The sequence below is a fragment of the Phytopseudomonas daroniae genome (assembly GCF_004327285.1).
Classification (GTDB): domain Bacteria; phylum Pseudomonadota; class Gammaproteobacteria; order Pseudomonadales; family Pseudomonadaceae; genus Aquipseudomonas; species Aquipseudomonas daroniae.
Genome location: NZ_QJUI01000008.1, coordinates 1 through 115,343 on the forward strand (window position 1 = coordinate 1; position 115,343 = coordinate 115,343).

92 protein-coding genes and 3 pseudogenes are annotated in these 115,343 nt (G+C 63.4%); 54 read left to right on the plus strand and 41 right to left on the minus strand.

Annotated elements, in window-relative coordinates; translation table 11 throughout:
* The 14 genes and pseudogenes from DNK06_RS10170 to tssA form a co-directional block, all read right to left on the minus strand.
* Window positions 1–776, minus strand: a 776-nt coding sequence (locus DNK06_RS10170; protein WP_131179919.1) for a DUF2169 family type VI secretion system accessory protein, incomplete at its 3' end; no start/stop codon positions are given.
* Window positions 777–800: 24 nt separating this feature from the next.
* Entirely contained in the window at window positions 801–1,271 is a 471-nt protein-coding gene (locus DNK06_RS10175; protein WP_131177310.1) for a hypothetical protein, read from the minus strand.
* 961 nt (window positions 1,272–2,232) lie between these two features.
* Window positions 2,233–4,089, minus strand: a pseudogene (locus DNK06_RS25285) (type VI secretion system Vgr family protein); the annotation flags it as partial.
* Between the two features lie 35 nt (window positions 4,090–4,124).
* Entirely contained in the window at window positions 4,125–6,833 is a 2,709-nt protein-coding gene (gene tssH / locus DNK06_RS10185) for a type VI secretion system ATPase TssH (protein WP_131179921.1), read from the minus strand.
* A 74-nt stretch (window positions 6,834–6,907) separates the two neighbouring features.
* Entirely contained in the window at window positions 6,908–7,765 is an 858-nt protein-coding gene (locus DNK06_RS10190; protein WP_131179922.1) for a hypothetical protein, read from the minus strand.
* A gap of 581 nt (window positions 7,766–8,346) precedes the next feature.
* A pseudogene (locus DNK06_RS10195) lies at window positions 8,347–8,778 on the minus strand (DUF4150 domain-containing protein); the annotation flags it as partial.
* A complete protein-coding gene (gene tssG / locus DNK06_RS10200; protein WP_131179923.1) occupies window positions 8,778–9,800 on the minus strand; it encodes a type VI secretion system baseplate subunit TssG in 1,023 nt (340 codons plus the stop codon). The gene tssG and the pseudogene DNK06_RS10195, both read right to left, overlap by 1 nt.
* Window positions 9,764–11,623: a type VI secretion system baseplate subunit TssF gene (tssF, locus tag DNK06_RS10205; RefSeq protein WP_131179924.1), complete on the minus strand. Its 1,860-nt coding sequence runs from the start codon at window positions 11,621–11,623 to the stop codon at window positions 9,764–9,766. The genes tssG and tssF overlap by 37 nt, the downstream gene beginning before the upstream one ends.
* Window positions 11,620–12,135, minus strand: a complete 516-nt coding sequence (gene tssE / locus DNK06_RS10210) for a type VI secretion system baseplate subunit TssE (RefSeq protein WP_131179925.1) — start codon at window positions 12,133–12,135, stop codon at window positions 11,620–11,622. Before tssE ends, tssF begins: the two co-directional genes overlap by 4 nt.
* A complete protein-coding gene (locus tag DNK06_RS10215; RefSeq protein WP_131179926.1) occupies window positions 12,123–12,923 on the minus strand; it encodes a type VI secretion system accessory protein TagJ in 801 nt (266 codons plus the stop codon). The genes tssE and DNK06_RS10215 overlap by 13 nt, the downstream gene beginning before the upstream one ends.
* Before the next feature lie 170 nt (window positions 12,924–13,093).
* Window positions 13,094–13,582, minus strand: a complete 489-nt coding sequence (locus DNK06_RS10220; protein WP_131179927.1) for an Hcp family type VI secretion system effector — start codon at window positions 13,580–13,582, stop codon at window positions 13,094–13,096.
* A 73-nt stretch (window positions 13,583–13,655) separates the two neighbouring features.
* Window positions 13,656–15,149: a type VI secretion system contractile sheath large subunit gene (gene tssC / locus DNK06_RS10225; protein ID WP_131179928.1), complete on the minus strand. Its 1,494-nt coding sequence runs from the start codon at window positions 15,147–15,149 to the stop codon at window positions 13,656–13,658.
* Between the two features lie 12 nt (window positions 15,150–15,161).
* Window positions 15,162–15,680, minus strand: coding sequence for a type VI secretion system contractile sheath small subunit (tssB, locus tag DNK06_RS10230; RefSeq protein ID WP_131179929.1), 519 nt, complete (start codon window positions 15,678–15,680; stop codon window positions 15,162–15,164).
* 87 nt (window positions 15,681–15,767) lie between these two features.
* The gene (tssA, locus tag DNK06_RS10235; RefSeq protein WP_131179930.1) at window positions 15,768–16,805 is read right to left on the minus strand and encodes a type VI secretion system protein TssA; all 1,038 of its coding nucleotides are present in this window, start codon (window positions 16,803–16,805) and stop codon (window positions 15,768–15,770) included.
* Between the two features lie 356 nt (window positions 16,806–17,161).
* Between tssA and tagH the strand changes: the two genes are divergently transcribed.
* The 16 genes from tagH to DNK06_RS10315 all read left to right on the plus strand — a co-directional run bounded on the left by tagH (window position 17,162) and on the right by DNK06_RS10315 (window position 39,244).
* Window positions 17,162–18,649, plus strand: coding sequence for a type VI secretion system-associated FHA domain protein TagH (gene tagH, locus DNK06_RS10240; RefSeq protein ID WP_131179931.1), 1,488 nt, complete (start codon window positions 17,162–17,164; stop codon window positions 18,647–18,649).
* A gap of 52 nt (window positions 18,650–18,701) precedes the next feature.
* Window positions 18,702–19,169: a type VI secretion system lipoprotein TssJ gene (gene tssJ, locus DNK06_RS10245; protein ID WP_131179932.1), complete on the plus strand. Its 468-nt coding sequence runs from the start codon at window positions 18,702–18,704 to the stop codon at window positions 19,167–19,169.
* A gap of 14 nt (window positions 19,170–19,183) precedes the next feature.
* Window positions 19,184–20,518, plus strand: coding sequence for a type VI secretion system baseplate subunit TssK (gene tssK / locus DNK06_RS10250; protein WP_131179933.1), 1,335 nt, complete (start codon window positions 19,184–19,186; stop codon window positions 20,516–20,518).
* A 6-nt stretch (window positions 20,519–20,524) separates the two neighbouring features.
* On the plus strand, window positions 20,525–21,874 hold the full coding sequence (locus DNK06_RS10255; protein WP_423228052.1) for a DotU family type VI secretion system protein: 1,350 nt from the start codon (window positions 20,525–20,527) through the stop codon (window positions 21,872–21,874).
* A complete protein-coding gene (tssM, locus tag DNK06_RS10260; protein ID WP_131179934.1) occupies window positions 21,871–25,386 on the plus strand; it encodes a type VI secretion system membrane subunit TssM in 3,516 nt (1,171 codons plus the stop codon). Before DNK06_RS10255 ends, tssM begins: the two co-directional genes overlap by 4 nt.
* Window positions 25,383–26,042 carry a type VI secretion system-associated protein TagF gene (gene tagF, locus DNK06_RS10265; protein ID WP_131179935.1) on the plus strand — a complete coding sequence of 220 codons (660 nt, stop codon included), beginning with the start codon at window positions 25,383–25,385 and terminating at the stop codon, window positions 26,040–26,042. Before tssM ends, tagF begins: the two co-directional genes overlap by 4 nt.
* Window positions 26,039–26,767, plus strand: coding sequence for a PP2C family protein-serine/threonine phosphatase (locus DNK06_RS10270; protein WP_131179936.1), 729 nt, complete (start codon window positions 26,039–26,041; stop codon window positions 26,765–26,767). Before tagF ends, DNK06_RS10270 begins: the two co-directional genes overlap by 4 nt.
* A 110-nt stretch (window positions 26,768–26,877) precedes the next feature.
* Window positions 26,878–29,916, plus strand: a complete 3,039-nt coding sequence (locus tag DNK06_RS10275) for a serine/threonine-protein kinase (RefSeq protein ID WP_131179937.1) — start codon at window positions 26,878–26,880, stop codon at window positions 29,914–29,916.
* Complete coding sequence (locus DNK06_RS10280) at window positions 29,916–30,632, plus strand: ABC transporter ATP-binding protein (RefSeq protein WP_131179938.1); 717 nt, start codon at window positions 29,916–29,918, stop codon at window positions 30,630–30,632. The genes DNK06_RS10275 and DNK06_RS10280 overlap by 1 nt, the downstream gene beginning before the upstream one ends.
* A complete protein-coding gene (locus DNK06_RS10285; protein ID WP_131179939.1) occupies window positions 30,632–31,828 on the plus strand; it encodes an FtsX-like permease family protein in 1,197 nt (398 codons plus the stop codon). Before DNK06_RS10280 ends, DNK06_RS10285 begins: the two co-directional genes overlap by 1 nt.
* On the plus strand, window positions 31,821–33,518 hold the full coding sequence (locus DNK06_RS10290; RefSeq protein ID WP_131179940.1) for a formylglycine-generating enzyme family protein: 1,698 nt from the start codon (window positions 31,821–31,823) through the stop codon (window positions 33,516–33,518). The genes DNK06_RS10285 and DNK06_RS10290 overlap by 8 nt, the downstream gene beginning before the upstream one ends.
* A gap of 159 nt (window positions 33,519–33,677) precedes the next feature.
* A complete protein-coding gene (tagQ, locus tag DNK06_RS10295) occupies window positions 33,678–34,562 on the plus strand; it encodes a type VI secretion system-associated lipoprotein TagQ (protein ID WP_131179941.1) in 885 nt (294 codons plus the stop codon).
* 459 nt (window positions 34,563–35,021) lie between these two features.
* On the plus strand, window positions 35,022–35,627 hold the full coding sequence (locus tag DNK06_RS10300; RefSeq protein WP_131179942.1) for a c-type cytochrome: 606 nt from the start codon (window positions 35,022–35,024) through the stop codon (window positions 35,625–35,627).
* A gap of 153 nt (window positions 35,628–35,780) precedes the next feature.
* Entirely contained in the window at window positions 35,781–36,410 is a 630-nt protein-coding gene (locus tag DNK06_RS10305; protein ID WP_131179943.1) for a thiol:disulfide interchange protein DsbA/DsbL, read from the plus strand.
* Window positions 36,411–36,431: 21 nt separating this feature from the next.
* On the plus strand, window positions 36,432–37,295 hold the full coding sequence (locus DNK06_RS10310) for an endonuclease/exonuclease/phosphatase family protein (protein WP_131179944.1): 864 nt from the start codon (window positions 36,432–36,434) through the stop codon (window positions 37,293–37,295).
* Between the two features lie 2 nt (window positions 37,296–37,297).
* Window positions 37,298–39,244, plus strand: coding sequence for a GGDEF domain-containing protein (locus tag DNK06_RS10315; protein WP_131179945.1), 1,947 nt, complete (start codon window positions 37,298–37,300; stop codon window positions 39,242–39,244).
* 27 nt (window positions 39,245–39,271) lie between these two features.
* On the opposite strand, the gene DNK06_RS10320 is transcribed toward DNK06_RS10315, so the two are convergent.
* Window positions 39,272–40,768, minus strand: a complete 1,497-nt coding sequence (locus DNK06_RS10320; RefSeq protein ID WP_131179946.1) for an acetyl-CoA hydrolase/transferase family protein — start codon at window positions 40,766–40,768, stop codon at window positions 39,272–39,274.
* Window positions 40,769–40,998: 230 nt separating this feature from the next.
* Here DNK06_RS10320 and DNK06_RS10325 point away from each other — a divergent pair, with 230 nt between their 5' ends.
* Complete coding sequence (locus tag DNK06_RS10325) at window positions 40,999–41,895, plus strand: peptidoglycan DD-metalloendopeptidase family protein (RefSeq protein ID WP_131179947.1); 897 nt, start codon at window positions 40,999–41,001, stop codon at window positions 41,893–41,895.
* A 59-nt stretch (window positions 41,896–41,954) separates the two neighbouring features.
* Here DNK06_RS10325 and DNK06_RS10330 read toward each other — a convergent pair whose 3' ends face one another.
* Both DNK06_RS10330 and DNK06_RS10335 read right to left on the minus strand, forming a co-directional pair.
* On the minus strand, window positions 41,955–42,698 hold the full coding sequence (locus DNK06_RS10330) for an endonuclease/exonuclease/phosphatase family protein (RefSeq protein WP_131179948.1): 744 nt from the start codon (window positions 42,696–42,698) through the stop codon (window positions 41,955–41,957).
* 329 nt (window positions 42,699–43,027) lie between these two features.
* On the minus strand, window positions 43,028–43,786 hold the full coding sequence (locus tag DNK06_RS10335) for a hypothetical protein (protein ID WP_131179949.1): 759 nt from the start codon (window positions 43,784–43,786) through the stop codon (window positions 43,028–43,030).
* 423 nt (window positions 43,787–44,209) lie between these two features.
* Between DNK06_RS10335 and DNK06_RS10340 the strand changes: the two genes are divergently transcribed.
* The 6 genes from DNK06_RS10340 (at window position 44,210) to DNK06_RS10365 (ending at window position 50,730) form a co-directional block, all read left to right on the plus strand.
* A complete protein-coding gene (locus DNK06_RS10340) occupies window positions 44,210–45,184 on the plus strand; it encodes a Bug family tripartite tricarboxylate transporter substrate binding protein (RefSeq protein WP_131179950.1) in 975 nt (324 codons plus the stop codon).
* Between the two features lie 159 nt (window positions 45,185–45,343).
* Window positions 45,344–46,606 carry an OprD family porin gene (locus tag DNK06_RS10345; RefSeq protein WP_131179951.1) on the plus strand — a complete coding sequence of 421 codons (1,263 nt, stop codon included), beginning with the start codon at window positions 45,344–45,346 and terminating at the stop codon, window positions 46,604–46,606.
* A gap of 72 nt (window positions 46,607–46,678) precedes the next feature.
* The gene (locus DNK06_RS10350) at window positions 46,679–47,149 is read left to right on the plus strand and encodes a tripartite tricarboxylate transporter TctB family protein (protein WP_131179952.1); all 471 of its coding nucleotides are present in this window, start codon (window positions 46,679–46,681) and stop codon (window positions 47,147–47,149) included.
* Window positions 47,150–47,152: 3 nt separating this feature from the next.
* Window positions 47,153–48,670: a tripartite tricarboxylate transporter permease gene (locus tag DNK06_RS10355; protein ID WP_131179953.1), complete on the plus strand. Its 1,518-nt coding sequence runs from the start codon at window positions 47,153–47,155 to the stop codon at window positions 48,668–48,670.
* A gap of 4 nt (window positions 48,671–48,674) precedes the next feature.
* Window positions 48,675–49,706, plus strand: coding sequence for an AbrB family transcriptional regulator (locus DNK06_RS10360; RefSeq protein ID WP_131179954.1), 1,032 nt, complete (start codon window positions 48,675–48,677; stop codon window positions 49,704–49,706).
* A 52-nt stretch (window positions 49,707–49,758) separates the two neighbouring features.
* On the plus strand, window positions 49,759–50,730 hold the full coding sequence (locus DNK06_RS10365) for a Bug family tripartite tricarboxylate transporter substrate binding protein (RefSeq protein ID WP_131179955.1): 972 nt from the start codon (window positions 49,759–49,761) through the stop codon (window positions 50,728–50,730).
* A gap of 12 nt (window positions 50,731–50,742) precedes the next feature.
* Here the strand turns inward: DNK06_RS10365 and DNK06_RS10370 are convergent, their stop codons facing one another.
* On the minus strand, window positions 50,743–51,645 hold the full coding sequence (locus tag DNK06_RS10370) for a LysR family transcriptional regulator (protein ID WP_131179956.1): 903 nt from the start codon (window positions 51,643–51,645) through the stop codon (window positions 50,743–50,745).
* A gap of 99 nt (window positions 51,646–51,744) precedes the next feature.
* Between DNK06_RS10370 and DNK06_RS10375 the strand changes: the two genes are divergently transcribed.
* From DNK06_RS10375 to DNK06_RS10390, 4 genes are read left to right on the plus strand one after another with little or no spacing between them, the layout of a single operon-like run.
* Window positions 51,745–52,734 (plus strand): hydroxyacid dehydrogenase, encoded by a 990-nt coding sequence (locus DNK06_RS10375; RefSeq protein ID WP_131179957.1) that lies wholly within the window; start codon window positions 51,745–51,747, stop codon window positions 52,732–52,734.
* Complete coding sequence (locus DNK06_RS10380) at window positions 52,731–53,426, plus strand: RraA family protein (RefSeq protein WP_131179958.1); 696 nt, start codon at window positions 52,731–52,733, stop codon at window positions 53,424–53,426. The genes DNK06_RS10375 and DNK06_RS10380 overlap by 4 nt, the downstream gene beginning before the upstream one ends.
* Before the next feature lie 56 nt (window positions 53,427–53,482).
* The gene (locus DNK06_RS10385; protein ID WP_131179959.1) at window positions 53,483–54,457 is read left to right on the plus strand and encodes a Bug family tripartite tricarboxylate transporter substrate binding protein; all 975 of its coding nucleotides are present in this window, start codon (window positions 53,483–53,485) and stop codon (window positions 54,455–54,457) included.
* A 58-nt stretch (window positions 54,458–54,515) separates the two neighbouring features.
* Window positions 54,516–55,556, plus strand: a complete 1,041-nt coding sequence (locus DNK06_RS10390; protein ID WP_207389943.1) for an Ldh family oxidoreductase — start codon at window positions 54,516–54,518, stop codon at window positions 55,554–55,556.
* 6 nt (window positions 55,557–55,562) lie between these two features.
* On the opposite strand, the gene DNK06_RS10395 is transcribed toward DNK06_RS10390, so the two are convergent.
* The gene (locus DNK06_RS10395) at window positions 55,563–56,240 is read right to left on the minus strand and encodes an IclR family transcriptional regulator (protein ID WP_131179961.1); all 678 of its coding nucleotides are present in this window, start codon (window positions 56,238–56,240) and stop codon (window positions 55,563–55,565) included.
* Window positions 56,241–56,390: 150 nt separating this feature from the next.
* Here DNK06_RS10395 and DNK06_RS10400 point away from each other — a divergent pair, with 150 nt between their 5' ends.
* The gene (locus tag DNK06_RS10400) at window positions 56,391–57,590 is read left to right on the plus strand and encodes a CaiB/BaiF CoA transferase family protein (RefSeq protein WP_131179962.1); all 1,200 of its coding nucleotides are present in this window, start codon (window positions 56,391–56,393) and stop codon (window positions 57,588–57,590) included.
* A complete protein-coding gene (locus tag DNK06_RS10405; RefSeq protein ID WP_131179963.1) occupies window positions 57,587–58,423 on the plus strand; it encodes a citryl-CoA lyase in 837 nt (278 codons plus the stop codon). The genes DNK06_RS10400 and DNK06_RS10405 overlap by 4 nt, the downstream gene beginning before the upstream one ends.
* A gap of 20 nt (window positions 58,424–58,443) precedes the next feature.
* Here DNK06_RS10405 and DNK06_RS10410 read toward each other — a convergent pair whose 3' ends face one another.
* The 7 genes from DNK06_RS10410 to glcC all read right to left on the minus strand — a co-directional run bounded on the left by DNK06_RS10410 (window position 58,444) and on the right by glcC (window position 65,937).
* Window positions 58,444–59,787: a hemolysin family protein gene (locus DNK06_RS10410; protein ID WP_131179964.1), complete on the minus strand. Its 1,344-nt coding sequence runs from the start codon at window positions 59,785–59,787 to the stop codon at window positions 58,444–58,446.
* Between the two features lie 63 nt (window positions 59,788–59,850).
* Window positions 59,851–61,155, minus strand: coding sequence for a phosphate regulon sensor histidine kinase PhoR (gene phoR, locus DNK06_RS10415; protein ID WP_131179965.1), 1,305 nt, complete (start codon window positions 61,153–61,155; stop codon window positions 59,851–59,853).
* 52 nt (window positions 61,156–61,207) lie between these two features.
* The gene (gene phoB / locus DNK06_RS10420; RefSeq protein WP_131175579.1) at window positions 61,208–61,897 is read right to left on the minus strand and encodes a phosphate regulon transcriptional regulator PhoB; all 690 of its coding nucleotides are present in this window, start codon (window positions 61,895–61,897) and stop codon (window positions 61,208–61,210) included.
* Between the two features lie 152 nt (window positions 61,898–62,049).
* On the minus strand, window positions 62,050–63,534 hold the full coding sequence (locus DNK06_RS10425; RefSeq protein ID WP_131179966.1) for an RNA-binding domain-containing protein: 1,485 nt from the start codon (window positions 63,532–63,534) through the stop codon (window positions 62,050–62,052).
* Window positions 63,535–63,629: 95 nt separating this feature from the next.
* Window positions 63,630–64,523: a 4-hydroxybenzoate octaprenyltransferase gene (gene ubiA, locus DNK06_RS10430; protein WP_131179967.1), complete on the minus strand. Its 894-nt coding sequence runs from the start codon at window positions 64,521–64,523 to the stop codon at window positions 63,630–63,632.
* A gap of 42 nt (window positions 64,524–64,565) precedes the next feature.
* Window positions 64,566–65,117: a chorismate--pyruvate lyase family protein gene (locus tag DNK06_RS10435; protein WP_131179968.1), complete on the minus strand. Its 552-nt coding sequence runs from the start codon at window positions 65,115–65,117 to the stop codon at window positions 64,566–64,568.
* Window positions 65,118–65,166: 49 nt separating this feature from the next.
* On the minus strand, window positions 65,167–65,937 hold the full coding sequence (gene glcC / locus DNK06_RS10440) for a transcriptional regulator GlcC (RefSeq protein WP_131179969.1): 771 nt from the start codon (window positions 65,935–65,937) through the stop codon (window positions 65,167–65,169).
* 256 nt (window positions 65,938–66,193) lie between these two features.
* Here glcC and glcD point away from each other — a divergent pair, with 256 nt between their 5' ends.
* The 10 genes from glcD (at window position 66,194) to DNK06_RS10490 (ending at window position 77,051) form a co-directional block, all read left to right on the plus strand.
* Window positions 66,194–67,693 (plus strand): glycolate oxidase subunit GlcD, encoded by a 1,500-nt coding sequence (gene glcD, locus DNK06_RS10445; protein WP_131179970.1) that lies wholly within the window; start codon window positions 66,194–66,196, stop codon window positions 67,691–67,693.
* Complete coding sequence (gene glcE / locus DNK06_RS10450; RefSeq protein ID WP_131179971.1) at window positions 67,693–68,757, plus strand: glycolate oxidase subunit GlcE; 1,065 nt, start codon at window positions 67,693–67,695, stop codon at window positions 68,755–68,757. The genes glcD and glcE overlap by 1 nt, the downstream gene beginning before the upstream one ends.
* Window positions 68,758–68,760: 3 nt before the next feature.
* Window positions 68,761–69,978: a glycolate oxidase subunit GlcF gene (gene glcF, locus DNK06_RS10455; protein WP_131179972.1), complete on the plus strand. Its 1,218-nt coding sequence runs from the start codon at window positions 68,761–68,763 to the stop codon at window positions 69,976–69,978.
* Window positions 69,979–70,027: 49 nt separating this feature from the next.
* Entirely contained in the window at window positions 70,028–70,426 is a 399-nt protein-coding gene (locus DNK06_RS10460) for a heme-binding protein (protein ID WP_131179973.1), read from the plus strand.
* 31 nt (window positions 70,427–70,457) lie between these two features.
* On the plus strand, window positions 70,458–72,635 hold the full coding sequence (locus DNK06_RS10465) for a malate synthase G (protein ID WP_131179974.1): 2,178 nt from the start codon (window positions 70,458–70,460) through the stop codon (window positions 72,633–72,635).
* Window positions 72,636–72,857: 222 nt separating this feature from the next.
* Window positions 72,858–74,555, plus strand: coding sequence for an L-lactate permease (locus DNK06_RS10470; RefSeq protein WP_131179975.1), 1,698 nt, complete (start codon window positions 72,858–72,860; stop codon window positions 74,553–74,555).
* A 133-nt stretch (window positions 74,556–74,688) separates the two neighbouring features.
* Window positions 74,689–74,856, plus strand: a complete 168-nt coding sequence (locus tag DNK06_RS10475; protein ID WP_131179976.1) for a rubredoxin — start codon at window positions 74,689–74,691, stop codon at window positions 74,854–74,856.
* Between the two features lie 35 nt (window positions 74,857–74,891).
* Window positions 74,892–76,040: an FAD-dependent oxidoreductase gene (locus DNK06_RS10480; RefSeq protein WP_131179977.1), complete on the plus strand. Its 1,149-nt coding sequence runs from the start codon at window positions 74,892–74,894 to the stop codon at window positions 76,038–76,040.
* Window positions 76,041–76,209: 169 nt separating this feature from the next.
* Window positions 76,210–76,482, plus strand: coding sequence for an HU family DNA-binding protein (locus DNK06_RS10485; protein ID WP_073263100.1), 273 nt, complete (start codon window positions 76,210–76,212; stop codon window positions 76,480–76,482).
* A gap of 179 nt (window positions 76,483–76,661) precedes the next feature.
* Window positions 76,662–77,051 carry a helicase gene (locus DNK06_RS10490; RefSeq protein ID WP_131179978.1) on the plus strand — a complete coding sequence of 130 codons (390 nt, stop codon included), beginning with the start codon at window positions 76,662–76,664 and terminating at the stop codon, window positions 77,049–77,051.
* Between the two features lie 54 nt (window positions 77,052–77,105).
* On the opposite strand, the gene DNK06_RS10495 is transcribed toward DNK06_RS10490, so the two are convergent.
* From DNK06_RS10495 to exbB, 6 genes are all read right to left on the minus strand, one after another.
* On the minus strand, window positions 77,106–78,512 hold the full coding sequence (locus DNK06_RS10495; RefSeq protein ID WP_131179979.1) for an aminoacyl-tRNA deacylase and HDOD domain-containing protein: 1,407 nt from the start codon (window positions 78,510–78,512) through the stop codon (window positions 77,106–77,108).
* A 94-nt stretch (window positions 78,513–78,606) separates the two neighbouring features.
* Window positions 78,607–80,682 carry an ATP-dependent DNA helicase RecG gene (recG, locus tag DNK06_RS10500; RefSeq protein ID WP_131179980.1) on the minus strand — a complete coding sequence of 692 codons (2,076 nt, stop codon included), beginning with the start codon at window positions 80,680–80,682 and terminating at the stop codon, window positions 78,607–78,609.
* Window positions 80,683–80,690: 8 nt separating this feature from the next.
* Window positions 80,691–81,614, minus strand: a complete 924-nt coding sequence (locus DNK06_RS10505; RefSeq protein WP_070880375.1) for a hydrogen peroxide-inducible genes activator — start codon at window positions 81,612–81,614, stop codon at window positions 80,691–80,693.
* A gap of 161 nt (window positions 81,615–81,775) precedes the next feature.
* Window positions 81,776–82,522: an energy transducer TonB gene (locus DNK06_RS10510; RefSeq protein WP_131179981.1), complete on the minus strand. Its 747-nt coding sequence runs from the start codon at window positions 82,520–82,522 to the stop codon at window positions 81,776–81,778.
* Window positions 82,519–82,944: a TonB system transport protein ExbD gene (gene exbD / locus DNK06_RS10515; RefSeq protein WP_131179982.1), complete on the minus strand. Its 426-nt coding sequence runs from the start codon at window positions 82,942–82,944 to the stop codon at window positions 82,519–82,521. Before exbD ends, DNK06_RS10510 begins: the two co-directional genes overlap by 4 nt.
* A gap of 4 nt (window positions 82,945–82,948) precedes the next feature.
* Window positions 82,949–84,097, minus strand: coding sequence for a tonB-system energizer ExbB (gene exbB, locus DNK06_RS10520; RefSeq protein WP_131179983.1), 1,149 nt, complete (start codon window positions 84,095–84,097; stop codon window positions 82,949–82,951).
* 168 nt (window positions 84,098–84,265) lie between these two features.
* Here exbB and DNK06_RS10525 point away from each other — a divergent pair, with 168 nt between their 5' ends.
* The gene (locus DNK06_RS10525) at window positions 84,266–85,123 is read left to right on the plus strand and encodes an SDR family oxidoreductase (protein ID WP_131179984.1); all 858 of its coding nucleotides are present in this window, start codon (window positions 84,266–84,268) and stop codon (window positions 85,121–85,123) included.
* 41 nt (window positions 85,124–85,164) lie between these two features.
* Here DNK06_RS10525 and DNK06_RS10530 read toward each other — a convergent pair whose 3' ends face one another.
* From DNK06_RS10530 to DNK06_RS10550, 5 genes are all read right to left on the minus strand, one after another.
* Window positions 85,165–85,545 carry a RidA family protein gene (locus tag DNK06_RS10530; RefSeq protein ID WP_131179985.1) on the minus strand — a complete coding sequence of 127 codons (381 nt, stop codon included), beginning with the start codon at window positions 85,543–85,545 and terminating at the stop codon, window positions 85,165–85,167.
* Window positions 85,546–85,605: 60 nt separating this feature from the next.
* Window positions 85,606–87,714: a bifunctional GTP diphosphokinase/guanosine-3',5'-bis pyrophosphate 3'-pyrophosphohydrolase gene (gene spoT, locus DNK06_RS10535; RefSeq protein ID WP_131179986.1), complete on the minus strand. Its 2,109-nt coding sequence runs from the start codon at window positions 87,712–87,714 to the stop codon at window positions 85,606–85,608.
* A gap of 60 nt (window positions 87,715–87,774) precedes the next feature.
* Window positions 87,775–88,038: a DNA-directed RNA polymerase subunit omega gene (rpoZ, locus tag DNK06_RS10540; RefSeq protein WP_131179987.1), complete on the minus strand. Its 264-nt coding sequence runs from the start codon at window positions 88,036–88,038 to the stop codon at window positions 87,775–87,777.
* Between the two features lie 192 nt (window positions 88,039–88,230).
* On the minus strand, window positions 88,231–88,851 hold the full coding sequence (gmk, locus tag DNK06_RS10545; protein WP_131179988.1) for a guanylate kinase: 621 nt from the start codon (window positions 88,849–88,851) through the stop codon (window positions 88,231–88,233).
* A 56-nt stretch (window positions 88,852–88,907) separates the two neighbouring features.
* Window positions 88,908–89,771, minus strand: a complete 864-nt coding sequence (locus tag DNK06_RS10550) for a YicC/YloC family endoribonuclease (RefSeq protein ID WP_131179989.1) — start codon at window positions 89,769–89,771, stop codon at window positions 88,908–88,910.
* 187 nt (window positions 89,772–89,958) lie between these two features.
* Here DNK06_RS10550 and rph point away from each other — a divergent pair, with 187 nt between their 5' ends.
* The 14 genes and pseudogenes from rph (at window position 89,959) to DNK06_RS10615 (ending at window position 112,224) form a co-directional block, all read left to right on the plus strand.
* Entirely contained in the window at window positions 89,959–90,681 is a 723-nt protein-coding gene (gene rph / locus DNK06_RS10555) for a ribonuclease PH (protein ID WP_131179990.1), read from the plus strand.
* 26 nt (window positions 90,682–90,707) lie between these two features.
* The gene (locus tag DNK06_RS10560; protein ID WP_131179991.1) at window positions 90,708–91,082 is read left to right on the plus strand and encodes a DUF4870 domain-containing protein; all 375 of its coding nucleotides are present in this window, start codon (window positions 90,708–90,710) and stop codon (window positions 91,080–91,082) included.
* Window positions 91,083–91,238: 156 nt separating this feature from the next.
* Window positions 91,239–92,930 carry a ShlB/FhaC/HecB family hemolysin secretion/activation protein gene (locus tag DNK06_RS10565; RefSeq protein ID WP_131179992.1) on the plus strand — a complete coding sequence of 564 codons (1,692 nt, stop codon included), beginning with the start codon at window positions 91,239–91,241 and terminating at the stop codon, window positions 92,928–92,930.
* 26 nt (window positions 92,931–92,956) lie between these two features.
* A complete protein-coding gene (locus tag DNK06_RS10570; RefSeq protein WP_165493581.1) occupies window positions 92,957–103,702 on the plus strand; it encodes a hemagglutinin repeat-containing protein in 10,746 nt (3,581 codons plus the stop codon).
* A complete protein-coding gene (locus tag DNK06_RS10575; RefSeq protein WP_131179994.1) occupies window positions 103,668–103,961 on the plus strand; it encodes a MafI family immunity protein in 294 nt (97 codons plus the stop codon). The genes DNK06_RS10570 and DNK06_RS10575 overlap by 35 nt, the downstream gene beginning before the upstream one ends.
* An 88-nt stretch (window positions 103,962–104,049) precedes the next feature.
* A complete protein-coding gene (locus DNK06_RS25520; RefSeq protein WP_165493580.1) occupies window positions 104,050–104,388 on the plus strand; it encodes an RNase A-like domain-containing protein in 339 nt (112 codons plus the stop codon).
* Entirely contained in the window at window positions 104,385–104,684 is a 300-nt protein-coding gene (locus tag DNK06_RS10580) for a contact-dependent growth inhibition system immunity protein (RefSeq protein ID WP_131179995.1), read from the plus strand. The genes DNK06_RS25520 and DNK06_RS10580 overlap by 4 nt, the downstream gene beginning before the upstream one ends.
* Window positions 104,685–104,822: 138 nt before the next feature.
* Window positions 104,823–105,116: pseudogene (locus DNK06_RS10585) on the plus strand (ribonuclease domain-containing protein); the annotation flags it as partial.
* A gap of 6 nt (window positions 105,117–105,122) precedes the next feature.
* Window positions 105,123–105,410, plus strand: coding sequence for a barstar family protein (locus tag DNK06_RS10590; RefSeq protein ID WP_131179996.1), 288 nt, complete (start codon window positions 105,123–105,125; stop codon window positions 105,408–105,410).
* Window positions 105,411–105,715: 305 nt separating this feature from the next.
* The gene (locus DNK06_RS10595; RefSeq protein WP_131179997.1) at window positions 105,716–106,909 is read left to right on the plus strand and encodes an IS4 family transposase; all 1,194 of its coding nucleotides are present in this window, start codon (window positions 105,716–105,718) and stop codon (window positions 106,907–106,909) included.
* 259 nt (window positions 106,910–107,168) lie between these two features.
* Window positions 107,169–107,822, plus strand: coding sequence for a hypothetical protein (locus tag DNK06_RS10600; protein WP_131179998.1), 654 nt, complete (start codon window positions 107,169–107,171; stop codon window positions 107,820–107,822).
* Window positions 107,819–108,889 carry an energy transducer TonB family protein gene (locus tag DNK06_RS10605; RefSeq protein WP_131179999.1) on the plus strand — a complete coding sequence of 357 codons (1,071 nt, stop codon included), beginning with the start codon at window positions 107,819–107,821 and terminating at the stop codon, window positions 108,887–108,889. The genes DNK06_RS10600 and DNK06_RS10605 overlap by 4 nt, the downstream gene beginning before the upstream one ends.
* A 499-nt stretch (window positions 108,890–109,388) precedes the next feature.
* On the plus strand, window positions 109,389–111,530 hold the full coding sequence (locus DNK06_RS10610; RefSeq protein ID WP_131180000.1) for an adenosylcobalamin-dependent ribonucleoside-diphosphate reductase: 2,142 nt from the start codon (window positions 109,389–109,391) through the stop codon (window positions 111,528–111,530).
* A gap of 10 nt (window positions 111,531–111,540) precedes the next feature.
* A complete protein-coding gene (locus tag DNK06_RS10615) occupies window positions 111,541–112,224 on the plus strand; it encodes a TSCPD domain-containing protein (protein WP_131180001.1) in 684 nt (227 codons plus the stop codon).
* Between the two features lie 252 nt (window positions 112,225–112,476).
* On the opposite strand, the gene DNK06_RS10620 is transcribed toward DNK06_RS10615, so the two are convergent.
* The 4 genes from DNK06_RS10620 to DNK06_RS10635 form a co-directional block, all read right to left on the minus strand.
* Window positions 112,477–112,800 (minus strand): DUF3392 domain-containing protein, encoded by a 324-nt coding sequence (locus tag DNK06_RS10620; protein WP_131180002.1) that lies wholly within the window; start codon window positions 112,798–112,800, stop codon window positions 112,477–112,479.
* 54 nt (window positions 112,801–112,854) lie between these two features.
* Entirely contained in the window at window positions 112,855–113,994 is a 1,140-nt protein-coding gene (gene hemW, locus DNK06_RS10625; protein ID WP_131180003.1) for a radical SAM family heme chaperone HemW, read from the minus strand.
* Window positions 113,995–114,093: 99 nt separating this feature from the next.
* Entirely contained in the window at window positions 114,094–114,687 is a 594-nt protein-coding gene (gene rdgB / locus DNK06_RS10630; protein WP_131180004.1) for an RdgB/HAM1 family non-canonical purine NTP pyrophosphatase, read from the minus strand.
* Window positions 114,684–115,094, minus strand: a complete 411-nt coding sequence (locus tag DNK06_RS10635; protein ID WP_131180005.1) for a DUF4426 domain-containing protein — start codon at window positions 115,092–115,094, stop codon at window positions 114,684–114,686. The genes rdgB and DNK06_RS10635 overlap by 4 nt, the downstream gene beginning before the upstream one ends.
* Window positions 115,095–115,343: the final 249 nt, after the last annotated feature.

A 115,343-nucleotide genomic window follows, 5' to 3' on the forward strand; every position in this document is an offset into this window, starting at 1 on the left:
GGCAGCAACGGATAGCGCTCGCTCTGCCAGTGTTCGTCGTAGGTGCCGGCATGCTGGAGGCGTGGCTGACTCCAGCGCGCCAGGGGCGCGAAGCCTTGTGCCGGCAGATCGTCATGGGGGCTGGTGAGCGGCGCCTGGGGGTCTTCGATCTGCGGGGCCGGCAGCTCGCGTACACCCTCCAGCCATTGGCGGATCTGCTGCCGAGCCTCGGGCGACACGGCTTGCAGATCAGCCTCCCCGGGCAGCCAGCCGCACCCGGCAGGATTGTCGGGGTTGTATACCCGTTCCACCTGGCCCTGTGGGTTCGCCATCACGCTGTAGCAGCCGCCGAAGGCGTAACGGTAATCGAGTGGCACCTGGCTGGTGGGCTCGGCGTTGCTCAGTTGCCAGTCCTGTCCATGGCGTTCGAAGCGGCGCGGGCCATGCAGTTGCAACAGCTTGCGCTGCGTGCCGACCCGGATGCCGGCGAGCCAGCCGGGCCTGGCCACGCCGCCCTCGCTGTGCGCGGTACCCGTGACGTAGACGTCGCTGGCCGGTTTGAACAGGCTCAGGTCGCCTTCGCGGCGTAGCACGCTTTGCAGGGGATTGGCTTCGGGATGGCCATCGTACTCATCGGCGTAAACGATGGGCGCCTGGACGTCGGCCCGCGGCAGTGGACGATAGTCGCCGGTCAGCGCGAAGGTGCCGCGCAGCACCAGCACGTCGTAAACGATGCCGCCTGGACCGGTCTTCTCGAACCAGGCATGGGGGAAGCCGCTGCGGTTATCGATCTGCACCGTATGTCCGTCGTTCGCTTGGATTCACTGCTGAGGCGGCGTGCCGGGCGTGGGCCGCTGCACCGGGGATATCGACACGCTGTGCAGGCATTCGGGGTTGTTCTGCTTGAAGGCGAAGCGCAACTGGCCCCAGGGTTGGGCACTTTCCCAGACGCTGGATTCGTTCAGCGAGCGTCCTCGGGGCGCCGTGACCAGGCGCAGGGAACCATACCGGGCTTCGATCTCGTCGCGGCCGATGCAGGCTCCGCTCAGGAACAGGCCGACGCTACTTCTGGGGTTGGCCTGCTCCTGGCTGAGCAGGGTGAAGCCGGTCTGGGCGATGCGTACGTTGTCCTGCAGCGCCACTTCGCCGCCAACCCAGCGGGTGCGGTGGGCGTCCTGCTTGTCGAGCAGCAGGGGGCTGCCCAGGGTTTGCTCAACCTTGTCCGGGCTCAAGGGCGCTTGCTGCGCCAGTCGCTCGATGGCTTGCCAGAGGCTGAAAGGGGCTTGCTTCATCTGTTCGCTCTCGTTGACTGTGGAACAGGCTGCGGTGCTCGCCAGGAGTACGCAGGCACACAACCTGAAAAAGGGCCGCTCACTCGGAGCCGACGTTATCGTCATACCAGCCGCCGTAGTAGTCGTTGTAATTGACGAACTGGCCATCGACCTTGACCGAGGACGTTTCACTGCCCCATACCCGGCCGATGCTCTGGCGTGCCGCGTCCGCGTTGTCGTTGGCGATGAACTGGTCGTAGGCAGCGTTGTAAGCCGCGTGGTTGGCAGCACTGCCGTTGATGCCGATATCCGGGCCACCATTGGCGAGTATCTCCCGCTGTACCTTGATGTTGTTCAGTACCGCCGCGCCTTCGTCTTCCAGCGCGCCACCGACATAGGCCGCCCTGGAGGACAGATCCGCCTCGTAGGGGTAGGTGGCATGGCCGACCTCATGGGCCAGCACCTGGGCGACGGTGGCCGGGTCGCTCTGTAGGTCGCCATCGATGACGATCTTGCTCACGTCCCCTTCCTGTAGCGCATAGGTGCCTTCTCCGGCGGGGCCATACTCGATATCCCAGCCTTCTGCCTTGAGCTGGCGCAGATCGTCCTGCAGGGAAGGCGATTGCGCCGCGATGCGATCCACGGCGCTGCCCAGGCCGGTGGCCACGGCAGCCGGCGTATCGCTCGCCGCGGGCGTCGTGCTCCTCAGCGTGGCGCTGTCCTGGGCCTCGGCGCCCGGGCGCTTGTCGTTACCCTGGGCCACCGGCGGCGCTTGCGAGCCCTGGCCCCGCAGTACGCCGGCGACCACCCCGAGAGCGCCGACCTGGGTGGCCGGATCGATCTTGCCGCTATGTTCGGGCGCCGGTTGTGCCGTACCCGAGTTGAGCAGGATGTCGGATGGAGCATCGGCGTGCAGGTATTCCTGTGCCTTGAAGTGGATGTCCTTGGCGCTGAGGTAGATGGCATCCGGCGTCAGGGTCAGCTGGGAGCTGCCGACCTTGAGTTCGATCTTGTCCCCGGCCGAGATGGCCCAGGTCTTGCCGACGAAATCGGTGCGGTTCAGGCCCACCGCCGAGAACATGGCCATGCCGACGTTACGGTTGTAGCCCAGGCCGACGTTGGTCATCTTGGCCATGCCGATGCTCTCGACCTTGAAGCGGCCGATGTTGACCGTCTTGTTGTGGCCAATGCTGTAGCGTTCGTTGCGGGCGATCTTCTTGGTGCGGTTGGCGCCGACATCGACTGTCTCGTTGCGGCCGATGGACTTGCTGCGGTCGCGGCCGATGGCATGGGTCTCGTCCAGCTCGACGACGATGTCCTGGTTGCGCTCGGCATGGATGTACAACTGCTCTTCGCCCTTCTTGTCCTCCATGCGGATTTCATTGAACTGCGCTGGTGTGCCGCCCTTGCTCGAGCGGCTCTTGACGCCGCTCTGGGTGGCATTGGCCGGTAGGTCGTAGGGCACGGTCTGCTCGGCGTTGTAGACACGGCCGGTGATGATCGGCCGGTCGGGATCGCCCTCGAGGAAGCTGACGATGACTTCCTGGCCGATGCGCGGGATCTGGATCGAACCCCAGTTCTTGCCGGCCCAGTTCTGCGACACGCGGATCCAGCAGGAGCTGTTCTCGTTGGACTGGTCGTGGCGATCCCAGTAGAAGTGCACCTTGACCCGGCCGAACTGATCCGTCCAGATTTCCTCACCCTTGGGGCCGACCACCATGGCGGTCTGCGGTCCCTGCACGATCGGTTGCACGGTCAGTGGCAGCGGGCGGAATACCTGGCTGGCGTCGATGCAGTCGAGGCGACTGTCGAACTGCAGCGGCTCGTCGCTGGTATTGTTCTCGAAGGATTCCTGGACGATCTGGTAGTCGGCGCTGACCGTCAGGTACTCGCGATTCTGATCGGCTCGTGGGTAGCCGGTCATGTTGAACAGGTGGCCGGAACCGATTCCCCGCGCGTTGCTGCGCAAATGGATGCGTTCGTACTGGGTATGGATGGCCTCGATGCGATTGCGCGCATACTGCTCGCCGTCCTTGCTCTGCACGTACTCGCCCGGGTAATCGAACAGCGGGTGTCCGGCGTTGCTATGGGGGCGCGAGACGATCGAGCGCACTTCCAGGCGCGCGCTGGGGCGCTGAAAGTCGTAATCGTTGAGTTCCAGCGAGCCTGACTGCACTTCATGATTCAGGTGCCAGTCGTAGATGTGGTCGCGCTCGCGCATCTGATCTTCCAAGGGGAAGTAGGGCACGCTGGCGTAGCCGGGAGCGGCCCGATGGGCGCCATAGGCGTCGCACAGCACCAGCACGTGACGGGCCTGCTCGTGGCGGAAGTAGTAGTAGATACCCTCCTGTTCGAGCAGCCGGCTGATGAAGTCCAGGCTGGTTTCGCGGTACTGCACGCAGTACTCCCACTCGCGGTAGGAGCGGCTGAGGGCGTCCTCGAAGTCGGAGAAACCGAGGTCGCGGAACACCTGCTTGACGATATCGGGCACGGTCTTGTTCTGGAAGATGCGACAGTCGGAGGTGCGCGACAGCAGCCACAGCCAGGGCTTGAGGCTGACCCGGTAACTGGCGAACTGGCCGTTGCCTGCCGCCTGGCTGCAGCGGGCAGCGATGCCGTGGAAATAGCGGTCGCTGCCGTCGGCCAGTTGCAAGGTAAGCCCCATCGGCTTGCCCAGCAGGGCATCGAGTGGCAGCGCATGATCCTCGGAGATCAGCGCCAACTCATAGGCAAAGGGACGGCTGAGCTCGTCCCGGCCTTCCATCCTGCGCAGCACCAGGGCGTCACCACCCAACGGGCTGGTGACGACGGCCATGCGTGCGTCTTGGGTAATTGCCATGTCGCGTCCTCAGGCGCAGCGGGCGTCGCTGACGCTCACTGCGTTCGGTCGAAATCGTAATGCAGCTCGTTGTTCCGCTGCGTCACACGAACCCCGGCCAGCGGTTTGCCTTCGAGCAGGCGGGTAAGGAATTCGCGGCTCATGTCCGGCAGCATGCTGTTGGTCAGGATGGCGTCGATCTGCCGGCCGCCACTCTCGTTCTCGGTGCAGCGCGAGACCACCAGATCAATCACGCTGTCGTCGTAATCGAACGGCACCTTGTGCGTCGCCTCGATGCGCTTCTTGATGCGCTCGAGCTGCAGGCGGGTGATGGCCTTGAGCATGTCATCGGAGAGCGGGTAGTAGGGGATGGTCACCAGGCGGCCGAGCAGGGCCGGCGGGAATATCTGCAGCAGCGGCTCACGCAGGGCCTTGGCGATGCCTGCGGGTTCGGGCATCAGTTCCGGGTCGCTGCACAGCCCGGCGATCATCTCGGTGCCGGCGTTGGTGGTGAGCAGGATCAGGGTGTTCTTGAAGTCGATCTGGCGGCCTTCGCCGTCTTCCATCACGCCCTTGTCGAATACCTGGAAGAAGATCTCGTGCACGTCCGGGTGGGCTTTTTCCACCTCGTCGAGCAGTACCACGCTGTAGGGCTTGCGGCGTACCGCTTCGGTCAGCACGCCGCCTTCGCCGTAGCCGATGTAGCCGGGGGGCGCGCCCTTGAGGGTGGAGACGGTGTGCGCTTCCTGGAACTCGCTCATGTTGATGGTGATGACGTTCTGCTCGCCGCCGTAGAGGGCTTCGGCCAGGGCCAGGGCGGTTTCGGTCTTGCCCACGCCGGAGGTGCCGGCGAGCATGAACACGCCGATCGGCTTGTTCGGGTTGTCCAGGCCGGCGCGGGAGGTCTGGATGCGCTTGGCGATCATCTCCAGAGCGTGATCCTGGCCGATGATGCGTTTCTTCAGGTGCTCATCGAGCTGGAGGATGGTTTCCAGCTCGTTGCGCGCCATGCGCCCGACCGGGATGCCCGTCCAGTCGGCTACCACCGAAGCGACGGCCTGGTAGTCCACCGTTGGCAGGATCAGCGGGGTTTCGCCCTGCAGAGCACTGAGACGCTGCTGCAGATCGCCGAGGGTATCGCGCAGGGCCGTGCGTTCTTCGTCGCTCAATACCGGTTGCTCGGCGCCGCCTTCACGGCTGGTGTCGTCCACCGGTTCGGCGGCGGCGCGCAAGCGGGCTCGGGTAGCCAGCAGCTCGTCGACCAGCGCCTTCTCGTCGGCCCAGCGGGTTTCCAGGGTGACCAGACGCAGGCGCTCTTCAGCCAGCGCCGCGTCGACGTCCAACAGGCGGCTGCCGATGGCCACACCGATGGCCTGTTCGCGGCCGATGATCGCCCGCTCGGTATCCAGGGACTCTATACGCCGACGGCTGTCGTCCACCTCGGCCGGCACCGCGTGCAGGCTGATGGCCACGCGGGCGCAGGCGGTGTCGAGCAGGCTCACCGATTTGTCCGGCAGCTGACGTGCCGGGATATAGCGGTGCGACAGCTTGACGGCGGCCTCCAGGGCTTCATCGAGAATCTGCACCTGGTGGTGTTTTTCCATGGTCGAGGCGACGCCGCGCATCATCAGGATCGCACGGTGCTCGGAGGGCTCGTCCACCTGCACCACCTGGAAGCGTCGGGTCAGGGCAGGGTCTTTCTCGATGTGTTTCTTGTATTCCGCCCAGGTGGTAGCGGCCACGGTGCGCAGGGTGCCGCGGGCCAGCGCCGGCTTGAGCAGGTTGGCGGCATCACCGGTACCGGCCGCGCCACCGGCGCCGACCAGGGTGTGGGCTTCGTCGATGAACAGGATGATCGGCTTGGGCGAGCTCTGCACGTCCTCGATGACCTGACGCAGGCGCTGTTCGAACTCGCCCTTCATGCTCGCGCCGGCCTGCAGCAGACCGACATCCAGGCTGCGCAGCTCGACGTCCTTGAGGCTCGGCGGCACGTCACCGGCGACGATGCGCAGGGCGAACCCCTCGACCACCGCGGTCTTGCCCACCCCGGCTTCGCCGGTGAGGATCGGGTTGTTCTGCCGCCGGCGCATGAGGATGTCGACCAATTGGCGGATCTCGTCGTCGCGGCCGACGATGGGGTCGAGCTTGCCGCTGCGCGCCTGTTCGGTGAGGTCGACGGTGAAGCGCTTGAGCGCTTCCTGCTTGCCCATGGCGCTTGGCGCGATGGCACCACTGGCTTCACCCGGCACGGCGCCGGCATCGAAACCGTCAGTGGCGCTCAGGGCGTTCTCCGGCGAGGCACCGACGATCTCGTCGAAGCGCTCGGTGAGGGTGTCGACCTTGACCTTGTCGAACTCGCGGGAGATGGCCAGCAGGGCATTGCGCAGGCTCGGCGTCTTGAGGATGCCGACCATCAGGTAGCCGGTGCGCACCTGGCTCTCGCCGAACATCAGGCTGCCGTAGACCCAGCCGCGCTCCACCGCTTCCTCGACGTGGGACGACAGGTCGGTGATCGAAGTGGAACCGCGCGGCAGGCGATCCAGGGCTTCGGTGATGTCCTTGGCCAGGCGCGCCGGCTCGATGCTGAACTGGCGCACGATCTGGTGCAGGTCGGAATCCTGCAACTGCAGGATCTGGTGCAGCCAGTGGCTCAGCTCGACGTAGGGATTGCCACGCAGCTTGCAGAATACGGTGGCGGCTTCGATGGCCTTGTAGGCGACGCTGTTCAACTTGCCGAACAGCGCGGCGCGACTGATTTCACTCATGGTGTGCTCCTTTACCTAATGACTTGTTTCCATTGCTTGCTGCATCTGGTGTCCGTGAGGGGGCAGTAGGCATGTCAGTCGATTTCATAACGCCAACCCTGCCACTCATATCCGTCCCACCAGGCGAATATTTCTCCACCAACCGCCAACAGGTGTGTGTCATTGGCCCCCAGCCGATACAGGGGGGCCTGTTTGCTTTCCTGCAACTGATCGCCATCTAGCTTGAATACGCCGTTGGCCCCCGCTGCAAGCCAGATTTGACCCTGCTGCAAAGCGAGGTTACTGATGCTGTAGTCAGCCGCATCGAGTTGCTGCCAGATATCGCCATAGCCGATCCAAAGACCGCCTTTGGCCCCGGCAATGACTACCTGATATGCGGATATGCACAGCACATCTAGCAGGCTAATGTTGGTGAAGGGCTCAATTTCGTTCCAGCGGCTCCCGTCGAAATGAAGAACTCGCCCACCATCGCCAACGGCATATAGGCAATCGCTGGCACAGCCGTGCAGCGCATTGAGGCGTTTGCCGCCTGCTGCTGAAACAATCTGCTCTTGATGGTTTTCGATCAGACGTATGGAGCCGTCCAGCGCTGCGGCATGAATGCTGCCCTGGTATGCGATGAATACGGCGTTGAAGCCATCTTCTGCTGTGGTCTGCAGCGTCTGCCAGCGAACGCCATCGAAATAGTGGATATGGCCATTCATGGAACAGGTGGCGATCCAGTCACCCCGACGATGCATATGGGTCAGCCAGTGATCGACATCGAACAGCGAGGTAGCACTCAGCCCTTCGTCGTCATAGGAAACACGATGGACGCAGGAAATGATCGCGTCTGGTTCCAGAGGTGGTTCGTAGACGTTCAATAGAACATCGGCCTGTCCTCGGCCGTTGCCACATACGGCGACAATACTGACTTGACGTGAATCGTTCATTGAAAACGTCCTTATCAGAACAACTTTGTTTTTTGGGCTTTCTTCGCAATGACTTTCTGCGGCAACGCTGCACCACGAGTGCCGGGCGCTCGCAGTTCGAACTGTTTGGGCTGCTTCATACCGCTCTTGCACATCTGGTGAAATTGCTTGTCGACCTCACGCAGCACGCATTCGGCATCGTTCTCGCTGAGACCCGGGCCGGGTTCCGGCTCGGTCAACTGGCGCTTGGCGTCGGCTCGTGCGTCCTGATAGGTCGGACTGGTCTGCTTGTCCTTATAGGCATCCCGATATCGCTTGGCATCCGCCTTCTGCATCTGCGATACCCGGCCGTGGCCGGTACTCGGATCGGTACCGTCCTCTAGCGCGATACAGGGCGCCAGCGCTTCGTCATACCCTGGGCAGATTTCCGTGAGCGTGGTGCCGCGCGGATAGCAGAAGTGCGAATTCTGGATGACATGGTGGGATTGGTATTCCACTCCAGTCTCCTGCTTGATGGCCTGGCAGCGCTTCTGTTGCTCGCTATGATTTTTAACCGGTGTTCGTTCCAGTGCCTCGTCACAGTTCATGACGGCCATGGCCATTTCATCCATGTACGGCCAAGGCGGCGTATTGCCGGGCATCGACCCATGGTTGTGAGTGGTCAGATCCATATGGCGGACGACGTTGAGGCCTTCGACCTTGACGTTCATCGACCAACTGGTGAAGTACACCTTGCCCTTGATCTTGCCGGTAAGAATGCCTTTCTTCGGTGCGCAGCCGGGCTCGTCACCATAGCTGGTCTTGAAGTGGCTCTTGTTCTTGCGCATGACCTCCTTGCGGGTGATCTTCACACTGCGCGTACCGCGGCTGGTGTCTTTGGCCAACCCGGTATTGGGATAGGGAATCGGTATGCCCATGGGCGTGGGCGGTGCCTGCGGCGGGGTGAAGCAGACGTCCGGAAAGGCCGCGACGGATTTGCCGCTGGCCGACTTGCAGGCAATCTCCATGTTGTTGGCGAAGACCTGATTGGCCATCAGCACGCCTCCCTGGTTCGGCAGTGGCCGCTGCCGAGATGGAGGTCATCGGCATCCTCGATCGGTTGCCCGAGCCAGGTATCGAAGCCGAGTCGGTAATCGCCGGCCAGGGTAGCCTGCGGTACTTCCTCCTGTTTGAGCACCAGGTTGGTGTCCCAGTCCAGTTCTTCACCGAGGTATTCGGCCACCCAGGCCACCAGCTCGGCGAGCAGCGGCTGATCCGGCAGGAAACGTCGGTACTGCGCCAGGCTCAACGGGCCCAGGCGCAAGCGAAACTTGTGTTGCCGATCCCACACGTGGGTGCCCAGGCACAGGTCCACGCCGAGGCTGCAGGTGGCGGCGCCCAGGCGGCTGTATTCCGGCAATTGCAGCCACTGGCCGACGTACTCCTCGAGCGCCACCGGCACGCCGAAGTACTCGCTGAGGATCGCCTGCAGGCCATCCGGATAGCGGGTCTGCGCGGCCAGATGGCCGGTGAAGTAATAGCGTGCGGCGTCGTCGATCGGGCCCTGGCCCATCAGGCTGTGCATGCCGCGGCCGGACAGGGCGCCGAGGCGTGGCGACCAGTAGTCATCGTCCGCGCGATCCTGGCTGACGGTGGGCCGGGCTTCGGCCCAGGCACGGTAGAACAGGGTCAACAGACGATGGTTGAAAACGTCGAGAAAGCGCTTGAAGGTGGCGTCGCCATGGTGCCGCTGACGCTCGCGGGCGTGTTCGGTCAGGTGCAGCGGCAACGGGCCGTTGGGGCCGGTCAGGCCGAAGAAGAACTGCTCGATGCGCGGTGTGCCGGTGCTGTCGTGGATGACGCTGGCCAGGGTCGAGGGCGCGAAGCCGCAGTCCGGCTTCTGCCCGAGGCGCAACGGGTCGTCGACCAGGCGCACGGAATGGCCGAGACGCGGGTGTTCGGGGTATTCGCACTCGATGCGCCGCATGGCCTGGAAGAAGTCATAGTTCCAGGGGGCTTCGGCCATCGCCGCCAGTGTGTCTACAGGGTCGGCCGACATCCGGGCTTGGCCCTCCATCGCATCACTTCGCCCCGTTCGCTGGTGCGCAGCACCGTTTCGGTGAAGCTGTTGATCGATACGTAACGTGTCAGGAAACGCTCCAGCACCGAGCCGAGCAGGAACACCCCGGTACCGCGGAAGGCGTTCTCGTCGAACTCCAGGCCGATCTCCAGGCCGCGACCGAAGACGATCGGCCCGGGCATCGGCAGACGTCGCGTGCAGGCCTTGCTGCTGACCTGACGCAGACCGTCGATCTGCAACTGCAGGGCGTTGTCGCCGGCGTCACCGTACAGGCGCATCAGTTCGCGCAGGGCGGCAGCGCCCTGGCCCTGCTCGCTGAGCGACAGATAGTTGAGCGACAACTGGCTGATCAGGCGCCAGGCGCTGGCATCGTGGGCCCGGCTGGCCCGCGGTCGGCTGGGGCCGGCCAGGCAGCGCACAGCGACCACCGGAGCACTGTCCTCCAGGGTGAAATCGCTACGCGTCCCGCCGATCGGCATCGACAGCGGCAGGTCGCGATTGGTGCACAGTGCGGCGATGCCCAACTGGCGCAGGTCGTGGCGATAGGGCGCCTGGTTGGCGTCGACCAGAGAGATGAAGGTCTCGCTGCCGATGTAAGTGGAGCGTGGGCCGTTACGGCGCTGTTTGCTCGACAGCACGCGAGGCTCGCGGCGCAGGCTGTACCAGGCCTGTTCGCGGCCGTAGCGCGAGGGATCGCGCACCGCATAGAACGGCTGGAAGGGTTGCTCCGGGCCGCTGCCATGGCCACTGACTTCGGTGATCGAATGGATCTCGAAGTCCTGCGGGCGTGTGCGGTCGGCGATGATCTGATGTTCGTGGACGCGGTCGCTGAGGTGAATGCGGTCGGCGCGCCGGGCGAACAGGTTGATCGCCGGGGTGCAGAACAGGCGGAACTGCTCGGCGCCGATGCTGTTTTCCAGGCTGTTGTCGAGGCGATTGAACAGCACCACGATCTCCAGCTCCTGGCTGGTGTTGCGTTGCACGGCGCGTTTCAGTCCGCTCAGTTCGACGAACAGGAAACGGTTGGGCAGGGCGAAGTATTCCTGCAGCAGGCGATAGCCCTGGAAGGCCCGGGGCACCACCAGCAGTGCGGCGTCCTGGTCGTCGAAGCCGCGCGCGCGCAGGCTGTCGGGCGGCAGGCGCTCGATCCATGAGCCATCGACGGCCCGCACGAACAGGGCACAGGCATTGCCGAGCAGTTGTTCGTAAAGACGGAAGGGCTGCTCGTCGGCGCCGTGCAGGAAGAACGTCAGGGTATCCAGATCCAGGGCATTGAACGGCAGGCCGGCGCCGGTACGCAGGCGCAGCTTCAGGCCGGCCTTGGCACCGGGTTCGCTGGCGGCCAGGCGACCGAGCTGAGTCGTCGGGTTGCCGAAATAGCTGGCCTGGGTCACTTCCAGCGGCCATAGCGTGACCGGCTGGCAGGTGCGGTATTCGCAGGCGGTCTGTGCTTCGCTGCCGAGCAGGCCGCGCAACGAGGCACCGCGTTCGAGGGTGAAACCGCTGCTCAGGGAGCCTTCGTTGGGATCGGCGCACAGTTGCACCACGGTCATCGACGGGGTCGGTGCCAGGTAGTGCGGGTAGGCGATCTCCAGCAGGTTGTGGGTGAAGGTCGGGTACTCGGCATCGAGCTTGAGCTGCACCCGTGCGGTCAGGTAGGCGAAGCCCTCGAGCAGGCGTTCCACGTAAGGGTCGGCGCACTCCACGCCGGAAAGCGTCAGACGGCTGGCGATCTTCGGGAACTCGCCGGCGAACTCTTCGGCGCTCTCGCGGATGTGTTGCAGTTCCTGGTTGTAGTAGCCGAGCAGGCGCGGGTTCATCGTCGTCTCCGTGATGCGTCGGCGGGTAATACCTGAACGTGGCCGGTTTCCAGATCCAGCTCGGTGGTGAGCAGCAGACGCAGCGGCATGGGGTGCGCCCAGAGGTCGCCTTCGATCTCGAAACTCAGCGAGTTGTGGCTCATCTCCTCGGCTTCCTGACGGGCGCGTACGCGCAGAGAAGAACGCACGATGCGCGGCTCGAAGTCGGCGATGGCCTTGGTCATCAGGCGTTCTACCGCCTGGATATCGATACTCGAGGCACTGTGCCCGGCCAGCGGTGGCAGGCCGAAATTGACCACCGAGCTGCCAGCCCGGGTCAGGGCTTCGTTATCGCTGGTGAGCGGCGCGACGGTGTTGAACAACCACGCCAGATCGCGCAGCACCGAGGCACGCAACTGGTTGAGGGTCAGCACGCGCTTGTCGACGCTTTCCGCCTGGTTGCCCGGATCGTCGTCGAGCAGGCGGTCGAGCAGCGCGGGCTGCAGGCGTTCCTGACGTTTCAGGTCGGCCATGTCGCTGCATTCCTGTGGTCGAAGCTCAGTGTGCGGACATCGAACAGGGCCTGTTCGCCCTGATCGAAAGCGAGCAGACGCTGGCCGAGTGGCAGGCCGTTGTCCTGCCATTCGGTCTTGCGCGCCAGGCGCACCGCACCGTCGGTGCTGCTGTGGCTGCCAGGGTAACGGCTGGGGATCAGCGCCACGGTGCTGCCGCCATTGGTCAGAGTCAGCTGGGCCGGCAGCCAGACCAGGTCGCGCAGGTCGCTGGGCGCTTCCAGGCTGAGGCTGGCGATGTTTTCCATGGGCAGCCAGACGTAGCGGCCATTGACGATCAGCTCGAGCACCGGGCCGAGGCGCGGGTCGGCATCGGCAAGCCAGGCGAAGGGGGCTTCGTCGAGTTTGCCCGGCACCGCGGCGGCTGCTTCGAAGGCCTGGTCGCGCAGGCTCTGGGCCGCCTCGGCGTTGCCCTGGGCATCCTGCTCCAGGGCCAGGATCAGCGGCGCCACCCATTCGGCGGGTTGGCCGAGTACCACCGGGGTGGTGCGTCCGGCGAATACTTGCTCGCGCAGGGCTTCGCAGTTCAGCGCGGTGCTGTAGGTCTGCACCATGGGCAGGCAGGCGGCATCCAGCTCGCCTGCCACCTTCAACTGGTTCTGGGCGCGGCTCCACTGGCCCATCACGGCCAGCAGCTGGAACAGGAATACCCGAAGCTCCGCCTTGGCGGGCTGCGTCCGAACCTGATCCTGCAGCGCCTTCAGTGCTTCGTCGAGCTGTGCGTTACGCAGGTGTTCTTCGGCGGTCATCGTCATTCCCTGTACTGGCTCGGCACCACTGCGCTGCAGTGGTCATAAGGCCCGCGGCTCTCGCTATCTGGCGAGGTGCAGGTCGGGCCGTCGAAAAAATCGGTCTACTCAAAACCATCAATGCCCGGCGCAGTGCCGGGCATTGATGTGCGCCCGAAGGTCGGGCGGGCTTACACCTTGACGTTCTGGCGGATGTTCCAGCCGTACTTGACCGGGCCGCCTTCTTTGGCGCCGTCGGCTTTCTGCGGCTGATAGTCGACCAGAACCTGGGCGAAGTTCAGGGTGACGTTTTCGGTGAGGCGATCTTCGCCACCGCTACCGCCAGTGCTGATGGAAGACACCAGAACTTCCTTCAGGGTGATGATCAGGTACTCGACCTGGGAATCGCCACCGGCCTTGCGGATGGTCAGCTTGGCTTCCGGATAATGCTTGCCGCTGGAGCAGGCCATCATCAGGTTGGGGCTGGATTTGTCGACGTACTTGGTCAACGACAGATCCTGGATGTTGACCTTGCCGGCACCGCCGCCACCGCCAACATGCATCGAGCCGGATTGGCTCATGCCCCAGCTCCAGGCCAGTACGTCGACTTCGTCGGCGTGGGTCTTGTCCTTGGACTCGCCTTTGACGTCGCCAATCTTGATGAACATATCAACAGCCATCATTCCTCCTTTTGTGGCTTGTGCCACTCTGTTTCAACTGCGTCCGCGAGGGCGGACGCCACAGTGACGAACCTCAGGCCCCCTTGGCCGAAGGCAGTTTGGATACCAGGCGCAGCGACACGGTCAGCCCTTCGAGCTGGTAGTGCGGACGCAGATAGAACTTGGAGCTGTAGTAACCGGGGTTGCCCTCGATTTCCTCGACCACCACCTCGGCTTCGGCCAGCGGGTGCTGGGCCTTGGTGGTTTCGGTGGAGTGCGCCGGGTCACCGTCGACGTAGTTGAGGATCCAGTCCTGCAACCAGCGCTGCATTTCGTCGCGCTCCTTGAAGGAGCCGATCTTGTCGCGCACGATGCACTTCAGGTAGTGAGCGAAGCGGCAGGTGGCGAACAGGTACGGCAGGCGCGCGGCCAGGTTGGCGTTGGCGGTGGCGTCCGGATCGTCGTATTCGGCGGGCTTGTGCAGCGACTGGGCGCCGATGAAGGCAGCCAGGTCGGTGTTCTTCTTGTGCAGCAGCGGCATGAAACCGTTCTTCGCCAGTTCCGCCTCGCGGCGGTCGGAGATGGCGATTTCGGTCGGGCACTTCATGTCCACGCCGCCATCGTCGGTGGGGAAGGTGTGCGCCGGCAGGTTGGGTACTTCACCGCCGGATTCGACGCCGCGGATGCGCGAGCACCAGCCGTACAGCTTGAACGAACGGTTGATGTTGACCGCCATGGCGTACGCCGAGTTGGCCCAGGTGTACTTGCTGCTGTCGGCGCCGTCGGTTTCTTCCTCGAAGGCGAACTCTTCGACGGGATCGGTCTTCGCGCCGTATGGCTGACGGGCCAGGAAGCGCGGCATGGTCAGGCCGATGTAACGCGAATCCTCGGAGTCACGCAGCGAACGCCAGCCGGCGTATTCGGGCGTGGTGAAGATCTTGGTCAGATCGCGCGGGTTGGACAGTTCCTGCCAGGAACCCATGCCCATGACCGTCGGCGAGGCCGCGGAGATGAACGGCGAGTGCATGGCCGCGGAGATCTTGGCGATCTCGCCGAGCAGTTCGACATCGGGTGGCGACTGGTCGAAGTAGTAGTCGCCCACCAGGCAGCCGTAGGGCTCGCCGCCGAACTGACCGTATTCCTCTTCGTAGAGCTTCTTGAAGATCGGGCTCTGATCCCAGGCGGTACCCTTGAATTTCTTCAGGGTCTTGTGCAGTTCGGGTTTGGAGATGTTGAGCACGCGGATCTTCAGCTGCTCGTCGGTCTCGGTGTTGTTGACCAGATAGTGCAGGCCACGCCAGGCGCTTTCCAGCTGCTGGAAGTCCGGGTGGTGCATGATCAGGTTGACCTGGGCGGTCAGCTTGGCATCGATCGCCGCGATGATCGACTCGATGGACTTGATCGCGTCATCGGAGATCAGGTCGGTCTTGCCCAGTGCGTGTTCGGCCAGGGTGCGTACGGCGGTTTCCACCGCTTCGCGGGCGCGCTCGGTCTTGGGTTTGAATTCTTGCAGCAGCAGCGAAGCGAATTCGCTGGTCTGTTCGGTAGTGGCGGCCGCTTGCGCGGAATCCTGAATCAACTGGGCCATCGGGACGTCCTCTTAAGCTTGCGGCTCGTTGTCTTGGGGCTTGGGAGCGCTAGCCAGCGCCTGCAGCAGCGCCGGATCCTTGATCGCCTTGATGATCAGCTCTTCTGCGCCGGTCTTGCCGTCCATGTAGGTCAGCAGGTTGGCCAACTGGGTACGAGCCTCGAGCAACTGGTTCAGCGAGTCGACCTTGCGGGCGATGGCTGCCGGGCTGAAGTCGTCCATGCTTTCGAAGGTGATGTCCAGGCTCAGGTTGCCTTCGCCGGTCAGCGCGTTGGGCACGTGGAAAGCCGCACGCGGCTTCATTGCCTTGAGGCGCGAGTCGAAGTTGTCGGCGTCGATTTCGAGGAACTTGCGGTCGGCTACGGCGGCCTGGGGTTCGACCGGTTTGCCGGCGAGGTCGGCCATCACGCCCATGACGAAGGGCAACTGCACCTTTTTCTCGGCGCCGTACAACTCTACGTCGTATTCGATCTGTACCCGCGGGGCGCGGTTGCGCGCGATGAATTTCTGGCTGCTGGTGTTGCTGCTCATGTTGCTCCTCCTGTGCATGTGCACTGGCTTCGTCGGCCATGGGCCGGTAGCGATGTGCGTAGGGCTTCCCTGAAGATCCACCGCACGTTAGTCGTATTCGGGGCCACGCAGGTTTTCGAACTGCGACATACCGTCGGGAATCAGATTGCGCACGATTTCCGCAAAGTCTGCGGTTACCAGCTTCTGCGCGCGCGTCAATAAGACCGGAACCGGGCTGGAAGGTTCGTGCTGGGCGTAATACTCCAGCAGTCGATCGAGCGTGCGCAGCACGTCGTCACGGCTGGCGATGCGTCCTGGCGCTATCGGCGCCTGGCGCGGAGCCTGTTCTACGCTTCCGTTTGCCGTGGCCGAATCGGCCTGCTGGGTCGCTTCGTCGGCATAAGATGACTCGCCACTGGCCGCAGGTGCCTGGTCGTTGAATATCTGTCTAGCGTGGCGCAGCACCTGTTTCAATACTTCGAGGTTGGCGCTTTGCGCCGAACCGACCCGCTCGCTGAGCAGGCTTTCGATATCGGCGAGCGCCGCGCTGGCTTCGTCCAGCGCCGTGCGGGTGCTGTCGAGCAATTCCACATCGGTGTCGAGGAAGGCGCCGCGTAATTGATCCGCGGAGAGGTTTTCACTGGCGAAGCGCTGCAGATCCGCCGCGTTCAGGGCCGCGCGGATGCTCACCGAGCCGAAGGCGCGTGAGCGGGTGATGCTGGCTTCACGAAGCAGCACGATCACCGGCTCGGCGCTCAGGGCGTTGAGGGCGTTGATGCGGATGGTCGGGTCGTTGTCGTCGTCGGCATCCAGCTGGGGATAGACACCGTCCCAATACTGGGTGAGCAACTCACGAACCAGGGTCAGGCTTTGTGCCAGACCAGTCAGGCCGTCGAGGGCAATGGCGCTCTGCAGGTAGAGATTGGCCAGACGCAGATCCTTGCTGCGTGCGAACAGTTCGCTGGCGCGCTCACGAACCTGGCGCCAATCCGGCGGTTCGGCCGCGATGACCGACTGGCCCATCTGGCGTTCCGGCTGGCCTTGCGCGAGGCGCTCCAGCTCGAGGAAGTCAGCATCGTATTCGAGGTCTTCCCCGCATGGGGTTTCGTCGGATACTGCGTTGAGCAAATGCGACACATCCACCACGTCAGGTGCTCTCCATGTCAGGCCTGAAAGTCGAAATGAATCATTGTCGGCTGGCTTCCTGCCGACCTGAACTCATTATGAAAAGCGGCTAAATGCCACTATTCAGGCAGGGTTTGATGCCAATCGTGGCCATTCTCCGAGTGCTCTCCGATCATTGTCAAGCAAGGGTAAGGCGGTAGAAACTATCGCGACGCACAGTATTTCCTTCTTCTGTGCGGTGACTCACAACCGCCTCGATTTTATTCCCGCCTGACCATTGAACCGTATCGGGTAAGGGAAAAAAATAGAGTGCTTTGCCCATCGACGATGGTTTCGTCGACGGCACATGCTATTCGTCCGCACTGCAAGGAGCCGCAATGCCGCTGCGTTTGGTCATCACCACCTATCACAAGCTGACTCCCGGGCAACGGGCCGAGGTCGAGCTCGATCGGGGTGAGCTGAAAATCGGGCGCAGCGTCGGCAATGATTGGGTGCTGCCGGATCCCGAACGGCTGGTGTCCAGTCAGCACTGCGTGATTCAGTACCGCGACGGCATCTACTACATCACCGACACCAGCACCAATGGCGTGATTCTGCAGAACGCCGGTACGCGCCTGCGTCGCGGCAGCAGTGAGCCGCTCGAAGATGGCGAGGTGCTGAAGATCGGCGAATACGAGATTCGCGTGCAGATCAGCGGCATTGCGCTGGCGGCCGCGCCTGCACCGAGTGGCGCGACGGATGACCCGTTCAACAGTTTCGAGGCACTGCTCAACCGCAGCGCGCAGCCACTCGAGATGCCGCCGGTCAATGCCCCCGCAGCGTCCGTTACACCATCGCCACGGCGCGATTCGCCGTTCGACACCAAGCCGGATCTGTTCGATTTCCTCAGCCCTCCGGCGGCCGTGGCGCCATCGGTCTCCGATCACCTACCGGCCCAGCACCATGATTTTCGGCCACCCCGACCGTCGCAACCGGCGGCGCCTGCAATCGATACGGCTACGCCGCCTACCCCTCCGGCCTCGGTGATTCCGGCGGATTGGGATCCTTTCGCTGATCTTCAGGCCGCCTCTGCGCCGCCGATTCCCGATCCGTTCGCCGAGACGTCGAGGGGCGAGGCAGTGGCGGTGCCGGATCCGTTTGCCGAGTTGCCGCCGATGCCCGCCGTGGAAATCCCCGCCTTCGCAGTGGATGAGCCGCCGGTGCAACCGCTGCCGGTTGTCGAGCCGATAGTGGCACCTGCACCTGCACCTGCACCTGCAGCGCCGGCTGCCGATGATGGTGAGCTGATGGAGGCATTCCTGCGTGGTGCCGGTCTGCAGCAACTGCGTCTGGATCGTGCCGCCGCTGCTGCGCAAATGGAGGCCATCGGACGCAGTTACCGCCTGATGGTCGAAGGGTTGATCGACGTGTTGCGTGCTCGCGCCAGTCTCAAGGGCGAGTTCCGTATGGCGCAGACCATGATCCAGCCCATACAGAACAATCCACTGAAGTTCGCGCCCAATGTCGACGAAGCGCTGCTGTTGCTGCTACGCCACGACAATCAGGCGTTCATGGCGCCCGATCAGGCGGTTGGCGAGAGTTTCGACGACCTGCGTGCTCACCAACTGGCCCTGATGGCTGGCGTGCAGGCGGCCATCAAACATTTGCTCGCGCGGTTTGAACCGAGCGAGCTGGAAGGGCGTCTGAACAAGCCGAGCGGCCTCTCGGCCCTGCTGCCCAATGGCCGCCGCGCCCATTACTGGGAACTGTTCACCGAACTCTACGCGACCATTTCCCAGGAGGCCGAAGACGGTTTTCAGGAGCTGTTCGGTCGCGAGTTCAGTCGTGCTTATGAGGAACACATCGCACGATTGCGAGGCCGTTGAGATCACCCGGCTCGCGCTGTCGCGAGCCAGCTGCACCTACTGAGGAAGCGTTATGCAAAGGATTCTGACACTGCTGGTTTTTCTGCTGCTCGGCGCCTGCGCGTCCGGCCCGGGCAAGCCGGTACCCACTACCGTTGAGCTGCAGGTGCAGGCCAGCCGCGATCTCAACCCGGCGCTCGAGGGTGCGGCAGCGCCGGTATGGGTGCATGTCTATCAGTTGCGCAATGCCTCGACCTTTTCCCGTGCCGACTTCTTCTCGCTGGTCGACCGTGCCGACGCCACCCTGGCCGGCGAGCTGATCGAACATGATCGTTTCGTGGTGCGCCCCGGTGAAACCCAGCGCAAGTCACTGACCCTGGATGATGCCACCCGTCACCTCGGTGTGATCGTGGCCTATCGCGCCCTCGACCGCTCGGTCTGGCGTCAGGTCATCGAAATCCCTGCCCATCAGGCAAGCGCCCTGCGCCTGCAGCTGGACGCCTATGCCATCAGCGCCATGCCGCTGACCCCTCTTGAGTGACTGGAGACCCATTCATGTCCTGGAACAATCGTGTCGTTTGGTCGGAGGGGATGTTCCTGCGGCCGCAGCACTTCCAGCAGCAGGATCGCTACATCGAAACCCTGGTGGAAGGACGTAACCATGCTTCGCAGCCTGGCGCCTGGGGTTTTTCCCAATTGCTCATCGACAGCGCGCTGCTGACCCAGGGCAAGTTGGCGATTCTGTCGGCGCGCGGCCTGTTGCCGGATGGCACGCCGTTCAACATTCCCGAGAACGATGCTGCGCCGATTCCGCTGAACATCGATGACAGCCTGCGTGATGGCGTGGTCTACCTGGCCCTGCCACTGCGTCGTGCTGGCGTGCGCGACACCGTGGAAAGCGGCGAGAGCCTGGGCTCGGCCCGTTATCAGAGCAGCGTGCACGAGGTGCGTGACGACAACTCCTCGCTGGAAAGTCGTGCGCCGGTGGCCATCGGTTCCCTGGCGCTGCGCCTGATCACCGAACGTGACGGCCTCGACGAGCATGCGGCGATCGGTATCGTGCGCGTGGTGGAAAAGCGCGAAGACCGCAGCCTGCTGCTGGACGACAGCTACATCCCGCCGCTGCTCGACGTCAGCGCCTCGCGGCCGCTCTCGGCGTTTCGAAACGAACTGCTCGGCCTGCTGCACCAGCGCGGTGAAGCCCTGGCGGGTCGGGTGGTCGCTTCCGGTGCCGGTGGCGCGTCGGAAATCGCCGATTTTCTGCTGCTGCAACTGGTCAACCGTGCCCAGCCGCTGGTCGCGCACCTGGCGCGCATCACGCCGCTGCATCCCGAAGTGCTGTACCGCGAGCTGGTGGCGCTGGCCGGTGAGTTCGCCACCTTCACGGCCAGCGAGCGGCGACCGGGCGAATACCCGGTCTATGAGCACGACGATCTGACCACCACCTTCGCACCGGTGATGCTGGCCCTGCGTCAGGCGCTGTCGATGGTCATCGACAGTCGCGCCATCCCCATCCCCATCGTCGAGAAATCCCATGGCGTGCATGTGGCGATGCTGGCCGACAAATCCCTGCTCGATTCCGCCAGTTTCATCCTGGTGGTACGTGCGGACGTGCCGGGCGAGAGCCTGCGCAGCCATTTCCCGCAGCAGGCCAAGATCGGTTCGGTGGAGCACATCCGCGATCTGGTCAACCTGCAACTGCCGGGCATCGGCCTGCTGCCGCTGCCGGTGGCGCCACGCCAGTTGCCGTACCACGCCGGCTCCAACTATTTCGAACTGGATCGGGGTAGCGACCACTGGAAGCAGCTGATCCACTCCGGCGGCTTCGCTTTCCATATCGCTGGCCAGTTCCCTGGTCTGAACCTGGCCTTCTGGGCCATCCGAGGCTGACGCGCGATGACCATCGACGATCCATTTGGTGCCTTGCCCGGCCAGCCCGGCAAAGCACACGACCAGGCGGGCAACGACCGCACCATGATCATGCCGCGGCCGGGTGGCCGCGCGGCCGAGCCCTCGCGGCCCACCTCCGTCGGTTCGCCGCCGCCGGCCATGCCCAGTGCGCCGCCACTGGCCGCACGGGGTCTTGGCCTGAATCCCATCGAGGCCGCCGCCGGGCCGATGCTGGCGCTGCTTACCCGGCTGCGCAGCACCATCGCCCATCCGGCGCCAGCCAGCCTGCGTGCGCAACTGCTCGGCTACCTGCGCCAGTTCGAGGACAAGGCGCGTGCCGCCGGGGTTGCCCAGGATGAAGTGATGCTGGCGCGTTACGTGCTCTGCACCGCGCTCGACGAGGCCGTGCTCAGTACGCCCTGGGGCAGCGCCAGTGACTGGAGCAAGCAGAGTCTGCTGATCACCCTGCACAACGAGGCCTGGGGTGGCGAGAAAGTCTTCCAGCTACTCGATCATTGCTTGCAGAACCCACGCCAGCGTCTGAACCTGATGGAGCTGTTGTATCTGTGCCTCAGCCTCGGCATGGAAGGGCGCTACCGGGTCATGCAGGATGGCCGCAGCCAGCTCGATGCGCTGCGCGAGCGGGTCGGTGCGACCATTCGCAGCACCCGTGGCGAGATCGAGCGCGAGCTGTCGCCGCACTGGCGGGGCCTGCTGGTGGCGCGTGACCGTCTGCGCCAGTTCCTGCCGCCCTGGGTGGCGGTTGCCATCGGTCTGGCGATCCTGCTGTTGCTGCTGTTCGGCCTGCGCATGAAGCTGGCCGCCGAAGCCGAGCCGGTATTTCGCAACCTGCACGCCCTGGGCGACGTGCCGGTGCAGACCATCGACCGTCCGGCACAGCAGCCGCGCATCGTCGAGCGTCCGCGCCTGGCCGGCTTCCTGGCCGAGGAGATTCGCGCGCAGAGGGTCGCGGTGGAAGACGCCGTCGACCGTTCCGTGGTGACCATCCGTGGTGACCAGTTGTTCGCCTCCGGCAGTGCGTCGATTGCCGATGATTTCCAGCCACTGCTGTTGCGCATCGCCGAAGCCATTCGCCAGGTCAACGGCCAGGTGCTGGTCACCGGGCACAGCGACAACCGTCCCATCGCGACGCTGCGTTATCCGTCCAACTGGAAGCTCTCCCAGGATCGCGCCCAGCAGGTGATGGACGTGCTGGCGGCCAAGACCGGCCAGCCCGCGCGCTTCCGTGCCGAGGGCCGCAGCGACACCGAGGCGGTGGCCTCGAACGATACGGCGGAGGGCCGCGCGCGTAACCGCCGGGTCGAAATCACAGTCTTTGCGGAGGGCGTCGAGTGAAGGCGTTTTTCGGTTTCATGGCCCGCTGGGTCATGCCGGTTTTGGGGTTGCTGGCGCTGAGCCTGGTGATCTGGTTCGTTGGCCCGCTGATCGCCATCGGCGGCTTCGAGCCGCTGGCCGGCAGCACTGCGCGCTGGACGCTGATCGTCCTGTTGTTCGCCCTGTGGGCGGCCTGGCGGGTGATGCGCATCATCCAGGCGCGGCGCAATGCGGCCAAGGTCATGCAGGGACTGGTGGAGGTCGCGCCGGATCCGACCAGCGTAGCCACCGCGGAAGAGCTGGCCACCCTGCGCCAGCGCATGGACGAAGCCCTGGGGCTGCTCAAGCGCGCCAAGCTCGGTGGCGGTGAGCGGCGCAATCTCTACGAACTGCCCTGGTATGTGATCATCGGCCCGCCCGGTTCCGGCAAGACCACCGCGCTGGCCAATTCCGGGCTGCGCTTCCCGCTGGCCGAGCAGATGGGTGCCGGTGCGGTACGGGGCGTCGGCGGCACGCGCAATTGCGACTGGTGGTTCGCCGACGAGGCGGTGCTGCTCGACACTGCCGGGCGTTACACCACCCAGGACAGCCATGCCGCAGTGGACAAGGCCGCCTGGCTGGGCTTCCTCGACCTGCTCAAGAAACAGCGCTCGCGTCGGCCCATCGACGGCGCTTTCGTCGCCATCAGTCTGTCCGATCTGCTGCTGGGCAGCGACAGCGAGCGGGCGGCGCACGCGGTGGCCATCCGTGCGCGGGTGCAGGAGCTGTATACCCAGCTCGGTGTGCGCTTCCCGGTCTACGTGATGCTCACCAAGCTGGATCTGGTGCCCGGTTTCATGGAGTTCTTCGACGGTCTGAGCAAGGAGGAGCGCGCTCAGGTCTGGGGCATGACTTTCACCCTCGATGACGGCAAGAGTGCCGAAGGCCCGCTGCAGGTGTTCCGCAGCGAGTTCGATGCGCTGGAACTGCGCCTCAACGAGCGTCTGGTCGAGCGCCTGCAGCAGGAGCGCGACCCCGCGCGTCGCGACCTGATCTATGGCTTCCCGCAACAGTTCGCCGCTCTGCGTGAAGCGCTGGCGGGCTTCCTCGACGGTGTATTCAAACCCAATCCCTATGAGGAGCGGGTGCTGCTGCGCGGCGTTTACCTGACCAGCGGCACTCAGGAAGGCAGCCCGATCGATCGTTTGATCGGTGCCATGGCGCAGAGCATGAGCCTCGACCGTCAGCACCTGGCACGCCAGACCGGCACGGGGCGCAGCTATTTCATCGAGCGCCTGCTGCGAGACGTGGTGTTCGGCGAGCGCGGTCTGGTCGGCGCCAACCCCAGGGTGGAACGGCAGAAACGCTGGCTGGCGCGGGGTGTCATCGCTGCCACCGCCATTCTGGTGCTCGGCACTGCCGCGGTATGGTTCGCCAGCTTCCGCGCCAACCAGGCCTATATCGCCGCCGTGGATGCGCGGGTGCAACCGCTGCGTGGCGAGCTGCAGGCGCTGAGCCCGGCACAGCGCGAAGTCCTGGCGGTGCAGCCGCTGCTCAACGCCATCCGCAATGTCAGCGGCGATGCACCGGGCTGGGCCGAGGGCTTTGGCCTGTACCAGGGCGATATGCTCGACAGCGAAGCCTCCAGCGTTTACCGCAAGCTGTTGATCGCGGTCATGGCACCACGGGTGCTGGCGCGGCTGGAGGAGCAGTTGCGTACCGGTGGCAATTCGGACTTCCTCTACGAAGGCCTCAAGGCCTATCTGATGCTCGGCGAATCCGAGCATTACGATGCCGACTTCATCAAGGCCTGGGTCGCCCTCGACTGGGATCGCAGCCTGCCGCGCGATCTGCAGCCGGAGCAGCGCGAGGCGCTGAACCGGCATCTTGTGGCGTTGTATGACCGTCAGCCGCCGGTGGTGCGTCTCGACGAGCACCTGGTCGAAGACGTGCGTCGGCAACTGCAGCGGCTGTCCGTCGAGCAGCGCGCCTACGACCGGGTGAAACGCCAGAAACTGCCCGAAGGCATCCCGGACTTCCGCCTCAGCGATGCCGCCGGTCGTGATGCCGCGCTGGTGTTCACGCGCAAGAGTGGTAAGCCGCTCAACGAACCGCTCAGCGGCTTCTACACCCAGCGCGGCTACCGTGAGGCTTTCCTCGTCGGCAGCGTCAGCCAGGCCGGCACCCTGGCCGAAGAGCAGTGGGTTCTCGGTCGCAGTCTGGACGGACAGAATGCTGTCGCCCTCGGCCTGGAAGTTCGTCGCCTCTACGTGCAGGACTACATGCGCCAATGGGATGCGCTGCTCGCCGATATCGACTTCGTGCCGGTGACCAGCGTGGCCCAGGCCGCGGATGTGCTGCGCGTGCTGTCGGGGCCGACGTCACCGCTGAAGAAGCTGCTGCAGGCCGTCGCCAAGGAGACCGATCTGCAGAAGGAAGAACGGCTGGTCGCGGAGAAGCTCAAGGAGCGTGGTGGCGATACCGTCGACCGCCTCAAGCAACAGCTCGGCTCCCTGGTCGGCCAGCCCGAGGAGGGCGTGGCCAATGCCCTGACCACGGAGATGGATCCGATCACCGCGCACTTCGCCGAGCTCAATAGCCTGGTCGAAGAGGGCGATGGCCAGAGCCCGGCCATCGATGCCCTACTGCAGGATCTCAACGCGCTCTATGTGCAGGTCAGTGCCATGAGCGGCGCCAGCGGCGAGGCGCTGCTCGGCGAGTCGCGCAACCAGACCACTGCCGCCGCCGATCAGGTGCGCCTGAGCGCCGAGCGCCAGCCGCCGCTGGTGCAGGGCTTCCTCAAGTCGGTGGTCGGTTCGACCACCGGCACCATGATGGGCGGCATCCGCAACCAGCTGAATGCCGCCTGGATGAGTGAGGTGGTGTCGGTATATCGGCAGTCCCTGGCCGGCCGCTATCCACTGGATCGCGGCAGCAGCCGTGATGCGACCCTGGACGACTTCGGCCACTTCTTCGGCCAGGGCGGGGTGCTCGACAGCTACTTCCGCAAGTACCTGCAGCCTTATGTGGATACTTCGGCGAGCACCTGGCGCTGGCAGCCCGGTGCCGCGCAGAAGCTCGGCATCGGCAGTGGCGTACTGCAGACCTTCCAGCGGGCCTCGACCATTCGTGAGGCGTTCTTCCGTTCCGGCGGCACCCAGCCGATGGTGCGCTTCGAGCTGAGGCCGGTGGCGATGGACTCCAGCATCGAGCAGTTCCAGCTCGACCTCGACGGCCAGCAGTTCAGCTACGACCACGGCCCGGCACGACCGGTCGCCATGCAATGGCCGAGCAGCAACGGCAGCGGTGTGGTGCGCCTGAACATTTCACCGGCGTCGGTCACCGGCCGCTCCGGAATCACCCTGGAAGGGCCCTGGGCCTGGTTCCGACTGCTCGATCAGTCGGATCTCGCCCAGGGTAATTCGCCGGATCGTTTCACCCTGCGCATGCGTGTCGACAACGCGAGCATTTCCAGCGAACTGCGCGCCAGCAGTGCATTCAATCCATTCCGCCGCCAGGTCGTCAGCGGTTTCAGCCTGCCGGAGCGTTTGTGAGTACGCCAGGTTTCTACGGCAAACTGGCCGTACGTGGAGATTTCATTCATCGCGGTCTTGCGCCGGGCTTCGTCGAGGCCTGGGACAACTGGCTGACGACAGGTATCACCGCCAGCCGGCAGACGCTGGGCGAAGCCTGGCTGGACGCCTATCTGGTCAGTCCGCTCTGGCGTTTCGCGATTGCGCCTGGCCTGCTCGGTCAGGAGGCTTTCTGCGGGGTGATGATGCCCAGCGTCGATCGGGTCGGTCGTTACTTTCCACTGACCATCGCCCTGGCTCTGCCGGTACAGACCGATCTCGGTCACCTGCTCAGCGAGACCGACGACTGGTTCGAGCGGGCCGAGGCCCTGTTGCTCTCGACCCTGGAGGCCGATGCCGACGCAGATGCCTTCGAGCACGGCGTGGGCGCCCTGGGCAGCCCGCTGCTGGCACTTGGTAGCGTGCCACGCCGGGATACCAGCGGCGCTGAGATCTGGTCTGTGGATAACCCGCGAGCCCGCGGCCTGGCCCTCATGCAGCAGGCCAGCAGCGGCGCCAGCCTGTGGTGGGGGCGCGGTTCCGAGCGCGTCGCGCCTGGCCTGGTGCGTTTCGCGGGGCTGCCACCGGCCGAGGCCTTCTGCCGCCTGCTCGGTGAGTCTGCGGGAGGCGAGGCATGAGTCCGTCGAGCGTTACCCAATACCATTCCTCCAGCCACACCCATGTCGGCATGGTGCGCAAGATCAATGAGGATGCCTGCCTGGATGCACCGGATAATGGCCTGTGGGCTGTCGCCGATGGCATGGGTGGGCACGCCAGCGGCGATTACGTCAGCAGCCTGATCATCGACAGCCTGCGTGCGTTGCCGCCCAGCGCCGTGCTGAGCACTTACGAAGGGGCGTTGATCGACACCCTGGATCAGGTCAACCAACAGGTACGCATCGAGGCCGAGAAGCGTGGCGGAGCGACCATGGGCAGCACCGTGGTGGTGCTTGCCGCGCGCGGTGCCGAAGCGCTGTGCCTGTGGGCCGGCGACAGCCGACTGTACCGGCTGCGCAACGGTGACCTGCACCCCATCAGCCGTGATCACAGCTACGTTCAGGAACTGGTCGACAGCGGCCTGCTCGACGACGAAGCGGCGCGCAGCCACCCCATGGGCAATATCGTCACCCGGGCCCTGGGCGTGCAGGATGACCTGCAACTGGAAACCGCCCGCCTGGAAGTACGCCCTGGCGATACCTTTCTGCTCTGTAGCGATGGCTTGAACAAGACGGTCGAGGATTACGAATTGCGCGAGGTGCTGGGGCACGAGGATCCGTACCAGATGGTGCGTAGCCTGGTGCACCTTGGCTTGACCCGAGGTGCTCCGGATAATATTACCGCCGTGGTGATCAAGGCCGCCTAGTGCTCACTCGGGGCGCTCGTGGAGTTGCCCCTGGAATACGCTGATCTGCCAATCATTCTAAATATTTGCCGTATCCGAGTCGTTCGGGACGGTCTTGGAAGACCAAAAGCATGGACATGCAAATACCGGGTTACGACATCGAACGCGAGCTGGGCGATGGTGCGATGGCCGTGGTCTACCTGGCTACACAGCGTTCCCTCGACCGCAAGGTCGCGCTGAAGATCATGGCCGCCTCGCTGGCGGCCGACCCGACCTTCTGCGAGCGCTTTCTGCGCGAGGGCAAGACTCTGGCGCGGCTGTCGCACCCGAACACCGTGACCATCCACGACATCGGCAATGTCGGCAGCCTCTACTACATGGCCATGGAGTACCTGCCCAACGGTACGCTCAAGGAACGCATCAGTGCCGGCCTGAGCATCGACCAGGGGCTGGTGTGGATTCGCCAGATCGCCTCGGCCCTTGGCTACGCCCATGCCCAGGGCATGGTGCACCGTGATGTGAAACCGGCCAACATCCTGTTTCGCGCCGACGGCACGGCGGTACTCAGCGACTTCGGGATCGCCAAGGCGCTGGATGACCGTACCCAGTTCACCCAGGCCGGTTTCGCCGTCGGTACGCCCAGCTACATGAGTCCGGAACAGGCCCGCGGCCTGGATATCGACGGCCGTGCCGACCTCTATGCCCTTGGCGTGGTGCTGTACGAAATCCTCACCGGCAAGCTGCCCTATATCGGCAGCGATTCGCTCTCCACGGCCCTGGCGCATCTGACCGAGCCATTGCCGGCGCTGCCCATGGTGCATGGCCGCTACCAGCCGATTCTCGAGCGCCTGCTGGCCAAGGATCCCAACGAGCGCTTCGCCGATGCGGCGCAGCTGATCGCCGCGCTGGATCGCCTGCAGGTGCCGGCTGCTGCAGATGACGATGCGACCCTGTTCCAGCCGCTGGTGCTGCCGCCCGCTGCCGAGGCGCAGGGCGATACCAGCGTGCCATCGTTGGCGCCGGTTTCCGTGGAAATACCGACCCACGCACCAGCTGTGGATACCGCTGTGCCGCCGCCGCGCCCGCAGCCTTCCCCGTTGGCGTCCTCGGTGCGTGAAGGCAATGCCGGCTCGAGCAGGAAGCCGCTGATCCTCGGCGCTGCCCTGGCCGGCGTCCTGTTGCTGGCTGGTGGTGGCTACCTGCTGTTCGGCTCCGGCTCCGGCTCTGGCTCTGGCTCCAGCCCGACTGACTCGGCTCCGGTAGCCGGGCCCGTCCAGGCCATTTCAACCACCGAGGCTGGGCCCATCTCGGCTGCAGCCGACAGTGACGGCGGCGAGCGGCCGCTGCTCATGCCTGGCAAGAAAACCCTGTTCCAGCGCGTGCTGAGCAAACCGGGCGCCAAGCTTGCCGATACGGCTGGCGCCAGCAGCGGCAAGGACATGCCGGCGTTCTCGGTGTTCTACGTGTACGCCCGCCAGGACATCGACGGCCAGCCGTGGCTGCAAATCGGGGCCTCCAGCGACGGCCGCCGCGATGGCTGGTTGCCGGCCACGGCGGTGAGCGACTGGAAGCAGAGTCTGGTGCTCAAGTTCACCGAGCGCTCCGGTCGTGCGCCGGTGATGTTCGTGCGCGATGCCTCGGCGCTGGAGCAGTTGCTGGCCGAACCGGCCCGGGCTCGCGAGGCGCTGCGTGAAGCGCTGAAGGGTACCGGTCACAACGTGGTGGCGGTCGAGCCGGGCGGCAGTGCGGTGCCTCAGGATCAGTTCTACCTGCTGCCGATCTTCGACTCGGAAGAAACCTTCGACGCCAATGGCCAGCCGATGCAACTGCTCAACGTCGCCTCCATCGACCCGGGCAACGCTCCGCAGAACCAGGGCGAAAGCGCACCAGTGGCAAGACCGGAGGGTTTCAGAACGGCCATCGTGCTGGTGGTCGACACCTCGGTATCGATGCAGCCTTATATCGACCGTGTGCGCGATGTCGTCCACGAACTGCAGGGCCAGATCGCCAGCCGCGGCGATCTGGACAGCGTCAGCTTCGGCATGGTCGGTTTCCGCAGCAATACCGACAAGACGCCCGGCCTGGAATACACCGCCAAGACCCTGGTTTCCCTGGAACAGGGCCGTGATCCCGAGCGCTTCCTGCAACTGGCGCAGCAGATCAAGGCCACCGGCGTGTCCAGTCATGATTTCAATGAGGATGCCTTCGCCGGAGTCATGCAGGCCGTCGACGGCATGGACTGGAATGGCTATGGCGGGCGCCTGATCCTGTTGGTCAGCGATGCCGGCGCGCTACGCAAGAGCGACCCGCTGGGGCTGACCCGGATGAACGAGGCCGAGGTGCGCGAAGCGGCGCTGCGCAAGCAGATCAAGATCTATGCGCTGCACCTGAAGACCGCCGCGGGCAAACGCAATCACGGTTTTGCCGAGCAGCAGTACCGCAGCCTCACGGCCGACGCCAACCCGCGCATCGGCGATCTGTATGTCCCGGTAGCCGGCGGTGATGTGAACGCCTTCGGCAACAGCGTGACGGAAATCGGCAGCGCCTTCGCCGAGCTGGTGCATCAGGTGCGCAATGACAACAGTCTGCCGGAGCCCAAAGGCGGCGCCAGCATCGCCGACAAATCCGCCGCGGTCGGCTACGCCATGCACATGGATTTTCTCGGTCATCAGAGCGAAGCCCGCGCGCCCCAGGTGGTTACTGCCTGGACCAGCGATCGCGATATCACCGATCCCGCCTTGCCGGCCTTCCAGGTCTGCGTGCTGCTGACCAAGCTGCAGCTCAACGATCTGCAGCAATCGCTGCGCATGGTGGTCGATGCGGCGCGGCGTACGCAGCGTTCGCCCAAGGACTTCTTCGATGAGATCGCCAGCGCCAGCGCCCATATGAGCCGCGACCCATCGGCTATGGTCAAGGGTGGCAACCTGGCTCAGAGCGGCGTACTGGGCGAGTACCTGGATGGGCTGCCCTACCGCAGCAAGGTGCTGAACATGAGCCAGGATCTGTGGCTGTCGCTCAGTGTGGCCGAGCAGGAAGATTTCATCGACGAGCTGGATTCGAAGATCCAGCTGTACGAAACCTTCCACAACGACACGGTCAATTGGGTGCGTTTTGGCGATGCGGCTCCGGGTGACGCGCTGTATCGCGTGCCCCTGTCGACGCTACCCTGATGCTCACGCTTGGCGCGATCAGCAAGACCCGCGGGGCGGAGGGGCAGCGCTATTGCCTGGAAATCCCGCAGCTGGAACTGCGCGCCGGGCAGCGAATCGCCCTGATCGGCCCCAGCGGCAGCGGCAAGAGCACGGTGCTCGATCTGCTGGCATTGGCGCTGTCGCCGGACACTGGCGGCACCCTGCGCTGGGACGGCGGCGAGCAGTCCCTCGACCTCGCCGAGCTGTGGCGTCTTGGGCGGCATGACGAACTGGCGCGGCTGCGTGCACGCCAGTTCGGTTATGTACTGCAGACCGGCGGCCTGCTCGGCTTTCTGAATGTGCGCGGCAATATTCAGTTGCCCCGCGAGCTGCTGGGCCTGCCGAGGGATGGTTCGGTCGAGCAACTGGCCGAGCAACTGGGGATCGCCGATCTGCTTGACCGGCAGCCGGGACGGCTTTCCGTCGGTCAGCGACAACGGGTCAGCATTGCCCGTGCGTTGGCCCATCGCCCCGCCATCGTATTGGCCGACGAGCCGACCGCTTCTCTCGACCCGCTGAACGCCGAGCGGGTGATGCAACTGCTGGTCGAACAGGCCGCGGTACGTGACCTGTGCCTGGTGATCTCCACCCACGACGAAGCGCTGGCCGTGCACTACGGCCTGACGCCAATGCGTCTGAAGGTGACGCAGCGTAGCGACGGTGTGGTGACTGCGCGGTTGGGGGAGGCAGGCTGATGCGTCTGGCCCTGTTCGCCCGTCTGGCCTGGCAGGACTATCGTTGCGATGCGCGGCTGTCCTGGTGCGCGATCCTGGCGCTGGCGGCGGTCATCGCGCCCTTGCTGGTGCTGTTCGGCCTCAAGTTCGGCCTGGTGACGACGCTCACCGAGCGCCTGGAGCGCGACCCCGGCGTTCGTGAAGTCATTCCGCTCGGCGGCGCTCGCTACAGCCTGCAGGCCATCGAGGCGTTGGCCCTGCGTGACGATGTCGGTTTCGTGATTCCGCGTACCCGGCAAATCGCCGCCACCGCCGAGCTGCAGGGGACGGGGCAGACCATCACCGTGGAAATGCTGCCGACTGCATCGGGCGATCCGCTGCTCGGCAGCTTGCCGGCGCCAGTGGGCAACGATGCCGTGCTGCTCAGCCAGAGCGCGGCGGAGAAACTCGGTGTCGCTGCCGGTGATGCGCTGGAAGCGGGGTTCGGACGTACCGTCCAGGGGACGCCGCAATACGCGCGTACCCGGTTGCAGGTACAGGCGGTGCTGCCGCTGGCGGCGTTCTCCCGCGACGCGCTGTTCGCCTCTCTGCCGTTGCTGGAAGCTGTGGAGGATTATCGCGATGGCCTGGCGGTTGCCGATTTCGCTTGGCCGGGTGTCGAAGCCGGGGTGCGACCGGAGCGGATCTACCCCGGCTTTCGCCTGTATGCCCGCGACCTCGATGGGGTGGAAAGTCTGCGCCTGCATTTTCAGCAGACGCGGCAGGCGGTGGTGACCCAGGCCGAGGCGGTGGCCCAGGTACGAACCCTGAGCCGCAACCTGGCGTGGATTTTCTGGTCGGTGGCCTGTCTGTCGCTGGCCGGGGCCTTCGCGGCGCTCATCGCCAGTACCCTGGGCGCGGTGGAGCGCAAACGCCACGAGCTGGCGGTACTGCGCTTGCTGGGCTTCCCCGCCGCAGCCTTGGTCGCCTTCGTGGTGTTGCAGGCGCTGTACACGGGGGTTGCCAGTCTGTTGCTTTCGGCCCTGCTGTACGCCATCGCGGCGAGCGGTCTGAATCTGTTGTTCCAGTCGGCGTCCGGCGAATATGCTTGCCGACTGCTGCTTTCCCATTACCTGTTGGCGGCACTGGCCACTTTGCTGTGCTGCATGCTCGCGGCGGCCGCTGGTGGCTGGCGGGCGGCCTACCTGGAAGCCTCGGAAGGATTGCGTCATGTATAAGGTGCTGAGCGCCACGCTGGTTCTGTCGTGTTTCACCGGTGTCGCCTGGGCCGACGATCCGGATCCGCTCTACAACCCCAAGCCCCTGAAGGGCGACGTGAGTTTGCCGCTGCCTTGCGATGGGCAGATGGTGTTCCGGCATGTCTACGTTCTGGCCAAGGGTTCTCTGGATGACCGGGAGGTGATCCTCGGTTATCCCTTCAGCGAGGGCGAGCCGGGCTATCAGCAGTCGTTCATCTCCGGCTACCGGCGCGACTACATCAATGGCCAGTTCACCCTCAACGATCTGTCCCGCGACTGGCAGGCCAAGGTGCGCGGCGAGCTGCCCAAGGCCGAGGGTGTGACGCCGCTGAAACCGATGCTGTACTTCATCGGCAAGTACGAAGTGACCCAGCGCCAGTACGAGTTGGTCATGGCCCAGGCGCCGGCATTGGCCGAGGAGGGCGAGGCGCCGGCCTGCGAGGCGCCTTCCGGGATGGCCGGGCGCCTGCCCAAGGTCAACCTGTCGCGCTTCGACGCCGAGCGCTTCGCGGCGGTGTACAGCGCCTGGCTGCTCAAGCATCACCGTGATCGGCTGCCGATCAGCGGCCGCAGCAGTAACCGCGAAGACGGTGGCCAGGGTTTCGTGCGCCTGCCTACCGAAGTGGAGTGGGAATACGCTGCCCGTGGCGGTCATGCGGTCAGCCGCCAGCAACTGGAGGCGCGCCTGTTCCCACGCCCGGTGGAGGGTAGCGACAGCGATGGCCCGCTCGGCGATTGGGCGGTGTTCAACCAGGTATCCGGCGGCACCGGGCAGAATGCGCGGCTGTTGCCCATCGGCCTGAAGAAGCCCAACCCCATCGGCCTGTTCGACGTCGTCGGCAACGCCGCGGAGATGGTGCAGGAGTCTTTCCAACTGGTGCACGCCGGGCGGCGTCAGGGCACCTACGGTGGTTTCGTGGTCAAGGGTGGCAACTACCTGGAAGGTGAAATGACACTGTTCACCGGCATGCGCCGCGAGTACCCGCTATTCGCCGCCGATGGCTCCGAGCAGCGCAACGAAACGACCGGCTTTCGCGTCTCCATCGGTGCGCTGTCGGCACCGCGTTCGCGCTACAAGGAACTGTTTGCGCAATGGAAGGACGAAGGACGAGTCAGTACGCTCACCGATGAGATCGACGAAGAACAGGATGCCACCAAACTACTCGATGGCCTGATCGCCAATAGCGACGATCCGCAGCTGCGTGACCGCCTGGCGATCGTCAACGAGGAGCTCAAACGCAGCGTCTCGCTGATTGCCAAGCAGCGCGAGGATGCCGCGGGCAACCTGATCCAGTCGGCGGCGCTGGTGGCCGAGACGATCAACAACTACAACATTCGCCTGACCAATTTACGCAAGAGCCGTGACGAGGCTCGCAGTGCCAAGGATGAAACCTCGGCGAAACTGTTCGATGCCGCGCTGGCCAATGGGCAGAGCGCGTTGGACGGCGCGCTGGCGATCTACATCGACAACCTGGCCAACGGCACGCGCTACAGCAATGCCGTTATCCAGGCACAGTTCCAGCGCACCAAGGAAGAGCTGGCGCGTAAGCCGGTATTGGGTAAAAGTCTGGTGAATCGGGCTACGCTGTTCGTGCGGCATGTCGGCGAGTATCGCAAGAACCGCAAGGCAGACGCGGACGTGATCCTGAAACAGTTGCTGGCGCCCTGAGGGCAGTAACGTTTCAGCAATGGATGCCAGGTATCGGCTGTTGACCGATGCCGGCTTTGAAAGGAATTCTGGCGGCCTTGGCCGTGATCAAGCAGGCGGTTGTCACGCAACGCAGCCTGAATGGAATAAACCACTCACTCAAGTACGAGATCGATGACGATGCAAAATCCCAACAAGGCCCTCGCTTTTTCCTCGATGCGCACTGCGCTGCTTTCTGCCGTCACCTGCACCAGCGTGCTGCTGGCAGGCTGTGCCGGTATATCCTCGCCGAGCTCCCAGGTCGCCTCGACCACCAAGGCGGAGTTCTTCCCGCAATGCTACGAGCCCGTGAAACAGTTGCGCAGTTCGGATGAGGCGATGAGCCGCAGCATCGCCATCGGGGCAGTGACCGGCGGGCTGCTGGGTGCCATCGGCGGTGCGCTGGTCGACGACGACAAGCGCGGTCGCAACGCTGCCATCGGTGCAGCGGGTGGCGCACTGGCTGGCGGGGCGGTGGCCTACTACAACCAGCGTCAGCAGCAGATCAGCGATGACAATGCACGCCTGGCTTCCTATGCCACCGATATCGACACCAACAACGAAGCCATCGATCGCAACATTCGTTACGCCACTGCCGCACAGAGCTGCTATCAGCAGTCGTTCACCCAGCTGCGTGCGGATCGCAAGGCGAACAAGATCAGTGACGCCGAAGGGCGTACGCGCCTGGCTGAAATCGTCAGTGGCCTGAACGAAACCAATGCGCTGCTGGCCAAGGTGGACGGCCGTACTGGCGAGAACGTCAGCACCTACACCCAGGCGTACGAGAAGGATCTGCAGACCGTCGGCGTCGAGCGCCAGGAGGTGACCAAGGTGGCCACTGCCAAGCAGCCGAAAGCCACGGCCAAGGTGACCAAGGAAGTCATTACCACCGAGCAATCGCTGCAGAAGGCCCAGGCCAAGCAGAAGGAAAGCCAGCAGGTGGCCAGCCGTGGTCGCACATTGGTAAGCGATGTGTGCAACAACCCGGACATGGGTGACTGGGCGCCAGCCAGCTGCAAGGCCTGACGCCAGCTAGATAAAAAACCGCGCCAGGCGCGGTTTTTTTATGCCTGCCGTCAGCGGGATGGCAGAGAGTTTTCGGCTTTCGCGGCTTCTGATTGGCGCCGTTTCGAGGCCTCGGGTCGAGCATGCGTTCGTATAGACTGATTCGATCAATGTGCAGCGCGTTGGCGATGCGTAGCCATCAAGCCCCTGACATGAATGTGCACAGGTGATTGATGCCGGTCACTATCGGGGGTGTCGCGCTGAGCAATCATGGCGGGTGCCGAGTGGGTGAGCAGGCTGTTCGGGGTGGCATGGCCGGATTGACGTGCTGGTGACGGCGTCTTGCGAGGCGAGTCCATGCCACCCCAGGGTTCGAGCAGGGATGCACGGCTTGAGTATGTCCGTACCATCGTCGATTAAGCGGCGGGCGGATCTCACCGGTTCATAACACTTCTCTCTTACGCCGTTTTGGATTAGCTGATGAACAAGATAATAGTGAGTCTGCTGGTGGCTCTGGGCCTGGTCGGGGCTGTCCAGGCCGCAGGTGATCCGGTTGCGGGGCAGGCAAAGGCCGTCGTTTGCGGAGCTTGCCACGGGCCGGATGGCAACAGCCAGCTGGCGAACTTTCCGAAACTGGCCGGGCAGGGCGAGCGCTACCTGCTCAAGCAGATGCAGGACATCAAGTCAGGCGCCCGCCCGGTGCTGGAAATGACCGGCATGCTCGAACCGCTCAGCGAGCAGGACATGGTCGATGTCGCCGCCTACTTCGCCAGTCAGAAGATGAGTGTGGGCGCTGCCGATGCGGGACAGGTGGAGCGTGGCCAGGATCTGTTCCGCGGCGGCAAACTGGCTGAAGGCATGCCGGCCTGCACCGGCTGCCACTCGCCGGATGGCAGCGGCATCGCCACCGCTGGCTATCCTCATCTGGGGGGGCAGCACGCCGACTACATCGCCAAGCAACTGACTGCCTTCCGCGAAGGCGAGCGCAGCAACGATGGCGACAGCATGATCATGCGCGACATCGCCGCCAAACTCAGCAACAAGGATATCGAGGCGGTGTCGAGTTACGTTCAGGGCCTGCACTGAGGCATTGATCGGCGTTTGCATACCGGCAACGAAAAAGGCTGGCCTTGACCGCCCTTTTTCGTTGTCGAGGCCGCTACAATGGACGGAACCTACCGGGTGGCTATCCAGTCGAAGCGAAGCTGTCCGCAGCACCCTCATAGCAAGGAGTCATGCATGCGTAATCTGATCCTTTCCGCGGTTCTGGCTGGTGCCAGCCTGTTCGGCGTTGCTGCTCATGCCGCCGAGATCGAGGCCGGCAAGCAATATGTCGAACTGAGCAATCCGGTACCGATTTCCAAACCCGGCAAGATCGAAGTCGTGGAACTGTTCTGGTACGGCTGCCCGCATTGCTACCAGTTCGAGCCGACCCTCAATCCCTGGGTCGAGAAGCTCCCGGATGACGTCAACTTCGTGCGTATTCCCGCTCTGTTCGGCGGCGTATGGAACGCCCATGGCCAGCTGTTCATCACCCTGGAAAGCATGAAGGTCGAACACAAGGTACACAACGAAGTGTTCCGCGCCATTCACCAGGAAGGTCGCAAGCTGGCCACTGCGGATGAGATGGCTGATTTCCTGGTCACCCAGGGCATCGACCGTGACGCCTTCCTCAAGGCGTTCAATTCCTTCGGCGTGAAAAGCCAGATGGAAAAAGCCAAGAAGCTGGCCATGGCATATCAGATCAATGGCGTACCGGTGATGATCGTCAACGGCAAATACCGTTTCGATATCTCCAGCTCGGGTGGCCCGGAGCAGACTCTGCAGGTCGCCGATCACCTGATCGCCAAAGAGCGCGCAGCCAAGTAACCGCATCCGGAGCGCCCTGCCATGCTGCGTCGCCGTTCCATGCCCCGTCAGGCTGGCCTGTGTGATCCACAGGTCAACCCGGACTGCACCCCGGACGGCGATTGGCCGCAGAACGGGCGCCTGCGCCTGCTCAGTTTCAATATCCAGGTCGGTATCAGTACCGAGCGTTATCACCATTACCTGACTCGCGGCTGGCAGCACCTGCTGCCGCATCAGGGGCGCGCCGGCAATCTGCAGCGTATCGGCGATCTGCTCGGTGATTACGACATCGTGGCGCTGCAGGAAGCCGATGGCGGCAGCGTGCGTTCCGGCTTCGTCAACCAGATCGAGCACCTGGCCCGCCTGGGCACCTTTCCTTACTGGTATCAGCAACTCAATCGCAATCTTGGCCGCTTCGGCCAGCACAGCAACGGGCTGCTCAGTCGTCTGCGCCCAACGCTGCTGGAGGATCATCCACTGCCTGGCCCTGCCGGTCGTGGCGCGATCCTGTTGCGTATCGGTGAAGGCGAGGACGCCATTGCCGTGGTCATGATGCATCTGGCGCTGGGGCCGCGTACCCGCACCCGGCAGCTTGCCTACATTCGCGAGCTGATCGGCGGTTACCGTCATCAGATCCTGATGGGTGACATGAATACCCACGCCGCCGATCTGCTGGAAAACTCGCCACTGCGCGACCTCGGCCTGCTCGCGCCGCAGATCGAAGCGACCTTTCCGAGCTGGCGCCCACAGCGCTGCCTCGATCACATCCTGCTCAGTCCAGGCCTGGAACTCGAGCGCTTTCAGGTGCTGGCCCAGCCGATCTCCGATCACCTGCCGGTGGCCGTGGAAATCCGCTTGCCCAATGCCTTTTCAGCACCGTTGCCGCTCCGTGTACAAGAGCCCTGAGCATGGACGACGACGCCCAGCGCTGGCGCGAGAAATACCTTTCCAATCTTGAGCAGCAGGAAAAACTCGAACGCCGCTGGGATGCGCGCATCGACCTGCTGCGGCGCGGTCTGGTACGCAGCAGCCTGGCGGCCGAGGGTTCCGACAAATCGGTCGACCAGTGCATGCAGGATCTGCGTGAGATCCTCCGCCGTGACGATATGGATGTCGGGCTCAGCGCGCTGATTCCGCGGCTGGAAAAGACCGTGCTGGATTCCGAGCAGCGCCGTCAGCAACGTATCGAGCAGGTCGCCAGCGGGCTGTCGAACCTGGTGGCGCAGTTGCTGAAGATGGATCTGCCGAGCGACGTACGCAAACCGCTCAAACGTTATGCCAAGCAGGTCGATGAGCGAGCGCGACAATCCCGTGAGCTGCCCGCCCTGCTGGCCGAACTGAGCCAGTTGCAGCAGCAGGCACTGGTTGCCCTGGGAACGGAGCAGGTCGAGCGCCCGGGATTGATCGAGCGGCTATTCGGCAGCCGTGATGTGGCGAACCCGGTAGCGCAGCCTGAGGCAGCGGCAGAGACAACGCCGATTGCGCAGGCCTTGCCGCCGCAAAGCACACCCGCGGCTATAGCGCTGGTCGAGCAGCCCGCAGCAGCCGAGCCCGCGCTTGCCGTGATGGCCGCGCCGCCTGAGGGACTCGAACCTGCCGTTGCACCCGTCAGTTCGGCCGCTGCCAATGGCATTGTTTTGCTGGATAGCCTGCCATTGCCGTCCTCGCTGCTGTTACCGACGCCTGCCGCCCAGCCAGCGCGCGAACCCGTCACCGAGGTGGCAGAAGCCGCCATTCTCTATGAAGCCACGATAGAAGAAGCGGCCCAGGCTGATCCCGAATATGCACTGCCGGCTGTGCCCGAGCCCGGCTACATCGCCATCGCCAGTCACGTCGAAAGCAGCCTGCTCGGTTTGCTGGAGGAGCTGCCGCTGCCTGAGCGACATCAGGCGCAGGCCGATGTGCTGCGTGAGCGCATCACGGCCGGCCTCAACATGTACGAACTCGTGCCGGTGCTGGATGACCTCGGCGTGCTGATGCTGGCGATCGCCGATGTCGGTCAGCGCGAGTTCGAGGGCTATCTCAAGCAACTCAACGAGCGCCTGGCGGCCTTCCAGGGCAACCTGGGTGATGTGCGCACGGACTATGCCGACTCGACCCAGGCCGCGCGCAGCCTGGACAGCGAGCTACGTCAGCAGGTCGATGGATTGCACAGCAGCATGCAGGAAGCCACCGATCTCGACAGCCTTAAAAGTCTGGTGGAAAACCGCCTCAACGGCTTGCTCGGCACCATGGCGCAGTATCAGCAGCAGCGCGATGAACGCGAACAGCAGGTGGGTGAGCGTCTGCAGGTTCTGGTCGAGCGCGTGGCGAGCATGGAGCTGGAAGCCAAGGGCTTTCGTGATCACCTTGAAGAGCAACGGCAGAAGGCGCTGCTCGATCCCCTCACCGGGCTACCCAATCGCGCGGCCTGGACAGAGCGCCTGGATCTCGAACTGGCGCGTTGGCAGCGCTATGGTGGTGATCTGCTGCTGGCAGTTCTGGATATCGACCACTTCAAGCGCATCAACGATGATTTCGGCCATCTGGCCGGCGACAAGGTGTTGAAGATCATTGCGGGTGAACTGTTCAAGCGGCTGCGCAAGACCGACTTCATCGCCCGTTTCGGGGGCGAAGAGTTCGTTCTGCTGATCCCGTCCACGCCCATGGAGGGCGGCCTGAAACTGCTCGATACCTTGCGCTCGGCGATCGAGAACTGCCCGTTCCACTTCAAGGGTGAGCGCGTGACCATCACCCTGTCTGGCGGCATCGCCTCGTTCAGTGCCGCGGAGCGTAGCGAGCAGGTGTTCGAGCGCGCCGACCAGGCGCTTTATCGCGCCAAGCGCAGTGGACGCAACCGTATCGAACAAGGCTGATACGCCCGCCGAAGCAGGCGTTACCGCTCAGACCGCAGCGAGCATGCGCCCGGTTTCTTCCAGGTTGATGTGCCACTCCATGGCTTCGCGCAGGATATGTGGGGTGTGACCGCCGCGTGTGCAGGCACGCTCGAAGTAGTCGTTCAGCGGGCCGCGGAAGTCCGGGTGCACGCAATTGTCGATGATCGCCCGAGCGCGCTCGCGTGGTGCCAGGCCGCGCAGATCGGCCAGGCCCTGCTCGGTGACCAGGATGTCCACGTCATGCTCGGTATGGTCGACATGACTGACCATCGGCACCACGCTGGAAATCGCCCCACCCTTGGCGATGGACTTGGTGACGAACACCGCCAGGTGGGCGTTGCGGGCGAAGTCGCCGCTGCCACCGATACCGTTCATCATCCTGGTTCCGCCGACATGGGTCGAATTGACGTTGCCGTAGAGGTCGAACTCCAGGGCGGTATTGATGCCGATGATGCCCAGGCGGCGGACGACTTCCGGGTGGTTGGAGATTTCCTGCGGGCGCAGCACCAGCCGATCCTTGTATTTTTCCAGGTTGCCGAACACCTCGGCATTGCGTCGTGCAGAGAGGGTGATCGAGCTGCCTGAGGCGAAGCTCAGTTTGCCGGCGTCGAACAGGTCGAAGGTCGAGTCCTGCAGCACCTCGGAGTACATGGTCAGGCCTTCGAATGGCGACTCGATCAGACCGCACATTACCGCGTTGGCGATGCTGCCGATGCCAGCCTGCAATGGGCCGAGGTTGTTGCTCATGCGTCCGGTAGCCACTTCTCCCTTGAAGAAATCGATCAGGTGATCGGCGATGGCCTGGGTTTCGCTATCGGGCGGCAGCACGGTGGACGGTGAGTCCGGCTGGTTGCTGATAACGATGGCGGCAATCTTTTCCGCTGGAATCGGGATCGCACCGAGGCCGATGCGGTCTTCCACGCGAGTCAGCGGGATTGGTGTGCGGGTCGGCCGGTAGGTCGGAATGTAGATATCGTGCAGGCCTTCGAGATTGGCGTTGTGCGCCAGGTTGATCTCGACGATCACCCGTTTGGCGAAGATCGCGAAGCTGGCCGAGTTGCCCACTGACGTGGTCGGCACTATGTGGCCTTGCTCGGTGATGGCGACCGCTTCGATCACTGCGATGTCCGGCAGCTTGAGCTGGTGGTTGCGCAATTGCTCGACGGTTTCCGAAAGGTGCTGGTCGATGAACATCACCGTACCGTCGTTGATCGCCTTGCGCAGGGTGCTGTCGACCTGGAACGGCATGCGCCGGGCCAATACGCCGGCTTCGGTCAGTTGTTTGTCCAGATCGTTGCCCAGGCTGGCGCCGGTCATCAGGCTGATCTTCAGCGGCTGCTGGCGGGCACGCTCGGCCAGGGCCCGGGGCACGGCCTTGGCTTCGCCTGCGCGGGTGAATCCGCTCATGCCGACAGTCATGCCATCTTCGATCAGGGCGGCGGCCTGTTCGGCGCTCATCACTTTTTCCAGCAACGAAGGAAGGCGCACGCGGTCACGGTACATGGCGAATCTCTGGGAGCAAAAAAGAAGAGCGGCAGTCTAGTGCTTCGTGCGGTGTTCTGCCCCTAGGACTTAGGTCGAATGGAAGGCTCTGGCATCGCCATTCCCGAGAGTATGCAAAAAGCCTGTGCCGGTTGTCGCAAAGCGCGCAGTCGGTAGTCGCCCGGTGATGGAGACGCTGCTAGTCTTGGCCCGCCAACACTTGATAACTAAATAAATCGACTCGAGTCGTTATGCTAGGGCGCTTCTCTCTTCTTCTGGGACTCTGTGCGTTCGCCTGTCAGGCGAGTGCGCTGACCGTATACAAGTACACCGACGCCAATGGCGTGGTCACCTACAGTGATCAGGCTGCGCCCGGTGCGAAGGTATTCGTGTTCAGCGACCGCATGGAGGAAAAACTCGACAACCAGGTGAAGCTGGAAACCCGCAAGCACGCGGCGGGAGAGACCTTGCTGGTGCGCAACGACTTGTATGCGCCGGTTCAGGTGGAACTGAAAATTGAGCAGGTCGCCAACGCCAGTGGTGTGCCGAGCAAGCCGATCAACTGGGTGCTGCCACCGCGTAGCGAGATCCGCCTGGCCACCCTGGCGCCGCTCGATCCCTCCAAGCCACTGCGTTATACGCCCAAGCTGAGTTACGCCCTGGGTGACCCGCGGTTGCTGCCGATGCAGAAACGTTATCCACTGCCGTGGCAAGGCGGGCCGTTTCGTCTGACTCAGGGCGCCAACGGCCAGTACAGCCACTTCACCCCGAAGGGGCGCTATGCCGTGGACATCGCCATGCCCGAGGGCACACCGATCGTCGCCGCGCGCAGCGGCGTGGTGGTGAAAATCGAAAACTCCCAGAGTGGGCGCGGTACCAACCCATCCGGCAACTTCGTGCGCATCCTTCATGACGACAGCACAATGGGCGTTTACCTGCATTTGATGCAGGGTTCGGTCAGCGTTCGTGAAGGTCAGCGCATCGCCGCCGGGGCGCCCATTGCCCGCTCCGGCAACACCGGAAACAGCACCGGCCCGCACCTGCACTTCGTGGTGCAGCGTAACGTCGGCATGGCCCTGGAATCGATTCCCTTCGAGTTCAGCCAGCCGGTGGACAGCCTGCCCAACTTCGCCGTGGGTGGCGATTGAGGCCCTGGCATCCATCCGCTTTCAAGTGCCCTATGGATATGTGCCGCTACAGCAGTGCATCAGGCTTTGCTCAAGCGGCAACTGAGAGCGCAATGGTCGGACACGCCAGTACTCAGGCGGGCGTTTTCCAGCCGGTAGCCCGGCGTGTGGAACAGCCCGTCGACCATGAACGGAATGTCTCCGGCGCGGTGTAGCGAGCCGTCGATGCTGCTGGTGTAGTGCGCCGGTATACCATCGATGAAGTGCTCGGCGATCAGATCGAAGGTGGCGCGGCCGCGCGGGGCGTTGAAGTCGCCTGCCAGCAGCAGGTCGCCAGCCTGCTGCGCTTGCGCCTGGGCCAGACGGATCAGCTTGCCGGCACTCTCCCGCTGGTACGCCGTGGAGGTGCCGAGCGGGGTCACGTTGAGATGGGTGACGGCGATACGCAAGCCCCGGACGGTGGCAGTCAGCATGACTTCGGCGATGCTCAGCGGGTCGGCAGTGCGTTGGCCTTGCGTGCTGAAGAAGGTTATTTCGCGAATGCTTTGCGCGCTGCCTGAGTAATAGTCGGCGACCACGTCCGCCAATGCTTCTGCGCGGGCGATCATGCCGACGCCGACCACATTTGAAGAGCCTTCGCCCGGATAGCGCAGCATTGGCGCGAAGGACATGCGGCCGCCCATCAGGGCTTCGAAGAACGGAATGTCGCGCTCGCAGAGCTCCTGCAGGCAGAGCAGATCCGGGCGTTCACGAGTAACGAAGGCCTCGACTCGCGGCAGGTGTCTGGAGCGTTCGATATTGATGGAGGCGATGTTGAGCGACATGGAATCAGTAGGCGATTACGGCATGGAAGGCAGCGTGGAGAACGCACGGGGCGCTGCGCCAGCGATGGATCCTAGGGATGCCGAAGTATACCAGGCGCCCGCCGCAGAAGGCCTGCGCCCTCACCACCGAGATGACTTCAAGCTCGCCACTCGCGTCCGGTAGTCTGGCAGACGATCCTGGAGCCTGGATTAGCCGCAGGCGTAATCCGGGTTTCGTTATCGCGGGACGCTCCGAATGATCGGCTCACGCCACGATTAAGAGCGGGCGTGGTAACCGACGAACGAGAATCGCCCGGCAAGCCGGGCGATTCTCTATGCGCACGTTTTACTCAGAACGCCAGGCCGACCTTCAGACCTATCTGTTCCTGCTTGAGCTTGCTGTTCTCGGCCAGCACGCTGTCGCTGTCGACTTTGTAGTTGGTTCGGGTGTAGTACAGGCTGGTGCTGATCGGCAGGTTGTTGATGCCCTTGTTCCACAGCACGGTCAGTTCGGCGTAGGGGTTGGCCTTGTCCTTCAGGTCAACGGTATCGCTGCCTTCGCCGCTGACTTTCAGCTTGGCTTCGCCTTCGACCGAATAGCGCGCACCGGCCTCCAGGCGCACGGTGTAGTCCGGGGTCAGGTAGTTGTAGCCGATGCCCGCCTTGGCGAATGGCGATTTGCTGGTCAGTTTGACGTTGTTATCGAACGGGCCGACATCGTCCTGCTCGATACGGCCCCAATCGTAGCCCCCGCCGATGATGAAGTCGATGTAGTTGTTGGTGCTCAGCGCGGCGCGCAGACCCAGGTCGATGTCGGCGCGGGCCGACTTGTATTCGTCGTCGTCCTTCTCACGGTACTGGCCTTCGATGCCCGCCTGATAGATGAATCCTTCGTGGCCGGTCAGCTTGTTGCCGAAGTTGTAGAACAGGCCGCCCTGATTCAGACGTTCCTTGTCGCTTTCGCCGAAGGTGCTCTGCTTGTACTGGTTGTGCGATCCGATCACGCCAATGGTGGAGATCGGGTCGGTGATCGAATCGGCATACGCGTGGGAGGCGCCGGCGAGGCAGAGGGCGAGGGCGGTTTTCGAGGTTAATCCATTGAGCGTCATGGCGAGATCCTGTGTTGAGACAGTCGATTGAATGCTGTGTGCACCGATATAGAGCGTCCAGCTCACGGTGGACTGCCGCAGGTCTCGAGGATTCGGAGAGCCAGACAAACGGTCACAAGTGTCTGTTTTTAATGAACAAGACTTCGTATTTTTCATCCGTTAAATGACCAATCGGTCAATATTTTTCCTGCCAGATCCTTGCTCTTCTGCCATATGCCGTCACTCCCTTGCGTTCCATTGCGCAGAACGCTGATGACTTTTCTCGCCTGTTTCCCACTGCACATCCGCTCCTTTTGCCCAGGAATGGTGGACATCGGGCGTTTTATTTCTTAATCTGTCGATAAATCAGAACGATGTTCTGTCAGGTAGAACTATTGTGGCTTCCGAGACTGCAATGGCCAATAAAAACAAAGAGGAATTCCTATGTTGCGTTTGAGTAAGCGTTACGCGCTCGGGCTGAGCGTTCTTTTGATCGCGGGCAGCTTGCAGGCCGAGCCGCGTCGTCCGGAATGCATCGCGCCTTCCAGCCCGGGTGGCGCGTTCGACCTGACGTGCAAGCTGGCGCAAAGCGGCCTCAAGGACATCGAATTGCTCAAGTCGCCGATGCGCGTCACCTACATGCCTGGCGGCATCGGTGCGGTGGCCTACAACACCATGGTCGCGCAGCGTCCTGCCGATGCCGGCGCTATCGTGGCTTTCTCCAGCGGTTCGCTGCTCAATCTGGCGCAGGGCAAGTTCGGTCGTTATGACGAGAGTGATGTGCGCTGGCTGGCCGCCGTGGGTGCCAGTTACGGCGTCATCGCCGTACGCAAGGATTCTCCTTACCAGAATCTCGGCGACCTGATCGCTGCCCTCAAGGAAAACCCGGCCGTCACGCCGCTCGGTGCAGCCGGCACGGTTGGCAGCCAGCACTGGATGCAGGCCGCGTTGCTCAGCCGCGAAGGCGGCATCGACCCGCGCAAGCTGCGTTATGTCGGTTTCGACACCAATGGCGATGTGTTCACCGCATTGCTCGGCGGACACGTCGGGGTGATCAGCGGCGATATCGCCGTGGCCGCGCCTTATGTCGAGGCGGGTGATGTGCGCGTGCTGGCGCTACTGGCCGACGAACGTCTGGACGGCAAGCTGGCTGAAATCCCCACTGCAAAAGAGCAGGGCTATGACGTTTCCTGGCCGGTGATTCGCGGCTTCTTCATGGGCCCGAAAGTGAAGGATGAGGATTACGCCTGGTGGCTCGCCTCCTTCGACAAGCTGATGCAGACCGAAGAGTTCGCCCGCCTGCGCGACCAGCGGGAAATGTACGCCTTCTCCATGACCGGCGAAGAACTGGGCGAGTACGTGAAGAGGCAGGTGGCCGAGTACAAGCGACTGGCCAGCGACTTTGGCCTGGTGCAGTAAGAGAGGCCACGGCGACGCTGGCTGATTCGATTTCCGAAGGGAATCGAATGATGAATATTCGGTAATGGACGCTATCGGTCTCAGCCGCGAACATCCCCGCCGTCATCAGGCCGATGACGGCTGCATACGCATCACTCGATAACAACAAGGAGGCAGTCGATGCCCGTTTTCCGTTCCGCGCCGCTGGCTGCGGCAATCTGCACTTCGTTGCCTCTGCTGGTTTGCAGCCTGGGCAGCCAGGCCGCTTTCGTCGAGGACAGCTCGGCCAGGCTGGATCTGCGCAATTTCTATCTCAATCGCGACTTTCGTGACGGCAGCGGCCAGTCCAAGCGCGAGGAGTGGGCTCAGGGATTCATCCTGGACATGCGCTCCGGGTATACCGACGGCACCCTGGGCTTCGGTGTGGATGCCCTGGGCATGCTCGGGCTCAAGCTCGATTCGGGTCGTGGCCGCACGGGTACCGGGCTGTTGCCCACTCACGATGACGGCCGTGCCGCGGACGAGTATTCCAAGCTCGGGTTGACCGCCAAGGTGCGCGTGTCCGCGAGCGAGCTGAAGGTCGGTACGCTGATTCCCAGGTTGCCCACCGTGCGGCCCAACGATGGCCGCATCCTGCCGCAGGTGTTTCGTGGCGGGCAACTGACCGCCAACGAGCTGGAGGGTCTGACCCTCAATCTCGGTCGCCTGGAACGGGTCACTGCGCGGGAGGCCAGTCATTCCGAGCGCCTGGCACTGAACAACAAGAACCGCCGTTTCAGCGGTGGTGCGGCGGAATCGGCACATTTCGATTTCGCCGGTGCCGATTACCGTTTCACGCCGGCGCTGACCGGCAGCTACCACTTCGGTCAGTTGGACGATGTGTACAACCAGCACTTCCTCGGCCTGCAGCATTCGCTGCCGCTGGGCGAGGGCGAGCTGAAGACCGACCTGCGCCTGTCCATCAGTGACGACCAGGGCCGCGCCCTCGGTGGCGAGGTCGACAATCGCGCGCTCAATGGCATGCTCACCTACAGCCAGGCCGGACACAGCATCGGTGCCGGTTACCAGCGCATGTTCGGCGATACCGGTTTCGCCTATATCGACGGCTCCGACCCCTACCTGGTCAACTTCCTCCAGCTCAACGATTTCGCCCAGGCCGAAGAACGCTCCTGGCAGGCGCGCTACGACTACGATTTCAGCGCCCTGGGCGTACCGGGGCTGACCTTCATGACCCGCTATGTCAGCGGTTCCCATGCCCAGGTCACCGGCAGCAGCCAGACCGGTCGTGAGTGGGAGCGCAACATCGACGTGCAATACAAGGTGCAGAGCGGTGCGCTGAAGAACGTCGGCGTGCGCTGGCGCCATGCCAGCCACCGCGCCAACTTCACCCGCGGCGCGGACGAGCATCGTCTGATCGTCAGCTACAGCCTGCCGATCTGGTAACCAGCGAACCTGGCCGCCGTGGGCGGCCTTCTTGCAGCGGAACGCGCAAGCCACGTCCGCGAGGGGTGTTTCATGTATCAACGCATCTTCGGGGCGATCCTGCTGGCGATCTGCATCGGCCTGGTCGTCGTCGCCTGGGGTTACCAGGCACCGTTTTCCTATGAGCCGGTCGGGCCGCGGGCGTATCCGCTGCTGTTGCTGGTGCTGATCATCGCGGGGGCGCTGTACCTGCTGTTCAAGCCGGCCTCGATAAGCCTGGCGCCAGTGCCCGGTCATGATGAAGAGGTGCCGCTGGATCGGCCCATGCTGATCAAGGTGTGCGCCTGTGTCGGGTTGCTGCTGGTGTATGCCGCGCTGTTCGAAAGGCTGGGTTTCGTGCTCAGCACCACGCTGTTCGGCTTCTTCATCGCCCGCCTGTATGGCGCTCGCTGGTGGCAATGCGCGGTGATCGGCGTGGTCGCCTCGATCGGCCTCTATCTGCTGTTCGATTACGCGCTGGACGTGCCCCTGCCCTTGGGCGTTCTGGAACTCCTGGAGAACTGATCGATGGAAACTCTTAGCTATCTGGGGCAGGGCTTCGGCGTTGCGCTCACGCCTTACAACCTGTTCACCGCGCTATGCGGCACCCTGATCGGCACCGTGGTCGGCCTGTTGCCTGGCCTGGGCCCGATCAACGGCGTGGCGCTGCTGATTCCCATCGCCTTCGCCCTCGGCCTGCCGCCGGAGAGCGCGCTGATCCTGCTCGCCGCGGTGTACCTGGGTTGCGAATACGGCGGCCGTATCTCCTCGATCCTGCTGAACATTCCCGGCGAAGCCTCGGCCGTGATGACCACCCTCGACGGCTACCCGCTGGCGCGTCAGGGCAAGGCGGGCGTAGCGCTGTCGATCTCCGCCTGGAGCTCGTTCGTCGGCGGCCTGATGGCCACCTGCGGCGTGGTGATCTTCGCCCCGCTGCTGGCCAGTTGGGCGGTCGCCTTCGGCCCGGCGGAGTACTTCGTGCTGATGGTCTTCGCCATCGTCTGCCTGGCCGGCATGGCCGGCAACAAGCCAATGAAGACCGCCATCGCCGCGCTGATCGGCCTGCTGCTGTCGTGCATCGGCATCGACTCCAACAGTGGCGTGTACCGCTTCACCTTCGGCAGCCTGGGCCTGGCCGATGGCATCCAGTTCGTGGTGCTGGTACTTGGCCTGTTCTCGGTCAGCGAGATCCTCGTGTTGCTTGAACGCACGCACAACGGCCAGAAGGCCATCGAGGCTGGCGGGCGCATGCTGTTCAACTTCAAGGAGGGTGCGCAGGTTTTGGCGACCAACCTGCGCACCGGTGCCCTGGGCTTCTTCCTCGGCATCCTGCCTGGTGCTGGCGCGACCCTGGCCAGCGCCGTGGCGTACATGAGCGAAAAACGCCTGGCCACCAAGGACAACAAATTCGGTGAAGGCGACCTGCGCGGCCTGGCCGCTCCGGAAACCGCCAACAGCGCTTCGGCCTGCGGTTCCATGGTGCCGATGCTGACCCTTGGCGTGCCCGGCTCCGGTACCACCGCGGTAATGCTCGGTGCCCTGACCCTGTACAACATCACGCCCGGTCCACTGCTGTTCCAGAACCAGCCGGACATCGTCTGGGGCCTGATCGCCTCGCTGTTCGTCGCCAACCTGATGCTGATCGTGATCAACGTGCCGATGATCAAGATCTTCACCAAGATCCTCGCCGTGCCGTACTGGGCGCTGGTGCCGGTGATCGCCATCATCACTTCGATCGGCGTCTACGCCGTGCACGCCACCACCTTCGACCTGTTCCTGATGATCGGTATCGGTGTGGTCGGCTACATCCTGCGCAAGATGGACTTCCCGCTGTCGGCGATCCTGCTGGGCTTCATCCTCGGCGGGCTGATGGAGCAGAACCTGCGCCGGGCGCTGTCGATCTCCAATGGCGAGCTGAGCATTCTGTTCTCCAGCCCGATCACCTGGGTGGTCTGGGTGCTGATCGCCGGGATGATCCTGTTCCCGATCTGGCGAACCCTGCGTCGTCGCCGCGAGGTACGCCGCGCCCTGGCTGCGGCCGAGTAACGGCATGCGTGGATCGCGCTGGTACGCCACGCCCTTCGTCGGCCTGCTCGGCGGCTGGCTGGCAAGCCTGGTCGGCTGGCCGTTGCCGTGGATCGTCGGCGCCATGCTGGCGGTCATCCTGGTGCGCTGCAGTGGCTGGCGCATCGAGGACATCCCCAACGGGCGCAAGTGCGGGCAGTGGCTGATCTCCACCGGCCTGGGCCTGCACTTCACCCGCGAGGTGGTGGAGCAGATCGGCAGTCATGCGCTGGTGATCCTGCTCTGCGCCCTGGCCACGCTGCTGCTGTCGGTGATCGGCGTGGTGATCTTTCGCCGTGGCGGCAACGACCCGGTCACGGCGTACTTCGCCAGCATGCCCGGTGGTGCCAGTGAAATGATCAACCTGGCGGCACGCCACGGCGCTGGCCAACTGGATAGGGTGGCCGCCGGGCAGAGCCTGCGTATGGTGCTGATCGTGCTGTGCATCCCGGCGCTGTTCACCCTGGGTATCCCCACGCCGAGCGCGCCGGCTCCGGCAGCGGTGGACTGGCGCTGGCTGGCTCTGCTGCTACCACTCGGCGCCCTGGTGGCCTGGGCCTGGCAACGCCTGCACCAGCCCAACCCGTGGATGCTCGGGCCGCTGCTGGTCTGCGCCACCTGCGCGGTGTGGATGGATCTGCATATCGGCCTGCCGCCCGGGCTCGGTGAGGCGGGGCAATGGCTGATGGGCTGCTCGCTGGGCAGCTACTTCGATCGCCCGTTCTTCCGCTCGGCGCCGGCCTTCCTGCTGCGCGTGCTGGCGTTCACCGCATTGATGGTGCTCGGCGCCAGTGGCCTGGCCTGGTGCCTGGCGCAGCTCGGCGGCCTGCCGGTGGTCGCGACCATGCTGGGCATGATGCCCGGCGGCATCAGCGAACTGAGCCTGACCGCCGAGGCCCTCAATCAGTCGGTGGCGCTGGTGACCGCCATCCAGGTACTGCGTTTCGTGCTGGTGGTGTTTCTCGCCGAGCGCGTGTTTCGCCTCTGGCGACGCTGGTCGTCGCCGCGACAGGGATGAATCGATCGTGCAGGACGCGCACTCAACCTACAAAAACAACAAGGTGATAGATATGAAATGTCCCGCTTTCCTGCTGGCCCTGTCCTTTTCGCTGGTCGTTGTCGGCGCCCGGGCCGATGAGCCGCGGCGCCCCGAATGCATCGCGCCGAGCAGTCCGGGAGGTGGCTTCGACATCACCTGCAAGCTGCTGCAGGGCGGTTTGAACGAGCAGAAACTGCTCAAGAGCCCGATGCGCGTGACCTATATGCCGGGCGGCCTCGGTGCCGTGGCCTACAACGTGATCGCCGGGCAGAAGAAAGCCGATCCAGGTCTGGTCACGGTGTTCTCCAGCGGCTCGCTGATGAACCTGGCACAAGGCAAATTCGGTCGCTTCGACGAGAGCGCGGTGAGGTGGCTGGCAGCCCTGGGTGTGGACTATGGCCTGGTGGCGGTGCGCGCCGACTCGCGCTTCAAGACCCTCGACGACCTGGCCGCGGCGTTGAAGCAGGATCCGGGCGCGGTGCCGATGGGCGCTGGCGGTACGGTCGGCAGCCACGGCTGGATGCGTGCAGCATTGCTGGCGCGAGAGATCGGGGTGGACGCCAGGGCGTTGCGTTATGTGCCGTTCGAAGGAGGGGCCACCCATTACACGGCGTTGATGGGTGGCCACATCGAAGTGGTCTTCGGCGCCACCAGTGAAGTGGCCGGGCAGATCGAGGCCGGCACGCTGCGGGTACTGGCGGTGCTCGCCGACGAGCGCCTGCCGGGCAAGCTGAGCGATATTCCGACCGCGAAGGAGCAGGGCTACGACGTTTCCTGGCCGGTCATCCGTGGTTTCTACATGGGCCCGGAGGTCAGCGATGAGGCATTCGCCTGGTGGCGGGCTGCGTTCGATCGTCTGTTCGCCTCGGCCGAGTTCAGCCAGCAGGTGGAGCGCCGTGATCTCTATCCACTGGCCATGGCAGGGGACGAGCTGGATGCCTACGTGAAACGCCAGGTCGCCGAATACCGGCAACTGGCCAAGGAATTCGGTCTGGCTGAATGAGCCATCGTTCGCTCAATGCGGCCCGTCGAGGATCTGCGCGCCGCGCTGGCTGAGCAGGCCGAGCAGGTGCTGCGCCGCCGGTGACAGGTAGCCGTCGCGCCGGTACAGGGTGCCGAAACGCCGGTGCATGGTGGTTTTCGCCAATGGCAGTTCCACCAGCGCGTCACCGGCTCTGCCTGGCCCAAGGTTGCGCCGGGAAATGAAACTGAGCAGTTCGGTTTCGGCGATCAGGCGCGGCAGCAGAATGATCGAGTTGGTTTCGATCTGCACGTTGGGCTTGGCCAGGCCGTTCAATTCGAAGGTGCGGTCGAGCCAGTGGCGGGTCGCCACGGTGGGGGCTGGCAGTACCCAGCGATAGTTGCACAGCTGTTGCAGGCTGATCTTGCCGCGGGTCAGGGGATGGCTGCGCGGTGCGATCACCACCACCTCGTCCTCGACGATGGGCTGCGCGGCGAATTCCTCGTTGTCCGGCAGTGGGCCGACGATCAGGTCGAGCTGGCCGCTGCGCAGTGACTCGCGCAACACGTCGTTCATGCCGATGACGATCTCCAGGGTGACCTGCGGCGCCTGGATCAGCAGCTCGCGACACAGATCCGGAAGCAGGTGCTGGGCCACGGTCGCTGCCGCGCCGATGCGCACGTGTCCGGCGATGCCCTGGGCGAAGTCGCGTACCTCGCGGCGGGTTTCCTCCATGGCGTTGCGCAGGTAACGGGCGCGGGCCAACAGCACCTGGCCGACCGCGGTCAGGCGGATGCCGCGGCCGACCCGCTCGAACAGTTCGGCATCGAGCTGTTCCTCCAGACGATGAATGCACTTGGTCAGGGCCGGTTGGGTGACATGCAGGCGTTCCGCGGCCTGGCGCATGTTCTGGTGGTCGGCGATGGCCTCGAAGTAGCGCAGGTCACGTAAATCCATTGATGATCCAAAGTTATTGTTTGATTAGAAATGGAAAATAGACTTCATCATTTTGTCTGTCAATAATCCACCACAGCCAATAACAACAGGGCGCGGCGCATGCCTCATACCATTCTCATCACGGCACCGAAGCTCTCGGCGGCCGGTATCGATCTTCTCGAGCAGGCCGGCTGCCGGCTGTTGTTCGTCTCCGATCAGAACGATTCCACCGCGATCGCCAGGTTGCTGGCCAGCGAACCGGTGGACGCCATCGTTTCCCGCACCATGCGGCTGGACGCGGCGGCCATCGCGCAGTGTCCGAGCCTGAAAGTGATCGCCAAGCACGGCGTCGGGGTGAGCAACATCGATGTCGAGGCCGCCACCGCGCGTGGCGTTCCGGTATTCGTCACGCCGGCGGCTAACGCCCAGTCGGTGGCCGAGCTGAGCATCGGCCTGATGCTGGCTGCGGCACGGCGTATCGCCCGTTTCGACCGCGACCTGCGGGCCGGGCAATGGCTGCGCGCGGGTGATGGCCAGCAACTGGCCGGGCGTACCCTGGGCCTGGTCGGCTTCGGTCAGATCGGCCAGCGCGTGGCGCGGGTGGCCTTGGCGCTGGACATGCGCGTGCAGGCCTTCGACCCTGGCCTGGGCGGCGTCAGCCCGGTGGCTGGCGTGGCGGTTCGCGATTCGCTGGATGCGTTACTGCCCGACTGTCACGTGCTCAGCCTGCACTGTCCGCTGACGGCGGCGACCCGCGGCATGCTCGGGCGGGCGCAGCTGGCACGCCTGCAGCCCGCTGCGCTGGTGATCAATACCGCCCGTGGCGAGCTGATCGACGAGGCGGCGCTGCTCGATGCGCTGGCCAGTGGTCAGGTCGCCGCTGCCGGCCTCGATACCTTCTGCCAGGAGCCCCTGCTTCCCGGTAACCCGTTGTTCGCTCATCCCCATGTGGTCATGACGCCGCATATCGGTGGCTCCACGCCCGATGCCCTGGCCGCCATGGCGGCGGGCGCGGCCCGTCACGTGCTCGCCTGGCTGAACGGCGAGTCGCCGCTGCGCAGCGCCTGTATCAACCCCCACGTCTTGCCCCAAGAGGAGTTCGTATCATGAATCACGCTACCCCTGCCTGGCCCGCCGGCTTCGCCGTCAATCCACGTGCCGCGTCGCCCGACCGCGAGCTGGTCGAGGCCTTTCGCCGGGTGCCGGTCGCCCATGCCAGTGACTGCATGGGCCGTACGGTCGGCGGCCTCGGCCTGCGCGCCTACCACGGCTCGCTGGATATGGTGATGTGCGGGCCGGCGGTGACCGTGCGCGTGCGCCCCGGCGACAACCTGATGATCCACAAGGCCATGCTCATGGCCGAGCCAGGCGATGTGATCGTCATCGACGGCGCGGGTGACCTGAGCCAGGCGGTGATCGGCGGCCTGATGCGCACCTCGGCGCTGACCAGGCGCCTCGGCGGTTTCGTGGTCAACGGCGTGATTCGCGACGTGGCCGAGTGGGCCGAAGGCGAGATCCCGGTCTACGCCCTGGGCCATGTGCATCGTGGGCCGAGCAAGGAGGGGCCGGGTGAAGTCAACGTGCCGGTGTCCTGCGCCGGTCTGATGGTGGCGCCGGGCGACCTGATTCTCGGCGACGCCGATGGTGTGGTGGCGATTCCCGCTGCGCGCCTGCACAGCCTGCTGCCCGAAGTGCGCGCTCATGCCGACAAGGAGGAGCGCATCCGCCTGACCAACCAGCAGGGCAATGCCGATCCGGAACGTTTCAACGCGCTGCTGCGCGCCAAGGGCTGCCCGGTCTGACGTCATCGCTCTGCCGCTGCACCGCTCCGTCCCAATAAAAACAATGGAGAATCCCCATGTTCACTCGTCTTTCGAGAACCCTGATCGTGGCCGCGCTGCTGGTCGGTACCGGCCTGGCCCATGCCGAACCGCGACGCCCGGAATGCGTCGCGCCGTCCAAGCCGGGCGGCGGTTTCGACATGACCTGCAAGCTGGCGCAGATTGGCCTGAAGGATCAGGGCATGCTGAAGAAACCCATGCGCGTGGTGTACATGCCGGGCGGCATCGGCGCGGTGGCCTACAACATGGTGGTGGCGCAGAAGCCGAGCGCGGGTGACATGATCACCGTGTTCTCCAGCGGCTCGCTACTCAACATCGCCCAGGGCAAGTTCGGCCAGTACGACCAGCATGACGTGAAGTGGCTGGCCGCGCTGGGCGCCACCTACGGGGCCATCGTGGTGCGATCCGACTCGCCGTATCAGACCCTGGAGGATCTGCTGGCCGATCTGCGCAAGGATCCCAAGGGCCTGGCGGTTGGCGGCAATGGTACGGTCGGCAGCCAGTTGTGGATGCAGGCGGCATTGCTGATGCGCGAGGCGCAGGTCAATCCGCGTGAGCTGCGTTATGTCGGTTTCGATGCCATGGGCGATGTGTTCACCGCCTTGCTCGGCGGCCATGTACAGGTCATCAGCACCGATATCAGCGTGGCCGCCAACTACGTCGAGTCCGGTGATGTGCGGGTGCTGGCGGTGCTCGCCGACGAGCGTATGGGCGACAAGCTGGCCTCGATTCCCACGGCCAGGGAGCAGGGCTACGACGTCAGTTGGCCGATGATCCGTGGGGTGTACACCGGGCCGCAGGTCAAGCCGGAGGATTATGACTGGTGGAAATCGTCCTTCGATGCGCTGGCCAAGACCGATGATTTCGAACGCCTGGTGCGGCGTAGTGACCTGTTTCCCTTCTACCTGGCTGGTGACGAGTTGAGCGAGTACGTCGACAAGGAAGTCGAGCGTTACCGCCAACTGGCCGCCGAGTTCGGCCTGGCCGAATAGCCGATCCCGTGGCCGGCAAGGTGTCGGCCTTCACTCAACCTGATACTGGTGACCCATGGTGTCTGCATCCCACTGCATCGGACACGCGCAGTTGCTCGCCCGCGTGACGGAAATCTTCGCCGGTTATGTTCCCCCGGAGCATGCCGCTTTCATCGCCCATTGCCTGGTCGAAGCCGAGGCGCGGGGCGTGGCTTCCCACGGTATTGGCCGCATTCCGGTATACACCAGGCGCCTGCGTCTGGGCCTGGTGAATACCGAGCCGAACCTGCGGGTCAGTGGTGATGAAGGTGCCACTGCCCATGTCGATGGCGACAACGGCATGGGCTATGTGGTCGCGCACCGCGCCATGCAGGTGGCGATCGAGCGTGCCACTCGCCATGGCGTGAGCCTGGTGCTGGCTTCCAACAGCAACCATTTCGGCATGTCCGCCTGCTATCTGCAGATGGCCATCGATCAGGGGCTCGGAGCCATGGTGTTGACCAATGCGCCACCCTTGATGCCCGTGTGGGGCGGGCGCAGTCCGTTTCTCGGCACCAGCCCGTTCGCCCTCGGCATGCCGGGAGGCGCTACGCCGTTGAAACTGGATATGGCCACCTCGGTGGTCGCGTTCGGCAAGCTGCGCCGGGCTGCGCGCCTGGGTGAGCCGATACCGGAAGGCTGGGCGCTGGACAGCGAAGGGCGTTCGACCACCGATGCCGAGCAGGCGATCAAGGGCGTGGTGTTGCCGATGGCCGGGCCCAAGGGCTCGGGCATGGCGCTGCTGATGGAAGCCTTGGCCGGCGTGATGTCGGGGGCGGCGTTCGGCGGCGAGGTGCGCAACCAGAACAGCGATTTCAGCGCGCCGCAGAATGTCGGACACACCTTCCTGGTGTTCCGTACCGACCTGTTCCAGCCGGCTGCCGACTACGCGAGCAAGATGGACGAGCTGGTTGGCCGGGCCAAGGCCTCGCCTCTGGCGGAAGGCTTCGATGAAGTGCTGATGCCGGGAGAACGCGAAGACCGCTTGTGCCAGCAGGCGCTGCGCGATGGCCTGGTGATTGGCAGCGCCGATCTGCGGATGCTCGATGAGGAGCGTGAGTTGGCCAGCGCACACGCCTGAACCGCATCACTCGTTGGCGATCTGCCGAGTCAGGCGGGTCGCCTCTTCCTTCAGGCGCTCTACGGCCCGCGCCTGGAAAGCCTCGTCGAAACGGCTCTTGAGGCCGGACACCGACAGCGCGCCGCGCAACGAACCATCGGGCAGGCACAACGGCACCGCGATGGCTGCCACGTCCGGCGCTCGCTCCCCAAGCGACAGGTGATAACCGCGCTGGCGAATCAGCTCCATCACCTCGCCCTGCTCGCCGGCAAAGGCCAGCAGTACCTGGCCGGCAGCGCCGCGCTGCAGCGGCAGGCGCACGCCTTCCTCCAGGTGATGGCGGATTTCCTGGTTGGAGTTCTGCCGCAGCAGACAGACCCGCACATCTCCCTCGCGCACATAGAAGGACGCCGTCTCGTTGAGCTCCTCGGCCAACTGTCGCAGCGACGGTCGGATCAGGTCGCCAAGTTCACGGCGATACAGCGAACCGAGCTGGCCGATGGTCGGGCCCAGGCGAAAGGCGCCGTGCTCGTCGCGCACCAGGTAACCGAAGTGCTCCAGCGAACCGCACAGGCGCAGGATGGTGCTCTTGTACAGGCCGGTCTTCTCGGCCAGGTCACGCAGGTTGAGGCGGCTCGGGCCATTGGCGAAGGCGCCGACGATCGACAGGGCGCGATCGACGGCTTCGACTCGATTCTTGGTCATGGGGCATTCCTGTGCGGGCGAATCCGGCCATTCTAATCCAGCTGATGGGACGAACCGCAGCGATGCGTTGAAAGCGAGGCGATATTCTATATAATAGAAAGATGTTCTATCTAGTAGAATAAAATCTCTCAAAATAAGGAGCTCGTCAGCATGATCAGCCCACTGAAAGGCATTCGTGTGCTGGATCTGACCAACGTACTGGCCGGTCCATTCTGCTGCCATCAACTGGCCCATATGGGCGCTGACGTGATCAAGGTCGAGGTGCCCGGCAGCGGCGACCTGGCCCGCCAACTGGGAGCCGATGCCGAGCTCAACCAGAAATTCATGGGTGTTTCCTTCCTGGCGCAGAACCCCGGCAAGCGTTCACTGACCCTGAATCTGAAGAACGCCGAGGCCCGCGAGGTATTCCTCAAGCTGGTCGCCAGCGCCGACGTGCTGGTGGAAAACTTCCGCCCCGGTGTGATGACGCGCCTGGGGCTGGGCTACGAAACGCTCAAGGCGGTCAATCCCAAGCTGATCTATTGCGCCATTTCCGGTTTCGGCCAAGATGGCCCACTGCACGATCTGCCGGCCTACGATCAGATCATCCAGGGTATGTCCGGGGTGATGAGCATCACCGGCGCGCCGGAAAACGCGCCGTATCGGGTGGGTTATCCGATCTCCGATACCGTCGGTGGCATCACCGCCGCCTTCGCCATTACCAGTGTGCTGGCCGACCGTCAGCGCAGCGAAGGCTGCTTCCTCGATATTTCCATGCTCGAAGCGTCCCTGGCCACCATGGGCTGGGCGGTGTCGAACTTCCTGGTCGCCGGTCGTGTACCTCAGCCGATGGGCAACGACAACGTCACCGCCAGCCCGTCGGGCACCTTCCGCACGGCCAGCGGGCCGCTGAATATCGCCGCCAACAAACAGGAACAGTTCGAGGCGGTGTGCCGGGTCGTGGGGCGCGAGGAACTGATCGCCGATCCGCGTTTTGCCAAGCGCCAGGCTCGCCTGCAGCACCGTGATGAGCTGACCCGGCTGCTGGAGGAGGCGTTGTCGACCCGCCCGGCGGACGAATGGTGGGCCTTGTTGGTGGCGGCGGGCGTGCCGTCCGGGCCGGTGTACCAGGTGCCTGAGGTGCTCGAGCATCCACAGATTCGTGACCGCGGCATGATTGCCCACTTCGAGCGGGTGCCTGGTGTCGAGCGCCCGGTCAGCCTGCTGCGTACCGGTATCAAGATCAACCACCAGGCGCCGTCGGTGAGCACTCCGCCGCCGCAGCTCGGTGAACACACCGACAGCATCCTGGCCGAACTCGGCTACAGCGATGAGCAGATCCACAGCCTGCGCGAGGAGCACGCACTATGACCGACGCCAACGACGGACGCCGCCTGAGCGAACAATGGTGGACGACCTCCATTATCCAGATGCAGCCGGGCGAGATCCGCTACCGCGGTTACGCCATCGAAGAACTGATCGGCAATGTCGGTTTCGCGCAGATGATCTGGCTGATGCTGCGTGGCGAGCTGCCCAGCGTCGCCCAGGGCCGCCTGCTGGAAACCGCGTTGATGTCGGCTGTCGACCACGGCCCGCAGGCACCGAGCATCGCCATCGCGCGCATGGCCACGACCTGCGGCGTCGGCCTCAACAGCGCCATGGCGTCGGCGCTGAACGTGCTTGGCGACGTGCATGGTGGTGCCGGTGAGCAGGCTGTCGGGTTGTACCTGGACATCGCCGCGCGGATGGAGGCCGGCGACGCCCAGGAACAGGCCACCGATGCCGCCCTCGATGCCTTCATCGCGGCCAATGGCAAGTTCATCCCCGGTTTTGGCCATCGCTTCCATCCTGTCGATCCGCGTTCGGCGCCGCTGCTGGCGGCGGTCGACAAGGCTGCCGCCGAGGGCGTGGTCGGTGGGCGTTTCGCGCAGATCGCGCGGAGCATCGAAGAGCGGCTGCAGGCCCGCAAGGGTAAGCGTATTCCGATGAACATCGACGGCGCCACCGCGGTGATCTACGCCGAGCTGGGCTTTCCGGCACCGCTGGCGCGGGGGCTTTTCTGCCTCTCGCGTTCGGTGGGCATCCTCGCTCACGCCTGGGAGCAGACCCAGCAGGGCGGGCGTAACAAGGGGCCGATCCCGCGTCAGTTCATCTGGGATTACGACGGCCAGGCACCGCGCCCGGTACCTGCTCAGGAGGGCTGAGCTGGCCGGCTGCAAGCGGCTCAGGCGTCCAGTTTGATGACCTTGGCCAGGACGATCTTCGGGCCTTTCATCTTCTTGACGATCAGGCGCAGGCCGGCGACTTCCAGAGATTCCTCTTCCTCGGGAACGCGCTTGAGGGTTTCGTAGATCAGGCCGGCGAGGGTTTCCGCCTCGATGTGGTCGAGGTCGACGCCGAGCAGGCGTTCCAGCTTGAACAGCGGCGTGTCGCCGCGCACCAGCAGCTTGCCCGGCTGGTAGGCGAGGATGCCGCGTTCGGCCTTGCGGTGCTCGTCCTGGATATCGCCGACCAGGGCTTCGAGCACGTCCTCCATGGTCAGGTAGCCGATGACCTTGCCGTCGGCTTCCTCGACCAGAGCGAAGTGCGCGCCGCCCTTGCGGAACTCTTCGAGCAGTTCGGACAGCGGCAGGTTGCGGTTGACCTTTTCCAGCGGGTGCATCAGCTCGCTCAGGCGCAGGGTCGAGGGCAGCATTTCCAGCTGCGACAGGTGCAGCAGCAGATCCTTGATGTGCAGCACGCCGACGAACTCGCCGGCGGCTTCGTCGTAGATCGGGTAGCGGCTGTACTTGTGACGGCGGAACACGCTGAACACTTCGTCCAGCGAAGCATTGAGCTCCAGATAGACCAGGTCTTCACGGGAGTTGGCCCAATCCACCACTTCCAGTTCGCTCAGTTCCACGGCCGAGGCGAGTACGCGCATGTCCTGATCGGTCGGGTCGCTGGCGCGGCTGGAGTGCAGGATCAGCTTGAGCTCGTCGCGGCTGTAATGGTGATCGTGGTGGGTGCCCGGCTCGCCCTGGCCGGCGATACGCAGGATGGCGTTGGCGCTGGCGTTGAGCAGGAAGATCGCCGGGTACATGGCCCAGTAGAACAGGTACAGCGGCACCGCCGTCCACAGCGATAGCAGCTCGGGCTTGCGGATCGCCCAGGATTTGGGCGCCAGCTCGCCGACCACGATGTGCAGGTAGGAAATGATGAAGAAGGCGGTGAAGAAGGCGATGCCGTGAATCAGCTTCGGCGACTCGATGCCGATCGAGGTCAGCAGTGGTTCGAGCAGGTGGGCGAAGGCAGGCTCACCGACCCAGCCAAGCCCGAGAGAGGCCAGGGTAATGCCCAACTGGCAGGCCGACAGGTAGGCATCGAGCTGGTTGTGCACGGTGCGCAGGATGTGTCCACGCCAGCCATTCTCCTGGGCCAGGGCTTCGACCTTGGTGGCCCGCAGCTTGACCATGGCGAACTCGGCGGCGACGAAGAAGCCGTTGAGTAGTACCAGGAACAAGGCGAACAGCACGAGGCCGAAATCGGCGAAATAGGTGGAGAAAGAGACGCTCGTAGAGGGATCCATGGGGAGTTCGTGTGACCAGATATTGCTAAAGGGTGGGGCCTGGGACGGTGCTTTGCAATAGGTCTAAACGCGGTGCGCTATCTGGGTGGCCGGGAAATGGCAGATGAACAGGCTGCCCTTGCCGACGACGCTGGTGATATCCAGCTTGCCGCGGTGGCGCAGCAACACGTGCTTGACGATGGCCAGGCCCAGGCCGGTACCGCCGGTATTGCTGGCGCGGCTGGAGTCCACCCGATAGAAGCGTTCGGTCAGGCGCGGCAGGTGTTTGGCCTCGATACCCGGGCCGCTGTCCTGCACCGAGAGGTGGGCGCCCTGTTCGTTTTGCCACCAGCGGATGCGGATCTCGCCCTCGGCCGGGGTGTACTTGACCGCGTTGAACACCAGGTTGGAAAAGGCGCTGCGCAGCTCCGATTCGCTGCCCTTGAGTTTGAGCTGGGGGTCGGCTTCCAGGCTGATGCGGTGGTTGCGTTCGGCGGACAGTGCCTGGGCATCGGTCTTGATCGACAGTAGCAACAGATCGACCGCCACCGGCTGATTGTCGGACGGATAGTCGGTGGCTTCCAGCTTGGCCAGCAGCAGCAGATCGTTGAGCAGGCCCTGCATGCGCGAGCCCTGCTGCTGCATCTGCTGCAGGGCACGGCGCCAGCGTGGATTGATGTCGTCCACGTTGTCCTGCAGGGTTTCCAGGTAACCGGAAATCACCGTGAGCGGCGTGCGCAGTTCGTGGGATACGTTGGCGACGAAATCCTTGCGCATCTGTTCCAGCTGGTGCAAACGGGTCACGTCGCGCACCAGCATCAGGTGTTCCCGATTGCCGTAGCGGGTGATGTTCAACTGCAGCTGCTTGCGCGGGTTGACCGGCGAGGGCAGATCGAGCGGTTCGAGGTAATTGCCACGCTCGAAGTATTCCTTGAAGCGCGGATCACGCACCAGGTTGGTGATGGACTGGCCGCTGTCCTGGGGCGTTTTCAGGCCCAGCAGGGTTTCCGAAGCCTTGTTCCACCATTCCAGGTTGCCGTTGCTGTCGAGCATGATCACCGCATCGCGCAGGGCCGCGGTGGATTCCTGGACGCGGTCGATGACTGCTTGCAGGCGGCCACGGGCACGCTGGTTGCGGCGCTGCAGGTGATAGATGCTGTCGAACACCTCGCCCCACAAACCGTAGCCGTCGGGCGGCGGTTCGTCGGGCTGGTGATCCTTGAGCCAGGCGTGCAGACGCAGCAGTTGGCTGAGTGTCCACGCCAGGTGAATGGCCAGCCCCAAGGCCAGCGCCCAGGCATAGTGGCCGGTGATCAGGCCCACCATCAGGCAGGCTGCGATCAGCAGCAACAAACGGCGGGTTATGGCGCCACGCCAATGGCTCGTCACGTTTCGTTCATCCGCCAGCATGTCCCTGTCATGTTGCGCTCCAGGCTGCCGGTCAGCCCTTGGTGGAGAAACGATAACCGGTGCCGCGCACCGTCTGCACCAGGTTTTCGTAGGCTTCGCCGAGTGCCTTGCGCAGACGGCGGATATGCACGTCGACAGTGCGCTCTTCCACGTAGACGTTGCCGCCCCACACCTGGTCGAGCAACTGGCCGCGCGTGTAGGCGCGTTCCTGGTGAGTCATGAAGAACTGCAGCAGGCGGTATTCGGTCGGGCCCATTTCCGCCGGCCTGCCATCGATGGTCACGCGGTGGCTGATCGGATCGAGTAGCAGCCCGCCCACTTCGATAGGGCCTTCGCTGTCGCTGGGGCCAGCACGGCGCAGTACGGCTTTCAGGCGGGCGACCAGCTCGCGGGGCGAGAAGGGCTTGGTGATGTAGTCATCGGCACCGACTTCCAGACCCTGGATCTTGTTGTCCTCTTCGCCTTTGGCGGTGAGCATGATGATCGGGATATCTCCGGTCAGCTCGTCGCGCTTGAGGCGCCGCGCCAGCTCGATGCCGCTGGTTCCGGGCAGCATCCAGTCGAGCAGGATCAGATCGGGTTTGCGGTCGACGATGATGGCGTGGGCCTGCTGGGTATTTTCCGCTTCCAGGCACTCGTAACCGGCCATTTCCAGCGCCACCACGATCATTTCGCGGATTGGTGCTTCGTCATCGACGATCAGGATGTTCTTGCCAACCATGGATCAAGCCTCGGTTCATTCAACTGTCATGCGGCGCATTAGATAACGGAATTATTGCAGCGATATGACAGGTGCGCGGCAAGAGCTGCGTAGCCCAGCTCTGCCGGCACCTCGAACAGGGTGGTACAGATATGGGTATTGGTGCTCGGCACTCAATTGTCCTGCTGATTCAGATGCGCCTGCCCGGCGGGCGTCAGGCGATATTGCTGTAGCCGACTGTTGGGCTTGGCCGGCAGGGTGTACTCGATAAGGCCGGCGGCCAGGAGTTGGCGTACCGCCTGGTTGAGCGTCCCGGAGATGCTTTTCTGCCCCAGCGCGTGGGACAGTGCCGCCTTGCTAGAAGCACCACCGAGCAGGCGACGCAGCACCCTGGTTTCCAGCGACTCTGGCTGTGACTCTGGCTGTGACTCTGGCTGTGACTCTGGCTGTATCAGGGTTGCCTCCAGTGTCGGGGCGGGCAAGGTGGCCTGCGGCAGCATCACGGTCACGCGGAAGATCGACTCCTCACTGAGGCGTGGATCTTGCCCGCCGAAAGCGCGGGCGTACTTGAACAGGTTGCGCACGCCGGAGCCCAGCTCCTCGGCCCATTGCATTTCACGGAACACCCGGGCGATGGCCGGATTCTTCGGCGACGGGGTGAAGTCGTCCGGGCGCAGCAGGCCCAGGCCGTGCGGGTTATTGCTGTTCTCGGTGGTGATCCGGTCGCGCTGGATAATCAGTTTGGCCGGGAAGGGGTTGAGATACTCGCGGTGGATCAGCAGGTTGGCCACCACCTCGCGAAAGATGCGCTCGCGCAGGCTGATGCGCTGATCGCCTTCCAGGTAGAAGGGATCGGCGACGTGCTTGCCGACGAAAGCCATCAGTCGGTCGTAGCTTTCCAGCAGGTTGGTGCGGATATCGTCGCGGTCGTCGTAACGGTCGAGGTCATGCACCCGCAGGATGGCGTCGGTGCGGTGGTGCGGCACCACACCCAGCACTAGTTCGTCGCGGCCGAACAGCAGGGCGCCGGCCATGGAGATGCCTTCCGCCCCGGTCTGGTAATCGCGTTGGTACAGTCGCGCGCTTTTCAATAGCTCCAGATCGTCCAGCTCGGCCCAGGCGTGACCGCTGCGCTGCAGACGCACGTTGTGCCGCACGCGCTCGATAAGATCGCTGCGCAGGTCATCCAGGCGGATATACGGGAAAACACGATTTTCGCTATAGCCGACCTGTTTGCGCAGATACAGCTCGCTCAGCAACTGGCCATGGCCGGTGATATCGAAATCGCCGTCCTCGTTGCGGATGAACACCCGGTTGCTGCAGCTATGCACCTGGGAGCTTTCCGGCACGCTGAGCACCAGCAGGATCTGCCCGTCCAGCTCCAGTTGTTCTGGAACCAACGGCATTGGCGGGTTGATCTTCTGCGAGTTGTGCAGGGTATTGACCAGATCCTTGCGGATTTGCGTTACCGCCTCGGGGGCGATACCGGTAATGCTGCCATCGTCCGCCGTGCCCAGAACCAGGGTGCCGCCGCGCTGGTTGAGAAAGGCGCAGATGGTCTCGTACACATCGCGGTTCAACGCCTCGCGGGCGCGCTTGAACTCGACGGTCAGGCCTTCGCCGTCACGCAGCAAACCTGTCAGATGTTCCGGCGTCATATCTGCATTCCCGGGTTGGCCCAAGCGCTGCCAATATCTTGGCTTTCCATGCCAAGCCTTGTGTCGGATTCTGGTGACTGCGCGATATTAACCCGTCAGGTGCGAACAGCGTAGTCGAGGACGATCCCGATGAATATCGCCAGGCCGGCCCAGTGGTTGTGCAGGAATGCCTGGAAGCAGACCATCGGCTCGCGCCCACGGGTCATGTGAAACTCCCAGACGAAACAGGCGGCGGCGGCCAGCAGACCGAGGTGGAAGTACAGGCCCAGCTCGAAGCGCGCGCCGGCCAGCAGCAGGCACAGCAGGGTCATGCCCTGCAAACTGAGGATGATCACCCGATCGGCATCGCCGAACAGGATGGCGGTGGATTTCACCCCGATCTTCAGGTCGTCCTCGCGGTCGGCCATGGCGTAGTAGGTGTCGTAGCCCACCGTCCAGATCACATTGGCCAGAAACAGCAGCCAGGCCGCCATCGGCAGGCTGCCGGTCTCGGCGGTAAAGGCCATCGGCATGCCCCAGGAAAAGGCGGCACCGAGCACCACCTGCGGGTAGTAGGTGTAGCGCTTCATGAAGGGGTACAGCGCCGCCACGCCCAGGGCGCCGAACGACAGCCAGACGGTGGTGGCGTTGGTCAGCAGCACCAGGCCGAAGCTCAGCGCCACCAGCACGGCGAACAGCACCAGTGCCTCGCGCGCGCTCACCCGGCCACTGGCCAGCGGACGGGCCTTGGTACGGCTGACATGGCCGTCGAAATTACGGTCGGCGTAGTCATTGATTACGCAGCCCGCCGCGCGCATCAGGATCACCCCGACCACGAAGATCACCAGGTTCTTGAGGCTCGGTACACCTTCTGCGGCGATCCACAGCGCCCACAGCGTCGGCCAGAGCAGCAGGTAGATGCCGATAGGCTTGTCCATGCGCGTCAGTTGCACGAAGTCCCAGGCGCGCGGGTGCAGGCGGTTGAGCGATTGCAGCAGGCGGGTGTACATCGAACGTGTCTCCTGGCGGGTTGCGCCGATTATATGGACTGGTTATGGCATGCCTGCTCGGTCGGTGACGGCCTGCCAGAAGTCGGGCAGGAAGACTTCGGCCACCAGCACACCCAGCGCGCCGCGACGGAAACACGAACGGCGGCCCCATAACGCCTCGCTGCGGCGATCCGCCGGTAGCCAGGCAGCCGGGTAGCGGCAGACCTGCAGGGCGCCGCGGTCGAAGGCCCGATCGCTGAACAGCAGTTCGCCGAGCGAGCGACTGCCCAGGTGCTGCAGTTCCATTCCCGAGTTCTGCAGGGCACCGCGCGCCGCAACGCTGCGGGCGAACACCCAGGGTTGGCCGTGCCCGCACAGATATACCTCGCGTACCCAGCCCTGGCTGTCTGCAGTGACATCGAGGGCCGCGCACTCGTCGCTGCGCAGCGTCTGCCAGCCTTCGTTCAGCGGCATGACGCTGAAGCCATTGTCGGACAGCGCCGTCAGCCGCCGGGTCAGCGAGTCTTCGTTGAACAGCCAGTCGCGCTTCTGGTCGCCGGGTTCCGGCAGTTGTGCAGCGTTTAGCCAGTGTGGGGGTGGCAGGTTGTCGGGCACGGCAGCAAATCATCGTGATGCATGGGGTGCGCGAGTCTAGCACGCCGCTCTAGGCCCAGCCCTCCAGGCGCATGGTGGCGCGCACCAGGCGTTGCTCCTCCTGCTCGATCTCCTGGAAATTGTCGCGGATGCTGTAGATGTGCTGGCGCGCGGCACGTTGCGCCTGCTCGGGCAGGCGGTTGATCACCGCGTGGTACAGGCGGGCGTGCTGGCGGTCGATCTGGCGTTTCTGCGCGGGGCGGTGATAGAGATTGTTGACCGAGGCGAATACCGAATTGAGCATCAGGTCGGTCAGGGATTTCAGCGTGAACAGCAACACCGGGTTGTGCGAGGCATCGCAGATGGCCAGGTGGAAAGCATGGTCAAGGCGTGCCTGTTCGTAGGCATCGATGTCCGTTTGGCCGTGGGCGGCGAGCATTTCCTCGTAGCGGCGGGTCAGCAGGATGAAGTCGGCGTCGGTACCGCGCAGGGCCGCCAGGCGTGCTGACTCGGATTCCAGCAGGGCGCGCACTTCCAGCAGGTCGAAGAGGGTGCGCGGCTGCGAGCTGAACAGATGCATCAGTGGGCTGGCATCCTGCGGCCCGGAGAGATTGGCGACCCGCGAGTCGCGCCCATGGGTGGTAGCGATGATGCCGCGCCCGCGCAACACCTGCAGGCCCTCGCGCAAGGCTGAACGGGAGATGCCCAGTTTCTCGCACAGGCGTCGTTCCGAAGGCAGTGGCTGGCCGGCCTTGAGTACGCCGTCGACAATCAGGCGCTCGATGCGTTGCGCCACGGCATCGCTGACCTGGCGGCGTACCTCCGGTTGTTTCGGGTTCATCTGGGCTGCTCCATTAACTGGTCGTACCAGCTGTGAATGCGCTTATGGATAAAGATGAATATAGAACCATAACCCTTGATTCACAGCGTTTTAATCGTTCCGTGGACGAAAAGAGATATCCATAAACTGGTACGACCAGTTACCTGATCGATGGACGTCAGGTAGGGCACGGGCTACACCTTCAGGCACAAGCAAGCAGCCGCCACGGTCATGGGCTGCACAAAACAATAACAACGTTGCCTGAATGAGCCCTGCCATGAGCATTGAATATGACGAGCGCGTCGATGGCGTCCTGCCTGACGTCGACCGAACGGCCCTGCTGGCTGAACTGCAGGCGCTGCTGCCTGACCTGACGGTGCTGCACGCCGCGGAAGATCTCAAACCCTATGAATGCGACGGCCTCTCGGTCTACCGCAGCACGCCGCTGCTGGTGGTGTTGCCCGAGCATGTCGAACAGGTCGAAGTCCTGCTCAAGCTCTGTCATCGGCTAGGCGTGCCCGTGGTGGCGCGTGGCGCGGGCACCGGCCTGTCGGGAGGCGCGTTACCGCTGGAGAAGGGCATCCTGTTGGTGATGGCGCGCTTCAAGCGGATTCTCGATATCGATCCGGCTGCACGCCTGGCCCGCGTTCAGCCGGGCGTGCGCAACCTGGCGATTTCCCAGGCAGCGGCGCCATTCGGTCTGTACTACGCGCCGGATCCGTCCTCGCAGATTGCCTGCTCCATTGGCGGCAACGTCGCGGAAAACGCCGGTGGTGTGCATTGCCTGAAGTATGGGCTCACCGTGCACAACCTGCTCAAGGTGGAAATCCTCACGGTCGAAGGTGAGCGCATGACCCTGGGGGCCGACTCGTTGGACGCGCCGGGTTTCGACCTGCTGGCGTTGTTCACCGGTTCCGAGGGTTTGCTCGGTATCGTCACCGAGGTAACGGTCAAGTTGCTGCCCAAGCCACAGATGGCCAAGGTGCTGCTGGCCAGTTTCGACTCGGTGGAAAAGGCGGGGCGCGCGGTGGCGGACATCATTGCCGCGGGCATCATCCCCGGGGGGCTGGAGATGATGGACAATCTGGCGATCCGCGCCGCGGAGGACTTCATCCACGCCGGTTATCCGGTGGATGCAGAAGCCATCCTGCTGTGCGAGCTCGATGGCGTCGAAGCCGATGTGCATGACGACTGCGAGCGGGTGAAGGCGGTGCTCGCTGCCGCTGGCGCGACCGAGGTTCGCCAGGCCCGCGACGAAGCGGAGCGGGCGAGGTTCTGGGCCGGACGCAAGAACGCCTTCCCTGCGGTGGGACGCATCTCGCCCGACTACTACTGCATGGACGGCACCATTCCTCGGCGCGAATTGCCCGGTGTGCTCAGGGGCATCGCCCAGCTCTCCGAAGAATACGGTCTGCGCGTGGCCAACGTGTTCCATGCCGGTGACGGCAACATGCACCCGCTGATTCTCTTCGATGCCAACCAGCCCGGTGAGCTGGAGCGCGCCGAGGCCATCGGCAGCCGTATTCTCGAACTCTGCGTCAAGGTTGGCGGCAGCATCACCGGCGAGCATGGCGTGGGGCGCGAGAAGATCAACCAGATGTGCGCGCAGTTCAACAGTGACGAGCTGACTCTGTTCCATGCCGTGAAGGCAGCCTTCGATCCCCGCGGTCTGCTCAATCCGGGCAAGAACATTCCGACCCTGCACCGCTGCGCCGAATTCGGCTCGCTGCATGTGCATCACGGCCAGTTGCCCTTCCCTGAACTGGAGCGTTTCTGATGAACATGCACAGTTCGATGGACGCCAGCGGCGTGCTGCTGGAGCAGGTTCAGCACGCCCTCGACAGGCAGACGCCACTGCGCATCCAGGGCGGGGGCAGCAAGGCATTCCTCGGTCGCCAGGTCGACGGTGAGCTGCTCGATACCCGGATTCACCGCGGCATCATCAGCTATGACCCGACCGAGCTGGTGATCACCGCTCGCGCCGGCACGCCGCTGAGCGAGGTGCAGGCGATACTGGACGAGGCCGGGCAGATGCTCACCTGCGAGCCGCCCTATGCAGCGGCGGGCGCCACCCTGGGCGGCATGCTCGCTGCGGGGCTGTCCGGGCCTCGGCGGCCCTGGGCCGGTGCCGTGCGCGACCTGGTGCTGGGTACCCGGCTGATCACCGGCCAGGGCAAGCATCTGCGCTTTGGTGGCGAAGTGATGAAGAACGTCGCCGGCTATGACCTGTCGCGTTTGCTGGCAGGCAGTTTCGGTTGCCTGGGGGTGATCACCGAGATTTCCCTGAAAGTGCTGCCCAAGCCGCGGCACCGGCTCGGCTTGAGCCTGGAGATGGACGCCGATATGGCCTTGCGCAGGTTGGCCGAGTGGGGCCAGCAGCCGCTTCCCCTCAGCGCTGCCTGCCATGATGGCGAACGGTTGCGCCTGCGCCTGGAAGGAGGCGAGGGTTCCGTGGCGGCAGCCCGCGAGCGCCTGGGTGGCGAACTGCTCGAAGACGGCTACTGGGACGATCTCAACCAACAGCGCCTGGCGTTCTTTGCTGAACCGCAGGCATTGTGGCGCGTGTCATTGCCGAACAATACCGGTGTGCTGGCATTGCCGGGCACTCAGCTACTCGACTGGGGTGGCGCCCAGCGCTGGCTGAAGTCCGATGCCGACGCGCAGCGGATTCGCCAGCTGGTGAGCGCCCATGGCGGACACGCCAGCTGCTTCAGCGCCGGCCACTGCGACTCGCCGTTCCAGCCCCTGTCCGCTCCCTTGCTGCGTTACCACCGCCAGCTCAAGGAGCAGCTCGATCCGCAGGGGATTTTCAATCGCGGCCGCCTGTATGCGGAGGTCTGAAGCATGCAAACCAAGCTGAGTGAACAGGCTAGACAACTACCACGTGCCGATGAGGCCGAGCGCATCCTGCGCTCCTGCGTGCATTGCGGCTTCTGCAACGCCACCTGTCCGACCTACCAACTGCTGGGCGACGAGCTGGACGGGCCGCGTGGGCGCATCTACCTGATCAAGCAAGTGCTGGAAGGCAGTGAAGTGACAGCCAAGACCCAGCTGCATCTGGATCGCTGTCTGACCTGTCGCAACTGCGAAACCACCTGTCCATCCGGTGTGGAATATCACAGCCTGCTGGATATTGGCCGAGCGCTGGTCGATGCGGCCGTGCCGCGACCACTGGAGCAACGCATGTTGCGTAGCGGGTTGCGCGCACTGGTGCCGCAGGAGGCACTGTTCAAGCGCGTTACCCGGGCTGGTCAGATGCTGCGGCCACTGTTGCCGGCAGCGCTCAAGGCCAAGCTGCCGCGTAGCGCCGGTGCCGCCAAGCCGCGCCCGCAGGTGCGTCATGCACGGCGCGTATTGATGCTCGAAGGCTGCGTGCAGCCGGGGCTGTCGCCCAACACCAATGCCGCCGCGGCGCGGGTATTCGATCGTCTGGGCATCAGCGTCACCGCCGCGCGCGAGGCCGGTTGCTGCGGCGCCGTGGACTACCACCTGGACGCGCAGGCGCAGGGCCTGCAGCGCGCCCGGGCGAATATCGACGCCTGGTGGCCGGCCATCGAGGAGGGCGTCGAGGCCATCGTGCAGACGGCCAGCGGTTGCGGCGCCTTCGTCAAGGAGTATGCACACCTGCTCAGGGATGATCCGGAATATGCCGACAAGGCACGGCAGGTCAGTGTACTGGCCCGCGATCTGGTCGAGGTACTGCGTGAGGAGCCCCTGGAGTCGCTTGGCATCAGCACACAGATGCGCGTGGCCTTTCATTGTCCTTGCACGCTGCAACACGCCCAGCGTCTGGGCGGCGCGGTGGATGAAGTGCTCCAGCGCCTGGGCTTCACGCTCACTCCGGTTGCCGACGGCCACTTGTGTTGCGGCTCTGCCGGCACCTATTCGCTGACCCAGCCAGTGCTGGCCACACAGTTGCGCGATAACCGGCTCAATGCCCTGGAAAGCGGCCAGCCGGAGGTAATAGTCACCGCCAACATCGGCTGCCAGAGCCACCTCGACGGTGCCCGGCGCACTCCGGTGCGGCACTGGATAGAGATCGTCGAAGATGCCATGAACTGACGTTGTTCTGGCATCCAGCCACACCCCTACTTGAACAGAGGAATGCCCTATGCACAGCAAAGCCGTACTCAGCCAGATCGACGTCGCCCGCCTGCTTGCCGCTGCCCGTGCCGAGGCCCAGGCCAATAACTGGGCGGTGAGCATCGCCGTGGTCGATGACGGTGGTCATCCACTGGCCCTGGAACGCCTGGATGGCGCCGCGCCCATCAGTGCCTACATCGCCAGCGAAAAGGCCCGTACTGCTGCCCTGGGGCGGCGCGAATCGAAAGGCTACGAGGAAATGGTCAATGGCGGTCGCAGCGCCTTTCTCTCGGCCCCGCTGCTGACCTCCCTGGAGGGTGGCGTGCCAGTGCTGGTCGATGGCCAGGTGATCGGCGCCCTGGGTGTTTCCGGGGTCAAGGCCGAGCAGGATGCCCAGGTCGCCAAGGTCGGTATCGCCGCCCTCTGAAATGATTGCAATGGACTCAGGAGGATTGAACATGACTCAGCGTGTTAGCTGTCAGCGTCTGCAAGTGGCCGCCGACCTTCAGCGTTTCATCGATGAGGAAGTCTTGCCGGGCAGCGGCCTGCAGCGCGAGGCGTTCTGGGCCGGCTTCGATGCCCTGGTGCATGAGCTGGCACCGCAGAACCGCGCTCTGCTGGCCGAGCGTGACCGCCTGCAGGCGCAGCTGGATGACTGGCACCGCGCTCATCCCGGGCCGATCAAGGACATGCCCGGCTATCGGGCGTTTCTCGAAGGCATCGGCTACCTGTTGCCGCAGCCGGCCCAGGTACAGGCCAGCACGGCCAACGTCGACAGTGAAATCGGCAGCCAGGCCGGGCCGCAACTGGTCGTGCCGCTGATGAACGCCCGCTATGCGCTGAACGCCGCCAATGCCCGCTGGGGTTCTCTGTATGACGCCCTGTACGGCACCGACGCGATCAGTGAAGCGGACGGTGCGCACAGGGAGGGCGGCTATAACCCGGTACGTGGCGCCAAGGTCATTGCCTTCGCCCGTGCCTTTCTCGACCAGGCCGTGCCGCTGGCGAGCGGCTCGCACCGCGATGCCGGCGCCTACCAGGTGCAGGACGGCCAGTTGAAGGTGCTGCTGAACAACGGCGAGTACGCAGGGTTGCGCAATGGCGAACAATTCATCGGCTACCAGGGCGATGCCACTGCACCGAGTGCGGTGTTGCTGAAACACAACGGCCTGCACATCGAAATCCAGATCGATGCCAGCAGTCCGATCGGCTGTAGCGATGGCGCCGGGGTCAAGGATCTGCTGCTCGAGGCAGCCGTCTCCACCATCATGGATTGCGAGGATTCGATTGCCGCGGTCGACGCCAGTGACAAGGTGCTGGTCTACCGCAACTGGCTCGGCCTGATGCGTGGCGATCTGAGCGAGTCGCTGGACAAGGGCGGCAAGCGCATCCTGCGTACCCTCAACCCGGATCGTCAGTACACCCGTGCCGATGGTGGTTCGCTCAGCCTGCACGGCCGTTCGCTGCTGTTCATCCGCAACGTCGGCCACCTGATGACTACACCGGCGATTCTCGATGGCGACGGCCAGGAGATTCCAGAGGGCATTCTCGACGGCGTGATCACCAGCCTGATCGCCCTGCATGACCTCAAGAGCAAGGGCAACTCGCGTACGGGTAGCGTCTACATCGTCAAGCCGAAGATGCACGGCCCGCAGGAAGTGGCGTTCGCCGACCTGCTGTTCGCCCGCATCGAAGACCTGCTCGACCTGCCGAGACATACCCTGAAGATGGGCATCATGGACGAGGAGCGGCGTACCAGCATCAACCTCAAGGCCTGCATCGGTGCCGCCAGTGCGCGGGTGGCGTTCATCAACACCGGTTTCCTCGACCGCACCGGTGACGAAATGCACAGCGCCATGCAGGCCGGGCCGATGCTGCGCAAGGGCGATATGAAGAGCACCCTGTGGATTCAGGCCTACGAACGCAACAACGTGCTGGTCGGCCTGGCCTGCGGTCTGCGTGGCAAGGCGCAGATCGGCAAGGGCATGTGGGCCATGCCGGATCTGATGGCAGCGATGCTCGAACAGAAGGGGGCCCAGCCCAGAGCCGGTGCCAATACGGCCTGGGTACCGTCGCCGACCGCTGCGGTGCTGCACGCCCTGCATTACCACCAGGTCGATGTGCCGGCCGTGCAACGTGAACTGGAGCGCAGCGATCCCGACAGCCAGCGTGACAAGTTGCTCGAAGGCCTGCTCAGCGTGCCGGTCGCGGCCGACCGCAACTGGAGCGCGGCGGATATCCAGCAGGAACTGGACAACAACTGCCAGGGCATCCTCGGTTATGTGGTGCGCTGGGTCGAACAGGGCGTCGGCTGTTCCAAGGTACCGGACATCCACGATGTCGGGCTGATGGAGGATCGCGCCACCCTGCGCATCTCCAGCCAGCATATTGCCAACTGGCTGCAGCACGGCGTGGTCGATGCCGCGCAGGTGCGGGCGACTCTCGAACGCATGGCCAAGGTGGTCGATCAGCAGAATGCAGGCGATCCGCAGTACCGGCCCATGGCTCTGGATTATGCGGCCTCGGCAGCGTACCAGGCCGCCAGCGAGCTGATCTTCAAGGGCAGCGAGCAGCCCAACGGCTACACCGAACCGCTACTGCATGCCTGGCGCCTGCGCTTCAAGCAGGCACATTGACGAAGGCAGGAACAGTACAACTGTCGGGATATTCAGGGGTAATCCCGACAAATGCCCCGGTCGCTCAAGGCGGCCGGGGCTTTCGAGCATGAGTGCGATGGCGAGCGATCCTCGCCATCGCACTTGCATAAGGGCCCGACCAGCAATACCGGGTGCTTCAGCAGCGTGGCTCCGGGTAACCCCGGGGAACCGTGGTTCACAACAACAAGAAGGAACCCACCCATGAGTCAAACACTGTTATCGATTCTGGCTTTCGTACCCCTGGTACTGGCTGGCGTGTTGCTGATCGGCCTGCGCTGGCCGGCCAAGTACGCCATGCCGGTGGTTTTTCTGCTCACCGCGGCCATCGGCCTGACGGTCTGGGACATGACCCTCAACCGGGTCATCGCCTCCAGCCTGCAAGGGCTGATTCTCACCGTATCGATCCTGTGGATCATCTTCGGCGCCATCCTGCTGCTCAACACGCTCAAGTATTCCGGGGGCATGAGTTCGATTCGGCGCGGATTCGCCAGCATCAGCCCGGATCGACGGGTGCAGGCGCTGATCGTGGCCTGGCTGTTCGGCTGTTTCATCGAGGGTGCTTCCGGGTTCGGCACACCCGCCGCCGTGGTTGCCCCGTTGCTGGTGGTGCTGGGGTTTCCGGCCCTGGCGGCGGTGGTGCTGGGTCTGATCGTGCAGTCCACCCCGGTATCCTTCGGCGCGGTGGGTACGCCGATTCTGGTCGGTGTGGCATCCGGCCTGGATCAGGCAGGCCTCAGCCAGCAGTTGCTGGCAGCAGGCAGTAACTGGGACACGTTCTTTCACCTGATCTACTCGCGAGTGGCCATCACCCATGGCCTGATCGGCCTGCTGATGCCCTTGATCATGGTGATGATCATGACGCGTTTCTTCGGCAAGAATCAGTCCTGGCGCGAAGGCCTGGCGGTGGCGCCGTTCGCCATCTTCACGGCGATCTGTTTCTCGGTTCCCTACATCGCGGCCGGAGTATTCCTCGGTCCTGAGTTCCCCTCGATGATTGGTGCCCTGGTGGGCCTGGCGATCGTGGTGCCGGCGGCCAAGGCAGGCTTTCTGATGCCACGCGAGACCTGGGATTTCGCCGAAGCCAAGGATTGGCCGGCAGAGTGGATGGGCACGATCGAGCTGAAGATCGAAGAAGTGGCCGGCAAGGCGCCGATTCCTGTTGCCCTGGCCTGGGCACCCTACCTGCTGCTGGCGGTTTTCCTGGTCATCTCGCGGGTGTTCCCGGAGGTCAAGGCGGGCATGATGTCGCTAAGCTTCGGCTGGACCGACATTCTGGATGAAAGCGGCGTGTCCGGCTCCCTGGAACCCCTCTATTTGCCCGGCGGCATTCTCTGCGTCGTGGTGTTGCTGACCTTCTTCCTGCATCGCATGCGTGTGCGTGAACTGACCACCGCCATCGGTGAGTCGAGCAAGACGCTACTGGGAGCGGGTTTCGTGCTGATCTTCACCGTACCCATGGTGCGCATCCTGATCAACTCCGGGGTCAATGGCTCCGACCTGCACTCGATGCCGGTGGCCATGGCGGAGCTGGTGGCCAATAGCGTGGGCTCGGTATACCCATTCTTCGCCCCGGCCGTGGGTGCGCTGGGTGCTTTCATCGCCGGCTCCAACACCGTGGCCAACCTGATGCTCTCGCAGTTCCAGTACGACGCCGCTGGTCTGCTCGGCGTTTCCGGCACCATGATGGTGGCCGGCCAGTCGGTAGGCGCGGCAGCGGGCAACATGATCGCCATCCACAACGTGGTGGCGGCTTCGGCCACGGTCGGCCTGCTCGGGCGTGAAGGCATCACCCTGCGCAAGACCATGTTGCCGACGCTCTACTACCTCATCGCAGCAGGCAGCCTGACGATGCTGGCCATGTATGTCATGGGGCTCAGCGACCCGCTGATGGTCAGCTAGCTCGGCCGAGCAGGCCAGTAGATCCTGGTTATTCGCTGGCAATCAGGCTTTGCCTGGTCGCCAGCGGCTTGGCTCGCTTCGGTTATTACGGTAGCGTTCCGCGCAATGACCGTGAGACACGCCGGAGAGCGTTATGAAAAAGTGGCAATGTGTGGTCTGCGGATTTATCTACGACGAGCGTGAAGGTTGGCCCGACGACGGCATCGCGCCCGGCACCCGCTGGGAAGACGTGCCCGAAGACTGGCTGTGCCCTGACTGTGGCGTCGGCAAGATTGACTTCGAGATGATCGAAATCAACTGAGTTCACCCGAGAACCCAATCCAACAGGAACGAGCAATGAGCGACCCCGTGGTGATCATCGGCACCGGCCTGGCCGGCTACAACCTGGCGCGCGAGTTTCGCAAGTTGGACAATGAAACGCCGCTGTTGCTGATCACTGCCGACGACGGTCGCTCGTACTCCAAGCCGATGCTGTCCACCGGTTTCGCCAAGAGCAAGGATGCCGATGGTCTGTGCATGGCCGAGCCAGGCGCGATGGCCGAGCAGTTGGGCGCCCAGGTGTGGACGCATACGCGAGTCACCGGTATCGACCCCGGTCACAAGCGCCTGTGGATCGGCGAAGAGGCCGTGCCGTATCGCGACCTGGTGCTGGCCTGGGGCGCCGAGGTGATGCGCGTGCCCATCGAGGGCGACGCCCGCGACGAGCTGTTCACGGTCAACGATCTTGAAGGTTACGCGCGTTTTCGCCAGGCGGCGCTGGGTAAGCGTCGGGTGCTGATTCTGGGCGCCGGGCTGATCGGCTGCGAATTCGCCAACGACCTGTCGCTCGGCGGCTATGAGGTCGATCTGGTGGCGCCTTGCGAGCAACTGATGCCCGCCTTGCTGCCGGTAGAGGCTGCCGCCGCCGTGCAAGGCGGTCTGCAAGCTCTGGGGGTGCGCCTGCACCTGGGGCCGGTGCTGAGCCGCCTGGAGTACGCGAGGGGTGGGCTCGAGGCGCATCTGTCCGATGGCCAGGTGATCGCCTGTGATCTGGTGATCTCGGCCGTTGGCCTGCGCCCGCGCATCGACCTGGCTGCCGCTGCCGGCCTGGCCGTAAACCGCGGCGTGATGGTCGACCGCGAACTGCGTTCTTCGCACGCCAATATCTACGCCCTGGGCGACTGTGCCGAAGTCGACGGCCTCAACCTGCTCTACGTAATGCCGCTGATGGCCTGCGCGCGTGCGTTGGCGAAGACGCTCAGTGGCACGCCGGGCGAAGTGGCCTATGGGCCCATGCCGGTTACCGTGAAGACGCCCGCGTGCCCGCTGATCGTGTCGCCGCCGCCGCGTGGAACCCAAGGAAGCTGGACGGTCGAAGGAAGTGGCGCGGATATCAGGGCGCTGTGTCACGACGTATCCGGCGCCTTGCTGGGCTACGCGCTGACAGGTGCGGCGGTGCAGGAAAAGCTGGCGCTCAATCGTCAATTACCTGCCTTGCTGCCCTGATCGTTCTGTCGCCTGCTCGACAAAATGCCGGATTTAGCCAGGAACAGGACTGGCGAAGCCCTTTAGAGCGTGCCATTCTCCCCAGGCCTGCCCGCAGCGTAGAGCTGTCGCGGCGCCTTGGCGCTGCAGGGCACGGAACACAACAACAACAACCGTAAAAGAGGCATTTATGCGCAAACCGGAACTCGCCGCCGCTATCGCGGAAAAAGCTGATCTGACCAAGGATCAGGCCAATCGTGTACTCAACGCCGTTCTCGAAGAAATTACCGGTGCACTGAACCGCAAGGACAGTGTGACGCTGGTCGGTTTCGGCACCTTCGTCCAGCGCCATCGTGGTGCTCGTACCGGGAAGAATCCGCAGACCGGGCAGCCCGTCAAGATCAAGGCCAGCAACACCGTCGCCTTCAAACCAGGCAAGGCTCTAAAGGACTCGGTCAACTGAGCCCCGGGGTCTGTTGATGTCTCTGCGCAACCTGTAAGTCATCAGCGCGGCAGTTTTGATATGTCAGCAGACCCTCATCCCCCAGAGTCGGCGCTAGCCGTCATCCATAAGGCCGGCTGCCAGGCTTCCGGCAAGTCGCTACAATGCGCGGCCTTCGTATCTAGCCAACAGGCCATGTCATGAAATTCCGTTTTCTTCTGTGGATGCTGGGCCGTCTCATGGCCAGGGCAAGTCGTGACAATCCGGCGTTTCGCCAGCAATTGGAGGGGCGCGACCTGGTGTTCCAGCTGCATACGCTGGATGGCAAGATCGCCCGCCACTTCATCGTCAGCGAGCAACGCGTCAGCAGCAAGCGCGGTACGGTCAGCGAGCCGGCCTTCGCCATCGGTTTCAAGGATGCGGCCCATGGTTTCGCCACCCTGACGGCGAAAAACAAGCAACTGGCTTTCATGCAGGGTATCCAGAACAAGGACATCCAGATTCAGGGCAATCCTGCTCTGGTGATCTGGTTCCAGGGCCTGACCAAATACCTGCGTCCCAAGCGCCCGGCCGACAAGAAAGCGGCCTGATTCAGCGGGGAGCGTTCGCGGCCACAGGCAAGGCGAGTGGCCGCGGCTGCAGCGTCAGTTCGGCGAGCCGAACTGCTGCGAAGCGAGATCGCGCAGGGCGATCTCTGCGGCCAGTACCTTGCTCAGCGCTTCCTCGGCCTTGTCCCGGCTGATGCCCAGATTGTCGAGCAGGCTTTGCGGAATCTCGCGCTCGGGCCCGGTACCAATATCGTGGTTGCGCAGCAGGCTGACCGCCAGATAGACCAGGTTCGGGTAGGTGGAGTGGTTGCCGCTGTAGCTCGGGTCGTGCTGGAAGCGCAGGGCAACCGCCAGTTCCTCGGGCATGTCCCAGTAGCGCATCAGCCAGGAGCCGATCTGTTCGCGGCTGATACCCAGCAGATGCTGCTCGATGTAGCTGTGCGGCAGGTGCTGGTTGACCTCCAGGTGCCGGCAGATCAGCGAGAAGTGCGGCGGAAACACGTGGGCCAGCACCAGGTTGCCGAAGTTGTGCAGCAGGCCGGCCAGGTAGGTCAGCCCTGCTTCCGGGCGTTGCGCACGCGGCATGGCGCGGGTCAGCCCTTCGATCACGGCGGCAGTGTAGATCGCTTGTTGCCAGTAGGGCGTGGTCTGCTGGGGTTGATCCTTGGGCAGGCTGAGCGTCTTGCCCAGCGCCAGGCCCAGCGCCAGGTTGATCACCAGATCGAAGCCCAGCACGCGCACGATGGCGTCTTCCACTGAACGGATCTTGCCGGGTGCGGCGTAGTAGGGCGATGCCGCCCAGCTCACCACCTGGGCTGCCAGGGCCGGGTCGGTCTCGACCACGCCGGTGATGTCATCGACGGTGGCGTTGGGGTCGACCCGCAGCTTGATGATCTTCTGTGCGGTTTCCGCCAGGGGCGGAATCTCGATGGTCTCTTCCAGGCGCTGCTGGATACGCCGCGCCGTGAAGGCCTGAACCGCGTGATTGATCTCGTTGCGATCGTCATCAGGGCGGTTGAGGTTGGGCCGAACCTTGCTCACGGGTTCGCCGAAGCGGGCGGCACTGGCCTTGCCCAGCAGACCCTTGAAGGCATCGGTGTACAGTTCCAGCAGCACGCCGGGCTCGCCCGACTGGATATACAGGCTCGGCGCCTCGAGCAGGCGTTCGTCGTACAGGCAAGGCGAGCTGGTCAACGCGGGGATGCCAGGCAGCACGCGCAGGTCATGCTTGCCGAGCATGCGATCAAGGCGCTCGGGCTTGACTGCCGTCAGCTTGCGGCCGGTCAGTTCGGCCAGGCGATTGAGGTCGAGCAACTGGTTCTGCGGAAATAGCACCAGCAGGGCGCCTACGGCATCCTCGAGCAGAACGGTCTGCACGCGCTGTGCCGTCGGCAGCCCAGGCTGCTCGTTGCGTACCTGGTAGCTCAGACCGAGATTTTCCAGCAACTGACGAATCACCAGAGGCGGTTGGGGGGAGGTGTCGGCGATGGCTACTTCAGTCATGACGTGTTCCGTCGTAAAGGGGGCTCAGCCCCCAAAGTATAACCAGCAAGCTGACGATGCGGCCTCGTGAGCCGACCACCGTCCTGTGTAACGCTCAGACTTGCCCATATTGTTGCCCATGACGCAGCCAGCGTTCCAGCAGCGGGCTGACATGTTGTGGCCAGTGCTCCAGCAGTGCCTGCGCCGCATCGCGAACCGCCGGCAGCAGGTCGGCATCACGCATCAGATCGGCTACCTTGAACTGCAGCAGGCCGGTTTGTCGAGTGCCGAGCATTTCTCCGGGGCCGCGCAGTTCCAGATCCTTTTCCGCGATGATGAAGCCATCACAAGTTTCGCGCATGATGCCCAGCCGCTCGCGACCGATCTGTGACAGCGGCGGGTGGTAGAGCAGCACGCAGTGGCTGGCAGCGCTGCCACGGCCGACTCGGCCACGTAGCTGGTGCAGTTGGGCCAGGCCGAGGCGCTCGGGATTCTCGATGATCATCAGGCTGGCGTTGGGGACGTCGACGCCCACCTCGATTACCGTGGTGGCCACCAGCAGTTGCAGTTGACCCTGTTTGAACTGATCCATCACCGCAGCTTTCTCGGCGGGCTTCATGCGCCCGTGGATCAGGCCGACCTGCTGGCCGACAAGAGCGGCCGCCAGATCCTCGTAGGTGGTTTCTGCCGCCTGGCAGGTCAGCTCCTCGGATTCTTCGATCAGCGTGCACACCCAATAGGCCTGACGGCCTTCGTTGCAGGCCGAACGCACTCGCTCTACCACTTCGAAGCGACGGCTGTCGGCGACCAGCACGGTGTTCACCGGCGTGCGGCCTGGCGGCAGCTCGTCGAGGATCGAGGTGTCCAGATCGGCGTAGGCACTCATCGCCAGCGTGCGCGGGATGGGGGTGGCAGTCATGATCAGCTGGTGTGGGCAGAGGCGGCCACCCACACCTTTCTGGCGCAGAGCCAGGCGTTGCTGCACGCCGAAACGGTGTTGTTCGTCGATGATCGCCAGGGCCAGGTTGCGAAAGCGCACCTCTTCCTGGAACAGCGCGTGGGTACCGACCACCATGGGCGCACCGGCGGCGATCTGCTCCAGGGCGGCGACACGCGCCTTGCCCTTCAGCTTGCCGGCCAGCCAGGCGGTTTCCAGGCCCAGTGGCTGCAACCATCGTGTGAAGTTGAGGTAATGCTGTTCGGCGAGGATTTCCGTGGGTGCCATCAGCGCGACCTGGTAACCGGCTTCGATCGCCTGCAACGCGGCGAAAGCCGCGACCACGGTCTTGCCGGCACCGACGTCGCCCTGCACCAGGCGCAGCATCGGCTCGCCCTGGCTCAGGTCGTAGGCGATTTCCGCGCCGACCCGTTGCTGTGCGCCGGTGGGGTTGAAGCCGAGGTTGGCAAGGAACTGCTTCGGCAACTTTTGTGCGACAGGCAGCGCAGGTGCCCGCTGAGCGCGAGCGCTTTCTCGCAGGCGCTGCATCGACAACTGATGGGTGAGCAGTTCTTCGAAGGCCAGCCGGTGCTGGGCCCAATGACGGCCTTCGGCGAGCTCCTCGAGGTCGGCATCCGGTGGCGGACGGTGGAGGTAGCGGATTGCCTGATCCAGCGGCGCCAGCTGATAGTCGTCGGCCAGCTCGCGGGGCAGCCAGTCCGGCAGGCTGCGCGGGCCGAGCCGGGCCAGAGCCTGTTCGCTGAGCTGGCGCAGGCGCTGCTGGGTGAGGCCCTCGGTGGTCGGGTAGATCGGCGTCAGCGTCTGCTCCACGGTGACCGATTCGCCGCCGGATAGCGCGCGGTACTCCGGGTGGTAGATTTCCAGGCCGGAGGAGCCGGGGCGCACCTCGCCATAGCAGCGCACCTGGGTGCCACGTTTGAGGCCTTCCTTTTGCGCATTGCTGAAATGGTAGAAACGCAGGCTGAGCGTGCCGCTGCCATCGTTCAGGCGTACCAACAGGCTGCGGCGCCTGCCCATGACCACGTCGGCCCCCGCCACCACGCCCTCGACCACCGCATCCTGGCCTGGCCGCAAGGCACCGATGGGCACGATGCGGGTGCGATCCTGGTAGCGCAGTGGCAGGTGGAAAAGGATGTCCTGCAGGGTTTCCAGGCCAACCTTGGCGAGTTTCTCCGCCAAGGCCGCGCCAACGCCTTTGAGATCGGTGACGGAGATCGTCGACAGCTCGCTCATCGCTGCCCTCAGACGCTGCGGGGCAGTGGTTTGGCGACCGAGCACAGGCGGATGGAGTCAGCCAGCACCTCAATGGCCTTGGGCCGCGGGAAACTGGCGCGCCAGGCGATGGCCACGGTGCGGAAGGGCGCCGGTGGGCTGAGCGGGCGTACTTCGATCACGCCGGGGGCGTAGTGGTGGCTGTCTACCGCCGAGAACGGCAGGATCGACACACCGAGCCCGGAGGCGACCATGTGGCGGATGGTTTCCAGGGAACTGGACTCCACCGTGGTGTGCTTGGCCTGTTCCTCGCCCTTGCGCAGGGTCGGGCAGGCTTCCAGCACCTGGTCGCGGAAGCAGTGGCCCTCACCGAGCAGCAGCAGGCTCTTGTCGTTGAGCAGCTTGGTATCGATGGTCTTCATCGCCGTCCAGGGGTGATCCGCCGGCAGCAGCGCGTAGAAGGGCTCGTCATACAGCGGCAAGGTCAGCACGTCGGCTTCCTGGAAGGGCAGGGCGACGATGATCGCGTCCAGCTCGCCGGTGCGCAGCTTGTCGCGCAGCACATGGGTGAAGTTTTCTTCGATATACAGCGGCATCTGGGTGGCCACGCGGTGCAGCTGCGGGATCAGGTGCGGGAACAGGTAAGGGCCGACGGTATAGATGGCGCCGATCTTCAACGGTGCCGCCAGCTGGTTCTTGCCGGCCTGGGCCAGTTCGCGGATGCCCTGGGCCTGCTCCAATACCTTCTGCGCTTGAGTGACGATGCCTTCGCCGACCGGAGTCAGGCGCACCGCGCTCTTGCTGCGCTCGAAAATCAGTACGCCCAGCTCGTCTTCGAGCTTCTTCACGCCGACCGACAGGGTAGGCTGGCTAACGTGGCAGCGCTCCGCGGCTCGGCCGAAATGTTGTTCCTGAGCGAGCGTCACGATGTAGCGCAGTTCAGTGAGGGTCATAGTCTTAGTCCATTGAGATGCAGCCAAGCATAGCCGCTGTCTTCCATGTAACCAACCACTGAGGTTGCCCGGATACGTGTCTGCGGGGCGGATGTTGCAGGAGGGGAAGGGGTTCGAGGTATCCGCCCCGGCTTTCTGGCCGGGGCGGATATCGATGCGCATCAGCGACCGCGGCCGCGCTCCAGCGAGTAGATGAACGGCGCGACGATTTCCACGCTGCCATCCTTGAGCATTTCCGCTGGCGGTTTCGGCAGCGGCTGCGCGCGGCGGATCATCTGCAGCGTGGCCCGATCCAGGGAGGCGCTGCTGGATTTGCCGACCAGCGTGTACGACAGCACCATGCCATTGGCATCGACCACGAAGCGCAAGCGGTTGACGCCTTCAAGACCGCGGCGGCGCGCGTCTTCCGGGTAACGCTTGTACTTGGCCAAATGGGTGAGCAACTGGCTCTGCCAGGTGACTTCGGCCTTGCTGGGTGAGCTCACTGGCGCCTGCTGTGGCGCTGCCGGCTTGGCTTCGGCCGGTGCCGGAGGCGCGGGTGGCGCGTCTTCTGGCGGCTCGTCCTGAGGCTCCGGGGGCTTGGGCTCTGGTGGCTTGGGTTTCGGCGGCTTTGGTTTGGGCTTCGGCTTGGGTTTCGGCGGCGTCACCGCCAGCGTCGGCTTGGGTGCTTCGACCAGTTTCGGCTGAGGCTCGGGCTCCTCCGGAACGACTTCCGGTGGTGGTGGCGGAGCAGGCTTCGGCGCGGCTGGGGGCAGCGGTTCCAGTTCGACGATCATGGCGGCGGGCGGCAGCTCGATGGGCGTCGCCTGGGGCTGCCAGTACATGGCCCAGAGGAACAGGCCGATGTGCAGCCCAACCACGATGACCAGGCTACCGAACCAGGAGAACGTGCGGCTGGATTTCTTCATTGCGCGCCGACCGTCTCCAGGCCTACCAGGCCGATTTTCAGGTAACCGGTGCCGCGCAGGGTGTCCATGACTTCCATCAGGTCGCCATATTCAACGCCCTTGTCGCCGCGTACGAAGATGGTCTTGTCCTTGTCATTCTGCGTCAGCTTGTCCAGCGCCGCGCCGAGCACGGCCGGCTGTACCTCGTCGTTGTCGAGGAACAGCTTCTTGTCTTCCTTGATGCTCAGGTAGATGGGCTTGTCCGGCCGTGGCGCCGGCTTGGCGCTGGAGGCGGGCAGGTCGATCTTCACGTCGACGGTGGCCAGCGGCGCGGCGACCATGAAGATGATCAGCAGCACCAGCATCACGTCGATGAAGGGCGTGACGTTGATCTCGTGGTTTTCCTGGAGATCGTCGCCGTTTTCGTTGAGATGAAGACCCATGGCCTTAACCCGCCTTGACCATGTGAGGCTGCTGAGTGCGATCGCTGTTCGGCAGCATGTCCAGATCACGACTGACCAGCAGCAATACCTGGGCGGAGGCATCGGCTACCTGTGCCTTGTAGGCGCTGATCGAACGCGAGAAGGCGTTGTAGATGATGACGGCCGGAATCGCGGCAACCAGGCCCAGAGCGGTAGCCAGCAATGCTTCGGCGATACCGGGGGCGACCACGGCGAGGTTGGTGGTCTGGGTTTTGGCGATACCGATAAAGCTGTTCATGATGCCCCACACGGTACCGAACAGGCCGACGAACGGCGCGGTGGAACCGATGGTGGCGAGTACGCCGGTGCCCTTGCTCATGTCACGGCCACAGGCGCCGACCAGGCGCTCGAGACGGAAGCTGACGCGCTCCTTGATACCTTCCTTCTCGCGGCTGGTGGCCGAGAGTTTCAGTTCTTCGCGGGCGTCTTCGAGGAGGATTTCGCTGAAACTGTGCTTGGCGCGGGCCTGCTCGCTGGCCTGGGCCAGATTGCGGGCACCTTTCAACTCGACGATTTCACGGCTCAGACGACGGCGGGCGGTAACCAGCTCGATGGTCTTGGCGATCCAGATGGTCCAGGTCAGGATCGAAGCCAGTACCAGGCCGATCATCACGGTTTTGACCACCACGTCGGCGCCTTGATACATGCCCCATGGGGACAGATCGTGGAATACCGCTTCTGCTTCGGCGGCCGGATCTTGGCTCAGTGCCTGGGCATCGGCGCTCTGCTGGGCGGCGAGGGCCTGCTGCAGTCTTTCGGCATCCTGCGGCGCGATATCGTTTTCGCTGAAGAACTGCTGGCGCGCTTCGCTGAGCTGTTCCGGCGTGGCCTGAGGGCCCAGTGCTTCTAGCTTTTCGCCCAGGGCATCGACCTGTGCCGTGGCCTCAGGCGACAGCGGTTCGGCTTGCACTTGGGGGGCGTCGGCAGGCTGTTCGCCATTGGCGGGTGCCTGCTGCGCGCTTGCGGCTGGTTCGGCTGGCGCGGTGACCGATTGATCGGCGAAACTCGCGGTCGGCGCCAGCGTCAGGCTGAGCAGCAGTGCGAGGAGCGCGCCGAGGCGTTGCGGCCGAGCGACGACGATGGTTGGCTTAGCGCTATGGGCGGTAGAGTTCATGCTTGCCGGACCTAAGTGTGATGACGGTGACCTGCACAGGCGAAGCGCTGCGCGGCAAAAAAGGCTGAACATTATTGCAAGTAATTCTTGTTTATGAAAGCGATAACGTAACTGTATTACATTCAGGTCGTCGTATTAGAGCGTCCGCCGAGGGACAGAGGGGCAGTGATGAAAACAGTTGCAAGCGTGATGATCGCCGGGTGCGGGGATGTCGGAAGTCGCCTGGCCGTGCGTCTGCGTGACGCGGGCTGGCAGGTCTACGGCATGCGCCGGACGGTGTCCGAATTGCCCGAAGGCATCCTGCCGGTGGCTGGGGATCTGCACGAACCAGGTTGTCCCGACCAGTGGCCGCTGGGTGATCTGGATTATCTGGTGTATAGCGCGGCCGCCTCGCAGCACGATGAACCCGGCTATCGGCAGGCGTACGTCGACGGTCTGCGCCATGTGCTGAACTGGCTGCAATCCCGTGGGCAGCGCCCGAAGCGTCTGCTGTTCGTCTCCAGTAGTGGCGTATACGCCCAGGCGGATGGCGAGTGGATCGACGAAACCTCGCCTGCACGGGCGCAGAGCTACTCGGGTCGGGTGATGTGCGAGGCCGAACAGGTGGCCTGGAGCAGTGATATCCCGGCAACCGTGGTGCGCCTGACGGGTATTTATGGGCCGGGCCGCGAGTGGCTGCTCAAGCAGGTGCGCATGGGCTACCGCGTGTCGGTCGAGCCGCCGCTCTACGGCAATCGCATTCACGCCGATGACGCGGCAGGGTTGCTGGCGTTTCTGCTGCAGGCCGAGTCGGCAGGCGAGCCGCTGGATGACTGCTATATCGGTGTCGATGACGAACCGGCGCCGCTGCATGAAGTAGTGGGCTGGTTGCGCCAGCGGCTCGGGGTCGAGCATTGGGCGGAAGAGTCGGCCGTGCGCCGCTCCGGCAGCAAGCGCTGCAGTAACGCGCGGGCGCGGGCGTTGGGCTGGTCGCCGCAGTATCCCAGCTATCGCGAGGGCTATGCCGCGGTGTTGCGCGAGGGGTGAGGCAGGCCGCCCGGAGTGTGCGCTCCGGGCGTGAACCGTGGTCAGTCGATGACCAGGATGCCGTCCATCTCTACCTGTGAGCCCTTCGGCAGGGCGGCCACGCCAATGGCGGCGCGGGCAGGATAGGGCTGCTGGAAGTAGCGGCCCATGACTTCGTTGACGGTGGCGAAGTGGGAGAGATCGGTGAGGAAGATGTTCAACTTGACCACGTCCTTGAACGAGCCGCCGGCTGCCTCGATGACCGACTTGAGGTTCTCGAACACCTGCACGGTCTGCGCTTCGAAACCTTCCACCAGTTCCATCGTCTTTGGATCCAGCGGGATCTGCCCGGACAGGTAAACGGTATTGCCGGCCTTGATGGCCTGGGAATAGGTGCCGATGGCGGCTGGGGCTTTATCGGTGTTGATGACGGTCTTGCTCATAAGGGCTCCTTGGTGAAGATGCGCGAGGCGCATCGGTCATGGCTGGCCTGAGCGAGTCGGTCAGGCCTTGACGCGGGTGATGCGCATGACGCCGGGCAGGGTGCGCAGCTTCTTGATCACCCGGGCCAGGTGTACGCGATCGTGCACGCTGACCACCAGTTGTACCACGCTGACGCGCCCGTCGCGTTCGTCCATGCTGATCTTTTCGATGTTGCCGTCGGCGGCATTGACGCTGCCGGCCAGCAGGGCAATAAGGCCGCGCTGGTGCTCCAGCTCGACGCGCAGTTCGACATTGAACTCGCCCGTCACATCCTTGGCCCAGGACAGCTGGATGCATTTTTCCGGGTTGTGGCGTACTTCGCTGATATTGCGGCAGGTGTCCATGTGCACAACCATGCCCTTGCCGGCCGACAGGTGACCGACGATGGGGTCGCCGGGAATCGGCGTACAGCACTTGGCGTAGCTGAGCACCAGACCCTCGGTACCGCGAATGGCCAGCGGGCTTTCGGCGTTGGGCAGCTCCTCGCCCTCGCTGGCCAGCAGGCGGCGAGCGACCACGTAAGCCATGCGGTTGCCCAGGCCGATGTCCTCGAGCAGATCCTCGAAGGTCTCCAGGCGGTATTCGGTGAGCACCGCCTGCTGGCGCTCGGGCTGCAGCTTGTCCAGATGGCTTTCGAAGCTGGCCAGTACCTTGTTGAGCAGGCGTTCGCCGAGGTTGATCGACTCCGAGCGGCGCTGTTGCTTGAGGGCATGGCGAATATGGGTGCGCGCCTTGCCGGTGACCACGAAGTTCAGCCAGGCCGGGTTGGGGCGCGCGCCGGGAGCGCTGACGATTTCCACCGTGGAGCCGCTTTCCAGGGCCTGGGACAGCGGCGCGAGGCGGCGATTGATGCGGCAGGCGATGCAGGTGTTGCCGACATCGGTGTGCACTGCGTAGGCGAAGTCCACCGCCGTGGAGCCCTTCGGCAGCTCCATGATGCGACCCTTGGGCGTGAACACGTAGACCTCGTCCGGGAACAGGTCGATCTTTACGCTTTCGATGAATTCCAGCGAGTTGCCGGCGCGTTGCTGCATTTCCAGCACGCCCTTGACCCACTGGCGCGCGCGGGCATGGTTGCCCTTCGGCGTTTCATCTTCGTTGGATTTGTACAGCCAGTGCGCGGCGATGCCGTTGTTGGCCATCTCTTCCATCTCGCGGGTGCGAATCTGGATCTCGATGGGCACGCCATGCATACCGAACAGCGTGGTGTGCAACGACTGGTAGCCGTTGGCCTTGGGGATCGCGATGTAATCCTTGAAGCGGCCCGGCAGCGGCTTGTACAGATTGTGCACGGCGCCCAGGACGCGATAGCAGGTGTCGACCTTGTCGACCACGATGCGGAAGGCGTACACGTCCATGATCTCGTTGAAGGCCCGGCGCTTGCCGCGCATCTTCTGGTAGATGCTGTACAGGTGCTTCTCGCGGCCCATCACTTCGCCGCTCAGCCCCTCGCGCTCGAGGCAGTGCAGCAGCGACTCCTCGATGCGGGTGACGATTTCCTTGCGGTTGCCACGGGCGCGGCGCACGGCGGCGCGGATACGCTCGGAGCGCATCGGGTGCATGGCCTTGAAGCCGAGATCCTCGAATTCCACGCGCATGCTGTGCATGCCCAGCCGGTTGGCGATGGGGGCGTAGATTTCCAGGGTTTCCTTGGCGATACGCCGGCGTTTTTCGCCGGACAGCACTTCCAGGGTGCGCATGTTATGCAGGCGGTCGGCCAGTTTGACCAGGATCACGCGGATATCGCGGGCCATGGCCATGGCCATTTTCTGGAAGTTCTCGGCCTGGGCCTCGGCCTTGGTCTCGAAATTCATCTGGGTCAGCTTGCTGACCCCGTCCACCAGTTCCGCCACCGATTCGCCGAACTGCGCGTGCAGGGCTTCCTTGGCGATGCCGGTGTCCTCGATCACGTCATGCAGCATCGCGGCCATCAGGCTCTGATGATCCATATGCATGTCGGCGAGGATGCTGGCCACGGCCAGCGGATGGGTGACGTAGGCTTCACCGCTGCGGCGGCGTTGCCCGTCGTGCGCCTGTTCGGCGTAGAAGTAGGCGCGACGAACCAGGTTGACCTGTTCGTCACCCAGGTAGGTCGAAAGTCGATCGGCGAGGGCGTCTATGCTCGGCATGGGATGCTCCCTTGCCAGGCCTTGTGCACCTGCGACGTACGCTTTCGACCACGCATAGGCTTACAGAGGCTCGTTCGCCTCTTCGTCGAAGGCAGCGAACAGCGGCTCTTCTTCGATGATGTCTTCCTGAGCGACGATATCGGCATCTACCAGGCCGCTGGCGATTTCGCGCAGGGCGACCACGGTCGGCTTGTCGTTTTCCCACGCCACTTTAGGCTCTTTACCGCCGGTAGCGATCTGACGAGCGCGCTTGGTGGCGAGCATGACCAGCTCGAAGCGGTTATCGACGTTGTCCAGGCAATCTTCAACGGTAACGCGGGCCATGGTGTTCCTCGTAGCGAATGCAAAAATAAGCTGGGCCCAAATAAATGGGCGAGCGGACTGGATAGTCTAGCGCAGCTACAAGCTACAAGCTACAAGCTACAAGCTACAAGCTACAAGCTACAAGCTACAAGCTGAGGCGCCCCTCTGCTTTGCTCTTGCTTGCAACTTGAGGCTTGTAGCTTGTCGCTGTTTTCAGGCCAGCAGCTCGTTCAGCAATCCCAGGTGGCGCTGTTGCTGGGCCGGCTGCAGCAGTTGATTGGCGCGGAAGATCGACTTCAGGTCGCTGAGGGCGTGGGAGAAGTCGTCATTGATCACGATGTAGTCGTACTCGATGTAGTGGCTCATCTCGCTGACCGCTTCGCGCATGCGCTGCTCGATCACTTCGCCGCTGTCCTGGCCGCGGTTGGTCAGGCGGTGGCGCAGGGCTTCCTGGGTGGGCGGCAGGATGAAGATCGAGCGCGCCTGCGGCATCAGTCGGCGCACCTGTTCGGCGCCCTGCCAGTCGATTTCCAGAATCAGGTCGAACCCTTCCGCGAGGGTCTGCTCGACCCAGGCCTGGGACGTGCCGTAGAGGTTGCCGAAGACTTCGGCGTGCTCCAGGAAGGCATTCTTGTCGAGCATGGCGTGGAACTGCTCGCGAGCGACGAAGTGGTAGTTGACGCCGTCTGTCTCGCCCGGACGCATGGTGCGTGTGGTGTGGGACACGGACACGCGGATGCGCGGCTCGCTGTCGATGAGGGCTTTGACCAGGCTGGTCTTGCCGGCACCGGAAGGCGCAGAAACGATGTAGAGGGTGCCGGTAGTGGTGCTCATGGATCTGTCCTGAAACGGTTGGGTCGGGAGGTCGCGCAGCAGAGGCCGGGCGCCGATTATTCGATGTTCTGCACCTGTTCGCGCATCTGCTCGATCAACACCTTGAGGTTGACCGCCGCTTGAGTGCTGCGCGGATCGAAGGCCTTGGAGCCCAGGGTATTGGCTTCGCGGTTGAGTTCCTGCATCAGGAAGTCCAGGCGTCGGCCTGCCGCACCACCCGCCTTGAGCACGCGGCGTACTTCGCTGACGTGGGTGTTCAGGCGATCCAGCTCTTCGGCAACGTCGCTCTTTTGCGCCAGCATCACCAGTTCCTGCTCGAGGCGCTGGGGGTCGAGCTCGGCCTGCATTTCACGACAGCGCTCGAGAATCTTCTGGCGCTGCACGTCGAGCATCTGCGGCACCAGCTCGCGCAGGGCGGCCACTTCGTCCTGCATGCTGTCGAGGCGTTCGTTGAGCAGCTTGGCCAGCTCGGCGCCTTCGCGGCTACGGCCTTTCTTCAGCTCATCCAGGGCGCTGCCGAACAGGGCCAGGGCGGATTTATTGAGTGTCTGAGGGTCGCTGCTGTCGGCCACCAGTACGCCGGGCCATGCCAGCACTTCCAGGGCGTTGAGCGGAGCCGGCTGCTTGATCAGCGCGGCCACGCTTTCCGCGGCGGCGATCAGTTGCGTGGCCTTGTCGCGGTCGACCTGCAAGGGTTTGCCGGCGCTGTCTTCGGTGAAGCGCAGGGTGCATTCCACCTTGCCGCGCGACAGGCCCTGACGCAGCGCCTCGCGGATCGCGCCCTCGAGGTCGCGGAAAGCTTCCGGCAGGCGCAGATGGGGTTCGAGGTAGCGGTGGTTGACCGAGCGCAGCTCCCAGCTCAGGGTGCCGTTGGCACCTGCCTGCTCGGTGCGGGCGAAGGCCGTCATGCTGTGGATCATGCTGCTTACCTCGTGAAATTTTTCCGGTTTGGCGCGGGCCAAAGGCGGCGATTGTAGCGCAGTGCGGCGATGGCTCCCAATCGCGACCGTGATGGTCGGACGGGCGCGGTCGCGGCCAGACGGCAACAACCCCTATAATGCGCGGCAGATTCCCGATTCTATATAGAGCACGAGCAGGTATTCCTTGATGAAACGTCCCAGTGGCCGCGCGGCCGATCAGTTGCGCTCGATTCGCATCACCCGCAACTACACCAAGCACGCCGAAGGTTCGGTGCTGGTGGAGTTCGGCGATACCAAGGTGATTTGCACCGTCAGCGTCGAGCAGGGCGTACCGCGCTTCCTCAAGGGCCAGGGCCAGGGCTGGGTGACCGCCGAGTACGGCATGCTGCCGCGTGCTACCGGTGACCGCAATCAGCGTGAAGCGAGCAAGGGCAAACAGGGTGGTCGTACCCTGGAAATCCAGCGCCTGATCGGCCGCTCCCTGCGTGCCGCGCTGGACATGAGCAAGCTCGGCGAGAACACCTTGTACGTCGACTGCGACGTGATCCAGGCCGACGGTGGTACCCGTACCGCCTCGATCACCGGCGCCATGGTCGCGCTGGTCGATGCCCTCAAGGTGATCAAGAAACGTGGCGGCCTGAAAGGCGGCGACCCGCTCAAGCAGATGATCGCCGCCGTTTCCGTGGGCATCTATCAGGGCGAGCCGGTGCTCGACCTGGATTACCTGGAGGATTCGGCCGCCGAAACCGACCTCAACGTGGTGATGACCAGCGCCGGCGGCTTCATCGAAGTGCAGGGCACTGCCGAAGGCCAGCCCTTCCAGCCGGCCGAACTGAATGCCATGCTGGCCCTGGCGCAGCAAGGCATGACCGAGCTGTTCGCCTTGCAGCAGGCTGCCCTGGCCGAGTGACCGGCCGACGACCGAGGAGAGTCGCGATGTATGAGAGCAACCCGTTGACGCCCGCGCCCGAGCCCAGCAAGGAAGCGCGCCAGTGGGCGATGATCTGTCACTTCGCCGCGGCCCTCGGTTTCATCTTCCCCTTCGGCAACCTGATCGGCCCGCTGATCGTCTGGCAGATCAAGAAGGATCAGGATGCCTTCATCGACGAACAGGGCAAGGAAGCGCTCAACTTCCAGATCACCGTGGCCATTGCCGGCATCGTCTGCCTGCTGTTGATGCTGGTGCTGATCGGCTTCCTGCTGATGGGGCTGCTGTGCATCGGCGCCATCGTCCTGACCATCATCGCCGGTATCAAGGTGGGTGAAGGACGACCGTATCGCTACCCGTTCTGCTTGCGCCTGGTGAAGTGACGCGCCCCTTCGCCGCGATCAGGGGCGCTCCGGTGGGAGCCGCGCCCCATCTGGCGTGAACTGTGAACTGCTTCCGCGATGCGGGCTTTTGATGGCGAGGTGCCATGTGTTTTAATGCGCCGCTCTAGCAGCAGCGCTTGACACAGGGATGGAAACATGAATCTCCGCAAAGGGACTGCGGCCGTATGGCTTTGCCTGTCTTTTTTTCCACTGCTTGCCGATGCCCAGACGCCGGGGGATCAGGATCTTATCCGCGAGCGCCAGGAGCGCCTGTTGCAGGAGCAGCAGCGGCGCTTGCAGGAGCTGCAGCAGCTGCCGGGTCGCGAGGCAGACGCCCCCGCTGCGCCAACGCCAGGTGATGAGCGTTGCTTCGCGATCGAGCAGATCGAAATCAGTGGTGCCAGCTCGTTGTCCGAGGCTGACCGCTCGAGCATTCTCGCCCCTTTCGCCGACACCTGCCTGGGTGCCAGTCAGCTGAACCAGCTGCTCAAGGCCATTACGGATCACTACATCGATCGTGGTTATGTCACCACCCGCGCCTACCTGCCGCAGCAGGATCTGTCGGCGCGTACGCTGAAAGTGGTGGTGGTCGAAGGGTGCCTCGAAGGGCTGGACAGCTCCGCTCTGGCCAGTGATCGAGAGCTGGCGATGAGCTTTCCTGGCGAAGTCGGCGAGGTTCTGGATCTGCGAGAGCTGGAGCAGTTGGTCGAGAACCTCAATCGACTTCCCTCCCGTGCCGCTCAGCTTGAATTGATACCCGGCGAGCACGTGGGCGGCAGCCGTGTACAACTGCAGGGCGAGCGCAGCAAACCCTGGCACGCCAATCTCAATCGCCATAACGATGGCCAGCGCAGCACCGGTGAGCAGCAATGGGGTGCCGGCCTCGTCTGGGACAGCCCGCTCGGCCTCACCGACCAACTCAGCCTGCGCGCCTCGCGTGACGCGGTCAGCGACAGCTACCGGCACTCCCACAGCCAGAGCCTTTCCTACAGCCTCCCGTATGGGTGGTGGCGCTTCGACTACAGCTACAGCCAGAGCTATTACCGCACCCTCGGCCAGGGCAATGGCTTCGATTTCAAACAGGATGGCGACAGCCAGACCCACGCCCTGCGCGCCGAGCGCGTGCTGCACCGTGACAGCGTCAGCAAGACGGCGCTCAACCTGGGGTTGAGCCACGTGCGTTCGCGCAACTACCTGCTCGACAGTTTTCTGGAGCGATCCAGCCCCCACCTCACCGAGGCACAGCTGGGCGTCAACCATGGCCGCCGTATCGGCACGGCCTTCGTCAACCTCGATGCCGGCTGGCAGCGTGGCATCGGGTTGTTCGGCGCCCAGAGCAACGACAATGTCGGGCCTGACGACCCCATCGCGCGCTACAACAAATACAGCCTTACGCTGAGCTACCTGCAGCCGTTCAGGCTGTGGGAGGAAAGCTTCAGCTTCGACAGCCTGGTCACGGGGCAGAAAAGCGAAGACGTCCTGTACGGCCCGCAGCGCATCAGCCTCGGCGGCCTCAACTCGATACGGGCCTTCAAGGATCAGTCGCTGTCTGGCGACAGCGGCGCCTATTGGCGCAATCAACTGCGCTGGACACGGCCGGTCACGTTGCCAGCGCTGCAACCCTTCGTGCAGCAATACGGCGCCGCCCTGGCCTATGACCTCGGCGTGATCAGCCATGACCGCCACAACCCGGGCGCCAGCGGCCGTATGAGCGGCCATGCCCTGGAGCTCAGCGCTCGTGGCCAGCACCTTGCCACATCCGTGACCTTCGCCCACTCCCTGGAACGCCCCGATGTCATCGCCGAGCGCGAGCGGCCGGTGTATTTCCGCCTGGATATTTTCTTCTGATTTTGATGCGTCACGGAGTGACCTACATGGACGTTCGCAGCCCTTTCTTCCAGAACATCGCGTTGATTCTCGCCGGTGTCCTGTTCCTCAATCCCATCGTCGCCACGGCGGCACAACTGACGGTCGATGCCCAGGCCGGTGGCAACACCAGCCTCGGGCAGGCGGCCAATGGCGTGCCTATCGTCAACATCGCCACACCCAATGGCAGTGGCCTGTCGCATAACAAGTTCACGGACTACAACGTCGGGAAGCAGGGGCTGATCCTCAACAATGCCACCGAGCGGCTGCAGAGCACCCAGCAGGGCGGCATCATCATCGGCAACTCGAACCTGAACGGCCGGGCAGCGGGGGTCATCCTCAACGAGGTCACCGGCAGCAACCGCAGCCAGCTCAAGGGCTACACCGAGGTGGCGGGGCGTGCGGCCCACGTCATCGTCGCCAACCCCCATGGCATCACCTGCGATGGTTGCGGCTTCATCAACACACCACGCGCGACCCTGAGTACCGGTGCCCCGGTGATCGAGAACGGTCGCCTGGATCGTTTCGACGTCGATGGCGGCGACATCCGCATCGAAGGCGAAGGGCTCAACGCCAGTAATGTCGACCAGTTCGACCTGATCACCCGCAGTGCGAAGATCAATGCCGAGATTCACGCCAAACGCCTGAACATCGTCGCCGGCCGCAACGCGGTGGACGCTGGCACCCTTCAGGCCACAGCCAAGGCAGACGACGGCAGCGATAAACCGCAACTGGCCATCGACAGCTCGGCCCTGGGCGGCATGTACGCCGGGGCGATTCGCCTGGTGGGCACCGAACAGGGTGTCGGCGTGAAACTGGCGGGTGATATGGCGGCCAGCGCCGGGGATATCCAGATCGATGCCAGTGGGCGGCTGACGCTCAATGACGCCGCGGCCAGCGGGCAGATCGCCGTCCAGGCTGGGCAGGTGGAAACCCAGGGCCAGGTGTACGCCGGCACCCGGCTCGATGTTCAGTCCCGGGGAGATCTGGTGAACCGCGGCAGCCTGGCTGCCCGCGACCGGGTTGCGTTGAGTAGCGGGAAGACCCTGACGAATCAGGGCCACGTCGAAGCGGGGGTGAATGCCGACAACAGCCGCAACGAGGCCGGCAGAGTCGCAATCGCCGCCCAGCAGGTGCGTAACGCCGGCAGCGTGGTCGCCAGTCGTGATGTGCATGTCGAGGCCAAGGGTGAACTCGATAACAGCGGTGGCCATATCGCCAGCCAGGGCGATCTGGCTGCCGAGGTCGGGCAACTGACTCAGGTCGCCGGTGAACTGCTGGCCGAAGGCGATCTGCGCTTGACGGGGCAGCGTCTGGACAACCGGAAGGGCGTTGTCGCTGCCAATGGTCAGTTGGCCCTGACGGCGGACGCCATCGACAACCGTGGTGGGGAAATCTCCAGCCGCGGTACCGTGAGCCTGACCGCCACCAGCCTGGACAACAGCGACAGTGGCCGCCTGCTGGCGGCGCACCTCAACCTTGCTGCGGTGCGCCTGCTCAACCGCGACCAGGGGCTGATCTTCGGCCGTGATCAGGTTCACCTCAGCGGCGCCCACCTGAACAATGCCGGCGGCACCCTCGCCAGCGATACCCGCGTGCTGATCGAGCTCACCGCCCGCGCTGGTGATCCGGCTCGCGACGGCCAACTGATCAACAGTGAAGGGAAACTCAGCAGCGAAGGCACATTGAGCGTCAGCGCGGCTGGGGTCGACAACAGCCGCGGCAACCTTTCCAGTGCTGGCGCCATGCAGATCACCAGCCAGGGCGCACTGCTCAATCAGCAGGGGCGCCTGCTTACCGATGCCGGGCTGGTGCTGCGCAGCGCTGGTCTGGACAACCGCCATGGCCAGATCTCCGCGGTGGAGCATCTGAGTGTCACGACCGGGCGCTTCGATAACGACAGCGGCCGCCTGACCGGCAGCGCCACCCTCGATTTGCAGACCGGCCAGATCAGCAACGCCCAGGGACGTATAGCCGCCAGTGGCCCCTTGTCGGTGCAGGCCAGCGGTCTGGCGCAGCAGGGTGGTGAGCTGTTCAGCCAGAGCCGCCTCACCCTCGACCTCAACGGCGGGGATCTGAATAACGACGCTGGCTTGCTGCATGCACCCGACCGACTGCTGTTGAACAACCTGGGGGCGGTGAGTAACCGCCAGGGCGAAATCTCCAGCAGTCAGGGCTTCAGCCTGGCTGCGACGAGCCTGGACAACGCCCAGGGCCGACTGCTCTCCGAACGGAACCTGACCCTGCGTATCCAGGGCGTGTTGGACAACCTGGCGGGGCTGATCAGTGCCAAGGGCGTCGACCTGCGCGCCAAGGGTCTGGTCAACGAGGCGGGCACGCTGTTCGCACGCGATGACCTCGCCATCGACGTCACAGGCACCCTCAGCAACGCCAGCAAGGGCCTCATTCAGAGTGCCGGCGACTTGCGCCTCGCCAGCGGCATGCTGAGTAATGCCGGCGGCACGCTGCTGGCCGGCCAGGCTCTCGACCTGCGCAGCGCTGGCGCCGTGGACAATCGCAACGGCGGTCTGATCAACAGCCAGGGCACCTTGACCGTAGATGCCGCTTCGCTGGACTCCAGCCAGGGCGGTGAAGTCTCGGCCAAGGGCGACTTGCGGTTGAGCCTCGACCGCCTGACCCAGCAGCAGGGGGCCTTGATCGGCGAAAGCGCCCTGACCCTCGACTTGCGCCAGGGCGAGCTGGACAACCAGCAAGGCCTGATCACCAGCAACGGCCCGCTGACCCTCAGCAACCTGCGCGCTCTCGATAACCGTGGCGGTGAGGTCTCCAGCCTCGGCGTCCTGGCTCTGGCCGCGGCCAGCCTGAACAACCAGAACGGGCACCTGATCAGTCGTGAGTGGCTGCGCCTGAGCCTGGGCCATAGCGACAACCAGGGTGGCTTGCTCTCCGGCTGGCAGGGCCTGCAACTGATCGGCACAACCCTCGACAACCGCCAGCTCGGTACGCTCTCCAGCCGCGATGGCGACCTCGACGTGCAACTTACCGGCGCGCTGCTCAACAGCGGCGAAGGTGCCCTGGTGGCCGCTGGCCGTCTCGACGTCGATGCCGACAGCCTGGACAACAGTGATCGAGGCATCCTCTCCAGCGGTACCGGTCAGCACCTGCTGATCGCACAGGATCTGGATAACCGTGGCGGGCAGATCGACGTCGGTGGAAACCTGGTTATCGACACCGGGAGTCTGAGCAATGCAGGTGGTTCGCTGCTGGCTCGTCAGGATCTGACGCTCTCCAGTGGTGGGCTGGACAATGCCGGCGGGCGCATCAGCGCCAGCGGTGCCGCCACGCTCAACGTCGACGGCACACTCGTTAACACGGCCGGGCAGCTGGCCAGCGGCGGGCCACTGCGCATCGACGCCAAGACCCTGAACAACCAGGGCGGCACCCTGGCCAGCCAGAGCACCGGCCACTTCGCCGTCACCCAGTTGAACAACAGCGACAGCGGCACCCTGGCTGCCAACGGTGCACTCCACCTCGACGTCGCTGGGGCCGCGCACAACCGTGCGGACGGTCTGATCTACAGCCGCGATGCCAATTTGCACCTGAGCGCCGCCAGTCTCGACAACAGCGGTGGTGCCATCCAGGGGCAGGGCGACCTGCTGCTGAACATCGGCGCGACGCTGAACAACCAGAGCGGCACTCTGCAGAGCCGTACGGGTGCCGTCGAACTCACAGCCGCCAGCTTCGACAATCGCCAGGGCACCCTGGCCAGTCTGCAAGACTGGGTGCGCATTCGTCTTTCGGGTTGGCTGCGCAATGGTGCCAGCGAGCAGGGTGGCCTGATTCAGGGCCAGCACCTCGACCTGCTGGCCGCTGGCAACCTCGACAACACGGCCGGACGCATCCACGCCTTGGGCGGCGCGGCCACGCTGCAGGCCGGTGCCTTCGACAACCAGCGCGGTACTCTATATGCCCAGGGCGATCTGCTGCTGCGTGGCGGCGACCTGAACAACCGGAGCGGCAAGATAGGGGCGGCCAATATCGCCCTGGAACACGACAGCAGTGCCGTGCTGAACAACCAGCAGGGTATCGTCGAAAGCCGCGGCACCCTGCGCCTGCAAGGCGCCAGCCTGAACAACCAGGGCGGCCAGTTGCGCGCCCTGGGTACCGGCGGCAGCACCTTCTTCACCCTGGGTGGGCTGCTGGACAACCGCAGCGGCCTCCTTGAAACGGCCAACCGCGACCTGACCCTGAACCTCGGCAGCCTGCTCAACCAGAATGGCAAGCTGCTGCACGCCGGCAGCGGTGAGTTCGGTGTCGCCCTGGCGCAGGTCGCCAGGGCTGGCGGCAGCTTCGTCACGCAAGGCAGCCTGACCCTCAAGGCCGACAGCTGGAGCAACGACAGCATCCTTCAGGCCGGGCACCTGACCCTGGATATCGGCACCTTCGAGCAGACCGCCAACGGGCAACTGCTGGCCACCGGTTCGCTGACCGGCAAAGGCGGCAATTGGATCAACCACGGCCTGATCGCCAGCGACGGCCCCCTCAGCCTGACCCTCAGTGGTGGCTACAGCGGCAACGGTAGGGTCACCAGCCAGGGCGACCTCGACGTCAAGGCGGCGCGCTTGAGCCTGAGCGATACCGCCAGCATCACCGCTGGTGGCGCAGCCACCTTCGCGATCGGTGGTGCTCTGCTCAACCAGGGCCGCCTGACCGCCGCCGAAAACCTGACCCTCAGCGCCACCAGCCTGAACAACCAGGGCACCCTGGGCAGTGCCGGACGCCTGATCCTGACCACGCCGAGCCTGGTCAACGAGAACGGCCTGCTGTTCAGCGGCGACGACATGGCGCTGTACGTCGATACCTTCATTAACCGGTATGCGGATGTTTATAGCCTGGGGAATATTTTCCTGGCCGGGAATGCCTCAGGGGCCATGGCCAGCCGCCTGGACAATCTATCCGCGACGTTGGAGGCCGTCGGCGATACGACGTTGAGGGTCGGCATACTCGACAACGCGCGTGATCGTCTACTTATCGAATCAGGTATCTACAGCGCTCGTATCGACGAACGCTTCTGTGTCCAGCCAGGCATCGATTGCAGTGGAAAACGAAGTTCCTGGTTCGAGATCACCCAGCGTGATCGGTTGCAGGTCACCGAGGCAAGCGCCATGTCGCAGATCGTGGCCGGCGGTGATCTGCGTATTTATGGTGATGTGCTGAACAACAGCAGCAGTCTGATCAGTGCCGGCGGCGATTTTTCGGCCGACCTCCGCCGTTTGGACAACAGTGGCGTAGAGGAGGGGGAAATCCAGACCACGCGTATGTTCCGGCTGGTACGCATGGACGGCAAGTACATCGTTCGCCACCAGAACAATGCGCAGGCATTCACCCAGCAGTATTGGCATGAGAGCGCTGGATACGATCAGCAGCGCACGGGTGAAATCGCTGGCGCCATCAACCGCATCATCAGCGATGGCGATTTTGAACAGGAGCTTCATAGCTACGGCAGCCGCACCATCCTGAGTAGCGGTGATCAGCGTTATGCCGGGATCATCCAGGCGGCTGGCAACGTTGCCATCAATGCGCAGCAAAACGTCGGCAACGGTGTGACGCGTCCCGGTTCGACACACGTAATCAGTGGCAACCGTAGTGGCTCGACTAGCGCAGGGGCGGCGGATTCGTTCATTCCGATCACCCTGAACTCCCAGCTTCCCCCCGACCTCGCCCAACAACAAATCAATCCGCTGACCTTGCCAGGTTTCAGCCTGCCCAGCGGCCAGAACGGTCTGTTCCGCCTCAGTGACCAGGCCGGCAGCGACAGCCAGGTAGGTGAGTCGGCCAGCGGCCAGCAGTGGGCGTTGGCCGGTACGACTCTCGATCAGGCTCAGCGTGACAGCGCTAACGGCATGCAGATAGACGGTGTCTTTGTCGGCCAGCTGGGGCAGGCACCGGGTGCTGTACCGATTGCAACGAACCAGCCCCACAAATACCTGATCGAAACCAACCCGGCGCTGACCGAACTGAACCGCTTCCTCAGCTCCGACTACATGCTCGACCTGCTCGGCTACGACCCCGATCAGGCGCAGAAGCGCCTGGGCGACGGCCTCTACGAGCAGCGCCTGATCCGCGAGGCCATCGTCGCCCGCACCGGGCAGCGCTTCATCGCCGGGCTGGACAGCGACGAAGCCATGTTCCGCTACCTGATGAACAACGCCATCGCCAGCAAGGAAGCGCTGAACCTGGGACTGGGGGTGAGCCTGAGCGCCGAACAGGTGGCGGCGCTGACCCACGACATCGTGTGGATGGAAGAACAGGAAGTGCTGGGCGAAAAAGTCCTGGTGCCGGTGCTCTACCTGGCTCAGGCCGAAGGCCGCCTGGCACCCAACGGCGCGCTGATCCAGGGCCGCGACGTAGCGCTGATCAGCGGTGGCGACCTGAGCAACCAGGGCACCCTGCGCGCCAGCGGCGCACTCGACGTGCAGGCGGTCAATATCGCCAACAGTGGCCTGCTGCAGGCCAGCGAGCGCCTGCAACTGCTGGCCGAAGACAGCATCCGCAACGCCCAGGGCGGCATCATCGCCGGGCGCGACGTAAGCCTGGTAGCGGGCAACGACATCGTCAACGAGCGCACGGCCAACCTGCAGCAGAGCAGCCTGGGCGACCGCGCCTGGGCCACCAGCTTCGTCGACGGCGCTGCCCGCATCGAAGCGAGCGACAGCCTCAGACTGGCGGCCGGGCGTGATGTGAGCAACCTCGGCAGCGTGCTCGACAGCCGTGGCGATCTGACCATCGAAGCCGGTCGCGACGTGACCATCGCCTCGGTGCAGGACGTGCAGCACCAGTCGCGGGGCAGCAACTTCCTCAACGAGCGGGTGACCCAACTGGGCGCCGAAGTGAGTGCGGGGCGCGACCTGCAGGTCAGTGCCGGGCGCGATCTGGGCGTGGTTGCCAGTCAGGTCACTGCAGGCCGTGACCTCGATCTGGGGGCCGGGCGCGACCTGGTGCTGTCCAGTGCGGCGGACGAGAGCCACACCTATTTCAAGAGCAAGAAGGTCACCTCGATCAATGACCGAGTTACCCAGCAGTCCAGCGAAATCCAGGCTGGCGGGAATACCACATTGGTCGCGGGTGAGAGCATCACTGTTGTGGCCAGCAAAGTGGGGGCGGGTGCCGATATCGTGCTCAGTGCGGGTGAGGACATCAATCTGGATGCCGCGCAGAACGAGCAATACAGCTACTTCTACAAGAAAAAGAAAGGCGGGCTATTCAGCAGCAGCAAGGAGCGGATGAGTGAGAGTCAGAGCAGTGAAGCGGTGCTTAGTACCCTCTCTGCGGGCAATGACTTGGTCGTGCTTGCCCAGAACGACATCGCCGCTCGTGGTGCGCGACTCATCAGTGATCAGGATATCTATCTGAGTGCTGGAAACGATGTGGTTTTGGCTGCTGCCGAGAACTCTCAGAGTTCAGCCCAGGCCAAATCCAAGAGCCGGCTGTTTTCCAGCAAGGCCAGCAGCCAGAGTTCGGGTAGCACCACGGTGGTCGGCACCGAGCTCGAGGGGCGCAATGTCACCGTACAGGCGGACAACGACATCTTCATGCACGCTGCCGGCCTGCGTGCCGATAACGCCATCAGCCTGGAAGCGGGGCGTGACATCAATGTGGGTACGGCGCAGCAAGACCAGTATTCGAGCCAGGCCAGCAAGTCCAGTTCGCTGAAGTGGCACATCTTCGACTCCCTGGCTACCAATGGCTCCCTCACGCTCGAGCAGAAGGCCAAGGCGGCGCAGTCGACATCTTCCCTGGAGGTAGGCAGTACGCTGAGCGGCGCGACCATCGATATGGTCAGTGGCCGGGATACCGCCATCCGGGGCAGCACCCTGGTAGCCGACCAGGACATACGTGTCGACGCCGGTCGTAACCTGTTCATCACCAGCGGTGAAGGCAAGGACGACTCCAGCGCCAAGTCGAGTTCGAAGAAGTCCGGGGAGATCGGCAACTGGTGGCAAGGTGCGACGGGGGTCGTGAGTCTCAAACAGAGCAGCGAAAACAGCACCACCCAACAGTTGGGAAGCCAGATCGCCTCACTGGGCGGTGATGTCGAGTTGACGGCCGGTGAAGCTTATCGACAGCAGGCGAGCCAGGTGATCGCGCCGCAGGGCGATGTCGCTATCACTGCCAAACGTGTCTATATCGAGGCAGGCTACGACCTGCTCAGTGCCAGCCAGAAGCAGAGCATGAAGCGCACTGCCATTGGCGGCAGCGTCAGCTTACCACTGATCGACGCCGTGCAAAGTGCCCAGAAGATGGTCAACGCTGCAGGCGACACTCAAGATAGCCGGCTTACCGCGTTGGCCGCAGTCAATACGGCAATGAGTGGCTACCAGGCCTATGAGGGGGCACAAACGCTGGCCAGTGGTGACCTCACGGGCTTCAAGATCAGTGTCAACCTGAGCAACAGTAAAAGCCAGAGTAGTGGTAGCCAGTCTGGGCAGAACGTCGTTGCCAGCAGTATCGCCGCGGGGGGCGACATCTCCATCAATGCGACAGGGGACGGTGACAACAGCAACCTGAACATCGTGGGCAGTACCCTCGATGCGGGTCGCAACGTTTCGCTCAATGCCGATGGCAATGTCAATCTGAGTGCAGCCCAGAACACCGCCAACCTGCAGGGCAAGGATAGCAACAGCGGTTGGAGTGCGGGCGTAGGGTTCGGAGTAGGGCAGCAGAACGGGTTCACCCTCGAATTGGCGGCCAATAAAGGCAAAGGGATGTCTGAGGGGGAGGCGGCAACCTATGCCAATACGTTGGTGACCGCTGGCGAAAAAGTCACCCTCAACAGCGGCGGCGACACCCACCTCAGAGGCGCGATCGTCACTGCCAAGCAAGTCACGGCGGAGGTGGGTGGTGACCTGAACCTGGCCAGCCTGCAAGACATCGACAACTACAAATCGAAACAGCAAAGCGCAGGCGTTGGCCTCAGCCTGTGCATTCCGCCTTTCTGTGCGGGCGTGTCCACGGTCTCTGGAAGCGTCAGTCAGCAGAAAATCGACAGTGAGTACGCGAGCGTTGGTCAGCAAACCGGTATCAAGGCCGGCGATGGCGGCTTCCAGATCAATGTGGCGGGCAACACCGACCTGAAAGGTGCGGTCATTGCCAGCAATGACAAGGCTGTGGAAGACGACAAGAACCGTCTGACGACTGCAACACTCACCCATTCCGATATCGAGAACAAGGCGCAATACAAAGGCAGCAGCATCAGCCTGAGTGGTAGCTACAGTGGCGCTGCCCATGATAAGCAGGGCCAGGTCATCAACGGCACGGATGGCAAGCCTTTACACGAGGCAGGAGTTACCGCAGGTACACCCATAGCGCTGAGTGCCAGTGGCAAGGACAGCAGCACGACACATAGCGGTGTCAGTGCTGGTGCTATCACCATCACCAATGAAGCGAAGCAACAGGAACTGACAGGGCAGACGGCCGAAGAGGCAGTGGCTGGTGTTAACCGCGATGTCTCCAGCGACAAGGATGGCAGCAATACGCTCAAGCCCATCTTCGACCGCAAGGAAGTGGAGGCGGGTTTCGAGATCACCGAGCAGTTCGTGCGCAATGTGGGCACCTTCCTGGAGCAGCGCTCGCAGGAGTCCACTCAGGCCAAACGCGATCTGGAAGCGGAGTTGGCCAAGCCGGTCGAGCAACGCGACAACGCGAGGATCGAGCAGCTTGCCGGTACCGTCGAGAGCAATGCTACCTGGGAGGTCGGTGGGCTTGGGCGCACCCTGGTGTCGGCCATCAGTGGCGCGGCGGGTGGCAACGTCATGGGCGGTGGCGGGCAGCTTCTCCAGGGCGCGGCAGTCAACTACCTGCAAGGGCTGGCCACGGAACAGGTGAAGGCGATAGCCGACCATCTGGATTCGGAGACGGCGCGCACCGCCTTGCACGGCATCGTCGGTTGCGCGGGAGCCGCGGCACAGAGCCAGAGTTGTGGCGGTGGAGCGCTGGGCGGCAGCGCGAGCGTGGTACTGAACAACCTGCTCGACCAACTGAGCGATCAGACTGCTTCAGGGATGACCGATGAGCAGAAGCAGAACCGCCTGAACCTGATCGGCACTCTTGTAGCGGGCATCACGGCAGCGGCGGGTGGGGAAGCGGCGGTTGCGGCGAATGCGGCGCAGATCGAGACAGGTCATAACGACATTTCTCTGCCTTCCGGGATGGTGAGTTTTGGCCAAGCAGCTGCTTCGTTGGACACCTATATGGTGCAGAACGGTGCATCGCTTGAAGAACGAACCGAGGCGCAGAAGGCCATACGGGAGGGCGTGGGCTTCGAGGGGGTGCAGCCTGCCAATGAGTTCGTGATGGCTTGGGCTGAGTCCATGGTGGGCCAGGCAGTCGGTGGCATGGTGATCGCTGTTGCTGCTAGAGTTCTGGCTAGATTTGCGGTCGTTGGGGCAAAAGGAGTTCCAAGCGCCGACGAGTTTATCAACTTGGCGAGCAACCAGAGAACGCAGCACATTTTGCTTGGAGATGCTACTGGTGGTGGGCACCTATGGCCCGGTGCTCCAGGGAAAACACCTTTCCCTGCTTCTTGGAATAGCGATAAGGTCATGCACAATGTCTCTGACTTGGCTACTGACCCTAAAGCTTCATGGACGCAACTAACTGGAAAGCCTGGAGCGCAGTACACCACGACAGGTAAGCCTGTCCGTTGGGCGGTAGAAGGGATACGTGATGGTGTGAATGTGCGTGTAATTGTGGAGCCTCATGGAGAAGGCATTATTACTGCGTATCCTAAGTAGAGATAAAGATATGCGCGATCCGGAAAAAATAATCCGAGCAGCATTGGAAGAGCTTTCTGGATGCTTTGACGATGACACCGAGGCTAATGTCAGGGAGTTGCTTTCGTCTGGCGAGCCAGGGGTTGCGTTGGAAGTGCTGAGTTCTCAGTTGGTGGAGTTTGATATTGCTGTTTCAGAAAAAGTAAAAAAGCAGCTTGTTTTAGGAGCAAGAACCATGGAGATAGAAATTGAAGAATTACAAGACCTGAAGGTCTTGTAATTCCTTTGGGGCAAAAGAAGCTGGTAAGGCAGTTAGCCCAATTGTTCCAGGTGGTGGGCTTGCAGCTCATGAAGCAGCCGGTGGACACTTGATTGCAAAGCATGTTGGGCAATCAGAGGCACAGTTGCTCAGTCGTCTTTCGGCTGAGCCTAAAATTACCGGGTCATCATCTTTCTATGATCGAGCATTTGCTGAAAAGGCCGTTTCACAAACCTTGGATGTGAAGCAAATAGAAATTGCGAATTGGCTTTCTGGGAGCGCAAACCGTTTGAGACTCGACCACACATTATCAGACCCTGTTGGGATATCTGTTACTCGCGGCGTGTCTGGCGCAGTAGATGCAAACTCGGTCAGGGTCATACTTGTGCGTGACTCGAACATGCCAACAGGATATAAGGTTCTTACAGGATTCCCTACTGTGCCATGAATATGAAAAATTACAGCATTCTCGGTCAGTTGTTAGGTTGCTATTTTCATCAAGACTGGCCTGAAGAGTTCAGTGATAGCAGCGAGGTAATTCATGAGATTATTAATAGTGAACCTCATGATAAGTTGCTCGCGGGGGTTGATGAGCTTGATCAGTTGCTTGCTCTTAAACTTTCTGAAGAAGCCTGTCGCGAGATTATGATTGCTAAAATAGGGTGCTTCTTTGAGCCCGAGTCCGAAGGGCTGACATACGCAGATTGGTTGTTGAGGGTTCGGGTTGCTTTCTTAGAGCACTAGTTAGTTGGTGCAAAAGCAACTGCTACGGCTGCTGACAATGCTGCACATAACGCGGCAAGTTTCGCTCAGCTAAAGCTTGATCTTAAGACAACAGAATCGGCTAACGCTGTTGTTGATAGTCTTCGTGCTACGGGGCAGCTTCCTGCCAACTATGTAAATAAAGCTCAAGCAGCGCAGCAAGGTTGGCAGCCAGGAAAGGCTTTAAATAACAGTGTTCCGGGGGGGCAGATTGGTGGAGACGTTTTCCATAATACGACGAATGTACTTCCGTCGAGCCCAGGTAGAACGTGGTTTGAAGCTGATATTGGCTTGAATGCCACTATGTCTCGTAGCAATCAGCCTGGAACGAGATTGCTGTATTCAAACGATGGGCTGCTTTATATAACCACGGATCACTATAAAACCGTCGCTCCTATTGGATCATGGAAGTAGGGGACTATGGATATTACGATTGATGGCCGCGGAGTCGTTACAGAGCAGGATTTCCATCGTCAGTTGGCGGTGGTTTTGGGTGTCCAAGATTTCTACGGATATAACATGGATGCACTATGGGACTTACTCAGTGCAAGTGTTGAGCGGCCGTTACTCTTAATCTGGAAAGATCATGATTATTCCAGAAGAAGTATTCCTCACGAATTTAATGGGATTGTAGAGGTATTGGAGAGGGTGAAGCAGCAGGATGAGGGCTTCGGATGGGAAGATAAGTTCTCTTATGTTCTGGATTAGCCTCAAATGGAAATTTCCGGCAGCTTGGGCAGGGGTTTAATTTCAGTCTGTCGTTGTTGCCGGTCATTTCACATCGAGACTCCAGGTGCTTGAAAACATCCCCGGCGCAAGCCGGGGCTATTTGTTTCACTCCGCCGTAATCACCAAACAGCCCTGCATGACGCGGATTCTGATTTTCTGGTTAAAGGGGTCGGAGTCTGAGGAATCCCCACAAAATATTCAGGTTGATCAATCAGATAGCTTGAAAGAGCCTGCATGAGTCGGGCAGTTTGGTAGTCGCCAAACACACCAACCACCCGAGACTCATGCAGGCCGTACGATTTTTACACAACGCATTTTCCCAAGCATTCCCTACCGTTCACGATAAGCGCCTGAACGCTCTGATGAGTTGCGTCAGTGCCCTGCTTCAAGGGCACCGGCTGACTCTGACCGACCTGGGCAGGGCCATCCCCAGCAAGGCTTACACCAAGCATTCGATCAAGCGAGTGGATCGCCTGCTTGGTAACGCCCAGCTCCAGTCCGAACGCCTACTGTTCTACTGGAAGATGCTCAAGGCGTTGATTGGCAACTTGCCGCAGCCCGTGATTCTGGTGGATTGGTCACCGATTAATGCGGCCTCCGATCTTTATCTGTTACGTGCCTCTATACCGCTGGCTGGCAGAGCATTTCCGATTTACGAGGCTGTCCATGAGCGCGAGGGCTGCCCTAAACGGCAGTGCCAATTGCTCGATGCGTTGACGCTCATGCTTCCCGAGCATTGCAGGCCGATCCTGGTGACCGACGCCGGTTTTCGGCGGCCCTGGTTCCAGGCTGTCGAGGCCAGAGGCTGGTATTACGTAGGGCGTGTGCGTAACCGGGATCTCTATCGCAACCAGCAAGGCCAGTGGCAGCCGATCAAACAACTCTACGAACAGGCAACGCCTGTCGCACGTTCGCTCGGCCCAATCGAAATAACGCGCAGTGCGCCGCATCTCGTACCGCTGTATTGCGTGCACCAACCGCCCAAGGGGCGTAAGCATCGACGCGTGACAGGCAGTGTTGCCCGCAGCAAGCTCAGTCGACAGAGCGCCCGGCGTGAGCAAGAACCCTGGCTATTGGCGAGTAACCTTGCACAATCCCAATGGACTGCTCGAAGCATCGTAGCGATCTACCGCAAACGGATGCAGATCGAAGAAGGATTTCGGGACGTGAAAAGCCTGCGCTTCGGCTTTGCCTTCGACCTACACCGTACTCGCTGCCCTCGCCGCATTGAGATCCTGTTGCTGATCGCTGCGCTGGCCTGTTACGTCTTGTACTTGGCAGGCTTGCGAGCTCGGACAACAGGTCAGTCTCGTCGCTTCCAAAGCAACAGTGTCAGGCATAAACCCGTGCTGTCACTCTGGCGAGTCGGCCTCGAATACCTGAGGCGCTCAGCAAACGATTTGCCCAACTCCGTACTGGCTGAAATGGAACTACTGCTGCGTGATGAGGTGCGCCGCCAAGCTCAGCAACTGGAGTAGATTTGTGGGGATTCCTCAGACTCCGATCCCTTTGGTTCCCAAGCACTCTCCACGACCCACAGCAAGTGCCTGAGCGCCCAAAGTGCGATGTATATCGTAGTTCAGGTCTCGATACGTCCATCCAAGGCCGTACTTCGCTATAATCGCGCCCCGCTTCGCCAAGGATTGGTGTGCTGTGCCCATTGCTTCACACCTTGTGTTCATTATCGGTTCCGCCAGCCTTGGCGCTCGGTGGCGCCGCCTGCACGCGAGTGTACCGATGCCTCTGCTCCGCAATCTCTGCTGCGCCCTGCTGCTGCTCAACTTGGCCGGTTGTTACAGTCTGTCGCCCATCGATATCGACAAAAGCATTCGCCCTGCCGATGGTGGTTCCACCAGCTATCTGGTGGGCGTGGTCGGCGTTTGGCCAGGCACCAAGTACTCGCTGCATGAACAAAGCATTCAACTGCGCCAGAAGGGTGGCGGCGGTTTCGCCTCTGCCCGCTTGCGTAACAACGTTCACATGCGCACTCCACGGGACATCCGCGATGGCCAGCGCGGCATCGGCACGCTGTTCGTGATGCCGCTCAAGCCTGGGCGCTACGAGCTGTACAACGTCCTGTTCAAGCGCAGTAACGGCCCTACCGTCTGGAAGCGCGAGGATTTCTCCATCACGCTGCAATTGGAGCCCGGCAAGGCGTATTACATAGGCGACTTCCGTGCCGCCTGTATCGACTACAACGCTCACTGCTCGTTCATCCACAGCTACGACGTCGAACGGGATCAAGCCCTGACCGCCCGCAAACACCCCAATCTTCCACCGCTGCAGCGGCTTGAACTTGAGCACTTGGAGGGCGCCTATCCTTTCGTGCTCGACAGCAATGCTAAGAATGCCGCGATCTTCGAATCGATTTTCTCGGGGCAGGCGAAATGAACAATCCACTGCGCATCCTGGGCTTCTGCCTGCTGATGTTCCTGGGGGGGTGCCAGGTCAACCACACTCTCCCAGCGCCGACGCTGAATCACGAGCTGACGCTGCCACAAGTAAGCGTGCAGACCCTGGGGCCAATACCCGGCACTCTTATCCGTAACCACCTGCGTAGCGTGGGCGTCTTCGAACAAGTGCGCGGAGGATTCGACCCCGGCGGCTACAACATCCAGGTGCTGTCGGTCGGCGACTATTACGGCTTCAGCAACATTCCCACTCAGTTTCTCAGCGCTTTCAGCCTGTTCATCATCCCGGCTTCCGTATCCTGGGACTCGGAGCTGGTGTTCCGGGTGACCCGTGGCCAGGAGGAGGTAGCCACATACCGCATCGATAACAGAACCACGCATTACAACGGCCTGTTCGTGCACCCGGATGGCCGCGATGACAACATCCGCCGGATCATCGACAACTTCGCCGCGCGCGTTCAGGCCGATGCCGCGCTGTTCAAGCTCACACCACTGAAGCCCATGCACACGCCGATGCCGGTAGCACCGGCAACCCTGCAGCAGCGCACGGCGTTGACCGTCAGCTACGAAGTACACGCCGATGGCACCGTCAGGGATGTGACGGTCACTGGCGATGCGCCCGAGCTCGCCCGCTCGGCTGTGCAGGAAACGGTGCGGACGTGGCGCTATGAGCCCTGGACAGCCAGCCCGGAGGCACCGGCTACGCAACGAACCAGCCAGCGGATGATTCTCAAGCCACAATCCATGGTTCGCACGCAGGAGCAGAGCTGCGCCCAGGTCATCCAGGAACTGCAAACTTTCGAGCAAACGTCGCCTGGCAAACCAACGAGCGATCTGTCTACCTTCCAGCAGACTTCCGCACTGCTTTTCCTCACCGAGCTGCGCCAACAGAACAGCGCCTCGGCTACCGAGGTCGACAAAGCTTTCGCGCGGGCATTGCCGTGGATCATCGACCAGTGCCGGGCCAATCCACAGGCCGAGTACTGGCAATATGTGCACGAGGGGGTGAGGCAGCAGAGAGCGGCTGCAGGCCAAACTCACCCATAGCAGCCGCTCCCAGGTACGCGGCGACCGAATGTGTCGCCACCTGCCTGCTTCACTCTCCAAGAGTAAGCCACGATTGATCTTCAAGCCGTGGTTTGTTCCCTGATGACAGCGGATAGCTTGTGCCGTGTTACTCCGCCGATTCGATGCGCCAGCTCCAGTCCTCTAGCTCGCTTCGCGCCGAGGTCGGCACTCCCGCGTAGGGCGTGTGCGTCAACTCTTCTCTCCGGTGCCACTTTCGCGGCACCACTTTTCTCAGGTGGTTCCCCGTCTGATGGCGGCGGTATCCATGTCGATTGCAACTTGTTGGCGCCGTGCCGGCCTGCGCGCATCGGTCGCGCTCGCTCGTCGACAAGAATCATTATCATCTTGGTTGGGCCCTACATATGGGCTACCATCGTGCAGTCAACACAACATCTTGTGTACGGTGCGATGGTTGGGCTATCCGCCAGTCTATACGCACCAAGCAATACTCCGCCCTTGAACCAGGAGGTTCCCTGCAATGACCCAAGCAGCGAAGGTACGATCCATCAGCAAGGCCGTCGCCGATATCCCCATCCAGGATGCGTCGATGGACATCTGGGACAAGAAGTACCGCCTCAAGGCCAAGGACGGACGGGTCATCGACCAGACCATCGACGACAGCTTCCAGCGCGTCGCCAAGGCGCTGGCCGAAGTCGAGCAGACACCTGAACTGCGTAAGCTCTGGGGCGAGAAATTCCTCTGGGCGCTGCGTCGTGGCGCCATCCCCGCCGGGCGCATCACCTCCAACGCCGGTGCCTGGGAACACAAACCCGCCACCAGCACCATCAACTGCACCGTCTCCGGCATCGTCGCCGATTCCATGGACGATATCCTCGAGAAGGTTCACGAGGCCGGCCTGACGCTCAAGGCCGGTTGTGGCATCGGCTACGAGTTCTCCACCCTGCGCCCGCGCGGTGCCTATGTCTCCGGGGCCGGCTCGTACACTTCGGGGCCGCTGTCGTTCATGGATATCTACGACAAGATGTGCTTCACCGTGTCGTCCGCCGGCGGGCGCCGTGGAGCGCAGATGGCCACCTTCGACGTGGGCCATCCGGACGTCGCCGATTTCATCCGCGCCAAGCGCGAAGACGGCCGCCTGCGGCAGTTCAACCTGAGCCTGCTGATCACCGACGAATTCATGGCCGCCGTGCAGGCCAACGCCGACTGGCCGCTGGCCTTCCCGCTGAGCCAGAAGGAGGTCGAGGAAGATGGCATCGACACCACCGACGCCAGCCAGGTGATCTGGCGCGACTGGCCGCAGAAGGGCCCCTACATCAGCAACGACCAGGGCCTGACCGCCTGTCGGGTGTACAAGGTGATCAAGGCGCAGCGTCTGTGGGACATGATCATGAGTTCCACCTACGACTTCGCCGAGCCGGGCTTCATCCTCATCGACCGCGTCAACGAGATGAACAACAACTGGTTCTGCGAGGACATCCGCGCCACCAACCCTTGCGGCGAGCAGCCGCTGCCGCCCTATGGCGCGTGTCTGCTCGGTTCGGTCAACCTGACCCAGTTCGTGCGCGATCCGTTCACCGAGCGGGCGCGTTTCGACTGGGACGAGTACAAGGACGTGGTGCGCATCTTCACCCGCATGCTGGACAACGTGGTGGAGATCAACGGCCTGCCGCTGGAGCAGCAGCGCCGTGAAATCCAGCGTAAGCGCCGCCATGGCATGGGCTTCCTCGGCCTGGGCTCGACCCTGACCATGCTCAAGATGCAGTACGGCGATGTGCAGTCGCTGGCGTTCACCGAGGAAGTCGCCAAGCAGATGGCCGTGGTCGGCTGGGAAGCCGGCCTGGAGCTGGCACGGGAGAAGGGGGCGGCTCCGTTGATGGACGAGGACTTCGTCGTCAGCGCCGAAATGCTTGCCAAGCGCCCGGAAATGGCCGTGGACGGCATCAAGCCCGGGGATACGCTCAAGGGGCGTGTGCTCTGGGCCAGGTACTCGCGCTACATGCAGCGCATCGGCGAAGTCGCACCGCAACTGATCGAACAGCTGGCCGAGACGGGCAGCCGCTTCAGCCACCACAGTTCCATCGCACCGACCGGCACCATTTCCCTGTCGCTGGCCAACAACACCAGCAACGGCATCGAGCCGAGCTTCGCCCACCACTACTTCCGCAACGTGATCCGCGAAGGCAAGAAGTCCAAGGAAAAGGTCGACGTCTACTCGTCCGAACTGCTCGCCTACCGGCATTTCATCGACGCCGAGGCAGCGCCCGGCAACGGCCTGCCGGACTATTTCATCACCGCCGACGACGTCACGCCGAAGCAGCACGTGGATATCCAGGCGGCGGCGCAGAAGTGGGTCGACAGCTCGATTTCCAAGACCGCCAACGTGCCCAGCGACTATCCCTACGAGTCGTTCAAGGACATCTACGTGTACGCCCACCAGCAGGGTCTGAAGGGCTGCACCACCTTCCGTTTCAACCCCGAGGCCTTCCAGGGCGTGCTGGTCAAGGAGGCCGATCTGGCTGCCACCACCTACCGCTTCACCCTTGCCGACGGCCAGATCGTCGAAGCCAAGGGTAACGAGGAAATCGAATACGACGGCGAGATCCACAGCGCCGCCAATCTGTTCGATGCCCTCAAAGAAGGCTATTACGGAAAATTCTGAGGACGTGCCGATGAGCAACAAGACAATCCGCATCGACAGCAAGATCGTCGGCTACGAAGTGGTCAAGCCGCAGCAGGCCGCCGCCGATACCGGCCCGGTGCCGCAGGAAATCGAGCTGATGCACGAGAAGGTTCTGCGCCCCGAGGCGCTGGAAGGCTCGACCTACAAGATCAAGACGCCGCTGTCCGAGCATGCGCTGTACGTCACCATCAACGACATCGTGCTCAACCAGGGCACCGAGCATGAGCAGCGTCATCCGTTCGAGATCTTCATCAACTCGAAGAATATGGATCACTTCCAGTGGATCGTCGCCCTTACGCGCATCGCCTCGGCGGTGTTCCGCAAGGGCGGTGACTGCACCTTCCTCGCTGAGGAACTCAAGGCGGTATTCGATCCCAAGGGCGGTTATTTCAAGAAGGGTGGCAAGTTCATGCCGTCGCTGGTGGCCGAGATCGGCGATGTGATCGAAATCCACCTGCGCAAGATCGGCCTGATCGACTCCGAGCGCCTCGACGAACACCAGAAGGCCTTCATCGAGCAGAAGAAGGCGGAATTCAAGGCGAGCACCGCCAGCCCGGCGGACACCGGCTACCCGCCGGGCGCCGCGCTGTGTGGCAAGTGCCACAACATGGCGCTGGTGCAACTGGACGGCTGCCTGACCTGCCTGAACTGCGGGGACAGCAAGTGCGGATAATAGCCGCCTGCAGCCGTTGCAAGGGGCGCTACCGGGCAACCCGGCGGGGCGATACGATCCGGCAACGCAGTAGAGCGGATCAACCTTTGTAGCAAAGCGTCGCCGTGTTTGGTATCTACGTCGGTGTCGGGTTCGTTCGGCGGATCACGCCTTCGGCTAGGCTGCGCGCCCCGATCCGCCCTACGGTGCCGGGTGTCCATCAGGGGCAGGGTGCGATAGACCGGAACACCCTGCTGATGCCTCGGCGCTCTTTCAGCTGCGATCCGCCAGCACGCCGATCAGGAAGAACACCAGGAGCAGCACCGGCGCCAGGGTGTAATTGTTGAAGTGGCCGAGGCCCTGGGCCAGCAGAGGCGTGAGGTAGACCATCACCAGGCCGTAGCCGATTGCGCAGACCAGCACGAAGATCAGCGTGCGCAGAATGAAGTTGAGGCCGCTGATGCTGCGTTGCACCCAGGCATTGATGCCAGGGCCGAACAGCACGAGCAGGGTGGCCATCAGTGCCAGGGATATCTCGTAGAGGTGACCGCGGCTCCAGCGCGAAACGGTAGCGATCATATCCAGCAGCAAATCCATGGGGGCTCCTTGTGAGTTGAGAGGGCCGGCGCTGGGTGCGCCCTCGCTCGACGCTTACGGCAGAAAATACTGCAGCAAGTCATTGAGAAACAACTGGCCCTCGCGGGTTGCCGTGAGGCGAGCCGGATCCTTTTGCAGCAGGCCGCGGCGTTCCGCTTGCTCGCGTGCGGCAGCCAGTTGCTGCAGCGGCAGGCCGGTTCGTTGGCTGAACAGTTCGGCGGCGCAGCCATCGCTCAGGCGCAGTACGTTCATCAGGAACTCGAACGGCAGCTCCTCGGCGCTGAGGAGGCGCTCGCCAGCACTGTAGTGCTTGGCAGGGTCGAGGTAGTCCTTGGGCAGGCGGGTTTTCCAGGTGCGGCGGATGCGGCCGTCTGGTGTGCTCAGCTTGCCGTGGGCGCCGGCACCAATGCCGATGAAGTCGCCGAACGTCCAGTAATTCAGGTTATGGCGGGCGGCGCGGCCGGGCTGGGCATAGGCCGAGACTTCGTACTGGCCGTAGCCATGTTCGGCGAGCAGGGCCTGGCCGGCTTCCTGAATGTCCCACAGGGTGTCATCTTCCGGCAGCACCGGCGGCTGGTTCCAGAACACCGTGTTCGGCTCCACCGTCAACTGATACCAGGACAGGTGGGTCGGTGCCTGGGCGATGGCGATGCGCAGATCGCCCAGCGCGTCGTCTAGGGACTGATCCGGGAGGCCGTGCATCAGATCCAGGTTGAAGTTATCGAAACCGGCAGCACGGGCCATGTCGGCGGCGCGGATCGCTTCATCGCCATCATGGATGCGCCCCAGGGCCTTGAGTTTTTCTGCCTGGAAGCTCTGCACGCCGATCGACAGCCGATTGATGCCCAGGCGCCGGTAGGCGGCGAACTTGTCCTGTTCGAAGGTTCCCGGATTGGCTTCGAGGGTGATTTCGATGTCGCTGGCGAACGGGATGCGCCGCTCCACGCCTTCCAGCAGACGACCAAGGGCCTTCGCGGAGAACAGGCTTGGCGTGCCGCCGCCGAAGAAGATCGAGGTCAGCGGGCGGCCATGAGCCTGTTGCAGGTCGCTGTCGAGATCGGCGAGCAGGGCGTCGACGTAGGCCTCTTCCGGCAGGTTGGGGCCGGCGGCGTGGGAGTTGAAGTCGCAGTAGGGGCACTTGCGCACGCACCAGGGGATATGGACGTACAGGGCCAGGGGGGGCAGCTGGAACACAGGCGTTGGGTCACGGCAGGGTGATTGCGGGGCGCTATCGTGGCACGACTTGGGCAAAGCTCCAATGTTCGCGGACGAAACGCCCCTCTGGCGACGCCGTTACAAGCCCAGGCGCTGCTTGAGCAGACGCATGGCAATGGCGCGGTGGCTGAGGCTGTTCTTGTCCGTGGGTGACAGCTCGGCGCTGGAGCACTGGCGTTCTTCGACCCAGAACAGCGGGTCGTAGCCGAAGCCATGTTCGCCACGGGCTTCATGCAGGATGCTGCCGTGCCACAAGCCTTCGCAGAGGATCGGCAGTGGATCGTCGGCGTGCCGCACCAGGGCCAGGCAGCAGACGAACTGGGCGCTACGCTCGGCGTCCGGCACGTCCTTGAGCGCGGCCAGCAGTTTGGCGTTGTTGGCGGCATCCCCCAGGCCATCGGCGTAGCGGGCGGAGTAGATGCCCGGTGCGCCGCCCAGATGGTCGACCGCCAGGCCGGAGTCGTCGGCCAGGGCTGGCAGGCCGGACAGGCGCGAGGCATTGCGTGCCTTTAGGATGGCGTTCTCGACGAACGACAGGCCGGTTTCTTCCGGCTCCACCTGGCTGAATTCACCGATCGAGCGCAGGCGTACGCTGTCGCCGAGCATGGCCTGGAGTTCCTTGAGTTTGCCGGCGTTGTGGCTGGCGAGGACGAGTTCTGGGAAAGGCATCATGGCTCCGGAAAGAGTTCCTGGTTGAAGTCCAGGCGCTGGCCGTTCACCTGCAGGTTGAACAGCAGCACCTCGCGCGAGGTGATGGGAAACTGCGCCAGGTACGAGACGAATTCGCCCTCGCGCTGCTCGATGAACGTCAGTGTCTGGCCGTGGCCAAGCACGCTCTTCACTTCACCGCTGACCCTGGCCGGGCTGGATTTGCCCGCCCGCAGCACGCTGACGTTCAGCACGCCTTGCTGGCCGTTGCGCACCAGGCCACTGGCCTGGGCGATCTGCGGCTGCAGGTGGCTGGCGTTGAAGGCGCTGTAATGCACCTCGAGATCGCCCAGGCGCTGCATCCGCTCGGCGGCACTTACCGGCAGGCTCAGGCACAGGGCGATCACGATGGCTAGTGTAGTGTCACGCATCAAATGTCGTATCCGAACGATTGGGCTGAGTGGCTGCCCAAAGGCGCCAGCGGCCGCTCATCCCGTAGGGTGGATGACGCTCTTTTCATCCACCATTGCGATTGCAGAGCGGTGGACGGATCGGGCCGCGTAGGCAAGCGTCAGCTACGCGCCCCGATCCACCCTACGACAGGCCGCTTACGCCACATGGCTACCATCCCATATGACGATACCCCCATTCGCCGCCTCGGGCACATTGACCACCTTGGG

Coding starts and splice junctions, on each gene's coding strand:
- DNK06_RS10175 (WP_131177310.1), bottom strand. CDS start 1,271: ATGAAGCAAGCCCCTTTCAGCCTCTGGCAAGCCATCGAGCGACTGGCG.
- tssH (WP_131179921.1), bottom strand. CDS start 6,833: ATGAGTGAAATCAGTCGCGCCGCGCTGTTCGGCAAGTTGAACAGCGTC.
- DNK06_RS10190 (WP_131179922.1), bottom strand. CDS start 7,765: ATGAACGATTCACGTCAAGTCAGTATTGTCGCCGTATGTGGCAACGGC.
- tssG (WP_131179923.1), bottom strand. CDS start 9,800: ATGGAGGGCCAAGCCCGGATGTCGGCCGACCCTGTAGACACACTGGCG.
- tssF (WP_131179924.1), bottom strand. CDS start 11,623: ATGAACCCGCGCCTGCTCGGCTACTACAACCAGGAACTGCAACACATC.
- tssE (WP_131179925.1), bottom strand. CDS start 12,135: ATGGCCGACCTGAAACGTCAGGAACGCCTGCAGCCCGCGCTGCTCGAC.
- DNK06_RS10215 (WP_131179926.1), bottom strand. CDS start 12,923: ATGACCGCCGAAGAACACCTGCGTAACGCACAGCTCGACGAAGCACTG.
- DNK06_RS10220 (WP_131179927.1), bottom strand. CDS start 13,582: ATGGCTGTTGATATGTTCATCAAGATTGGCGACGTCAAAGGCGAGTCC.
- tssC (WP_131179928.1), bottom strand. CDS start 15,149: ATGGCCCAGTTGATTCAGGATTCCGCGCAAGCGGCCGCCACTACCGAA.
- tssB (WP_131179929.1), bottom strand. CDS start 15,680: ATGAGCAGCAACACCAGCAGCCAGAAATTCATCGCGCGCAACCGCGCC.
- tagH (WP_131179931.1), top strand. CDS start 17,162: ATGCCGCTGCGTTTGGTCATCACCACCTATCACAAGCTGACTCCCGGG.
- tssJ (WP_131179932.1), top strand. CDS start 18,702: ATGCAAAGGATTCTGACACTGCTGGTTTTTCTGCTGCTCGGCGCCTGC.
- tssK (WP_131179933.1), top strand. CDS start 19,184: ATGTCCTGGAACAATCGTGTCGTTTGGTCGGAGGGGATGTTCCTGCGG.
- DNK06_RS10255 (WP_423228052.1), top strand. CDS start 20,525: ATGACCATCGACGATCCATTTGGTGCCTTGCCCGGCCAGCCCGGCAAA.
- DNK06_RS10270 (WP_131179936.1), top strand. CDS start 26,039: ATGAGTCCGTCGAGCGTTACCCAATACCATTCCTCCAGCCACACCCAT.
- DNK06_RS10275 (WP_131179937.1), top strand. CDS start 26,878: ATGGACATGCAAATACCGGGTTACGACATCGAACGCGAGCTGGGCGAT.
- DNK06_RS10280 (WP_131179938.1), top strand. CDS start 29,916: ATGCTCACGCTTGGCGCGATCAGCAAGACCCGCGGGGCGGAGGGGCAG.
- DNK06_RS10285 (WP_131179939.1), top strand. CDS start 30,632: ATGCGTCTGGCCCTGTTCGCCCGTCTGGCCTGGCAGGACTATCGTTGC.
- DNK06_RS10290 (WP_131179940.1), top strand. CDS start 31,821: ATGTATAAGGTGCTGAGCGCCACGCTGGTTCTGTCGTGTTTCACCGGT.
- tagQ (WP_131179941.1), top strand. CDS start 33,678: ATGCAAAATCCCAACAAGGCCCTCGCTTTTTCCTCGATGCGCACTGCG.
- DNK06_RS10300 (WP_131179942.1), top strand. CDS start 35,022: ATGAACAAGATAATAGTGAGTCTGCTGGTGGCTCTGGGCCTGGTCGGG.
- DNK06_RS10305 (WP_131179943.1), top strand. CDS start 35,781: ATGCGTAATCTGATCCTTTCCGCGGTTCTGGCTGGTGCCAGCCTGTTC.
- DNK06_RS10310 (WP_131179944.1), top strand. CDS start 36,432: ATGCTGCGTCGCCGTTCCATGCCCCGTCAGGCTGGCCTGTGTGATCCA.
- DNK06_RS10315 (WP_131179945.1), top strand. CDS start 37,298: ATGGACGACGACGCCCAGCGCTGGCGCGAGAAATACCTTTCCAATCTT.
- DNK06_RS10320 (WP_131179946.1), bottom strand. CDS start 40,768: ATGTACCGTGACCGCGTGCGCCTTCCTTCGTTGCTGGAAAAAGTGATG.
- DNK06_RS10325 (WP_131179947.1), top strand. CDS start 40,999: ATGCTAGGGCGCTTCTCTCTTCTTCTGGGACTCTGTGCGTTCGCCTGT.
- DNK06_RS10330 (WP_131179948.1), bottom strand. CDS start 42,698: ATGTCGCTCAACATCGCCTCCATCAATATCGAACGCTCCAGACACCTG.
- DNK06_RS10335 (WP_131179949.1), bottom strand. CDS start 43,786: ATGACGCTCAATGGATTAACCTCGAAAACCGCCCTCGCCCTCTGCCTC.
- DNK06_RS10340 (WP_131179950.1), top strand. CDS start 44,210: ATGTTGCGTTTGAGTAAGCGTTACGCGCTCGGGCTGAGCGTTCTTTTG.
- DNK06_RS10345 (WP_131179951.1), top strand. CDS start 45,344: ATGCCCGTTTTCCGTTCCGCGCCGCTGGCTGCGGCAATCTGCACTTCG.
- DNK06_RS10350 (WP_131179952.1), top strand. CDS start 46,679: ATGTATCAACGCATCTTCGGGGCGATCCTGCTGGCGATCTGCATCGGC.
- DNK06_RS10355 (WP_131179953.1), top strand. CDS start 47,153: ATGGAAACTCTTAGCTATCTGGGGCAGGGCTTCGGCGTTGCGCTCACG.
- DNK06_RS10360 (WP_131179954.1), top strand. CDS start 48,675: ATGCGTGGATCGCGCTGGTACGCCACGCCCTTCGTCGGCCTGCTCGGC.
- DNK06_RS10365 (WP_131179955.1), top strand. CDS start 49,759: ATGAAATGTCCCGCTTTCCTGCTGGCCCTGTCCTTTTCGCTGGTCGTT.
- DNK06_RS10370 (WP_131179956.1), bottom strand. CDS start 51,645: ATGGATTTACGTGACCTGCGCTACTTCGAGGCCATCGCCGACCACCAG.
- DNK06_RS10375 (WP_131179957.1), top strand. CDS start 51,745: ATGCCTCATACCATTCTCATCACGGCACCGAAGCTCTCGGCGGCCGGT.
- DNK06_RS10380 (WP_131179958.1), top strand. CDS start 52,731: ATGAATCACGCTACCCCTGCCTGGCCCGCCGGCTTCGCCGTCAATCCA.
- DNK06_RS10385 (WP_131179959.1), top strand. CDS start 53,483: ATGTTCACTCGTCTTTCGAGAACCCTGATCGTGGCCGCGCTGCTGGTC.
- DNK06_RS10395 (WP_131179961.1), bottom strand. CDS start 56,240: ATGACCAAGAATCGAGTCGAAGCCGTCGATCGCGCCCTGTCGATCGTC.
- DNK06_RS10400 (WP_131179962.1), top strand. CDS start 56,391: ATGATCAGCCCACTGAAAGGCATTCGTGTGCTGGATCTGACCAACGTA.
- DNK06_RS10405 (WP_131179963.1), top strand. CDS start 57,587: ATGACCGACGCCAACGACGGACGCCGCCTGAGCGAACAATGGTGGACG.
- DNK06_RS10410 (WP_131179964.1), bottom strand. CDS start 59,787: ATGGATCCCTCTACGAGCGTCTCTTTCTCCACCTATTTCGCCGATTTC.
- phoB (WP_131175579.1), bottom strand. CDS start 61,897: ATGGTTGGCAAGAACATCCTGATCGTCGATGACGAAGCACCAATCCGC.
- DNK06_RS10425 (WP_131179966.1), bottom strand. CDS start 63,534: ATGACGCCGGAACATCTGACAGGTTTGCTGCGTGACGGCGAAGGCCTG.
- ubiA (WP_131179967.1), bottom strand. CDS start 64,523: ATGTACACCCGCCTGCTGCAATCGCTCAACCGCCTGCACCCGCGCGCC.
- glcC (WP_131179969.1), bottom strand. CDS start 65,937: ATGAACCCGAAACAACCGGAGGTACGCCGCCAGGTCAGCGATGCCGTG.
- glcD (WP_131179970.1), top strand. CDS start 66,194: ATGAGCATTGAATATGACGAGCGCGTCGATGGCGTCCTGCCTGACGTC.
- glcE (WP_131179971.1), top strand. CDS start 67,693: ATGAACATGCACAGTTCGATGGACGCCAGCGGCGTGCTGCTGGAGCAG.
- glcF (WP_131179972.1), top strand. CDS start 68,761: ATGCAAACCAAGCTGAGTGAACAGGCTAGACAACTACCACGTGCCGAT.
- DNK06_RS10460 (WP_131179973.1), top strand. CDS start 70,028: ATGCACAGCAAAGCCGTACTCAGCCAGATCGACGTCGCCCGCCTGCTT.
- DNK06_RS10465 (WP_131179974.1), top strand. CDS start 70,458: ATGACTCAGCGTGTTAGCTGTCAGCGTCTGCAAGTGGCCGCCGACCTT.
- DNK06_RS10470 (WP_131179975.1), top strand. CDS start 72,858: ATGAGTCAAACACTGTTATCGATTCTGGCTTTCGTACCCCTGGTACTG.
- DNK06_RS10475 (WP_131179976.1), top strand. CDS start 74,689: ATGAAAAAGTGGCAATGTGTGGTCTGCGGATTTATCTACGACGAGCGT.
- DNK06_RS10480 (WP_131179977.1), top strand. CDS start 74,892: ATGAGCGACCCCGTGGTGATCATCGGCACCGGCCTGGCCGGCTACAAC.
- DNK06_RS10485 (WP_073263100.1), top strand. CDS start 76,210: ATGCGCAAACCGGAACTCGCCGCCGCTATCGCGGAAAAAGCTGATCTG.
- DNK06_RS10490 (WP_131179978.1), top strand. CDS start 76,662: ATGAAATTCCGTTTTCTTCTGTGGATGCTGGGCCGTCTCATGGCCAGG.
- DNK06_RS10495 (WP_131179979.1), bottom strand. CDS start 78,512: ATGACTGAAGTAGCCATCGCCGACACCTCCCCCCAACCGCCTCTGGTG.
- recG (WP_131179980.1), bottom strand. CDS start 80,682: ATGAGCGAGCTGTCGACGATCTCCGTCACCGATCTCAAAGGCGTTGGC.
- DNK06_RS10505 (WP_070880375.1), bottom strand. CDS start 81,614: ATGACCCTCACTGAACTGCGCTACATCGTGACGCTCGCTCAGGAACAA.
- DNK06_RS10510 (WP_131179981.1), bottom strand. CDS start 82,522: ATGAAGAAATCCAGCCGCACGTTCTCCTGGTTCGGTAGCCTGGTCATC.
- exbD (WP_131179982.1), bottom strand. CDS start 82,944: ATGGGTCTTCATCTCAACGAAAACGGCGACGATCTCCAGGAAAACCAC.
- exbB (WP_131179983.1), bottom strand. CDS start 84,097: ATGAACTCTACCGCCCATAGCGCTAAGCCAACCATCGTCGTCGCTCGG.
- DNK06_RS10525 (WP_131179984.1), top strand. CDS start 84,266: ATGAAAACAGTTGCAAGCGTGATGATCGCCGGGTGCGGGGATGTCGGA.
- DNK06_RS10530 (WP_131179985.1), bottom strand. CDS start 85,545: ATGAGCAAGACCGTCATCAACACCGATAAAGCCCCAGCCGCCATCGGC.
- spoT (WP_131179986.1), bottom strand. CDS start 87,714: ATGCCGAGCATAGACGCCCTCGCCGATCGACTTTCGACCTACCTGGGT.
- rpoZ (WP_131179987.1), bottom strand. CDS start 88,038: ATGGCCCGCGTTACCGTTGAAGATTGCCTGGACAACGTCGATAACCGC.
- gmk (WP_131179988.1), bottom strand. CDS start 88,851: ATGAGCACCACTACCGGCACCCTCTACATCGTTTCTGCGCCTTCCGGT.
- DNK06_RS10550 (WP_131179989.1), bottom strand. CDS start 89,771: ATGATCCACAGCATGACGGCCTTCGCCCGCACCGAGCAGGCAGGTGCC.
- rph (WP_131179990.1), top strand. CDS start 89,959: ATGAAACGTCCCAGTGGCCGCGCGGCCGATCAGTTGCGCTCGATTCGC.
- DNK06_RS10560 (WP_131179991.1), top strand. CDS start 90,708: ATGTATGAGAGCAACCCGTTGACGCCCGCGCCCGAGCCCAGCAAGGAA.
- DNK06_RS10565 (WP_131179992.1), top strand. CDS start 91,239: ATGAATCTCCGCAAAGGGACTGCGGCCGTATGGCTTTGCCTGTCTTTT.
- DNK06_RS10570 (WP_165493581.1), top strand. CDS start 92,957: ATGGACGTTCGCAGCCCTTTCTTCCAGAACATCGCGTTGATTCTCGCC.
- DNK06_RS10575 (WP_131179994.1), top strand. CDS start 103,668: ATGGAGAAGGCATTATTACTGCGTATCCTAAGTAGAGATAAAGATATG.
- DNK06_RS10580 (WP_131179995.1), top strand. CDS start 104,385: ATGAATATGAAAAATTACAGCATTCTCGGTCAGTTGTTAGGTTGCTAT.
- DNK06_RS10590 (WP_131179996.1), top strand. CDS start 105,123: ATGGATATTACGATTGATGGCCGCGGAGTCGTTACAGAGCAGGATTTC.
- DNK06_RS10595 (WP_131179997.1), top strand. CDS start 105,716: ATGCAGGCCGTACGATTTTTACACAACGCATTTTCCCAAGCATTCCCT.
- DNK06_RS10600 (WP_131179998.1), top strand. CDS start 107,169: ATGCCTCTGCTCCGCAATCTCTGCTGCGCCCTGCTGCTGCTCAACTTG.
- DNK06_RS10605 (WP_131179999.1), top strand. CDS start 107,819: ATGAACAATCCACTGCGCATCCTGGGCTTCTGCCTGCTGATGTTCCTG.
- DNK06_RS10610 (WP_131180000.1), top strand. CDS start 109,389: ATGACCCAAGCAGCGAAGGTACGATCCATCAGCAAGGCCGTCGCCGAT.
- DNK06_RS10615 (WP_131180001.1), top strand. CDS start 111,541: ATGAGCAACAAGACAATCCGCATCGACAGCAAGATCGTCGGCTACGAA.
- DNK06_RS10620 (WP_131180002.1), bottom strand. CDS start 112,800: ATGGATTTGCTGCTGGATATGATCGCTACCGTTTCGCGCTGGAGCCGC.
- rdgB (WP_131180004.1), bottom strand. CDS start 114,687: ATGATGCCTTTCCCAGAACTCGTCCTCGCCAGCCACAACGCCGGCAAA.
- DNK06_RS10635 (WP_131180005.1), bottom strand. CDS start 115,094: ATGCGTGACACTACACTAGCCATCGTGATCGCCCTGTGCCTGAGCCTG.